This window comes from Streptomyces sp. AC550_RSS872 (assembly GCF_019049285.1).
In the GTDB taxonomy this organism is placed as follows: Bacteria; Actinomycetota; Actinomycetes; order Streptomycetales; family Streptomycetaceae; genus Streptomyces.
The window spans coordinates 113,228-201,474 of sequence record NZ_JAGMUL010000021.1; the positions used below are offsets into that span (position 1 = coordinate 113,228).

Below are 88,247 nucleotides of genomic sequence, written 5' to 3' on the forward strand. Positions count from 1 at the left end.
GGTTTGTCCTCGGTCTCGGCGAAGACCTTCTGGACGTCGGATCGCCACTCCTGGAAGGCGCTGAGCGCCGCCTTCAAGCCCTCTGCGGAGTCCTCGGCGGAGGCGAGCTTGTCGGCCAGGCGGGCGCCGTCCGCTGGACGGCTGTCATCGGTCAGTAGATGTGCGGCCTTGCCGACCAGACCTGTTCCGGCGGAAGCCGTGTTGAGCCAACGGATACGGTCGGGCTTGCGATGGACGTACTCCAGGTGCGTCCGTGCCACTCGTTGAGCGCAGGGCTTCGTCGTTGCGCGGGCGACGACCCGGGCCAGCGTGCCGGAGGCGGCTTCGGGCCACCCGTGCTCGTCGGCGATCACGACCAGGTACGAGCCCACATAGAGCAGCTCCTCGGCGTAACTCACCAGCTGTTCCGCGAAGTTGCCCACGTTGCGCCAGAAACTGATCTCTGCGGCCACGTCGAGCAGGTACCCCGTGCCCGGCTCGTCGGGCAGCACGGAGATGTCCGGGGAGTGTGGCCTCTCCCAGTCGGGCCGGATCTCCCGAAGGGCCAGCGGCTTGCCAGGAGCGGCCTGTCCCTTCTGGGAGATCTCCCACAGGGCCTTGATTCCGGCGGTGCGTTTGCCGTAGCCGCCCGGTCCGGCGATGACGGCCAGCCGAGGCCCACCCCCGGTCAGACGATCGATGGCCTCTCCTGCCGTCCGCACCTCCTCGTCCCGCGAACTCAGGCCCACCCACGCGAGACGTACGACGTCGAGCTCCGCCTGCGGAATGCCGGTCACCGGCAGCTGCGGCTTGCTCGTCATGGTGACGGAGCCGGCAGCCACGATGATCTTCGAGTTCTGGTTGTTACCTACGTCCACCCGCAGTTCGGGCGCCGGGATGGGGACCGGCGGATCGAAGGGCGGCGGGACGGAACCGCGTTCGGTCTCCTCACTCACCGGCCCCCCTCCGGAGTCCTGTAGTGGAAGCCGCCCGAGGCATTGATAGCTCCGCCGGCGATAACGACCTGGCTGTTGGTGTTGCCATGCACGCTCGTCCGCGCCCTGGAGCCCTCGTCAGCCTCCTGGACCTGGTCAGCCAGGTTCTGTAGCTCTTGTGCCGTGTCCGGATGCTTCTGCAGGAACGCCGCCAACTGGATCATCAGCTGGCTGCGCAGCTGCTCCTCCACCGAAGCCCGTTCGCCCTCCGCACTGCCCACGAGCCGCTGCCGCGCTGTGTCGATGAGCCGCAGTTCTTGCTCGGCGCTCTCCTCACCGCCCCGCTGGAAGAAGCGGGCTACCGAGTCCCGTACTGACTCCCAGGTGTTCTTGACCATCTCGGTGACAAGGGCGGCAGCCCCCACGCCCGCGACCTGCATGATGTCCAACGCGTCCCCCATGGTCGATTCCCCTGTCCAGTGAGGTGCGCAGGGGTCGGCAGCATATTCGACACATCAGGGTGGATGGCGGCGTGGAGGTCGGCAATCGAAAGTATTTGCCATATATCGGAATAAGTAATTATCAAGCATATGAATCCGGCCGACTCGGATCCGAGGCGCGAAGTGTCGGGCCCCGCAATCCTCCGTAAAGCCCAGGATGGGCGGTGGTTCATGTTTCAGCTACGGCGCAACTTGGCCAAAGCGCTACTTTGGGTGATTGTCCGGAATTGACTTGAACGCACTGGTGTGGGTGCTGTGAATCCGGTATACGCCCGGTGGTAGTGGGGTGCATCGGGGCCCTCGGTGATCCAGGTCGGGTGGGCAGGCCCTGCTCGTGCAGGTATGGAAGCAGCGGGTGTCGGCCTGGCCCGGCCGGGTGTAGGCGATGCAGTAGCCGTCGAGCGGATGGCCGCTTCCGAGCTCGGGATCTGCGTGTCTTCAGCTGCTGATTCGACGAGATGCCCGGCCGCATGCTCATCGCGCCAGGGGTGAGGTCGTCCCAGATGCGGTGATCGAACGAATGTGCGACTCTTGAGTTATGGTGATGACCTCGCGGGATGAGGCGGACGGAGGGGGGCTTGTGGGTACCAGGAGGTGTGTATGTCGTTTACGCATCTCCATGTCGCCAGTGGCTACTCGCTGCGCTACGGGGCCAGCCATCCGCATGCGCTTGTGGAGCGGGCGGCGGAACGCGGACTGGACGCTCTGGCACTGACCGACAGGGACTCCCTTGCCGGCGCCGTGCGCTTTGCGAAGGCGTGCGAGCGAGCTGGAGTGCGACCTCTGTTCGGTACTGATCTGGCAGTGCCCGGCGTGCCGGGATCCCGGTTGCCTGGGACGGAACGGCAGCGCACTCCGGCCAAGGGGGGTGCCTTTGTGACGGAAGCACCCTTCCGAGCGGTGTTCCTGGCTCGGTCCGCATCTGGCTGGGCCGAGCTGTGCCGTCTGATATCGACTGCGTCGGCTGAGGGAATCCGATGGGAGGACCTGACCGGCGGCGACGATGGGGTGTTCGTGCTGCTCGGGGCGGGTTCCGAGGTAGGGCGCGCACTGGCATCGGGGCGGCCGGACCGAGCGGCGCTGCTGCTGGAGCCATGGCGGGAGCGGTTCGGGGAGGCACTGCGGCTGGAAGTGGTCTGCCACGGACGGCCTGGCACCGGACCGGGATCGCTGCGCTTGGCCGCACGGATGGCAGGCTTCGCCGCCGAGCAGCAGGTGGAGGCCGTTCTCAGCAACAGCGTGCGATATGCCGACCCGTACCAGCGGGAGGTCGCCGACATCCTGGATTCCGCGCGTTTGCTGATACCGATCGACAGCCGGGACGCGGCACGGCTGGACAGCGGGCAGCGATGGCTGAAGGACGCCGGAGAGATGGAACGGATAGCTGGGCAGGTCGCCGAAGCGATGGGCGGACGCGGCGCTGAGGCACAGCAGCTACTGAAAGCGACCGAGGAAACGGCGGCGGCCTGCGTGGTCGATCCGGGCGAGGCATTCGGACTGGGGCGGCTGAATCTGCCGGAGCCCGATTTGGTGGGTGCCACTGCGGAGTCGGCCGACCGAGTGCTGGCCGAACGGTGCGCGGCGGGCATGATGAACCGTGGCTATCACCGGGAAGTAGCGCGGTGGGACCGACTGGAGGATGAACTTCGGATCATCGCCGGGCACCGCTTCGCCAGCTACTTCCTGACCGTCGCCGAGGTCGCGACGGAGGCCAAGAAGATGGGCATCCGGGTCGCGGCGCGTGGCTCGGGAGTCGGGTCGCTGGTCACTCACCTGCTGGGGATCAGCCCGGTCGACCCGGTGGCGCACGGCCTGGTCATGGAGCGGTTCTTGTCCGCGCGGCGATCCGCGTTGCCCGACATCGACCTGGACGTGGAGTCGGCTCGGAGGCTCGAGGTCTATCAGGCGGTACGCGAGAGATTCGGGGCGGCGAGAGTGGCGACGCTTGCGGTGTACAAGACGTACCGAGTGCGTGGGGCGATCGAGGACGTGGCGCGGGCGCGGGGTGTGGACCCTGATCGGGCTGCTGAGCTATCCAAGGCGTTTCCTCACATCCGGGCCCGGGACGCGCGGGCGGCACTGACCGAACTGCCGGAGCTCCGCGAAGTCGCCGGTGAGGATCACGGCCGGTTGTGGGAACTGGTGGAAATGCTGGACGGCCTGCCGCACGAGGCCGCCATGCACCCGTGTGGACTCCTGGTGTCCAACGCCGGGTTGCTCGCGCGCACTCCGGTGATGCCGACCACCGTTGAGGGCATCGCCATGGCCCAGTTCGACAAGGAAGACATCGAGGACACTGGCCACCCAAAGATCGACATCATCGGCGTGCGGATGCAGTCAGCGCTCGCCCACGCCGTCGCCGAGATCGAGCGGGCCACCGGCGAGCACCTCGACCTGGACGACCCGGCACAGGTGCCGCCCGACGATCCGGCAACCTACGACCTGATCACATCCGGTGACACCTTGGGTACGTTCCAGCTCGAAAGCCCAGGCCAGCGCGAGCTGGTCAGAAATCTGCGGCCACGGTCGTTCCTCGACCTGATCATCGACATCAGCCTGTTCCGGCCGGGCCCTGTGGCCGCGAACATGGTGAGCCCGATGATCGAGGCCCGCGACGGCCGAACCCAGGCCCGCTATCCACATCCGCACCTGAAGCCGATCCTGGAGGAGACCAAAGGGCAGGTGGTCTTCCATGAACAGGTCATCGCGATCATGACCACGATGACAGGCTGCGACCGTGGAATGGCCGATGAGGCCCGCCGGGCACTGTCCGAACCAGACCGACGCGGCCGTATGCGGGCCTGGTTCGCCGCTGAGGCCCGCGTCCGCGGTTACCAGGCGCAGGTCATCCGAGAGGTCTGGGAGATCCTGGAAAGCTTCGGAAGTTTCGGCTTCGCGAAAGCGCACGCAGCGGCATTCGCGCAGCCTGCGTACCAGTCCAGCTGGCTCAAGGCCCACCGGATGGCGGCTTTGCTGGCCGGACTGCTCACCCATGATCCGGGGATGTACCACAAGAGAGTCCTGGCCGCAGATGCCCGTCGGCATGGGGTCCCTCTCCTGCTGCCCGACATCAACCACTCGCAGTCCGCACACACAATCGAACTGGTGTCTGGTAAGTGGGGAGTTCGGGTAGGTCTGTCCCAAGTGCGCGGCATCACCGAGGCCGAGGCCGAGCGAATCACCGGCGCGCAGCCCTACACCTCATTGGGCGACTTCTGGCAGCGCGCCCGGCCCAGTCGGCCGTTGGCCGAACGCCTGGCCCAGGTCGGGGCGATGGATGTCTTCGGACCTCGGCGTGAGTTGCTGCTGCAGATCGCCGAGTTTCACCGATCCAGCCGAGGTCATGACTCCACCTCGGGACAACTCCCTATGGACAACGACTTCGACACGCCGGGGGATGGCAGCACTGCGGCGGGACTGCCGGTCATGAGTACCTCCGAGCAACTCGCCGCGGAACTCGACGTACTCGGCATGGACATCTCACGGCACTTGCTAGAAGATCACCAATCCTTGCTGGCCGACATCGGTGCGACCCCTGCCGCCGACCTGCCGCATCTGCGGCATGGCACCCCTGTCCTGGTCGCCGGCATCAAGGTCGCCACCCAGACCCCGCCAGTCCGCTCCGGCAAGCGCGTCATCTTCGCCACCCTCGACGATCCCAGCGGCCTGTCTGACCTGGCATTCTTCGAGGACAGCCACGCACGCTGCGCCCACACGGTCTTCCACAGCAGCCTGTTGCTGGTGCGCGGAACGGTAGCCCGGCGCCCGCCGCGCGCCTTCAGCATCACCGGCACCGCCGCCTGGAATCTGGCCGAACTCATCGACCTGTATCGCGACGGAGGCCCAACCGCCGTCGCTAACCACCTCGCCCGTCCGGCGGCCGCAGCCGGCCCGACCGCCGCACGCCGGACCATTACCCAGCCCACCGGATATGAACTGCACCCCTGGGCCGACTTGAAGCCTCCAGGTGCTCCGGCCATCAACGGAAGAACCTTCCACCACTCCAGCCCTGGAAGTGCCGGGTGACCACGATGATCCTCTACATCCACTTCGGCCCATGCCGCGAAGAAATGTTTCGTCAACTTCTGGGAATGCTCGGCGAGGTCACCCCGGTCGTGCAGGGACTACCACCCGATGCGGCATACGTAGACGTGTCGGGGAGCGTGCGGTACTTCGATCGCGACGCCACCGAGCTGGCGGCCCTGATCCGCATGCGTGCTGCCGCAGGTTTCGACGCCGACTGCACGATCGGCGTCGCCCCCAACCCGCTGCTCGCGCAACTGGCCGCCAACCGCGGAGCACCCGGCGCGATCCGCACCATCCCCGACACCCCTCAGGACATCGTCGCCTTCCTGGCAGGTCTGCCGGCGGCAGCCCTGCCAGGAGTAGGGCCGGCGACAGTACGCACCTTGGCCTCCTACGGCCTGACCACCCTCGACACGATTGCGGTCACACCGCTGTCCACACTTCAACGCATCCTGGGCACGGCCGCCGGGCGGCAGCTACACCAGCGGGCGGCCGGTATCGACCCCACTCGTGTCACCCCCGGAGCCCTGCCTCGTTCCCTCTGCGCAGAACACCATTTCGGGCGAGACGAACTCAATCCGGACCAGCAGCGCCGTGTCCTGTCACACCTGGTCGAACGCCTCGGAACCCAACTCCGCAGCGAACAACAGGTCTGTCGATCCCTGAGCCTGACCGTCAGATACGCCGATCACTCGACGACCACGCGCAACCGCACCTTGTCGGAGCCCACCGCACACAGCCCACAACTGCGCCTTGCCACCTACGCGTTGTACGCCACCCTCGGCCTGCAGCGAGCCAGGGTCCGAGGCATCACCCTGCGGGCGGACGGCCTGTTCGACGCGAACTCGGCCACTCGACAGCTCACCTTCGGTACCAGCGACGACAAGACACGCCGGATCGAGGCCGCAGCTGATAGGGCTAGGGCCCGCTTCGGGCCCAATGCAGTTCGACCCGCCAGCACAGCGGGACTGGTGTGACCGCCTGGGATGCCGACAGCGCTGAACACATGCCGAGAGCGATCACGAGGTCTGCGCCCCCTGGGTCACATCACTGGCTTGCCCATTCGTCGGTCTTCCTGTCGATGTCGATCGCCCCGGCCTCTACCAAGGAGTCCAAGAGATCCAGAGTGCGCTCACGCTCCGAGCTCCCTGCACGAGTACTGGCATAGAGGGAGAGAACAACATCGGCTACCTCAAAGGCGATCGCGGAGTCGCGCGTACTGATGTCGCCCACAGTCCGATTGCCAGCGCTGAGCCAGGTTTCACACAAGGACAGCCCCGCAGCAACCGGCAACTCTGCCCCTGCTTGGTCGAGTGCGTGAAAGACCTCCTGAGGGGCATCTGCGAACGCCAATGTCGGTACCAGAGCCGTCAAGAGCCGCTCGCGCCTGATCAACGATCCGTTTACATGGCGTACGAACCCGATCGCTGCTTTGCGCACAGCCTGATCTTCATCGTCGAGTAGGCGTACAAGTAGTCCCTCATCCGCGCCCACCTCGGCATCCGAGACCCGGGATACCTGAGGCAGATCCTCGACGTGCACGGCCAGCGCTTCGGCCACTCCGCTGCGTGAAGCCGCATCAAGGAGGCTCTGTTCGAACAGATCTTGCGGGTGCGGTCTCCGCTCCGGCTCCAAGGACCCAATGCCCAGGAAAGCGGCCATCGCAGCGAGGGTACCGCCGCGTCGGCGGGCATCCGGTGAGTCGGCCTCCAGCATGCGTTGGACGAGGGTAAGTCCCAGATCTGCATTGCTACGGAGCAGTTGCCACGTGAGCCGGTCAAGGTAGGGGGCGACGAACTGGGCGTCATCGGCCAGACTGAGCCAGTGGCTGCTCAGTTCAGAGGCAGCACCCTGGTCCGACAGATGGACGCGGGTCAGGATCACTGGACACCAGATGCGGACCTGGTCTGCGTCATCAACCACAAGGCTCCGGATGGCCGGCAGGAGTGCCTTCAGCCGCTCCGCTCTGTGCTCCCCCGGGCCAAGCAGTTGTGCGATGCAGAAAGCCGCAGCACCTCGGTCAGAATTCAGACCCGCATTGGCGTGCTCCTCGCCGGGATCGGGCGCCGCACTCGGGCTCGGGTCGACCGCAGTCGTAGCCACAGCGACGAGCCAGGCGAGTACCCGCTCAGGCAATTGCGCACCCGCAAGCTTGTCCAGCAGTGAGCACAGTTGCCGATTGAAGGCTGCGACTCCCCAACCCGACACAGTTGCGACCGTGTCGACGACCGCACTGAGTATCCCGTCAGAGGGCAGATCAAGAGCACTGCCAATCCCGCGGAGGACAGCGAGCGTGCACCGGTGATCGTGCTGCGGACCGATGCGAGCCGTCACGCATCGCGCAAACCGGGCAGGCTCAGAACGCGCCGCTGACTCCAAAGTCCCCAGGCGAACCGGGAATTGGTCGTAGTTGTTGATTGCTTCGATCCATTGGTCATCGGTCAGCGGTCCCGGTTCAGATTCGGAGTCCCCTCCCCGGAGTTGGTGTACCCACGCGTCGGAGGTTGTCGGCGCCGACCCGAATGATTCCGTCAGCCGAGTGAGCCGTTCACGCGCCGATTGTTCAAGGCGGGCACCAATCCGCCGTTCGATGAGGGAGAGCACCACGAGCTGCTCATGGGCCAGTTGCTGATCTCTGCTCACGGAAGTGGCGGTTGAACTGGAGCTACTCACCGAGGCGGAGGCGGCATCAAGGTCCAGCGATGCATACGGTGCGATGGCCAGGGCAACTGCGCTTTCTCGGATCGACTCTGTACCTACGTCCGCAAGATGGGCCAGGACCTCACCCCAAGCCCAGGCAACCGTGGAATTCAGAGGAAGGCCACGCACATCGCCTCGTGAAGCCCAGGCCAGAGCAGCCGGGTGCAGCTCTGGCGCGCACTGACTGAAGGCGGAGGCTGCAAGTTGATGAGCCAAAAGGAGATCAGTCGAGGTGCACTGCTCAAGGTACTGGGCCCCCTCGGCCGGATGTTCGGCGGCAGCCAGACACAGTGCCGTCTGCAATCCCTCGACCACTTCCCCTTCCAGATCAGGAGGCAATCCAACGGCCGTGCCGAAACCTCTATCCCGTAGCCCGGGGCCGCCGTCATCCGGAGTTCCGGTGGGATGCCACCTCACCTCGAAGTCGATCTCCTTGAGCTCTGCGAGCAACGGCTCGGTCAGCTTCTCCAGGAAAGCAAGCGGATCACGCTCAGCGGCACGCTGGAAGATCCGAAGACCCGTTCCCTCCCGGGACAGAAAGATCGAATGATCGAAAGCGTTACGAGCCCCAGCAGCCCTTGCGATCTGTGCCCGAGTTTCAAGCCAGGCACGCAGAGCGGTCGCGACTGGCGCGGCGGTACGCCCTGCAAGGGTGCTGAGAGCGTGGAATCCATTTGAGCCGAACAGCGCAGCCACAGCCTTGCCCAATACGGTCTGTTCAGAGGCGTTTTCTCCCGCTGCGCTCTCCGACATGGCTGCGTAGCCATTCCCGACCGTCATCGCGGTCGCACAGTAGAGATCTACGGTGGCTTGACCTGCGGTCGGACCAGCGAGAAAAACCGTCCACAGGAACATGGGCGTCCACGGCAGGGCAATGCTCGGGTCACGTGCCACAGGTACCAGGCCCGCGCAGATCTCTTCTGGTGAGACCCGCGCTGATTCGGTCAGCATCCACCGGGTTTGGTCTGAGGAGAACCCTGACAATCCGTTGCTTGGAGCCGCGCGCCGGCTGACGTCACCGTCGAAGCCGGCACTAACGCTGTCCATCAGCCCGTGGTTCAGCAGGTGGGGGACGAACCCAGAGCTCACCAGAACACGCGTGGCATTTCGAGAGAGAGGGTCGGCGGAGTTGACAGCAAGGTTGATGACATCCTCGAACTCATAAGACTTCACTGGGGCAATAGACTTCAGCCACGTCAGTACGGCTGCACGGATGTGCGATCGGCGACCTGTTGCATGCGGGAGTATGGCTTCGAGATCTGCTTTGTATTGGTCCAGATCGAGTTCGCGTTCGAGGGAAAGGACAGCACGAACCAGGCGTCGGCACATCAAGTCCTGGGAGTTGCCCTGGATCAGACTGACGGCCGAACCGCTGGCTTGGATGTGCTGCCTCGCGAATGCATAGTCGAAGTACTCCTCGTGGAAGAAGCGTACTCGGCCACGGTCCTCGACCAGCACGCCTTCCCCGATGAGTGCGTCCAGTGTGTCCGGACCGGGTTCACCGATGACATTGCGAGGGGCGGAGAGGGATCCCATGCCGCTGAGCCGGCGGGCGAACGCTGAGATACCCTGGGCATAACTATCGACACCAAGACGCTGAATGAGTCGTCTACGCATCTCACCGTCGAAGGAATCAAGCAACTGCGTCAGTGTTGTGGCATGTGCGATGTCGAATTCTGCTCGCCCGCCGCCGCCGGGATCGGAGACCATTTCTGCGAGCAAGCGCAGAGCGAACGGACTGCTCAGCAAATTCCGCTGTCTGACGGACAGACCAGTGGGATCGACTCCCAACCCCATCAGAGCTTCGCGGACGTGCTCATCGGCGAGAGGACCGAGGTCAATCACCGTGAAGTCGCCCAACAAATTCTTGAGTTGGCGGTCGTGGGCCAGGTCGTAGCGACGGCAAGCGACGAGTAGTCGCATGTCAGCACTGGCCCGTGCCGTCTCGAGTACTTCCCGAATCCCACCAAGGACGGGATCGCCCTGGCCGCTGAAACGGGACAGCGCATCCAGTTGATCAATTACCAGGACACTGGATTCACCGGCAGCCGCTCGCTCCAGAACCGCGGATGGAGAGGCACCGAAGCCGACTGCATCCTGTGCTCCCAATTGACGTGCCGTATACGATGCGTCCGTCACATCGAGACGAAGTGCCCCGACAACTACGCCGTCCGCTGCCAGCCGCGCGCATACCTCAGCCAGCGTGGTGGATTTTCCGGCGCCGGGAGCGCCGACCACGACTAGGCCAGGACCTCCGGCCGGGGCCTTCAAAGTATTGACGATCTGCTCGACCTCGGGGCGGGCGATCAATGAAAGGGTTTCTGGCCTTCGTCGACGCACTCCTTCGACGTAGCGCTCACTGACTTCCCGGACGGTTACAACAGAAGAGTGGTCGTACCCATCACGAGGCCTGTATCCCTCTTCTTGCAATGCCGACCACAGGAACTGAGCTGTCAGCGGGGTCGAGAGGTGCTCCAAGAGGAGATCGCCGATGAATAGCAAGGCATTCTTCGGGTTCCCGGTTACTTGTGTCTCCAAGGACCCTATCGCTGCGTCCTTGAGGGGGTGATCGTTGATCAGGTGGAAGGTGAAGCCTCGAAGCAGACTACGCACCCCGGCATGGTCCGCTTCCCATGCGTCAAGGAGGGTGTCTACGTCTGCTTCTTCGGCTTCCGTGAAGGAGGCCGTCCAATCGTCCAGAGAGAGTCGACGAGCCTTGTCCGACAAGTTCTCCAAAGCGCATGACTTGCCCGAGGCGAAAACCACCTCGGTTCCCTGCCTCAAATGGCGCTCGAACGGATCCAGCAGGCCCTCTGTCCGAAGGGCATTCAGCGTCCACGAAGAGGCACGGCTGCGCTTGCACTGATGCACCTGGCCCGGCCCTGACGGCTGATGGCCGTAGAGACGAAATTCCACTGCCTCGCCAGGGGGGCCTGGAACCTCGACTTGGATGGAGTCATAGTGGCCGCGAAGGACCGGAACCACGCCTCGCCAGATCGTCCACCAGCCTTCGTAGCGGTTGCCTAGCTTGTCGGCAACCCCGCCACCCATGGCCGACACTCGTTCACCTGCCACGGACCTGCCTCCTCCCCGCCGTTAGTAGGAGCCTCTCATGAGATTGCCTCCGGTGCTGCTGGTCCCGGCAGTGGGCTGTGATGAAGCACGGTGGCCATAGGTGACTGAGCTCTGACGTTCCAGTCCTTATTCTGTGCCTTGAATGATGACCGTTCTTGAAGCGAAGATGCTGCGCCCCTTCCAGGTGGTCAAGGTCCTGCCCGTCTCCAGCAGGCGATGCTCGACACATCCTTCGAAGGTTCCCACTGAGACCGGGTGGCGCGCGTTGGGATTGTGGAACACATGGAACCCTTCGGAAAATCTCTCACGCTCTTCCGGTTCACATTCGACGACCTCATACTTGAAAGGCGTGGGAGTGTCTGCATCGGGGGCAGTGTTGTACATTAGCCCGCCTCGAATAAGGTGTACGTTCTCAGGCCCGTATCCCCGTTCTGTACCCATGCGGTTGAACTTCGAGATCGTGGCATCATTTGTGAACATTACGGCGGCCAAGTGCTCAGATCCGGGCTGATTGAATAGCCCGCTTGGAATTGGCTTCTTGTCTCTGTTCTTGTGTTCGGTGATTTGCTCACTAGTGATCACGAGTCGGCCATTATTGTCGTGGTGTGCAACATCCCGTTGGCCGTACAGATAGTTGGCAAGAGCTGTACTGCTGAAGATTAGAGCGCTGGGGTGGTGGAACGCCTCCAGGGCGATTGCAAAGGGGACACCTGCGACGTGAGGTTTCTCCCAGTATGCGTGCCCCTGCGCATCTCTTTTGATCATTTTTCGACGAATGGCCTTGCCTGCCTGGAGGACGAACTCTTCCTCTGCCTCGGCCAGGTCGTCGGGGATGAGTCGGCGCACCGCAGCCATGATGTCTTCGTCAGTCTCTGAGGTGCTGCCCTGTGGTGGATTGGTGGTTGTCGCTTCGATGGCTACCGGGTGCGCACCTCGAATCACGAAGTCGGGAGCGGCGCTGGATCTGTCAACCTGGTGACCTTGCTCCTGCAGCATTGCGTAGAGGGTCAACTCAAGAAACCGGGGGGAGAAACCCGTTGTCTGAAATTCTTTGCGAAAGTTCCCGTCCGTGTCAGGGAATGTTGAGAAGATCTCGTCCATGAGGCGGCGGGCGGCTGTAAAGCCCACGGTCTCGCGTACGATTCGGAACTCTCGGTTGGTTTTGTCTATTGGCAGACGCGGCTCAAGCTCAAAGAGGCTGCGATTCATTACTTCTTTCCTCCAAGGAAATGGAGGCGTTGCGCCCGACGTAGTCGAGGGCCGTCGAGAGTTCCGCCAACCTGCTGTGCAGACCTCGCGGCGTACTATCATGCGCGTTCTCCCCTCCGGGCTCAAACGCCAAAAAATACCTCGATCGGATGAGTTTGGAGATGGATCTTTTCCGGAAGTCCACTGTCTCATCCCGCCCGCCGCCGGGTCCCTATCTGATCATCCAAAACTCTGGGGAGAGTAGCGTCGGCGGTTCAGGGCGCGATGTCTCACGAGACATGCGGATCGCGAAGAACGCGCCCACGCGGTCGCCTTCGCCGTACCGGCCCTGCAGAGTGCCTGGCTCAAGGCGCACTATCCGGCGTTCCTGCTGGCGGGTCTGCTCGAACACGATCCCGGGATGTGGCCCAAGCGGGTCCTGGTTGCTGACGCCCGGCGGGGCGGCGTGCAAGTGCTGTCCGTCGACATCAACCGATCCCGGGTGCGGCACACCGTGGAGAAGGCCGACGGGGAGCAGTGGGGTGTGCGGCTCGCGTTGTCCGCGGTGCACGGCATCAGCGAGGACGAATGCGCTCGGATCGAGGAGAGCCAGCCGTACGGATCGCTGTCGGACTTCTGGCAGCGGGCCCGTCCCAGCCGGCCCATCGCCGAGCGCCTCGCCGAGATCGGCGCCCTGAACTGTCTGCACGACGGCCGGCTCACCCGGCGTGATCTGCTGCTCCAGATCGCGGAGTTGCACCGGCAGTCCCGGACCCGGTCCGCGCACGAGGGTCAACTGCCCATCGTCGCGGGCGCGGTTGGGGGCTCGGAGCCGAGCGGGTTGCCGGAGATGACCGGGCGGGAGGCGCTGAGCGCCGAGTTGAGCACCCTTGGCATCGATGTCTCCAAGCATCTGGTGGAGCACCATCACCGGCTGCTGCGGGAGATCGGCGCGACCGACGCGGCGCATCTGGCCGGGATGCGGGCTGGTCAGCAGGTGCTCGTGGCCGGGGTGCGGGCCTCCACGCAGACGCCGCCGATCGCGAGTGGCAAGCGGATCATCTTCGTCACGCTGGAGGACGGGTCCGGGCTGGTCGACCTGGCGTTCTTCGAGGACTCCCATCCGGCTTGCGCGCACACCGTGTTCCACAGCGGGTTGCTGCTGGTGCGTGGCACGGTCCAGGTGCGTGGCACCCGCCGTACCGTCGTCGGCTCCATGGCCTGGGACCTGGACGAGATCGCCGCCGCCCGCCGGGACAACGGCCCCGAGGCCGCGCTCGCCCTGCTCGGCGAGAGCCGCCCGCACCCGACCCCCGCCCAGCCGCAGCGCACCCTGGCCGACGGCACCGCGGGTGCCCGGCTGCATCCGTACGCCGACCTCCAACCCGCCGGCACCCGTTCCGCCGATCTGAAGAAGTTCGGCCACCGAAGCCCGGGGAGCGCGGGATGAGTGCACGGCAGCGGCACATCGCCCACCTCCATCTGCACGCTGGGCTGACCGAGGCCCAGTACGGGGACATAATCGAACTGGTGTCCGGTGTCACGCCTCATGTGCAGGCCATCCCGCCGGGCGCCGTACAGCTCGACCTGACTTCAGCGCTCCGATACTTCGACCTCTCCCCCTACGACATGGTCCAGATGACGATGATGAGACTGAAGGGCCTCTACGGTATCGACAGCAGCGCCGGGCTCGCGGGCAACCGGATGCTGGCAGCCATGGCGGCCGACACGGCCGCGCCGGGCGAGACCACCTGGGTCCCCGCCGAGCGGGCCGCCGACTGGCTCCACCCCCGCCCGGTCACCGCGCTGCCCGGCATCGGCCGCGCCACGGCGGAGACGCTCAGCAGATACGGCCTGCACACCATCGGCCAGATCACCGACCTGCCCTCGGCGACGCTGCAACGCCTCCTCGGCGCCGGCCAGGCACGGCTGCTGGCCGAACGCGCCCGCGGCCACGACCCCCGCCCCGTCACCCCGTCGGAACCGGCGGAGCACCTGATCGCCGACCTCGTGCTGGAGCGGGACTGCCTCGACCCGGCCCAACACCACCGTGCAGTGCTGGGACTTGCCGAGCAGATCGGCCAACGTCTGCGCGGTGAAGGGCGGATCGCGAGTCGGCTCACCCTCACGGTGCGGTACGCCGACCGCAGCTCCAGCACGCGCACACGTGCGCTGCCGGAACCCACCGATCACTCACCCGCCCTCGCCGCGACCGCACTCGGTCTGCTGACCTCCCTCGGACTGCAGCGGGCACGCGTCCGCGCCTACGCGATCCGCGCCGACGGTCTGCTGCCGGACGAGAACGCCTACTGGCAGCTCTCCCTGGATCCCGGCGATGCCCGTGCCCGCGCGGCCGAAGTCGCCGCGGACCGCGCCCGTCGGCGCTTCGGGCCGCAGGCCGTGCAGCCGGCGACTCTGGCGGACTGATCACGTGTGCGAACATCACGACTACATGCTGTGATCATTTCGATCTTACTGCAGGTCAGACGGCATCTTTTCCGCCCTGCGCCGTTTCAACGATTCCGCTTCCGTCCCTAACTGATCAATTCGTGGGTGGGGTGATAGTGGGCTCTCTTCGTCGTTCTGCCCACCTGCGACCACCTTGGATAATCCTCGGGCCCTCGTCCGGCCCGCCGATCCCTACGGCCCGGCCGGGGCGAGGACCCCGGTAGAAGTACGCAGTCGAGTTACTGAAGTACGTCACTGGGTGACGCGCCCGCCCGGCGGACCGCCAGGAGCGCCGCGCCGATGTCCGCCGCCGCTCGCGGATCGGACAGGGAGCGGCCCGTCAGTTCCTCGACGCGCCGCAGCCGGTAGCGGACCGTGTTGGGGTGGACGAACAGGTTGCGCGCCGCGTCGGTGGCGGAGCCGGCGGCGGCGTACCAGTGCTCCATGGTCTCCAGGAGGCGGGAACGCTCCGGGGCGGGGAGATCGAGCAGCGGCTGGAGGACCACCTCCACGAGGTGCGCCGCCTCGGCCGGGGCGGCGCCGACGACCATCGCCAGCGGGTCGTCGTCGAACCGCGCGACGCCGGGGCCGGTGCCCTGGAGGCCGGCCAGAGCCAGACGGGCGAAGCGCAGAGCCTGAGGGGTGTCCCGTAGCGAGTGGAAGCACGGGCTGATGCCTACGCGGGCGCCTGCCCGGCGCAGGATGCGCAGACAGGTCCTCTCCGCGGTCGCCGTGGGCACGGCGGCCAGACCGATCTGCTGATCGGGCAGCAACCGCCAGGCGAAATGGACCTGGGCCTGACGCAGCTCCGCCTCGGTTCCCGCCAGCGGCTCCTCGCCGGGAGCGTCGGCAGCCGCAGCGGCGACGACGTAGGGACCGCGGTCCGGCAGGCCCAGCTCACGCGCGGCCTCCCACAGCGTACGGTCGGCGATGACGCCGGTGAACAGTGCCTCCACCAGTGCCGAGCGGCGCGCCTGACGCCGCGAGGTCAGCTCGGCGGTCGTCTCCCGGTAGGCCGCCGCCACCGCCTCCGCGTAGCGGCCGAACAGGGCCCAGATCTCCGCGGACTGGGACACCAGTTGGGCGTCATCGACCTCGCGATGGGTGCGGGCCTCGGCGAGGATCTCCGTCCACACGAGCTCGAAGCCGATCCGGTACGCGTGCAGGGTGTCCGCCAGCGGCACGCCCTGCTCGGCACGCAGGCGCCCGGTCTCCCGGGCCGGGCTCGGGTCCTGCGCGCCCTCGCGGCCGAGCTGGTTCAGGAGCAGGTCCGCGTTGGCGGTGCACGAGCGGCGCAGCGAGTCGAAGGGGATCAGCGACTCGTCCTTGTAGGCATCGACGTCCGAGCGGATGCGCTGCGCCATCCGCTCGCCCAGTTCCGGCAGCCTCGCATGAAGCGCCGAGACCACCCCTGAGAGGTCCATTCCCGCAGCGTAACGCCCCTGCTTTGTTCTCGGGAACAATCCGGGAGAGCAGACGCTGTCATGCCGCACATAGGCCGTCGCCACGGACATCTGCACGATGTCGTCAACGTGAACAGCGGATTTCGACGGCGACTTTCGTGGAGGCGGTCATGGCCAATCTGGCGGAATTCCTGGTGGAGACGGCACGGCGGCAGCCGGAACGCCCCGCGCTGCGGCTTGGAGGCCAGGTCACCAGCTACGCGGAGCTCGAGGAGCGCAGCGCCCGCGCCGCCGCGCTGCTGAGGGCCGAGGGCGTACGGCCGGGAGACCGGGTCGCTCTGATGCTGCCGAACGTTCCCGAGTTCGTCGTCCTGTACTACGGCGTACTGCGCGCCGGAGCGGTCGTCGTACCGATGAACCCGCTGCTGAAGACGCGGGAGACCGAGTACCACCTGCGTGACTCCGGCGCGGTGCTGCTCTTCGAGTGGCACCAGGCGCCGGGCGAGGGTGCGCAGGGCGCGGCCGCCGCCCAAGTGCGGCACTTGGCCGTCGAGCCCGCGGCCTTCGCGGGCCTGCTGGCCGGTCACGAGCCGCTGCCGGAGGTGAGGGAGCCGGACGGCGAGGACGTGGCCGTACTGCTGTACACCTCGGGCACCACCGGCCGCCCCAAGGGCGCCACCCTCACCCACGCCGGACTGCGGCACAACACCGAGGTCAACGCGGTCCATGTGCAGCGGGTGACAGCGGACGACGTGGTCGTGGGCTGTCTGCCGCTGTTTCACATCTTCGGCCAGATCTGCACGATGAGCGTGACCATCCGCGCCGGTGCCTCGCTCACCCTGATCCCCCGCTTCGACCCGCAGACCGTACTGGACGCCATCGCCCGCGACCGGGCGACGATCTTCGAGGGCGTACCGACCATGTACGCCGCACTGCTCCAACACCCATCGGAAGCGAACGTGTCCACGCTGCGGATGTGCGTCTCCGGCGGAGCCTCGCTCCCGGTGGAGGTCCTGCACGGCTTCGAGCGTCGCTTCGGCTGTGTGGTGCTGGAAGGCTTCGGCATGTCCGAGACCAGTCCGGTGGTCACGTTCAACCACCCCGACCGGCCGCGCAAGGCCGGGTCCATCGGCACCCCGATCAAGGACGTGGAGGTGCGGCTCCTCGACGACAAGGGCCAGGACGTGACCCCCGGCGGGATCGGCGAACTGGCCGTCCGCGGACCGAACGTGATGAAGGGGTACTGGAACCGCCCGGAGGAGACGGCGGCCACCATCCCGGACGGCTGGCTGCGCAGCGGCGACCTCGCGCGGCAGGACGAGGATGGCTACCTGTACATCGTCGACCGTAAGAAGGACATGATCATCCGCGGCGGCTACAACGTCTACCCGCGCGAGATCGAGGAGGTACTCCACGAGCACCCGGCCGTCGCACTGGCCGCGGTGGTGGGCGTGCCCGACACGCATCTGGGCGAGGAGATCGCGGCCGCGGTGGTGCTGCGCCCGAAGGCCCAGGCAACGCCCGCCGAGCTTCAGCAGTTCGTCAAGGAGCGCGTGGCGGCATACAAGTACCCCCGCCAGGTGTGGCTCGCGGACACGCTGCCGACCGGCCCCAGCGGCAAGATCCTCAAAAGGGAGATCACCGCGCCGGCGCCCCGTAAGGGCTCTGTCACGTTGACCGACCCGGTGGGATGATCTACCTTCCGAGGCACTCAGCGGCCCCCTTCAGGAGCGAGTACTACTGTTCCTCGGCCGCTGTGCTCTTTCGGCCAAGTGCCTGCTGACGCTGGCCTCGTCCTCCGTTGAGGGCCACCACTCTCCTTCGCCGGCGAGAGCCCCCAGGGAGGCCGGTCGCATCTCTTGGCGTCCGCGACCGGCCTGCGGGCGTGCGGGCGTGCCCAGTGGGGATTTCCGCTAGCTGGTCTTCCACTTCTGGTTGTCGCCGCCCCAGCAGGACCAGAGCTGGGCCTTGGAGGTGGCCAGGTCCTTGTCCAGGCACAGACCGGACTTCACTGAGCGGATCGTGCCGTCGGAGTAGAACATCCACTTCTGGTTGTTCTGGCCGTTGCAGTCGTAGGTGCCGACCTCGGTGGCGTTGCTCGCGCCTTCACGGTAGGCGTCCAGGCACTTCGTGCCGCCATATACGGTGAGCTGTCCGGAGGGCGTCAGGGTCCACTGCTGGTTGGCGCCGCCCGAGCACTGGTCGTGGACCTGGACCTGGACGTTGTCGTGGCTGACATAGGGGACGTCGAGGCAGCCGTTGCCATCGGCGTTGCGCAGGATGCTCGTGTGTGAGCCGGGGTCGGCACCCCAGGCACGCTTGACGGCGTCGATACCGCTGATGTTGCGGATGCCCAGCGTCAGGTTGGCACCGCCGCCCTCGAGGTCGAAGAGCGAGTAGTAGTCGTGGTCGGGGTACTCCTGGTACTTGCCGCCGATGGCAGGCCAGTAGACCGCGCCCATGCCGAGTTCGCGGACGGTTTCGGTGTCGGCGCGCAGGTACCGCACGAAGTTGTCCGTGCTGTCGGCGTCGTTGTAGTCCTTGCCGGCGTCCGCGCCTGCGCCGCCCATCGGTGCGCCGAACTCGTCCAGGATGGTGCGCTTGGCGCAGGTGCCGACCTTGCTCTTGAAGTCGGTGACCCACTCGCCGTAGGTCCTCGCCGGCTTATTGAAGGCGTAGTGGTGGAGCGAGAGGTAGGTCCCGTCGAGGCGGGAGTCGGCGCACACGCTCGTGACGTAGTCGTTGTAGCCGGGTCCGCTCACGATGATCCGGTTCCTGGGGACCGATGGGCTGTCGGCGATCCACCTGGCGGCGACGTCCGCCCACTCGGTGGCACTGTGTCCATGGGGCTCGTTGAACGGCTCGAAGTAGACCAGCCCGTTGGACGCGTACCTGCCCGCCACGGCCTTCCACATCGACTTGAACGCGTCCGCGTCAACGACCTTGCCGTTCCAGCCTGGCCCGTCCGGTTTCCCGTCGTTGTTCCTGTCCTCGCCGTCCCCTTCCCAGTAGGAGAGGATGACCTTGAAGCCCTTGGCTGTCGCGGCATCGATGGCGCCGGCGTACCTGTCGCCCCACGTCGTGCCCGGGACGGAGTGGCTGTTGATCGGCAGCCGTACGGTGTTGGCGCCGAGCATGCTCTGGAACCCGCTGAGGATGGCGTTGGCCTTGGCCTTGACGGTCTCGTAACTGTCGGATTCGTTCAGCCCCTCGGGGACAACGGCGCCGTAGGTGAAGTTGTCTCCCACCCTGGCCCAGTTCACGCCTTGGAACTGGCCGGCGTCCAACGTGGGGTCTTCTGCGGCGGCCGGTGATGCGCCGGACAGGGTACTGATCGACACCGTGATCAGCCCGGCCAGCAGACCAGCTGCCGCGCGGCGCAGGGAGCGGGTCTCCGCGGGAGGGAGTGCGGTGGAGTGAGGACTGGGTCGGGTGCGCTGGTAGTTGAGCATGTCGTGTCCCTTCTGTGCTTGCGGCTCTGTACATACGGCTCTGTGCAGGCCGCCGATCGAGGTGGCGCGGGCGGACGCAGAGGTCGAGGGGCGACTTCGTTCGAGCCGTGGCAGCTGTCGAGTCAAGCTGAGTCCGCTGGAGTCGGCTTCGCCTGTGGTGCCCGCGTAGTGTGAAGTGGCGGAGACGCCGGCGTCCGACTTGGCAGGCTGATCACGCAAATGTCGCAGAGACTGCGGAAGGTCCTTCATCAGCCCGGCCTCGGGCTCCTTCTCCGCCGTCTCCAGGAGCCGAGCCAGCAAGGCTTCGCCTGCCAAGCGGTCCATCTCATGGACTTGTTCGGACGGCGCCACGCGCGCCGCCGCTGCCTCTCGGCGTAGTCGTCCGCCACTCGCGGATGGGTGGATCGGTGGTGGGTACCGGAGGCAGGAGCGCGCAGCGAACAACTCCTGCCTCCGGCAGACTTGTGTGTTCGGTCCTGAACGGCTCAGACCGGCCTCTGACAACCGCTGAGTCAGGCCTTGTTGGCCGCCGAGCGTCAGGCCGCTGACGAACTGCCACTGGAGCACGAAGTACACGATCAGCGTGGGGATCGCGGTCACCAGGGACTGGAGCCGAGAATGACGGTCTTCGGGTCACTCGCCGTAGCGCTGCCGCCGCAGGCGGCTCAGCAGCGGGACGCCGGCGCTTAGTGCCACCGCCCCGCCCAGCCCCCGCAACAGCGCGCGGCGGTCGGGGCCGGGAGAGGAAGGACCGGAGAAAGAAGGTTGCATCACGACTCCTGGGGCAGGGCAGCGGGCCTTGGGGACAGCCCACGAGGGAACAAGTTCAATCAGAAGCAAACGAGACCAAACGGCGCGCCCATGAGATCCGTTCGACTCACCGAACGTCAAGAGTCGTGCACCGCTTTTTATGACCCTTACGAAAACCGGTAACCTGGAGAAATCGCTTTCCCCGAGCGGTCGTTGATGGATTTCCGCAGGCCGGGAGTGACGAGCACGCTCCCATGGCGTGAATCGACCTGCCTTGCGCATCGAGCGAGCAACTGCGCGAGGTGTCGACGACTCTGAGTTTGATTCAGGTCCATCCCCCGTCAGCGCTCGGAGTCGCAGGGCCGTCGAGCGAGAGGGCCGCACGGGCACGACATCCGCACACAGCTCCGAGAGTTCGGAAGATCCTTCCTCTAACCCATTGCAGAAGTCCTGTGGAGCTCCTAAGTTTCCGGGACGCAGCACTGTTGGAGCCATCCGGGAACGCCGATCACTTCCAAACCCGCCGCGAACCCGGCCCACGGGCAACAACCTCGACAAGAGCCGCACTCAGCCCTGCGAGCCAAGGAGGCGTCCGACTGCCGCAGCGCGCACCCGACCTCGATGCTGTGCACCGGCCACGCTGGAACGTTGCCGATCCACAGGAGAAGTCGCGGGCAGTGAATGGACACGCTCCGGGCGGCATCCTTGCCCCCGCTTCGGCCGAAAATCCCCCACTGCCTGCAGAAATGCGCAAGTCGATACGGGCTCAACCGGCTCGGAATACGTAACGCACCCGCCTGGTCATCCGACTGAGAACGCCTGTAGAAAATCTACATAAAACCGAACGTACCGGGCTCGGCTACGCCGGGCACGGTCTTCGTTTCGCCGCCCTGCACCGTTCGGACACTCCGGACGGCCACAGAGGGCAGGAGGTACTCGGGACAGCAGGAACTCGTGAGGGAGCCCACAAGCGGGTCGATAAGTGGCGCACGGACGTCAAGGGAGCTATCGTCAGACGATAGAACGACCGGTCTTCCTACCTAGTGGGGGCGGTCGCTCGGACTTCCTGGCCGGGCTGCCCCCAGGCGGAGACATGCCAGTAGGTCGCCGGTGCACGTCGAAGAGAGATCAAGAGTTCCGTGAAACCAATCCGCGCCCCGGCCCGGCCGAGGCCGTGCACAGAGTCGCTGTTTGATGCCGCCCCGACGGGGTCAGCCTCCCGACCGGATCAGCCGGACCGCGTCCAGGAGGGTCTTGTAGGCAGCCGTCGAGTCGTCCAGATAGCCGGCCGCCATCGCGCCGTCGTACAGCATCAGCAGCGCACCGGCGGCCGACTCCGGGTCGGCGTGGCCGAGCCGGGTGAGCAGGTCTTGGAAGAGGGCGCGGATCCAGTCCCGGTGGGACGCCACCAGGCCCCGGATCGGATGGTCGGCGTCCGGGTACTCCGCGGCGGCGTTCATGAACGGCGATCCGCGGAAGCCGCGTTCGCGGGCGTGCTCGGCGATCGCCTCGAAGATCAGGTCGATCGCTTCCGCGGGCGGATGCGCGGCGGCCAACGGTTCGGCCACCCCCTTGTAGTAGGCGTCCTTGGTCAGCAGATAGGCCACAACCAGGTCGTCCTTGGAGGCAAAGTGCCGGTAGAAGGTCGCCTTCGTCACCCCGGCCTCGGCGATCAGCCGCTCCACCCCGATCGCACGCACACCCTCGTAATAGAACAGCCGCGACGCCGCCCGGACCAGACGTTCGCGAGGAGGCAGGTCTCCCTCGATCGTGCTCTCCTGACGCTTGGCGTTCGTTGTCTTCTGCCCAGTAGTACTCACTTCCCCATTCTGCCCCTGGCCCGGCTCTGAGTGGCCCCCACCCCCAGACGGCCGCACCAGGGCTGTCACTCCCTATCCCCTACGGCCCGCAACGGCGTGGCCGTTCATCGAAAGGTTTGAACCATGACTCGTCGTCTCGAAGGAACCGCCGCCCTCGTCACCGGAGCCTCCAGCGGTATCGGCCACGCCACCGCCCTGGAGCTCGCCGGCCAGGGCGCCTCTGTGGCCCTGGTCGGTCGGCGCGAGGACCGGCTCACCGGCCTCGCCGCGCAGATCACGGACGCCGGCGGAAAGGCCCTGGTCGTGCCCGCCGACATCACCACCGCCGAGGCCGCCACGGAAGCGGTCGAGCGGACCGTCGACGGCTTGGGTCGCCTGGACATCCTGGTCAACAACGCCGGCCTCATGCTGCTCGGCCCCGCCCCCGGCGCGGACCTGAACGACTGGCGTCGCATGATCGACGTCAACCTCATGGGCCTGATGTACACCGCCCATGCGGCCGTCCCTCACCTGGTCAAGGCCGCCGCCGAGGAGCCGCGCCAGGTCGCCGACATCGTCAACATCAGCTCGCTCAACGGCCGTGTGGCCTACCCCATGATGGCCGTGTACGGCGCCAGTAAGTTCGGCGTCAACGCCTTCAGCGAATCGCTGCGCCAGGAGCTGGCACGCCAGCACGTCCGCGTATCCGTCGTCGAGCCGGGCAGCGTCGACACCGAACTGCGCACCCACAACCCGGAACCGGTCCTGAAGGCACTCGCCGCCGGTCTGGGTGACATCGAGCGCCTCCAGAGCCAGGACATCGCCGACACCGTCGGCTACATCGTGACCCGCCCCCGGCACGTGGCCGTCGGCGAACTTCTCGTACGCCCCACCGAGCAGGCGTGACCACCGATTCCGAGGCCAACTCACCGACACCCAAGGAGTCGTGATGGCGGCCCGCGTTCCTGTCGCGGCAGCCGACACCGTCGTCCGCGTCTGCCTGCTGCTCGCCACCGCCATCGCACTCGGAGACGGCCTGCAACTGTTGGCGCAGGGAAGCCCCGCGGACGCGGACAACGTGCACCGCTTCATGGCGGGCGTCTACATCGGCTGGGCTCCCCTGTTCTTCTGGGCGGCGGCAACGATCCACCGGCAGGGAGTGCTCGTCTACTTCCTGGCAGTCCCGATCTTCCTCGGAGGCGTGGGCCGGCTGGTGTCCTTCGCCCAGAACGGCATCCCCAGCCCGGTGGGAGTCTTCCTCGCCTCCGCCCTCCTGGAATTCACCCTCTCGACCGTCATCGTCCAGGCGCACAGCACCGCACTCAGGTCGAGACGAGTGGCGGCGGCTGCCGTTCTGCCGGCGCCGGCCCTGAATGAGCCGTTGGCAGGCAAGGAGACGTGGGAAAAGTGAGACGGAAAAAGATTCTGGCGGTGGTGACCAACCAGGCCACCTACGGGGCGAGCGAACACCGGACCGGCCTGTGGCTGGCTGAACTCGTCCACTTTTACGACAAGGCGGTGAAGGCCGGCCACACCGTGGATGTGGTGAGTCCGGCGGGCGGCGAGGTGCCGCTGGACCCTCGAAGCCTGGGCCGGTTTTTCGTCGACCGGACGGTTCGCGGGTATCTCGACGACCCGGCCTTCATGGCCTCCCTGAAGTCCACCGCTGCCATTGCCGACGCAGATCCGGACGACTACTCCGCGGTCTTCTTCACCGGCGGCCACGGCACCATGTGGGACTTCCCCGACAGCGCCGACCTGCAGCGAACCGCCCAGGCCATCTACGCCGACGGCGACATCGTCTCCTCGGTCTGCCATGGCGCCTGCGCCCTCATCAACCTACGCGACGCCGACGGGAACCCGCTCGTACGGAACCGCACAGTCACCGGCTTCGCGACCGTCGAGGAAAGGCTGGCCGGGGTGAAGGGGAGGGTGCCGTTCCTGCTGGAGGACGAACTGCGCTCCAAGGGGGCCAAGTACGTGCGCTCCACCATCCCGATGGCACCGCACGCCGTGCGGGACGGCCGCCTGATCACAGGCCAGAACCCGGTCTCCACCAAGGCCGTCAGCGACCGGATTCTCGGCGCCTTGGCCGAGACCGAGTAACAAGCAAAGAGACTTGGGGCGCCGGCATCCGCGGGGCGCCTCCGGATCAAACCTCTCTAGGAGACCGCACTATGTCGAAGATCCTTTTCGTGATGACCGGCGCCGACCACTGGACACTGGCGGACGGCAGCAAGCACCCGACCGGCTTCTGGGCTGAGGAGGCCGTGACCCCGTACCAGGCCTTCACAGCCGTCGGCCACGAGATTGTCGTCGCCACGCCCGGCGGTGTCGTGCCGCCCTTGGACCGAGGAAGCCTGGCGCCGCAGTTCAACGGCGGCAAGGAGGGCGCGAGGAAGGTGGCGGACGCCCTCGCCTCGATCAGCGAGATCCAGCACCCCGTCAAGCTGGAGGACGTCGACCTCGACGACTACGCCGCCGTGTTCTACCCCGGTGGCCACGGCCCGATGGAGGACCTGGCCGTCGACGCAGTCTCAGGCAAACTACTCATCGACGTCCTCGCCTCGGGCAGACCGCTCGGCGTGGTCTGCCACGCCCCGGCCGCGCTGCTGGCCGCCACCAAGGCCGACGGCAACAACGCCTTCGCCGGCTACCGGCTCACCGGTTTCAGTAACGCCGAGGAGATCCAGGGCGGCCTTGCGGCCGGCGCCAAGTGGCTGCTCCAGGACCGCCTGGTCGAGATCGGCGCCGACTACCAGGAGGGCGAACCGTGGGCCCCGAACGTGGTCGTCGACCGCAACCTGGTCACCGGGCAGAACCCCGCCTCGGCCGGACCGGCAGCAGCCGAGATGCTCAAGAAGCTGACATGACGTAGCAGAGCACCCGCACCTGCTCCCGTACCCGCCTCCGTACGCAGGCCGCTGATTCCCCGCCTCATGCAGCCGATGGCTGAAGTTCCGGTCCCGCGCTTCCCAGGCTTACGTGCCCTGGACGTGCCTTGTGAATGGACCAGCGCACATCCGGACGGCGATCACGCCCCACCCGTGCTCCCGGAGGGTGTCGCCGTTGAAGGACATCCGACTGAACGGCCCAGTGAGGAAAACCGCACCGGATGCGAACAGGCAGCCGACGATGCCGCGCGTCCGACTCTCCGTGCGTGTGCTCGGCTCAAGGAACGGCGCGATGTCTTGCGGCCTGCTGTGAGTCACGTCCCCGCCAGATCACGGCTTCATAACACCCCGGGACAGCGTGCCCGCTGACCGCTCGTCGCCTTCGACAAGCCTTCCTGTCTGCCGCCCCTCAGGATGATCATCATGCGCGACCGCACCTCCGTAGCTTCCGCTCCGGCAGCCGCCAGCGACGCCCACCTGACCGCCTTCATACGCAACGGCCCCCCGGACGCCGCCGACGCCGCGCTTGACGAGCTCTACCGGCGGCACCGCAGTTCGGTCATCGCCTATGCCCGCACCTGCACACGAGATACGCACACGGCGGAAGACCTGGCCTCGGAGGCGTTCGCCCGCGCGCTGCGCGCCGTGCGCCAAGGTGCCGGTCCCGAGGGGGCCTGGCGGCCGTATCTGCTGACCACGGTCCGCCACACGGCCGCGTCGTGGGCCGCCACCGCCGACCGGATCGAGCTGTCCCCCGACTTCGAGACCTGGCTCTCCGAAGTGCCGAGCGGTGAGGAACAGGCGTTGCTGCGGGAGGACGCCGGTCTGGTGCAGCGCGCGTTCCGCAGTCTTCCCGAGCGCTGGCAGACCGCGCTGTGGCACTCGGCTGTGGAAGAAGAACCAGCGAAGCGGATCGCGCCACTGCTCGGCATCAGTCCGAGCGGCGTCGCGTCCCTCACCGCCCGGGCGCGTGAGGGGCTGCGGCAGGCTTACCTGACCGAGTACGCGGCGGACCCGACGATGTCCGACGACTGCCGGCACTTCACGGGCCTGTTGGCCGCCTCGGTCCGCCACGGCGGGCGGCACGGCGCGCACTCAGGTCTCAAGCGCCATCTCTCGGGATGCCGCCGGTGTCGCCGTGCGAACCACCAACTGTGGGAGCTGAACAACTCGCTCAAGGCCGTGCTCCCGGCGGGCGTTCTGCTGTGGGTAGGTGCTTCATACGGCACGAAGGTCGTGGGAGCGGCCGCGGTCGCCGGCTCCGGCGGCACGGGGTCCGCGGCCGGGACGACCGCGGCCACCACAGGGGCCACCACGACCGTCAAGGTCGCCGGCATCGGAGCCGCCCTCCTCGCCTTGTCGATCGGCGGCTACGCGGCTTTGCCCGACGGTGACGACCCGCCGTCGCCGCGGCCCACCCCGGCGGCTACGCGACCCTCGCCCTCCTCATCTCCCCCCGCCCCCACCCAGAGCGAACGCCACGACCCGAAGCCCCCCTCCCGTACACCGTCCGCAAGCGCCTCCGAGAAGTCGACTCCTCCCGCTTGGCAGCCCGTCGCCGACGACCGCGCCCAGCTGCCGATCGTGTCCACCGGCCGCTGCATGGACATCTCCACGGCCGAGGGCGCCGAGCCGTACGAGGCCACGTGCGACGGCAGCCGTACGCAGCAGTGGGAGTTGCTCGTCGACCGTGCCGCGCAGGAGGCCCGTATCCGGAACCACGCGACCGGCATGTGTCTCACCCACAGTGGCGCGTCGACGGACGGCGCCCCGGTCCGCCAGGAGCGCGCGTGCGACTCCACCGCGGTCACGGCCCGGTGGACCTACTTCTTCCGGGCTTCCGGCACCGTCAACTTCGCTCAGAAGGGGAACACCACGTACTTCCTGGGCATCGATGAGTGGAACAAGGCCGACGGGCCTCACTCGCCTGCCATCGGCACGACGGCGAACTACTACGACACCGACTCCCTCCGGTTCCGTTACACAGGAGACGCCTTCAGCGGCTGACGAGGGCCACTCCTCGTGGGGACGTGTGAGGTTTCTGGGCACCTCCCGCCCGCGAGAGGTGCCCAGAACCGGTTCAGGAAGCCGGAGTCAGCGTGCGTGGCGGGCCATGGCCGCCCGCTTGCGGCGGGACTTCAGCAGGAACGCACCGCCGACCGCGAACAGCGCGGCGGCGCCCGCCGCCATGGGCAGGTAGTTGGTGGTGTCGGCGCCGGTCTCGGCGAGATTGGCGCCATTCTGGCCGCCGGCACCGCCCGTGCCTTCCGCACCGTCCTCGCGCGGGGAAGCGACCGGCTCACTGCTGCCGGTCTGCGGTGCCGCGCCGTTGCCGGACTCGTCATCGGTCTTCGCGGGGCTCGGCACGCCATTGAGGCTGACTGCCACCGTCGCCGCACCTTCACCGGACTGCTCCACCTTGATCTCCACCTTGTGTGCCTTGTCGGTGAAGACCGTGCCGGCCTTGAGAGTGTCATCGTCGCCAGGCGTGGTGTCGATCAGGTCGGCGTCCCTGCCGAAGTCGCCGTTCCTCACGCGGTAGGCGTGCACGCCCGTGAGGCGATCGTCGAGCTTGCCGGACGCGCCGTCGCGCACCTCCACGATCAGGCTGTCCTGCCCGGCCGGAACGATCAGCGCGCGCACGCCGTCACCCGGTCCATGCAGAGAACGCATCCTGTACGTACTGGACTTGGTGACCTTCACGGCTTCCCTGTCCGACAGGAACTTTGAGTGAATCAGCTCGGGCGCGGTCAGGCCCACCCCCACGCCGCCTCCCCCCATGGGGGTCTTGAAGCTGTTATCCGGCGTGTCCTGGCAGCTCGCCAGGTCCGAGTCCTCGCAGCGGATCCGCATCTGGTGGCCGTAGCCGAGGTTGTGGCCGAACTCGTGGGATAGCACCGTCTGGTCGACTGTGCCGTCGCCGCTCGGAAGCCAGCTCACGCCGCCGCTCAGAGAGCCGAGTCCCGCCCAGCCACAGCCCGCCTTCTCGCCGGGGAAGACCAGCGACAGGTGATCAAAGTCGTCCACCCACGTCAAGCCCTGTTCCTCCAGCGCCTGCCTCGTCATCCCATAGATCGAGGCCTTGTCACAGCCGGCGGCCGACAGGTCGAGATTGATCGGGCCGATCACTCCGCCCTCACCCCCCGCGGCCGGCTTGAACGTGGTGGCTTGCCGGGTCACCTCGTTGTAGTACGAGTTCAGGGACCGGGTCTTGCCGAAGTAGCTGTTCTGCGCGTTGCTCCTGGCCTTCGCGGGGTCAGCAAAGGAGCTGTCGCTGAAGTTGATCAGCGCAATCTGGATCCGCCGCGGGGCGGGGCCGTCCGCGGCAGCGGCGGTGGACGGTGCCGTCGCAGCCAATGCGACGGACATGCAGGCGGCGGACATGAGCAAGGCGCCGCGAGGCACACGCATGGGAGGGGTCCTTCCGGTGGTTGAGCGGCTCGCGAGGTGCGAGCGAACTCCGAACTTGCACGGGGCTCCCGAGCGACGCTCATCGCACGAGCGCCCCAAAGGATCTGTCACCCGTTGAGGAGCGCAGCCGCCTTCTACCGTCCTGGCGCGTTATCCACTCGTTATACGGGGGTGCGAGTAGCGGAACTTCCATGGGTCTGGCCCCGGATCCCTCGATCCCGGGCCAGGGCTCTCCCGGTGGACCCTGCCGCAAGGCCCACCGGTGGTTCGCCCTGTCGTTGCACTCCCGGATTTCGCCGTCTGCTGCTCTCGCGGCCGTGCCGGGAGGAGCGCTACCTCACGTGCTGTCCTGTCTGCCCCGGCGTGCGGTCAGCCGTCCGGGATCTCGTACGCTCGTCGCTATGCCCCCCCATGTCCTGACCCTCGGGGCACCGCCGAGGCGCGCGAACCGGCCGCCTCGCTCGCGGCGCGCCCCGGCGCCCGGGTCACCACGTCTCTCGCGGGGCGTGTGGCGCGGGGCACTTGCCGGGGCGTACGCGTCGGGGGCTTCGGCGCGGCCGAGGGGCTGGCCCGAAGGCTGCGTGAGCAGCACGTGGACGCCCTGGTCGACGCCACACACCCGTTCGCCGAGACGACCACCGTCAACGCGGCGCGGGCCCCGGCGGCCACCGGGGTTCCGGCGGTGGTGCTGCGCCGCCCGGGCTGGCGGCCAGGCCCCGGGGACCGCCGGCACCTGGTCGACTCCCTGCACGCGGCGGCGGACCTGCTGCCGCGGTGCGGCAGCCGGGTGTTCCTGACCACGGGTGCCGGACGAGCCTGGCCGCCTTCGCCCATCTGAGAGACCGTCACTTCATCGTTCGGTCCATGGCGTTGTCCGAGCCGCCGATGCCCCCGCACACCGGAGTGCTGCCCGCGCGAGGCCCGTTCCCCGCGGCCGACGAGTTCGCGCTGCTGCGCGAGCACTGTGTCGACGTACTGGTGACAAAGGACGGCGGGGCAGAGGCGACCGTGGCCAAGCTCATGGCCGCGCGCGAACTCGCGCTGCCCGTCGCGGTGGTACGACGGCCGTCCCTGCCGGACGGCGTGGCACCGGTGCCCGACGTGGCGGGCGTCCTCGCCCGGCTCGGCCTCAACCTGACATGAGGCACGTGGATTTCAGGTGGACCGACGTCAACTGCTCCTGGAACGGCATCGGGTAGGCGGCCCGACCATGCCGAGTCGGCCACCGCTCCCGAGGACGCCGGCGAGCAAGTTGGTCGGCGGCAGTACGCCGACGTCGTGCGTCAACTCCGTGACCGGGATTCCGGGGTCGCCGACCACGGCGACCAGCAGCCCGGCCCGGTCCTGGCCGCCTCGGCAGCGGCCAGGCCCTCATGTGCGAGCACCGCGAAAGTGGCCTGCGGGGGTGCCGACCACGACGGAAGGATGGGTCATGGGCGGGGTCTGCGGGCGTGGAGGACGAAGGCCGGGGGTGTGTTGCGCCATATGGTGCGGCTCGGGACGACTTCCTCGAAGCGGTTGGTCATCAGTTCGCGGAATCGACGGGCGGGGGTGAGGGGAACGGCGTGGAGGTAGGTGAACGCGGTGAAGGCACCCGCCGGGGCGAGCACTGCGGCTGTCGCGTCCATGAGCTGGTGTTGGGTGGCGGAGGGAAAGAGGGCCCAGGGCAGGCCGCTGACCACCACGTCGGCCTTCTCGATGCCGCGCTCATCCAACAGGTGGCGCAGGTGCACGGCGTCGCGCTGGATCACCTCCGCTCCCGGGTGGCGGTGACGCAGGCGCTGGGCGAGGAGTGGATCGATCTCGACGGCCAGGTGGCGGCCGCGGCCGCCCAGCCGGCGCTGGATCTCGGCGGTGAACGGTCCGGTGCCGGCACCCAGTTCCACCACGACGGGCTCGCCGCGTTCGGGCACCGGCGCGCAGACCGCCTCGGCCAAGTGCCGCGAGCTGGGGGCGATTGCCCCCATACGGGCCGGTGCGCGCAACCACTGCCGCAGGAACAGGGTGTAGTCGTTCGGCTCCGGCAAGGGCCGCCTGCAGAGTGGGCAGTGCCAGGCTGCGTGGTGCGTGGTGCTGGTGGTCATGTCGGTGCCCTTGTCGGGGAGTGCGTGGGTCGATCGTGTCGGCGTGAACGGGCAATGTGCTGTGAGTCCCGTCGGTGGCGCAGCGGCCGGTTCTGTTGAGGGCGGAAGGACTGGGAGGGCGACGTCGGCCGTGGAGGACGCGGCACCTTCTACGGCACTTCGCCTTCTCGGACGACCTGGCCGTGGCCGGTGTGCTGACCAGGGACACGCGCTACTGGGAGGTGGCCAAACAGCTGACCGCCGGGCACCCGCCCCCGGAGGCGATTGAGCTGATCTTCGAGAGGATCCCCGGACACGCGCGCGAGCGCGGCTTTCGCGCATCGCCGTACATGTACGCGGCCGCCTAGTGCCCAGACGCTCTCCAGGCGGTGCGCGGCCTGATGGCTCCTATCGGAGGGATCCGCACCCTCTTCAGCGACAAGAAGCTCACCGGCGGAGGCCACCTCGGCCCTCGAGCGGATTCGTTTCATGGAACTTGTCATCCCTGTTCGACGTGCACCGGGGCCCCGGGGAGTCCTCCAGCTGAGGGCGGACCCGCCTAGACGGCCCCGAGGGGCCACCTCACAGAAAGACCGGTCGTTCTACCCCGCCGACAATAGCTCCCACGGGGCCCTCGCGCCACTCGTCGACTCGATTGAGGGGTCCCTCGCTCATCCACCACGGACACAGAAGGCCCTTGATGCCGCACACTTTGCACCCGCGCTGGAGCGGTTCCTTGGCGGTTCGGCCGGGCTGCATCCGGCCACAGTCACCCATCTGACCAGCAGTGACACGCCGACCGCGCCGCCTTCTTGACCGCGACCTCGCAGAGGTCGACTGCGCGTGTGCGGGCCGGCGGCATCCACATCAACGTCCGCCCGGAAGGGGCCCAGTCCGCGTACTCGTCTTTGTCGGCGTACGCACGGACGGCACCAAGGAGTTGGTCGCGCTCAAGGACGGCTTCCACGAGGCGGGCGAGCCCTGGGCGGACCAGCTGTACGACTGCACTCTGCCGAAGCCGGTCCAGCCCGGACCTTGCCAGTCATGGGACTTCGTTCGGTCGGCGAGTTGCGCGAGGGTCCGCGCCGAGAGGCTGGGCCGCAGCCTGCCGGACGGGTGGGTTCTTGGGCCACGGTCGAGCCGTCAGCCACCGCTCGATTGCCCGACAGAACGACACCGGCGCACATCAGTGCGGGAAGACGACCGTCAGGAGGCGGAAGAGTTCGGCGCGCTCCTCGTCGGACAGTTGGTCCAGGCCGGTCTGCGTCTGTTCCATCCGCTCGCGGATCGTGTCGATCAGCTTCTGCCCCGCCTCGGTGAGGGCAACATTCTTCACGCGGCGGTCGGTGGCGCTGACCTCGCGGCGGACCAGATCGCGTTTTTCGAGTCGGTCGATGATCCCGGTCATGTTCGATGCGTCACAGGCGAGGGTGTGCGCGAGCGAGCGCATCGAGGCGGGCGCGCGGCGCAGCACCGTGAGGGTCTTTGCCTGGCTGGACGTAAGGCCCGTATCGGCGGCGGCGGTCGTGAAGTCGGCGTAGTGCGTACTGACCGAATGAGCGAGCAGCTCCATGAGCTGCGCCTTGGACGGGGTGGGTGGCATGCGTCGAGGGTACCCCAAAGCTTGAGTACCTCAACCTTTGACATCTACCGGCGTCGTATTGTTTGATGTCCTCAAGCATCGAGTACCTCAATGGTTTGACTCCTCGACCATAGATGCTCTCGCCCTTCGGGCAACCGCAACCTTCCACCGGAAAGAAGACCGTGAAGTCCTCCCTTGCCACCGCGCCGGAGCGCCGCACCGGCAGCCTCAGCCTCGTCCTGGTGCTGGGCCTCGCCGCCATGGTCGTGTCGATGATGCAGACCCTGGTCATCCCGATCCTCGGCATCATCCAGAACGACCTCGGCGCCACCACGGCGCAGGTCAGCTGGGTCACCACCGCCACGCTGCTGTCGGCCGCGGTCTTCACGCCGCTGCTGGGCCGCCTCGGTGACCAGCACGGCACGAAGCCGACCCTGCTCGGCGTGCTGGTGGTAATGGTCGCCGGATCCGTGCTCGCCGCGACCACGAGTTCGATGCTGTGGCTCATCGTGGCCCGCGTGATGCAAGGCGCCGCCACCGCGATCTTCCCGCTGGCGCTGTCCGTGCTGCGCGCAGAGGTCGCGCCCGCGCGGCTGCCCGGCGCCATGGCCCTGGTCAGCGGAACGCTCGGGTTCGGCAGCGGCCTCGCCCTGGTGAGCGCCGGCCTGCTGAGCCAGGGTGCCAACCCCGACTACCACCAGGTCTTCTGGCTGGCCGCCGCACTGGCCACCGCCGCCCTCGTCGCGGTTGCGGTCGCGGTCCCCGCGCCTCGCACGCTGACCGGCGGGCGTACCGACTGGCTCGGCGCCGCCGGCCTGGCCCTGGTGCTCGTCCTGCTCCTGCTGCCCATCTCGCAGGGCCACACCTGGGGCTGGACCTCGGCCCGCACGCTCGCACTCTTCGCCGGCGCCGCCGTCATGACCGTCATCTGGGTCCTCGTCGAACGCAGGGTCCGCGACCCCCTGGTCGACATGAAGATGTTCGTCCACCGCCCGGTGCTGTTCACCAACCTCGCCGGACTGCTCGTCGGATTCGCCATGTTCGCCCAGTTCATCGGCGTCTCCTACCTCGTCCAGACGCCCTCTGACATCGCCGGCTACGGCTTCGGCGCCTCGGTCCTGCGCGCCTCCGTCGTCTACCTGCTGCCCTCCGCCCTCGTCTCGCTCGTCGCCGCCCAGTTCGGAGGCATGCTGGTTCGCCGTATCGGCGCGCGTCTCACCCTCGCCGTCGGCGCCGCCTTCGGCGTCATCGGTTTCGCCTGGCTGACCCTCGCCCACGACACCACCGCCTCGGTGATCCTGGCCGGCATGGTCGTCGGCGTCGCCATCAGCTTCGGCTACGCGGCGATGCCCGCCCTGATCGTGGCTGGCGTTCCGCACCGCCAGACCGGCATCGCCAACGGCATCAACTCCATCTCCCGCTCCACCGGCAGTGCGATCGGCAGCGCGGTCATCACCTCGCTGCTCGCCTCCAACACGCTCGACAACCTGCCCGCCGGCGTCCCCGCGCTGCCCGCCGAGAGCCAGTACACCCTCAGCTTCGCCCTCGCCGGCATGGCGTTCCTGCTGGTCATCGGCGTGGCCATGGTCGGCCTGGCGACCCGCCGCAGGTCCCCCTCGCCCGCCACCGACACAGTCGCCGCGTCGAGCGATGACGAGACCGCTCCCCCCACGTCGAGCGATGCCGAGACCACGCCGGCCCGCACGGCCGTCACTGCCTGACCGCGCCACCTGCACGGCCGCGACTCTCCTTCCCCCCGGATGCCCACCGGCTATCCCCCTCACCGAACAGGACACGACTGTGACTGACACCAAGGCAGCCTTCACCCTCGACGACACCTTCACCGCCGCCGAAGCCACCGCGCTGGTGGACCGGCTGCGCGCCACCTTCCGCACCGGCCGCACCAAGCCCCTGGCCTGGCGTCGGCAGCAGCTGACCCGCCTGCGCGACCTCCTCACCGACAACCGCGCGGCGATAGCCGACGCCCTCTACGCCGACCTGCGCAAGAACCGCGCCGAGGCCGACGCCATGGAGATCAACACCACGATCGTCGAGATCGAGGACTACCTGGAGCACCTGGAGGAGTGGACGGCCCCGCAGCCCGCCCCCGTGACGGTGCCCGGAGTCCCTGGCAGCACCGCCCGCACCGTCTTCGACCCCCTGGGCGTCGCCCTGGTCATCTCGGCGTGGAACTACCCGGTCAATCTGCTGCTCGTACCCGTCGCGGGCGCGCTCGCCGCCGGGAACGCGGTCGTCATCAAGCCCGCCGACTACGCCGCCCACACCTCGGCGCTGCTGGCCGAGCTGCTGCCCGCGTATCTCGACACCGACGCGATCGCGGTCGTCGAGGGCGGCGCCCCGGAGACCACCGCACTGCTGGAGCAGCACTTCGACCACATCTTCTACACCGGCAACGGCACGGTCGGCCGCATCGTGATGACCGCCGCCGCGAAGAACCTCACCCCCGTCGCCCTCGAACTCGGCGGCAAGTCACCGGTGTTCGTGGACCGGGACGCCGACATCACCACGGTCGCGCAGCGCCTGGCGCAGACGAAGTTCGCCAACGCCGGACAGACCTGCGTCGCCCCCGACTACGTCCTGACCGACCCGGACACCGCGACCGAACTTCAGGCCGCCCTGGTGGTCGCGCTCAAGGGGCTGTTCGGTGAGGACCCGCAGACGTCCGACTCCTACGGACGGGTCATCAACGAGCGGCACTTCGACCGGCTGTCCGCGCTGCTGGCCTCCGGCCGTACGGTCACCGGCGGGCAGACCGACCGCGCGGACACATACATCGCCCCGACCGTGCTGGCCGATGTCCGGCCCGACGAGCCCGTGATGCAGGAGGAGATCTTCGGCCCCATCCTGCCGATCCTGACCGTGGCGGACCTGGACGAGGCGATCACGTTCATCAACGAGCGCGACAAGCCGCTCGCCCTGTACGCCTTCACCGAGAACAACACCACCAAGCGCCGCCTCACCGCCGAGACCTCCTCGGGCGGCCTCAACTTCGGCCTGCCGATGCACCACCTCGCCGTGCCGTCCCTCCCCTTCGGCGGCATCGGCGAAAGCGGCATGGGCAACTACCACGGCCGCTACTCCATCGAGACCTTCAGCCACCGCAAGGCCGTCCTCGACGTCCCGCTGAGCTGAGCCATCCCGGAAGAAGGCACCCCATGCAGTACCCCGCCCACGTGGCCGACGCCCCCGAACGCAATCGCCGCAACAGCCGCAAGAGCAAGGAGCACGAACGCATCATGGACGACACGCTGGAGCAGCTCGGCGCCGGCAAGTACATACTCATCACCAGCTACCGCAAGAACGGCACCCCGGTCGCGACCCCGGTGTGGGTGGTCCGCGACGGCGACACGCTGGGCGTGCGGACCCCCGCCGATTCCTGGAAGGTCAAGCGGATCCGGGCCCGCGGCGACATCCTCGTCGGCCCCTGCGACCTCAGCGGCAACCCGACCGGCGAGCAGGTCCCGGCCACCGCCGAGATCACCGACGAGGCGACCGGCGCCCGCTACCGCAAACTCATCGCCCGCAAGTACGGCATCCTCGGCCGCCTCATGATCCTCCAGAGTCGGCTGCGGGGCGCGGACAGCACGCTGGGCATCCGCGTGCGGCTCACTCCCGTTACGGGATGACGCACCGTCAACTTCCGTATCGGGGGCGTCTTGTCGGACGGCCTCGGTGAATGCCATCAGACGGTCACGGCACACAAGAGCGAGCGATCAAGGGGGGCGGATCATGGAGACAGCGGAGAGTCAGCAGCAGGCGGCACCCAGCACCTTCACCGCCTTCGCACGCTTCGTACTCTTCGGCGGCGGGGTGGGGCTCGCCTCCAGCTTCGCCGTGGCGGCCCTCGCCTCCTGGATGTACTGGGGCCTCGCCAACGCTCTGATCACCGTGGTTTCCACGCTCTTCGCCACCGAGTTGCATGCCCGCTTCACGTTCGGCGCAGGCGGGCGCGCGACCCGGCGCCAGCACGCGCAGTCGGCCGGGTCCGCGGCGGCCGCCTATGCGGTGACCTCCGTGGCGATGCTTGTCTTGCAACAACTGGTGGCGGCACCCGGTGTGGTGCTCGAGCAGGTCGTCTACCTGTCCGCCTCCGCACTCGCCGGAATCGCGCGGTTCGCGGTGCTGCGCCTCGTCGTCTTCGCGCGGGGCCACTCACGGGTCGCGGCCACCGTCCGCACCGCCCGTCCCGTGCACGCGACCTCGCCCCGCACCGCGGCAACCGGCGGCCCAGTGGTGCTGGGCCACGCCGCCTGAGCTTCCGCCGGCGGCCCGCCACGCGGAACGGGCGGCCTCGCCGTGGACCGGCGTCCACATCACGCCCCAGCGCGGGGCCAGTTCGCCTAGTAGTCGATGTTGAGAGCGGAGATGAGTCCGCTCGGGCCCACGGCACTTCCGGCGCCGGCGTAGCGCGAAGTGGGGTGGGTGAGGGCTGCCTTGTGCCCGGGGCTGTTGAACCAGGTCTCCATCATCTCCTCCGGTGTGGCGGAGGTGCTGGGGGACCAGTAGAGGACTTCGTACCCGCAGTGCTCGCTGGGGCCGGGCTGCCGGGCGGCGTTCTTGTCCGCACACGCCTGGGCGGCGCCTGTTGGGCACTCTCCTTGACGTCGGATAGTCCCAGCGCACGGCGACGTTCATTGAGCAAGGCGATCAGCTGGGAGGTCAGTGACGGCGCGGTCGGAGTCGTCTGGATGGTCGGTTTCAGGGCTACGGCACGCGTGGGCGGCGTCGTTTGCCTCGTGGGTTTCACACCGGTCGGCGGCGCACTGGTAGCCGGCGGGGACGACGGCGAGGCCGTGGACTCGACTGTGGCTGACCTCGTGGGGGATGCGGTCGGCGACGGCGTCGAGGATCGGATGCGGACTTGGGCTCCCCTCGAGGGTGGTGAACGCCCGCACCGGCTGGTGCCTGGTGTCCGGTGACAGGATGGCCATGGCCGCGCCGGTGCCTCCGGCGGTGATCAGTGTGACTGCGGCGGCCACGGCGGCACGATGCCGCTTCGGTATGCGGCGTTGTATGCGCAGGCTCGGGCGCCCGGGCGGATTACCGCTCCCCGCCGCGCCAAGGACGATGGTGTCCGCCCCGACGGCGGGGTACCGGCCGCCGGCACCCGGGTCGGCCTCCCCGCTGTGCTGGGCCAGCTCGGCGGGGCTGCCCTGATCCAACGCGCCGCGAACCTGATCCCCGGGCTTGAAGCAGCGGACCGGACGCTACCCGAGCCGTGCTGTGAACTGCTGGGCATGGCCACTCACCCAACTTGTATCGAGCTGTTGACACAAGATACCGCCACAGGCATCTTGTACTTACTGCTCGATACAAGTCGGCCCTGCGGCAGGCGGCGTCCGCTGCCACCGATACAGGCCGCGCAGCCGCACCCACCCACTGGGGTCTTCACATGCTCGACACCCACCAGCCCGAATCCCGCCCCCGCGCCCACGCCGACCGCTACGCCCGCTGGGCCGGTCTGGCTGTCGGCGTCGTGGCCGCACCGCTATGGGCCACCGTAGACATCACCAACTACCCGCTCAGTGCCTCCGATGCCGGCGTGCCCCTGGTGAGCTTCGCGACCGCTTTCGGCCTGTGCGCGGTGGGCGGCGTCCTGCTCGGCGACGCCCTCACCCCCCTCCCTCGGGAGGCGGTACGCACCGCCAGTCTGACCCCACGCCGGATCCGAGACCACGTGCCGCCCCGGATCACTCTCTTGCTTCTCCTCCAGGCGGTCATCCTTGTCGCGGTGGTGGGTGCGGGGGACGCCTTGGGCACCCAAGACGCCATGCACCGGGCGATCGGGGCCAGGGGTGACGGCTGTGACGGGACCGAACCACCCGTCATCCTCTGGCCCGGCATTCTCGACGGCCGCCAGATCCTCGGCTCTCTCGCCATCGGCACGGTCGCCTGCGCCTGGGCCCTGCGCCGTGTCGCCCGCCGTGCGGGCGACGACCAGCAGCGCCACAACCAGTCCTCGGCCATCATCGCAGCCTGGGGGGTGCTGGTCTCGACCCAGCTGTCGCTCGTCGTTCTGACGATCCACACGGATCTGATGGGCAGTAACTGCGCCGACATGATGGGCATCTCATCCTTGGCGATCTACCTCCTGGGCCTGCTGTCCCTGATCACCCTGGCATGGTCCCTGTTCGCCGTGGTGGCGCCCCGGGCTGCCCGACGATGACCGCATTCGCCGTCCGCGTCGACACCACCAGCCCGGTGCCGCCGTACGACCAGATCCGCGCCCAGCTCGCCGCCCTGATCGTCACCGGCCGACTGACCGAGGACGCGCGTCTGCCGACGGTACGTCAGCTCGCCACCGACCTCGGTCTGGCACCGAGCACCGTGGCCCGCGCCTACCGTGAGCTGGAAGCCGCGAAGCTGATCCGCACCCGCCGTGGGGCAGGCACCCGGGTCGCGACACCCCCGTCCGAACCAACCCGCCCCGATCCGGGCCAACTCGCCACGCTGGCGCGTGACTTCACCTCAGCTGCCCGCGCGCTGGGCGCCGACACCGAGGCCATCCTGACCGCCATCCGCGAGGCCCTTGACTGACGATGGCCGGCCCCGCACCCGTGGCGACACCACCAGCCCGATCCTCTCCAGCCGGAGAAGCCATCCGCCTACCGACAGCGCCCCCGGTCCGATGATGTGCTCGCCGCACACCGTCAGACCGGGGGCCTCCGAGGTCTGAGCGCTCAGACCTTCACCAGTCCGTGCCCCTCATCCGAACCCGCACCCTTCGCATCGCCCGAGCCGGGCGAGCCCGACGCATGGGTCCGGTCACCCTGCGTCCGCAGCCCCTCCCCCTCGACATCCACGTTCGGCAGCACCCGGTCCAGCCACTTGGGCAGCCACCACGCCTTCTTGCCGAGCAGGGCCAGGACGGCCGGGACGATCGCCATCCGCACGATGAACGCGTCGAAGAAGACCGCGATCGCCAGTCCGAAGCCGATCATCTTGACCATCGCCTCGCTGGAGCCGACGAATCCCGCGAACACCGCGATCATGATCACCGCCGCGGCCGTCACGACCCGTGCCCCGTGGTTGAAGCCGGTCACCACGGCCTGGCTCGGCTTCTCGCCGTGGATGTACGCCTCTCGCATCCGGGTCACGAGGAACACCTCGTAGTCCATCGCGAGGCCGAAGACCACACCGATCAGGAAGATCGGCATGATCGCCACGATGGGGCGGGTCTCGTCGACGCCCACGAGGTCGGCCATCCAGCCCCACTGGAAGACCGCGACCACGGCACCGAGGGCCGCCATCACGCTCAGCAGGAAGCCGAGGGCTGCCTTCAGCGGGACGAGGATCGAGCGGAAGACCACGATCAGCAGCAGGAACGCCAGGCCCACGACCAGGGCCAGGTACGGCATCAGCGCGTCGTTCAGCTTCTGCGCGACGTCGATGTTCATGGCTGTGGTACCGGTGACCAGCACGTCCGCGTCCGTGTCGGCCTTGATGTCCGTACCCGCGTCCCGGATCGCGTACACCAGGTCCTCGGTGGTGACCGCCGACGGCTCGGAGTCCGGGATCACCGTGATCGTGGCCGTGTCGCCCGCCTTGTTGGGGGCGGCCGGCGTCACGGTCGCGACGTTCTCGAGGCCCTTGATGTCATCTCCGACCTGCTTGAAGGCCGCGTCCGGGTCGTCGCTCGCCTTCGCGTCGACGACGACCACCAGGGGGCCGTTGAAGCCCGGGCCAAAGCCGTCGGACAACAGGTCGTACGCCCGGCGCTGCGTCGTCGAGGTCGGCAGCGAGCTGTCGTCCCCGATGCCCAGATCCATGGAGGTGGCGGGGATGGCGGCGGCGCCGAGGCCGACGATGCCGAGGAGCAGTACGGCGATCGGACGGCGCACGACGAACCTCGCCCAGCGCGTGCCCATGTTGGGCTTGACCTTGGCCGAAGCGGCCTTCCTCGCGGCCCGGGCGCCGCCCAGGAACCTGCTCTTCTCGCCCGCCGGCTTGACCCTCCGACCCGCGTAACCGAGCAGCGCGGGGATCATCGTCAGTGCGATGAGGACCGCGATGGCGACCGTGCCCGCGGCCGCGAGACCCATCTTCGTCAGCATCGGCATGTTGACGACGGACAGGCCCACCAGCGCGATCACGACCGTGAGGCCGGCGAACACCACCGCCGAGCCCGCGGTGCCGACGGCCCGGCCGGCCGCCTCCTCCCGCTCGCGGCCCTCGGCCAGTTCGGTCCGATAGCGGGAGAGGACGAACAGGGCGTAGTCGATGCCGACCGCCAAGCCGATCATCGAGGCCAGCGTCGACGTCGTCGAGCCCAGGTCGAGGGCGCTGGCGAGGGCGGTGATCGCCGAGACACCGATGCCGACGCCGATGAGCGCCGTCAGCAGTGGCAGGCCGGCCGCGAGCAGTGAGCCGAAGGTGATGACCAGGACCACAGCGGCGACCGCGATACCGATGATCTCGCCGGCGCCTGTCTCCGGCTGCGCCTGGAGTGCGTCTCCGCCCACCTCCACGGTCAGCCCGGCGTCCCGCGCGTCCTGCGCGGCATCCTCCAGGGCTTCCCGGGTGCCGTCCTGCAGTTCCATGCCGGGGACCTTGTACTTGACCGACGCGTAGGCGATCGTGCCGTCCTTGCTGACGGCGTCGGCCTTGTACGGATCGGCGACGGAGGCGACCTCGGAGCCTTCGCCCAACTCTTCGACGGTCTTCTGCGCGGCGTCCCTGTTGGCGGCGTCCGTCATCTTCTCGCCGGCGGGTGCCTTGAAGACGACGCGGGCGTTGCCGCCGTCGGCGCTCATACCGGGGAAGCGCTGTTCCAGCAGGTCGAAGGCCTTCTGGGCCTCGGTGCCGGGGACGGAGAAGGACGTGTTGCTCGCCGCGGGGGCGCTGGCCGCGGCGAAGCCCGCGAGCGTCAGCAGTGCCACCCATATGAGGGCGACGAAATGCCGTCGCCTGAAGGCGAGTCGGCCGAGCCTGTAGAGAAACGTGGCCACGAGGGCGTACTCCCGGTCATGTCGTGGGTCGTGGGTTCTTCGGGGCAGGGGTGATCAGCCCGGCGGGGAGGCAGGGTTGATCGGCCCTACGACGTGGGCGGTCACGTCAGGGCTGAGTGCGGGCCTTGTCAGGCGGTGGTTGAGCCAAGGGTCCGGGGAGGACCACGGCGTCGATATGCGTAGGGAGGAAGTCCTGCGTCGGCGGCTGTTCGTCGATCAGCGTGCGGGCGGCGATCGCAGAGGGAGGCGCGCAGCCCACGAGACTCTGTCTGAGGTGATCAGGCCGATCCGATCAGGCAGCCGGCTTCGACGGAGGCTCGTGCGAGACCTGCCACCACGACGACGGGTAAGTCTGCCCTGGAGCGGATTGGTGTCATGGAAGTTCTTCATCCCTGTTCGACGTGCACCGGCGCTTCGCGAGAGTCCTACAGCTGGAGGTGGATCCGCCCGGACAGCCCAGGGGACCGTCCCTACAGAAAGACCGGTCGTTCTACTATCTGACCATAGTCTCCCTGGGATCCTCGCGCCACACACATCGACCCAATTGAGGCGTTCCTCACCCCCCGCCACTGTCACAGAGAGGTAGCCTCACCGCATGCTCCACGGGCGGCAGAACGAACTCCACGCACTGAGCCGGCTAGTCGCGGAGGCCCGTGCGGGCCGGGGCGGAGCGCTGATCGTGGAGGGGGATGCCGGGGTCGGCAAGACCGCGTTGCTACGACGCGCTGTTGCCGCCGCCGGCAGCGGCACGCATGTGCTGACCTGCTCGGGCGTCCAGGCCGAAGTCGCCCTGGCCTTCGGCGGATTACAGCGGCTGCTGACACCGCTGCTCGACCGGCTGCCGGAGCTGCCGGACGATCAAGTCGGCGCGCTGCGCAGCGCCTTGGGCCTGTCCACCGCACCCGCCGCTGATCTGATGGTCCGTACGGCCGTGCTGTCCTTGTTGGACCGGGCCGCCGCTGCCCGTACCCCGCTCCTGCTCGTCGCGGACGATCTGCACTGGCTCGACCCGGCCACGGCCGGTGTGCTGCTCTTCGTCGCCCGTCGCCTCAAGAACCGCCCCATCGCCTTCCTCGCCGCCGTCCGCGAAGCCGGAGAGGCCACTCGGGACCTGCCACAGCTCACGCTCCGCGGGCTCGCCCCGGACGCCGCGTCCGCCCTCCTCGACGAGCACGGCTGGGGGACTCCGGGTCCGGCCAGGCGCGCCGTCGCCGACGCCGTGGGAGGCAACCCGCTGGCCCTCCAAGAACTCGTACGGCTCGGCAGTCCGGCGGAGGTCGCGGAGAAAGTCGTACTCACCGGAACCGCCCCGCTCAGCCTGCGCCTTCGCGAGGTCTTCGCCGAACGCACCCGGGAACTGTCCGAATCGGCCCGCACCCTGCTGCTGGTGGCGGCAGCGGAAGACAGCGGCCACACCGGCACCGTGCTCGCCGCGGCCCGGCGGCTGGCGGTCGACGAGCAGGCACTGGACGTCGTGGAGGCCGCGGGGCACCTGGAGGAAGTGGCTGGCGGCCGACTGAGGTTCCCGCATCCGCTCGTACGGGCCGCGGTGTACGCCGACGCCTCTGCTCGCCGGCGTGCGCTCGCGCATCGCGCCCTCGCCGACGAGTTGGCGACGCGACATCCGGAGGGCGGGCAGCACGAACGGGCCGTGTGGCATCGCGCGCTGGCGGCCACCAGCCCCGACGAGCAACTGGCCGAAGCACTGGAAGCCGGCGCGGCCACCGTGCGCCGCAGGGGCGGGCTCGCCGTGGCCGCGGCCGTACTGCACCGGGCCGCGCTGCTGAGCCCCACGGAGCAGCAGCGCACCAGGCGACTCGCCGCCGCGGCCGAAGCAGCCTGGAAGTCGGGCAGTCCTCAGCTGGCCCACCCGCTGCTGAGGGAGGCGCTGTCCCAGCCCGCGGACGCCGGAACTCAGCTGGAACTGGACCGGCTGCGGGGCATGATGGAGTTGTGGGGCGGCGATCAGCAGGCGGCGACGGCCCGGCTGCTGGACAGTGCGGCCGCGCTCATCGACCACTCCCCCGGGCAGGCCGTGACCCTGGCTTTCATGGCGGTGGACGGGGCGCTGCGCGCCGACCGGACGGACGAGGCCCTGCGGGCCGCGCGGCTCATCGAGGCCGCCGGCGGTGAGGATCCCGGGTATGCGCGGTACGGGAGTTGGCTGGCGGACGCGGTCGCCGGCCGTCCCCGGGACGGGCTGACTCCCTGGCAGATCTTCCAGGCCGCGCCGGAGGGCCTCAGCCGCAACGACGCCCACCGCCACGTATGGCCTGCGGCGCTGAGCAATCTCGGGTCCTCCCCTCGGACGGCCCGGTCCTTCATCCTCGAAGCCTGCGACCGTTTCGCGACGTCCGGGATGCTCGCGGTCCGTGGACTGCTTCTGTCGTGGCTTGCGGATCTGGAGTACCGGATCGGGCTGTGGCCCGAGTGCGAGGCGCACGCGCAGGAGGGGTTGCGGATGGCCCGGGACGTCGGGCAGCCCGTCCTGGAAGCGGATCTTCTCGCGGTGCTGGCCCTGCTGTCCGCCGGGCGCGGCGAGGCGGCGGAGTGCCGCGGGTACGCCGAACGCGCCCAAGCTCTGGCGGTGCCGCAGGGCAACAGGTCGGCGGCGGGCACCGCGCAGTGGGCGCTGGGGCGGCTGTCCCTGACCGCCGGCGACTACGCGGAGGCCTGTGAACGGCTCGCGGCGCTCGGCGAGTTGGGCTCACCGTTCGCCCACCGCCAGGTGGCCCGGCAGGCCGTCCTCGACGTGGTGGAGGCGCAGGTGCGCGCGGACCGCAGGGAAGCCGCCGAGCAGTCGGCGTGGGCGTTCGAGGAGTGGTCGGAGCGGACCACTCTGGCCTGGCCGGAGCTGTCCCGGCACGGCATCCGCGCCCTGCTCGCGGAGGGCGACACGGCCGACAAGCACTTCCAGGCGGCTCTCTCGGCGGCGGGCGCGGCGGACGCTCCGCTCGCCCGGGGCCACGCGGCGTTGCTGTACGGGGAGTGGCTGCGGCGCAGTCGGCGCGAGGGCGAGGCCAGAACACAGCTGCGCTCGGCGCTGGAGACGCTGGCGGGCCTCGGGGCGCGGGATGAAGCGGAGCGCGCCCGCGCCCAGCTGCGTGCGGCGGGAGGTGCGCCCCGTCGGCGTGGCGGCGATCCCTCGGCTCGGCTGACGGTCCAGGAGCTGCAGGTCGCCCGGCTGGCGGCGGAGGGGCTGAGCAACCGGGAGATCGGCACGCGGCTCTCCTTGAGCCCGCGAACCGTCGGCTACCACCTGTACAAGGTGTTCCCGAAGCTGGGCATCAGCAGCCGCTCCCAACTGCGCGACGCGGACCTGGATGCCGTGGGCTGACGCGTACGGCGACGAGTTGGGCCGCGATCGCCGTGGCGACCTCGGCCGGGGTACGGCCGCCGAGGGGCAGGCCGATCGGCGAGTGGATCGCCGAGCGCCCCGCCTCGTCGAGTCCGGCGTCGCGCAGCCGTCCGCTCCGGTCCTGGACCGTCGCCGCCGACCCGGTCGCGCCCAGGTATCCGACGCCCGCCTCGACGGCTTCCAGTAGCGCCGGTACGTCGATCCGTGCGTCGTGCGTGAGCACCACGACGGCGGAGCGGCTGTCGAGCCTGCCTTCGCCGCGCAGGGTGCGCAGTGCCGTCTGCGGCAGCCCGGGGAGCACCTCCACACCGGCGTCCCGTGCCTGCGCCGCGAACACCGGGCGGTGCTCCAGAACGACGGGCCGGTAGCCGAGTTCGGCGCCGATCCGGGCCAGGGGCCCGGCCACCGGCGTCCAGGTGACGATCGCCAGCAGCGGCGGGGCGGGGTGTGCGGCGACGAAGACGTCCGGATGGGGACCGGTGCTGAGCAACGCGGTGCCGCCCTCTGGCAGTAGAAGCCGCGCCGTCGCCTCGGCATCGAGGTCCGCCTCGCCCGCGCCGAGGCTGCCCTCCCGGCCGCCACCGGGCAGCACGACCAGGTGCGATGAGCCGGTGTCGTGCAGGCGGACGGCGTGCGCGACCGGGCGCCCGGCCCCGACCGCCTCGGCCAGAACGGGCAGCCACCGAGTGCCGTCCGGCGGCACCGGCTCGGTCCAGACGGTGACCGTGCCCCCGCAGGTCAGGCCGACGTCGAACGGTCCGCTGTCGGGGCCTGCGGGACCGTAGCGGCGCAGCACGGGACGGCCGTCGCCCAGCACCTCCTGTGCGGTCGCGGCGACATCGGAGTCGACGCAGCCGCCGCTGATCGCGCCGAGCACCGTGCCTTCGCCGTCGACGGCCATCGCCGTGCCGACCGGGAACGGTGTGCTGCCGGCCGCGTCGACGAGGGTGGCCAGGGCGAACGGCCGGGACTCGCGCCACCACCCCGCCAGCTGCGGCAGTATGTCGAGCACTACGTCACCCCACCAGCTTGTCGGGGGTGATGGGCAGGTCGGTGATCCGCCTGCCGGTGGCGTGATGAACGGCGTTGGCGATGGCCGCGGCGACGCCGACCGAGACGACCTCGCCCATGCCCTTGCTGCCGTGCGGGTGCGCGATGGTGTCGGGCTCGTCGATGAACAGGACCTCGATGTCGGGGACATCGGCGTTGACCGGAATGTGGTAGTCGGTGAGCGCGGAGTCGACGTACCGGCCGGAGACCGGATCGGGCGTCAGCTTCTCCATCAGCGCCCAGCCCATGCCGAACACGATGCCGCCCTGCGCTTGGTTCCTGGCCGCCTTGTGGTTGGTGATCCGGCCGACGTCGAAGACCGCCACGTGCCGGGTGACACGGACCCTCGGCAGGTCCGGGTCGATCCGCACCTCGGTGAAGTGCGCGCCGAAGGTGGCCACGGAGTGGGTGGTCCGGGGCGTGTAGCTAGCATCGGCCACCACCGGCTTGCCGCCGTGGCGGGCCAGCAGTGCACGGTACGTCTCCCCGCGCCTGGTGTCGTCCCGGTGGAACAGCCTCCCGTCGGCCGCCTCGACCTCGCCGTCCGCCAGCCCGTGCAGGGGCGAGTCCGGGTCGGTGACGGCCATCCGCACGGCGGCCTTGCGGGCCTTCTCCGCGGCGAGGTGGACGGCGGAGCCCGTGTAGCCCGTGGTGCGAGACCCTGCGTTGCCCGCGGTCCTGGGCAGATTGGTGTCGCCCGCGCGGACGGACACCCTGCCCAGGGGCACTCCGGTGCCCGCCGCCGTGATCTGGGCGACGAGGGTGAGGGCCCCGGTGCCGATCTCTTGTGTGGCCGTGCGTACTTGGGCCGTCCCGTCGGCGCGGATCTCCACCTCGGCCCGCGCCTGGTCGGGGATTTCACCGCGTACGGCGGTGGCCATGCCGTAGCCGACCAGTTCGCCGCCGTCGCGCATCGAGCGGGGCTCGGCCGTGCGCCGGTCCCATCCGAAGCGCTCGGCTCCGATCTCGTAGGCCTGAAGGAGGTTCTTGGCGCTCCACGGCTTGCCGGTCAGCGGATCGATGGTCAGGTGGTTGCGGCGGCGCAGCTCCAGGGGATCCATGCCGAGGCGGTAGGACAGCTCGTCCATGGCACTCTCCAGGGCGAAGGAGCCGGGGGCGTCGCCCGGGGAGCGCAGGCTGATGGACGGGCCGATGTTCACCTTCGCGACCTTCGCGTCCATGGCCAGCACCGGCGCGGCGTAGGAGGCCGCGGTGGTGACGATGGCGGGCTCGGGCCGGTCGCCGCGCACCTCGGTCGCGTTCACGGTGTCGTGGAAGATGACGGCGAGCTTGCCCTCCCTGCTGGCGCCTAGCCGGATGCGCTGGACGATCGGCGGCTGGTGGCCCGTCGAGGTGAACACCTGCTTGCGGCTGAGCACGAGTTTGACGGGGCGTTGGACCACCTTGGCCGCGTGCGCCGCGAGCAGGGAGTGCCCCCACACGTCGGTCTTGTTGCCGAACGCCCCGCCGACCAGCGGCGACAGCACCCGGACGCGTTCCTGCGGCAGCCCGAACACGGCGGCCACGACCTCCCGGTGGCCGTGCACGTCCTGGCTGCAGTCGTGCAGCGTGAGCGTGCCGCCCGACCACTGGGCGACCACCGCGCCCGGCTCCAGCGGCACGTGGCTGAAGTGCGGCACCCGATAGGTGGAGTCGGTACGCACGTCCGCACCGGCCAGCGCGGCCTGCGGGTCGGCGCCCGGCGGGAGCACCACGCGCTGCGGCCACGGCGGGCGGATGAGGCGCCCGCTCGCGGTGTACGCGTCGGGCAACGCCTCTTCCATGGTGGGCACGGGCTCGTGCACCTCGTAGTCGATGTCCAGGAGCGACGCCGCGTGCTGGGCCTGCTCCAGGCTCTTGGCGACGACGATCGCGAGGTGCTGCCCGTAGTAGGTGACCTTGTCGTCGGCGAGCGGGAAACGATTCTCCAGGTAGCCGGTGTCGGCGGGGGTGCCCCGCCACGGCATCCGGTCGCGGTGCGTGATGACGGTGAGCACGCCGGGGGCGGCAAGGGCCCGTCCGGTGTCGATACGGCGTACCCGGCCCGCGGAGATCGTGCTCGTGACGACGACCGCGTGCGCCATGCCCCGCACGCGCACGTCCGCGGTGTAACGGGCCGAGCCCGTGACCTTGCCGCGCGCCTCGACACGGTTGACCGGCGCGCCGATCCCGGATTCGGGAACCTCGGTACGGTCGGTACTGAACGTCATCGCGCACCTCCGAGTTCGGTGAGGGCCCGCCGTACGACCGCTTGGGCCAGCTTCACCTTGTACGTGTTGTCGGGACGCGGGGCCGCGCCCTTGGTCGCCGCGCGGGCGGCCGCCTCGATGGCGTCCTCGTCGAAGGGCCGGCCGAGCAGGGCGTGCTCCGCCGCCCTCGCGCGCCAGGGCTTGGGCGCGACGCCGCCCAGCGCGATCCGGGCCGAGCGGACCGTGCCGCCGCGCACCTCCACGGCGACGGCGGCCGACGCCAACGCGAAGGCGTACGAGGCACGTTCGCGGAACTTGACGTAGTGGGAGTGTGCCGAGGAGGCACGGCCGGGCAGTTCGACCGCGAGGATGATCTCGTCGTCGCGCAGCATGACTTCGCGCTCGGGTGTGCGGCCCGGCAGCCGGTGGAAGGCGTCGATCGGGATACGTCGCTCCCCACGGGCCCCCCGGACCACGACCTCGGCGTCCAGTGCCTGGAGCGCGACGGCGCAGTCGGACGGATGGACCGCGACGCAGGAGCCACTGGTGCCCAGGATGGCGTGCCGGCTGCTGTCACCGTCCAGCGCCGCGCAGCCGGAGCCCGGCTCGCGGCGGTTGCAGGCGAACTCGGACTGCCGGTAGTAGGGACAGCGCACCCGCTGCAGGAGGTTGCCGCCGAAGGTGGCGCGGTTGCGGATCTGCTGGGACGCACCCGAGCGCAACGCCTCGACAAGGACGGGGAATCGCTGCACGATCCGTTGGTCATCGGTGGCGTTGCGGCACAGCGCGCCGATGCGCAGCCCGCCGTCCGGCAGGGCGGAAATCTTGTCGAGGGCGAGCCCGTTGAGGTCGATGAGGTGGCTCGGCCGTCGGATGCCGTCGCGCATCAGGGTGGTCAGATCGGTGGCCCCAGCGATCACCTCGGCCTCGGGGTGACGGGCGAGAAGACCGACCGCCTCACCGACGCTGCGGGCGCGAACGTACTCGAAAGGCTCCACGGCTATCGCCCCTTCACCATCGTGGCCGAGGCCGAAGAGATCGCGTCCCTGATGTTGCAGTAGGCCGCGCACCGGCACAGGTTGCCGCTCATGGCTTCGGGGATGCGGTCCTCGGCGATCCCCGGCTGCTCCTCCTCCAGCAGCGCGACAGCCGACATGATCTGCCCGGATGTGCAGAAGCCGCACTGGAACGCGTCGTGGTCCATGAAGGCCTGCTGCACGGGGTGCAGGCGGTCGCCGTCGCCGATGCCCTCGACGGTGGTGACTTCCTGTCCGTCGTGCAGGACCGCGAAGGTGAGGCACGACAGGACGCGCTGTCCGTCGAGGTGCACGGTGCACGCCCCGCACGCCCCCTGGTTGCAGCCCTTCTTGGGGCCGGTGACGCCGACTTCGTCCCGCAGGGTGTCGAGGAGGCTGCTGCGCGGGTCGACGGCGAGCCTCAGGCGCTCGCCGTTGACGGTGAGGGAGACCTGTCGCATCGCTTCGGCGGCGGGCGTGCCCTCCGCCGATGTCGCGGACAGGTACGAACCCGCCGCCACGGCGGCTCCGACGGCCAGCCCACCGCCGACCACGACGCGGCGACTGGGATGAGGGGACACCTCGTCCGGCATGGAGTGCCCTCCTTTCTGTTCGGGCTTTCAGCCTTCGCCCTGGTCGCTCCGTTTACATCTGTCACTTCGACCGGTCTCGTGGCCTTGCCGCCGTTCGGGGCGGGCGAACACCGCTGCGGGCACGGCGGGCTGTGCAGCGGACGGCCGGCTGGTGCCGGCCGTCCGCATCACCTGCTGGCTGTGCCACGGTTCGCACGCCTCACCGCGTGGCCCTTGCGACGGATGTCAGGTGAGGGTCCACTGCTGGTTGGCCTGGCCGTTGCAGTCCCACCGGATCAGCTGCGTGCCGTTGGCGGTTGCCGCGCCAGAGGCGTCCAGGCACTTGCCGTTGAGGTCGGTGATGGTGCCGTCCGAGTGGACGGTCCACTTCTGGTTGGCGCCGCCGTGGCAGTCCCAGATGACCACCTTGTCGTCCTCGCTGTCGTCCACGGCGTCGAGGCACTTGTCGCCGTAGACGACGAGTTCGCCGCGCGAGGTCTGCTGGAAGGTCTGGTTGCGTCCGCCGGAGCAGTCCCACAACTGTGGCTTGGTGCCGTTGATGTGGGCGTTCTTGTCGATGTCCACACAGCGGTCGGATGCGGCGCCGACGAGGGCCGCGCCGTCGGTGCCGGGGATGCCCTGGACGCGGAGGGCGTCGATGTCGGGGGTAGTGCTGCCGGAGACCGCCGCGAACCTGACAGTGTTCGCCCCCTTGGCCAGGTGCGCGAGCACGGACACGGTGCGGTAGGTCGTGGCCGAGCCGGTGGGCGGGAAGGCGACGACGTACGTGTACTGGCCGTTGACCTGGATGGTGGCCTTGCGGGCGGTGCTGCCGCCGTTGGCGTAGGTGATGTCCACCAGCTTCGTGCCCGCCGCTCCGGCGGTGACGTTGCTGAACGTCGGGGCGGTGGCGGTGGTGGTGTCCTCGTAGGTGCTGCCGGAGGCCTCGGTGCCGGAGACGGTCAGCAGTACCGCGTCGTTCGCCGGGACGGAGGTGGTGTAGCTGGTCGCGAACGATCCGGCGTCGGTGCGGGTCCAGGCGTTGCGCACGGTGGCGGAGTCCGGGTTCAGGCCGAGGTCGGCCCAGCGGACGGTGATGTTCGCGGCGGAGCCGGTGCGGTTGAGCAGCATGACCGCGCGCTTGCCGGTGCCGGAGAGCACCTTGCCGTACGCCTGCAGGCCCCTGGTGTCCTCGGCGACCTTGACGCCCTGCAGGCCGCGCGGGTCCTGGTTGACGGCGAGGACCTCGGGGTTGATGAGGATGTCGCGGGTTTCCGCGCTCATGGTGGCCACGTCGTTCCCGGCCAGCAGCGGGGCGCCGGCGATCGACCACAGGCTCATGTGCAGCCGGTTGCGGGCGGCGGACATTCCGTTCAGGCCGACCATCAGCATGTCGGGGTCGTTGTAGTACCCGGTGTGCTGGGCCGCGGGCTGCAGAGCCTCGTCGAAGTTGTAGTACATCTTGGTCAGCTGCGGGGTCTCGTCCTTCTGCAGGATGTCGACGCTGGTGCGCCACAGGTCGCCGTATCCCGGCGCCCAGTTCCACGGCCGTCCGGAGCCCCACTCGCAGAACGACAGCACCAGCTTGCGACCGGTCACGGCCGAGGCGGCCTCGTTGGCGGCGGCGATCTGCTTGTACGTCGTCTCCTGGTCCAGGCCCTCCACACGGCCGCCGCAGAAGTCGATCTTCACGTAGTCGAAGCCCCAGCGCTGGAAGGTCTCCAGGTCCTGCTGGTAGTGGCCCTCCATACCGGTGTTGGGCGCCGGGGGCCGGGTGGTGGGGTAGTAGTAGCCGCAGCCGTTCTTGCCCGCGTCGGTGTAGATGCCGGCCTTGAGGCCCTTGCCGTGGATGTAGTCGGCGATCGCCTTCATGCCGCCGGGCCACAGGTTCTCGTCGACGACGATGTTGCCGTTCGCGTCACGCTGGCCCTGCCACCAGCCGTCGTCGAGGTTGACGTACTTGTAGCCGGCGGCGGCCATGCCGGAGGAGACCAGGGCGTCGGCCTGCTGCTTGATCACGTTGTGGTCGATGCTGCTGAAGAAGCTGTTCCACGACGCCCAGCCCATCGGCGGCGGCGTGACACCTGTCTGATGGGTGCTCACGGCGGCTGGTTGGGCGGACAGAGGCGCCGAAGGCTCCGGCCGGTCGAGCGCGGCCAGGCCGACGACGGCGAGTACGGCAGCGAGGACCTGGACGGTGATGCGTCTGGTCCAACTTCGTGCGGCGGTGCGGGGCATGCGGCTCTCCAGGGAGAAAAGGGGAAGGAACGCTGACTTACGGCGTGAGCTGGGCGAGGTTCACGGCGTTGGCCATCGCCTGATAGCCGGCGTCGTTGGGGTGCAGTTTGTCGGGGCTGGCGTAGGCGGGATTGAGGGCCTGAGGGTTGCGGGGGTCCTGCATGGCCTTGTCGAAGTCGATGACGCCGTCGAAGGCTCCACTGGTGCGGATCCATTGGTTGACGGCTTGGCGGACCCGCTCGCCCTCGGGCGTGTAGTACTGGGCCCCCGCGTAGGGCAGGATCGTGCCGCCGATGATCTTCACGCCTACGGCGTGGGCTTGGTCGATCACGGTCTTCATGCCGTTCTGGAGATCCGCGGCGGTCACAGGGCTGGATCCGTTCGGGCCGGTGTTGCTGCCGATGTCGTTGATGCCCTCCAGCAGGATCACGCTTTTGACGTTGGGCTGGCCGAGCACGTCCCGGCCGAACCGGCTCTTGAGGCTTGGGTTGGTCGACCAGGCGTCCGTCAGTATCCGGTTGGAGCCGATACCGGCGTTCACGACGCCGAGGGTGGGGCCGCCGGTAGCGGAGTTCATGCGCCGGGCGAGGTAGTCGGGCCAGCGGCGGTTGGCACCCCAAGTGGAACCGACGCCGTCGGTGATGGAGTCCCCGACGCACACCACGGTTCCGGTGGCGGTCGAGGAGATGACGTCCAGGCCTTCGAGAAAGTACCAGGACGACTTTTTCGTCGGGTAGTTGCCGAGGCCGTCGTCGGCGACGCGGTTGCCGGAGGCGACCCACGCCTGCTGCTGTGCCTCATGGTGCCAAGTGGCGGCGGGGGACGTCCCCGACACGTGGAGGCTCACGAGCTGGTTCGTGTCCGCGGCCACGGCCATCGGGATCGGGTCGCTGGCGACGTCCTGCCCGGCGGGGATGGTGACGGAGGCCCTCTTGTTGAAGAGGACGGTGCGATGGGTGCCGTCGACGGCGGTGCCGGGCGTGCTGCCTTCCTGGGCGAGGTCGACGGCGTCGATGGTCAGCGGTCCGGTGCCGTAGCGGTTACTGAGTCGGACGCGGAGCTCGGACCCTGCGACGGTGGTGTGCGCGACCATGCGAATGCTCTTGTCGGTGAACGATTCACCGTTCTTCATCAGGCCGGCGGTGTAGGTGCCCACCCGTGTGAGCGGGGCGGAGACCGGGGCCAGGGTCCAGCGCTGGTTGTCGCCTCCATTGGGCGTCCACTGGATGATCTCGTTTGCGTCTTTGTCCGACGACTCCTTGTTGTCGACGACCAGGCCGTTGGCAGCGTTGACAAGGTGGTAGGCGTCGCCGGCGGGCTGGAGCTTCCATTGCTGGCCGCCGGCGCCGTCGCAGGTGTTCTGGACGAGCTGCGGAGGTTCACTCTGCGGGGCAGGGGTGTCCAGACACAAGCCGCTGTTGGCGCTCCTGATGGTGTAGGCGCCGGAGCTGGTCCGGGTCAGCAACCATTGCTGGTTGGCCCCGTTGTTCGACGTGTACTGGATGACGGGTGCGCCGGGGGCGGTCGAGGCGAGTTTGACGTCCATCAGCTTTTCACTCGCGACGTTCGTCAGGGTGTAGACGGTGCCGGAGACGGGCGCTGCCGGGGCCGCGTGGGCCGTAACGCCGGTCCCCGTCAGGGCGCAGGCCGCGAGGCCCAGGCCGACCGGGACCGCGAGACGTCTTGTTATTCGCATGAGACCTCTTTCTTGAGTCTTTGCGTGGTGAGGGGCGCGGCGCGGGGCATCCGAAGGTCCGGCAGTCCACCTCTTGCGCCGGGACCACGGAGCTCGAAAGAGCGGGGTTCAGTGGGCACGGGCCGGAGTTGGCGAACCAAACGGACTTGCCGTCGGCGGGGATTGAGTAGAGGCGGGTGGGGTGGACTGCACAACGGCCGGATCGTTGATGTGCTCGGCGAGCTGGTCGAGCACGACCTGGCGGGCGTGCCGTGCCCGGGTGGGGTGCGCCGGTCAGGTCCCCAACGGTCGTGTGCTGCCCGTCCATCCGGTCAGCGGGGTCGGCTGTGCGGGGCGGGGCGGGTCGGTGACGGAGTCGGGGGCGCTGACCACCATGCCGCCTTCGGTGCGTGGCCGCGGACGACCGTCAGCCGCAGACCGAAGGTGTCGATGAGACGGGCGCGTTCCTCGGCCAGGTTCCGGGCAGCGGCAGGGGCGGATGCCGCTGTTGGAGGTGTCGAGGTGGGGCGGAGATCTCCTGGATGACAGGGGATCTCCGCCAGCTTCCTAGACGGGGAGCTTCCACTTCTGGTTGTTACCGCCGTTGCAGGTGTAGATCTCAACCTCGACAGGGCTGGTGGCGAACTCCGGGACGTCCAGGCATCGGCCGGACTGTGTGGCGCGGAGGCTGCCGTCGGCCAGCTGCGTCCACTTCTGGTTGTATCCACCGTTGCAGGTGTAGATCTCGACCTTGGTGCCGTTCGTCGTGGCCTTCCTGGGGACATCCAGACAGAAGGTGCCGCCGATCCTGATCGTGTCGTCGGCCGGGTTGTAGGTCCAGGTCTGCGCGAAACTGTTGTTGCACTGGTAGGTCTTCACCCGAGCTGTGTTCTCGAGCTTGCCTTCGGGGAGATCCAGGCACATGTCGGCGATGCCCGAAGGGATGGCGCCGACACGCTTGGGGGTCGGATCGGTCCCGGGCGCGACCGAGAAAACGTCGAACTGCTGCGTCTCGTATCCGCTCACCGCCGTCGCGTCGACGGAGTCGACCGTGCCCAGGCCGGCGCGGCCGTGAGCGTAGGTCGAGTCGGTGACGCTGCCCAGCACTGTGCCGTCGACCCTGGTGGTGATGGTCGATCCATGCATGGTCAGGGCGACGGAGTGCCAGCGGTTGGTGCCGAGGGCCGCTGTGGTGCCGCTCTTCAGGGTGGTGAAGTTCGACTCCTTGTCGCTCTTGAGGATCGACCAGGCACCCGTGTCGCTCACCCGCAGACGGTACGCCTCCAGGCCGCTGTTGTTCCTGCCCTGCATGCCCACGCGGCCGAGGAGTTCCACTGCGCCGGGTTGTTCCAGCATGGCGTCCGCACTGACGGTGTAGTTGCTCCACGCGTCGTCGCCCATGACGGAGTACGGCGCGTAGTACTTCTCGTTGGTCCAGCGGATCGGCGTGGCAGGGGCCATTTGACGCAGACACGTGCCCTCGCGTCCGCCACCGCAGGTCACGGTCTCGAAGGCGCCGTTCATGTCCGTGAAGTACTTCGGAGACTCGGTGATGCCCGGCGTCTCGAAGTCGTTGTACTGCGGCAGGCTCAGCGAGTCGACCGTCGGCGCCGTCGTCGCGGCCTTGCCTCCCCCGGCCTTCGTGGTCAGCGTGTAGACGCGACCGGGCTGCAGTGTCACGGTGTACTTGCCGTCGGAGGGGGTGACATCGGTGGTGTGCGCGAAGTTGTCATCACCGTACGAACTGTCCGAGTTCGTGTCGACGTTCGTGGCCCACACGTGTACCTGACCCGTCGACAGCCCGCCGGTGACCTGGACATCCAGAGTCTGCGGGGCGGTGGCCTGCGTCGTCTCGATGATCGTGCTGTAGTTGCCACCCTCGGGTGCTCGCAGCGTCACATAGCTGCCGTTGGAACGGTCACCACCCAGATAGCCACTGGCGGAATCCTGGTACCGCCATCCGACCTCTGTGAACTGTGTCGTGTGGGCCATGACCCAGGCGGTCTTGCCGACCCGGTAGTGGCCCGACCAGGGCTGGTTGGCCGACACGAGCCCATTGAAGGCGAAGTAGGTGTTCGGGTAGAGCGCACCCATCAGCGGCCAGTTGTAGTACGCGGTCATCCGACCGTCGATGTAGTCCCGGTTGAGAGCCCGCGCCACGTTCGCGGCGCCCGCCTCGGTGTCCTGCGATCCGTTCTCACTGGCCCACAGTTGCTTCCCCATGTTCTGGGCCTTCTGGTTGCGGTTCCAGTCGGACCAGGGATTTGTTGTGTTGTATTCGGGGCAGGCGGTGATCGCGTGGTTGTTGCCGATGGCTCCAGAGCCCGAGTAGCCGCACGGGTAGTGCACGCCGATGACGTCCACCGCCTCCCGGAACGCCGCGTTGCTCTCCATCTCGTCGACTACATCCCAGTTGTGCTCAGCTGCCACGACCTTGGTCGCGTAGCCCTTCGACTTGAGGGCGTTCTTGAGGTCGACGAACCACCAGGCTTTCCACCCCCGCTCGTTCCAGCCGCCGAGATACTCGATCTTCAGGTTGTGCTGCTTTGCGCAGTCCATCCAGCGCATCAGGTAGTCGACCGTGTCCTTGGTCCAGAAGTCCCCGCCGCCGACCCAGCCCGGTGCGCCCCAAGCCAGGGCGGAGAACGTGATGTTCGGGTTTCGGGCCTGGGCCTCGCGGGCCAGCCACCACTCATAGCCGGCGTCGCAGTCCACCTTGCCCCGGGTGTGCTCGTGGCTGGGTTCGGCGCCGTCGGTGGAGTTGGTGTCCCCTCCGATCTCAAGCTTGAGTGCCTGCAGCGAGGCGCCGACGCCGGGCTTGAACAAGTAGTCGAGGATCTCGTTGCGCTGCCGTTCGGGATAGTCGATCAGCAGTCGAGTGTTCCCTCCACCTCCACTGATCGCGCCGGCTCCGTCGAACACCCGGCCTGGCTTGGTGCCGTCGACGGTGATCGATGTCGAGACTGCGGCGTACGCGCGGGGAGTCGCCACCCCGGATATCACGCTCAGTATCATCGCCAAAACTGCGAACAGGGCATAACGGCCCCGGGATATTCGAAGCACGCTGGCTCCTTACGACTTCGAGGGGTTGGGATGCGCACCCGCCCCGATGCCCTGGCCCCCGGCGGCGGCGCGGCGCCGTGATGGCGGCCTCTGACGGCAAGGGGGATGAGCGAGGGTTCGGGCCGGGGTGGTGCAGCCGTCTGTGGCAGGACTGGCACTCGTACGGCTCGCAGTGGTGGGTCCGGATTCACCTGGGCGTCTTGCACGACCGGAGGCATGAGCACGGCCCACGGCCTCGACCTGGACGAACCGAAGCCGTACGTGGACATGCGCAAGGCGCGATGCAGGCGGAGGGCGGCCGACGCGGGGGCCGGTCCGGGGTCGGCCCGGCCCCTGCGTCGGGCGGTGTGCACAACCGCGTCGGTCCAGGGGTCAAGCGGTGAGCCGCTTGAACTGCTGATGGGTGCCGGTCCCGCACTTGTACTGGATGAGGCGGACATCCTCGGCGGAGCCCTCTGTGACGTCCAAGCAGAGTCCGCTGTGCCGGGCCACCAGGCGGTAGTAGCCGTTGCCCTGGTCCTCGAACTTCCATTGCTGGTTCTGGCCGCTGCCGCACTTGTACTGGTTGACGAAGGCCTTTGCGGTGGAACCACCCTCGACATCCAGGCACTTACCGCTGTGCTGGGCGAGGATGCGGTAGTAGCCGTCGCCCGCGTCCTCCAGACGCCACTGCTGGTTGAGGCCGCCGTTGCAGGTGTATTGGACGACGTGGCCGTTGTCGGCGGCGGAGTTGTCCTGGACGTCGACGCACTTGTCGCTGTGCCGGGCCACGAGGTTGTAGTAGGGGCCGCCGCCCACGCCCTTGACCGTCCCCGCCGCCGCGTCGATCTCGACCTTGGGGTACCAGGGCAGGTTCATGGTGGTCCTGGTCGGGAAGGTCAACGGCAGCCAGACGTACGTGGAGTCGTTGACCGGGCCCTTCCCGTTCATATTGGCGCCGGCCCACCGGTCGCCCATGTAGAGGAACGAGGTGTTGCCCGACGTGCCCTCGATGGGCAGGACGAACGTGGTCTGGGAGTTGTAGCCGATGCCGTCACCGACCTCCTTCATCTCCGACCAGGGGCCCGCGATGCCGGCGGCGGTGGCGTACATCTGCTGGTTGGGATTCCAGCCGCTGAGGCCGGAGGTCAGCATGAAGTAGACACCGTCACGCTTGAACAGCGCCGGGGCCTCCCGCCCCTGGCCCGGCCAGGGGTTGGCGACCAACGGTTTGTCGGCGTACCCGGTGAAATCGGCGTTGAGCTTGTAGATGCGCAGGTCGGCGTTGTCCTTGGCGGCCGTAACGTGGTAGGCGGTCTCACTTCCGTCCGCGTTCTTGTCCACGTACAGCGTCATGTCCCGGGACTCAGTGGTCTGGGTGGTGTCGTTGCCGTTCGGCGGCCGGAAGCTGCCCAGATAGTCATAGGGCCCCTCGATCTTGTCGGAGACGGCGACGGCGGCCCTCGACTCGACGTAGTCCGTGGCGTTCTCCTTGTGCATCCACATGACGAACTTCTTGGTGGTGCTGTTGTAGATCACCTTGGGACGCTCGATCTTGGCGGACTTCAGCTCGGGATCGCTCGCCTGGTCAAGGGCATCGCCTGCCCACTCCCAATTCTTCAGGTCGGCCGACTTGTAGACGGAGACGGCCTTGAAGGTGTCGTTCGGGTGGCGGTTCTCCCCGAACCAGTAGTAGTAGCCATCGGTGTGCTTGATCATCCCGCCGCCGTGTGCGTCGACCGGATCGCCATTGGTCCCGATGAAATCGATGGAGTTGTCCAGGGTGACTGGAGCAGCCTGGGCTGGCGGCGCGACCACCAGTAGTGCGAGCACGCTGGCGCAGGCGGCCAGCAATGGCGTGAGAACACGTCTGAGCATCATTGCTCCTTCGTGAACAGGAGGGCGGGTTCAGCAAAGCGAGTCGCACCCGCCCTCGGGCGGCTCTTGGTCCCATTCGTCGATCTGTGCTGGGCTTGATCGGGAATGAGGGTTGACCCCACCCTGGTCAGGGCTCACATGATGTGCGGGTGGGGCCAAGATCGAGGGATGGGAAGTGGGGTGCGTCCGCTGTCGGCCTTCGGCCGGGTCCCGTTCAGCGGACTTCCCCGAGGTGTTCGACGGCAGCCCGGCAGGAGTCTGGCGAGGCCGTCGTCATCGCCGTCGGCGACGCCGTCATCGCCCCCGCCCCGCAGGCGGCTGCTGGTGCGGGACGGATGGGATTCGTCGGCTGCGCGAGGGCCTCAGGTGAAACGGGGGACGCAGTCCTGGCAGACGGAGAGCACCCGGTCGGGGGCGCTCGACCGCTGGATGAAGCCCACGGAAAGAGGGGCGTCCGTCCAGCGATTGCAGTTGCAGCAAAGGTCGGCATGCAACGGTCCGGAATCTCCTGCTCTTGATCGGGACGGGTGTGGTGGGGCGTGTGCGTTCGTGCCGGGGAGGGACAGCTGCCGCTCTGTGCTCAATGCCGGCTCCAGGAGGATGAGGTGGGACGAGGGCGGGCGGGCCGGCGATCAGCCCTTGTTGGCGCCGAGGGTGAGGCCGCTGACGAACTGGCGCTGGAGCACGAAGTAGACGATCAGGGTGGGGATCGCGGTGAGCAGGGCGCCGGCGGCGATCAGGTTGGGGTCGGTGAAGTACTGGCCGGAGAGGTTGTTGAGCGCCGAGGTGATCGGCATGTTCTCGCCGGTGGAGATCAGGACGATGGCCCAGAAGAAGTCGTTGTAGATCCAGATGGAGAGCAGGGTCGCCAGGGCGGCCATCGCCGGACGGCACAGCGGCAGCACGATCTGCCAGTACTGCCGCCACACCGAGGCACCGTCGACCAGCGCGGCCTCGGTCAGCTCGTGCGGCAGCGTGCGCATGTAGTTGCTGAGCACGAAGGCGCAGAAGCCCGACTGGAACGCGACGTGGATCAGCACGAGCCCGAGGGCGGAGTCGTAGAGCTTGCCGCTCATGGTGATGCCGGGCAGGTCGATCAGCAGGTACAGCCGGTACAGCGGGGTGATGATGACCTGCTGCGGCAGCAGGTTGCCCGCGGTGAAGACCAGCAGCAGCGCAAGGTTGAGCCGGAAGTCGAAGCGGCTGACGTAGAAGGCGACCATCGAGGACAGGAACAGCGTCAGCAACACCGCCGGCACGGCGATCAGCAGCGTGGTGCCGAAGTAGTGCAGCATGTCCGACTGCTGGAAGGCGTTGGTGAAGTTGTCGAGGCTCAATTTGTCGGGCCAGGACACGTAGCCCTTGGTGCTGGTCTCTCCGTACGGACGCAGGGCCGCGAGGATCGCCCAGAGCAGCGGGGCGAACCAGGCCAGCGCCGCGCCCGCGAGGAAGAGATGCAGCAGGATCCGGGTCGGACGGACGGGGGCGCGCTGCTTGCTGAGCGCGGCGGTGGAGGCGCTCACGATCGCCGCTCCTTCCGGAAGGTGGCCACCAGGTACGGGATGATCACGGCGAGGGAGATCAGCAGCAGGACGACCGCGATGGCGGAGCCGTAGCCGATGCGGCTTGACTCGCCGATGATGTTGTTGGTCACGAGGATCGAGAGCAACTCGGTGCCTTCGGCGCCCTTGTTGAAGACGAAGACCAGGTCGAAGGCGCGCAGAGCCTCGATGATGGTGACGACCAGGACGATGGTGTTGGTGGGCCGTAGGGTGGGGAAGACGACGTTTTTGAACGTCTGCCATTCGTTCGCGCCGTCGAGCGCGGACGCCTCCCGCAGCGCGGGGTCGACTCCCTTCAGGCCGGCCAGGTAAAGGATCATTAGGTAGCCGGTGTGCCGCCAGGACGCGGCAACCAGCACGGCCCAGAGGTTCAGGTCCGGGTCGCCGATCCAGTCGATGTAGTGGCCGGGCTTGTTGGCGCCGATGAGGCTGTTGATCAAGCCGGTGTCGGGGTTGTAGACGAGCTGCCAGACGAAGCCGATGACGGCGAACGACATCACTACGGGCAGGAAGAAGGCCGTCTGGTAGACCCTGCTGAACCGGATCTTCTTGTCCAGCTGTACCGCCAGGAACATCCCCAGCGGCATGGGTACGAGGATCAGAACGGCGAGCCAGATGACGTTGTGCTGGACGGCGGGCCAGAACTGCGGGTTGTTGGTGAACAGTTCCCTGAAGTTGTCCAGCCCGACCCACTTGATCGAGTCGAAGCCGATGCCGTCCCAGGTGGTGAAGGCCAGCGCGATCGAGGCGAGCGCAGTGACCCACACCAGGGCGATGTGCAGGATAGTCGGCAGACCCACCATCAGACCGAGAGTGAGCCGGTCACGGCGGGTCAGCAGACGGCGGTGCCCCTGGGGCACCTGCTCGCCCCTTCGCTTTGCCGATGTCGTCTCCGAGTGCCCCGGAGGCGGGCGAGTGGGATTGGTCGCCCCCGGAGTGCTGGTGATTCCGGTCCCGGTCCCGGTGTTCCGCGTGACAGTCATGAGGCGGTGAAGATCGTCTTCTTCTGGCGTTCGATCGAGGACAGCAGGCTGTCGACGCCCTTGGGATCACGGATGAACTTCTGCAGCGCGGGCTGCATCACCGTCGAGGTGAAGTCCGGGCGGGAGTCGCGGTCCATGAACTGGGTCAGGGACTTGGCACCGGAGATCATGTCGTACGCCTTCTTCTGCAGCGGGGTGTATGAGGAGGTGTCCGCCGTCCTGGAAGCGGCGACGACACTGGGGTCGGAATTGAGGTAGAGCGCCTCGGCCTCCGGCGTGCCCAGGTACTCCAGCAGCTTGACGGCACCGGCCTTGTTCTTCGGGGCCTTGGAGAGCATGAAACCGTCGGTCGGCGCCTCGACGGTCTCCTGGCCGTACGCCGAGTTGATCTCCGGGAAGGCGAAGAAGTCGAGGTCGTCCAGGGCGGCCTTGTCGGTGAACTGCTGGGCCACGAAGGTTCCCAGCAGATACATGCCCGCCTTCTTCGACGCCAGCGTCTGGGCCGCGTCCTGCCAGGTACGGCCGACGGCGCCCTCCTGGTGGTACGGGAGGATCTCCGCCCACAGGTCGAAGACCTTGCGCACCTTGGCGTCGGTCCAGGAGGCCTTGCCGCCCATCAGGTCGACGTGGAAGTCGTAGCCGTTCTGACGGAAGTTGATCTGGTCGAAGGTGCCCATCGCGGGCCAGGCGTCCTTGTCGCCGAAGGCGATCGGGACGAGCCGGTCCCTCTTCATCTGCCCGCACAGAGCTACGAAGTCGTCCCAGGTGGTGGGGACTTCGTAACCGTACTGCTTGAAGACGCTCTTCCGGTAGAAGATCGCCCAGGGGTAGGTGTACAGCGGCACGAAGTAGTACTTGCCGTCCTCGCCCTTGCTGAGCACCTTCATCGCGACGGGGAAGTTGTCCCCGATGGTCTGCCACACGTCGTCGATCGGGGTGGCCAGGCCCTTGGCCGCGAAGAACTGCATCCGGTAGCCGGCGAACCAGTGGAACACGTCGTCCGGCGTGCCCTGCAGATAGGAGTTGACCTGCTCCTGGAAGGTGTTGTGGTCCTTGGTGTTCACGTCGACCGTGATGCCGGACTTCTTCTTGTAGGCCGCGTAGATGTCCGCGAACGCCTTCTTCGGCACAGCGTCCGACGCGTTGGAGCCGACCGTGACGGTCTTCGGGTCACTGGCCGTGCCGCTGCCGCCGCAGGCGCTCAGCAGAGGGAGGCCGGCGCCTAGCGCAACCGCCCCGCCCACCCCTCGCAGCAGCGTGCGGCGAGCGGGGCCGGGCGAGGAGAGACCAGAGGAAGAAAGCTGCATGAACGACTCCTGGGGCAGGGCGGCGGTCATCGGAATCCAGACCGCATGGCACAAGCTCGATCAGAAGCAAACGAGATCGAACAGTGGGCCCATCAGAGCGGTTCGACCCATCGAACGTCAAGAGGTGCGCATCCCCTTTTTGCGACCCATACGAAAACCCCTGACCTGGGGAAATCGCTTTCCCTAGGCGCCAGTTGCAGGATTCTCGCAGGCCGACGCGATGGGTGCGCTCCCATGGCGCGAATGCGCCTGCGTCGCACATCGAGATGGGCGAGAGCGAGCAGGACCAAGCGGCCGGTGCTCAGGCACCGCCATCGGGTGCCGAGTTCCCGGCGGTGCCGACGCAGCTTGGCGGACAGGAAGCGAAGGGCAGAGTCGGACACGTCGACGGCGGACGGGTGGACAAGCACACGAAACCTTTGGCGGAGACGGATTTCTTGGTCGAAAAACCATCTACCAGGGGCTTCACCTGCCTGTCAGGCCAACTGGCCTGCTCGGCCGCCAAGTTGGGAAAGGCTCCGTGTCGGGAGCGCTGCACTATTTCCGCGTCCATCCGGGGCATGTGCGGCATCGACTGGAGATGCTGCGCGCCATGGGACTGAACACCGTGGAGACCGACGCCCCCTGGAACTGCCACGAGCCCCGGGCCGGCGCCTTCACCCGCCTCGACGAACTGGACGTCTTCCTCACCGAGTCGAAACGGGCCGGGCTCCACGCGATCGTCCGCCCCGGCCCTTACATTTGGGCCGAGTGGGACAACGGCGGGCTGCCCTGGTGGGTGCCCGGGCAGCTCCGGACCAGCGATGCGGTCTTCCTGGAGCATGTCGAACGCTGGTTCGACGTGCTGCTGCCGCTGGTGGCCGAGCACCAGGTCACCCGGGGCGGCAACGTCCTCATGGTGCAGGTGGGGAACGAGTACGGCTCCTACGGCAGCGACCACGCCTATCTCCAGTACGTTGCCGACGTCCTGACGGGCACGTGATCGACGTCCCGCTCTTTCAGTCGATCGTCAGAATCCAAGCCTTACTTGGCACCCTCTGAGCGTTGAGCGCGCGAAGGGCATGTACGTCCCTGACAGGACGATGCCCGGGTCAGCCGGGATGTCGAACGGGACCGAGGTACATACCGGGTGGTCCGAAACCGCAGTGGCCCCCGCAACCGGTCGTTGTCGGTGGAGTGGGTCGCTGCACCGGCGCATGTGCGGGGCGAAGGATGTGACGGTGACTGTCCCGGCCGCTGAGCATGACTAAGTAGCTGTTGTCTTTCCGATCTTGAGAGATGCGCGTCGAACGGGAGTCCCGATTAGGTGGTCCTGGGTGCTTGGGGGCGCGTTCGCATCCTGCGGATCCGGGTGACCCCCGTGCCGACGGTGTTGCCGCCGTCCGGAGCCAGCACCGTGTTGACCCGCCTGCGGGCGATCGCCCACTCCTGCCATTCCAGCTCGGCCGCGGCCAGCTCGGCCTGGATACGGCAGCTTCCTCACGCAGCCCGTCGACTCGACGGCGAGCGGCGAACTCGTACTGTTTCCAGTAGCCCGACCCCGACGGCATTCGAGGCCTCCCGGCGAGCGACAACACAACAGGCCACAGCTCCCACGGAATCACCGACCCCAAGCTTGACCAGCTGAAACGCCGTCCTCAAGTTCGGCAAGCCAACAGCCACCCACCCTTACCGCTTCAGGGGCGGCGGCGCCGTGCTGCTTCTGACCACCAGGCGGGTGGGAACGATGTCCGTGCCGGATCGGGGGACGTCGTGTTCGTGGATCTGCCGCAAGACCTCCTGGGCACTTTTCCGGCCCACCTCGGCGAAGTCCTGGTGGACGGTGGTCAGGGGCGGGGCGAAGTGGGCGGCATCGGGGAGGTCGTCGAAGCCGACCACGCTGATGTCGCCGGGGACGGCCTTGCCTCGTTCTTGGAAGGCGTGCAGGAGACCGAGTGCCATCTGGTCGTTGGAGGCAAACACCGCGGTGCAGTCCGGCTCTTGTGCGAGTTCGAGGCCGGCCGCGTAGCCCGATTCGGCGGTCCAGTCGCCGTGCAGGGGCGGTGGCACAGGCCGTCCGGCTTCCTCGAGCACGGTCTGCCATGTCTGGGCTCGGCGCTGGCTTGCGTACGACGTCTCCGGACCGGTCACGTGCCAGACGGTCTCATGTCCGAGTTCCAGCAGGTGGCTGATGGCCTCTCGGGTGCCGCCGGCCTGGTCGGTATCGACCACGCGATAGCGGTCTCCGGCGTCGGAGTCCACGACGACCACGCGCACGCCGGGCGGCAGCTTCACGGTTCCCGCGTCAAGCAGGTGGACCTCGATGAAGACGATGACTGCGTCGACGGCCAGTTCACCCATCCGGGTGAAGGCGCCCAGCACACTGTCCTGGGTCGGAATATCGACGGGGATCACCGTGATCGCGTATCCCTCGGCCGCGGCCTGGGCCGCGATCGCTTGCACGGTGTCGCTGTGGCCGGTGGCGGAGAGGCTGTGGAGGATCACGCCGATGGTCTTGAACTGCCCGTACCTGAGGGCGCGCGCGGCACTGTTGGGCCGGTAGCCCAGTTCCCGCATCGCAGCCTGCACCCGCTCCCGGGTCGAACCGATCACGCTGGGATGGCCGTTGGCCACCCTGGACACGGTCTGACGTGAAACGCCGGCAAGCGCGGCGACGTCGGCCCTCGTGACGTGCTGCCTGTGGCGCCCGTCCGGTATGGCCGAACCGACTTGCTGTGCGCCCACCGCAGGACCAGGATCCTGCTGTCCCAGCTCACTCAGGTCCATCGAGCCTTCGCTCCTATCTGTCCACTCGTCGCCGTCCGCTGAAGGCTCTGGCGGAAGTTTTAACGTGCGAGAAACCTTGACGTCCCACTGTGACGGGTGCCACGCTACCGCATCATGTTCACGTGACCAACCGCCTGCGGGCTGAATGGTCACGTGAACAAGGTTCGGATCGGCGCGCTGAGCCGGACTCGATGTTCACGTGACCACGCAGTGTGGTCAGCGTTCGCGCAGCAAGGAGTGAAGCGGTGGTCGCAGCGCCCCAGGCAGGGGTTCCAGGTGCCAGGAGGCCATCGGCCTCGAGACGGCGGTCATGGGTCGGCTGGCGGTTCGTCGGGCCGTTCGTGGCGGTGTTTGCGCTGGTCTTCCTCGCGCCGATCGGCTACTCGATCTACCTGAGCCTGTTCCGTACGCAGCTGATCGGCGGAACGGCCTTCGTCGGTGCCGACAACTACACCGAGGTGCTGGGGGACGCGCAGTTCTGGTCCGCCTTCGGGCGGGTGGCGGTCTTCCTGGCCGTGCAGGTCCCGATCATGCTGCTCCTCGCGCTTCTGCTGGCCCTGGCGATCGACAGCGGCCGCCTGTACGGGGCGGGCTTCTTCCGGATCTCGGTGTTCCTGCCTTACGCGGTGCCGGCCGTCGTCGCGACGCTGATGTGGGGCTTCATGTACGGAACCCGGTTCGGCCTGGTCGGCAACATCAATGAGGCGTTCGGGATCTCGCTTCGTGACCCGCTGTCGCCCGATCTGGTCCTGGCGTCGATCGGCAACATCGTGACCTGGCAGTTCGTGGGCTACAACATGCTGATCCTCTACTCGGCGCTGAGGGTGGTCGATCCGGCGCTGTACGAGGCCGCGGAGATGGACGGGGCCGGGCAGCTGCGGATCATCCGGGCGATCAAGCTCCCGGCGCTGCGCGGGGCTCTGTCCATCGCGACGATCTTCTCGATCATCGGCAGTTTCCAGCTGTTCAACGAGCCGAGCGTCCTCAAGAGCCTGGCGCCGAATGCGATCACGTCCTACTTCACGCCGAACCTCTACGCCTACTCGCTGTCGTTTGCCGGACAGAAGTTCAACTACTCGGCCACGGTCGCCATCGTCATGGGTGTGATCACGATGATCATCGCCTACGCCGTCCAGCTGCGCGGCCTGCGGAAGGAATCCTGATCATGGCGACCACGACTCCCCGCGTCGGGCACAAGCCGCGCACGGCACGGCACGCGGGTGCCTCTTCGGGCCCGCTGGTGGTCCGCCCCGCCCGGCGCGCCTCCCGCCGGAAGAGGCGCAGCGCCACGCTGACCGCCCTGACGGTGATCATGCTGGTGTACACGTTGCTGCCGCTGGCGTGGCTGGCGATCAACGCGACCAAGACGCAGAAGGGGCTGTTCGACTCCTTCGGCCTGTGGCTGGATGGCGACTTCGCCCTGTTCGGCAATATCGCCGACACCTTCAGCTACAACGACGGGATCTTCACCCGCTGGCTGCTCAACACCGTGCTGTATGTGGTGGTCGGGGCGGGCGGCGCCACGTTCCTCGCGACGCTCGCCGGATACGGGCTGGCCAAGTTCGACTTCCCCGGCAAGAAGGCCGTGTTCGCGACTGTCATCGGAGCGGTCGCGGTGCCCGGTACCGCACTGGCGGTTCCCACCTTCCTGATGTTCTCCGAGATGGGGCTGACCAACACCCCGTGGGCGATCATCATCCCGTCGCTGGTCTCGCCGTTCGGCCTCTACCTGATGTGGACCTTCGCCACCGACGCCGTCCCGAAAGAGATCCTGGAGTCGGCGCGCGTCGATGGCGCCGGCGAGTTCCGCACGTTCTTCCGGATCAGCATGCCGATGCTGGCGCCGGGAATCGTCACCGTTCTGCTCTTCAACGTGGTCGCGACCTGGAACAACTACTTCCTGCCGCTGATCATGCTGAAGGATCCCGACTGGTACCCGCTGACCCTCGGCCTGAACAGCTGGAACGCCCAGGCTTCCACCGTGGGTGGCGAAGCGGTCTTCAACCTCGTGATCACTGGATCACTGCTCACCATCGTCCCGCTGATCGTGGCGTTCCTGCTGCTCCAGCGGTACTGGCAGTCCGGCCTGTCCGCCGGAAGCGTCAAGGGCTGATCTGCGCCCGCCGACTGCCAACCCTCCCAGGTACACCGCACGAAAGGGAACACCCCATGACGAGAACCCGTCGTCACGCCCTGCTGCTGGGCGCCGCGGCCCTGTCGGTGGCACTCACCGCCACCGCCTGCAGCTCCTCCGGCACCGAGGACTCGGGCAGCGCCAAGCCTGCGTCCAACGCCGACATCCAGGCCGCCCTGAACGCCGGGGGCGAGATCACGGTCTGGGCCTGGGACCCGACGCTGAAGAAGGTCGTCAGCGATTTCGAGGCCAAGTACCCCAAGGTCAAGGTCAACCTGGTCAATGCCGGTACCAACAACGAGCAGTACACCGCGCTGCAGAACGCGGTCAAGGCCGGATCGGGTGTCCCCGACGTCGCCATGATCGAGTACTACGCCCTGTCGCAGTTCTCGCTCGCCAAGTCCCTCACCGACCTGAACGCCCTGGGTGCGGACAAGCTCAAGGGCACCTTCTCCGCCGGCCCGTGGAGCGCCGTCCACGCCGGCACCGAGGGCATCTACGCCCTGCCGATGGACTCCGGCCCGATGGCCTTGTTCTACAACAAGGAGGTCTTCGACAAGTACAAGATCAAGGTGCCGGCCACCTGGGAGGAGTACATCGCCGCGGCCAAGAAGCTGCACAAGGCGGACCCCAAGGCGTATCTCACCGCCGACACCGGCGACGCCGGCTTCACCACCAGCATGATCTGGCAGGCCGGCGGCAAGCCGTACACCGTGAACGGCACCCAGGTCGGTGTGAACTTCGACGACGCCGGGACCAAGAAGTTCACCACCGCCTGGCAGCAGCTCATCGGCGACAAGCTGCTCGCCCCGGTCCCCGCCTGGAGCGATGCGTGGTACAAGGGCCTCGGCGACGGCACGATCGCCTCCCTCGTCACCGGCGCGTGGATGCCCGCGCCCCTCGCATCGGGCGTCAAGGCCGGCGCCGGCAAGTGGCGTGTGGCGCCCATGCCGCAGTGGAAGAGCGGGCAGGAGGCCACCGCCGAGAACGGCGGCAGCTCGCTGGCCGTCATGCAGGCCAGCACCAAGAAGAAGCTCGCCTACGCCTTCCTCAAGTACGCCACCGTCGACGAGGGCGCGCAGACCCGCGTCGACGCCGGGACGTTCCCCTCCACCACCAAGCAGCTGAAGTCCCCGGACTTCCTCAACAAGAAGGACCCGTACTTCGGCGGCCAGAAGATCAACGAGGTGCTCGCCGAGTCGGCCGACAACGTCCTCATCGGATGGTCCTACCTGCCCTTCCAGGTCTACGCCAACAGCATCTTCAACGACAACGTCGGCAAGGCCTACGTCAGCGACACCACCCTGCAGGACGGCCTCAAAGCCTGGCAGGACGCCTCCCGCAAGTACGGCCAGGAACAAGGCTTCACCGTCAAGTAACACGCCCCCGGCCCGTGTCCCGCCCGCCTGTTGGCGGGACAGCAGGACCGTCCAACGGCACTTCTTCGCACCTCCACCCTGAGGGCACGAGGCCGCACGACCGGCCGCCAACGGCCGCCGCTGACGACGACCTCAGCGACCCGCCCCCACCATCGCCCCGCCGGCCACCTGACAGGCCGGCGGGGTCCCACCCCGGGCTCACCGAGCCACACGCGGCCTCCCTCCCCCATGCCCTGAGCCGCCCGTACCCGAAGGAGCAACCCGGATGCACGGACGCTCGCCCAGCATCCTGCCCAGGCCACCGCCCGCGCGGATTCGGGCACCGGTGGTCGCGACCACCGCGGTCGGCCGCGCAGCCGCCAACAGCATCCCGTGCCCGCCGCCCCGAGCAAGGACACTCAGCGGGCGGTGACAACGCCGTAGCGGGCCCCACCCGCAGTGGCCCCTTCTCCACAACAAAGGCCGTGCCCGCCAGCCCAAAGCGAGCACGTCAACTCAGCCGACCCCACGTTCCCCGGCTGCCCGGCGCCCATCACCACCTCGCGCCGTGCCCTCTCCGGAACACACCCGGGCGCCACCACCGCATCACAACCGCCCACCGCGGCAGATCGCTTCGTGGCGCCCAAGGCGGCAACGACCGCCTGCACAGAGCCGCATGCAGAAAAGGAACACGACATGCCCAACTCCCAACACACCCGACCCAGTCCTCACTCAGCCGTACTCCCCCCCACCCGTACCCGCTTCCTCCGCCGCGCGCTGGCCTGCCTCGCGGCCGCGCTGATCGCCGTGCCGATCACCATGCTGTCCACGGCGTCGCCGGCGGCTGCGGAAACCAACCCGACGGACGCCAGCAAGTTCCAGGGCGTGAACTGGGCCCGCATCCATGACAACTTCGTCAACGGCCCCCTCTACCTCGAAGGGCTGGCCGAAACCGACGACTACGACACCGTCAAGGCCAAGGCCAACGCCATCCTCGGCGGGTTCCAGAGCACGCTCGGCGCCAACACCGTCCGGCTGCCGATCAACAGATACTCCGTCCCCGGCACGACGTGGGGCGACAAGTACACCGGCGCCATCGACGCCGCGACCGCCAAGGGCTTCAAGGTCATCCTGAGTTACTGGGACGGCGACGGGGTCGGCAACAACGGCCACATCGTCGACGCGGCCGCGTTCACGTCGATGTGGAAGGCCGTGACCGACAAGTACGGGTCCAATGGCCTGGTCTACTTCGAGCCCTACAACGAGCCCAAGGGGTACAGCGCCACCGACTGGGCCAACGTCGCCGCCAACTGGATCGCCAGCAACCCAACGATCCCCAAGAACCGGATCATCGTGAGCGGCCACGGCGACAACCAATGGGTCACGAGCGTGTGCGCCGACTCCCGCCTCGACGGAACCTACCTCTCGCTCCACCACTACACCTTCTATACGAAGGGGACGAGGACCTACGACGAGTGGGTCAGCGACTTCAAGTCCAAGGTCGGCACCTGCGGCACGCGCACCATCCTGGACGAGTTCGGCGCGCCGATGGACAAGGGCACGGACTCGGTGGTCCATGAGGCTGGCAAGGACTACAACGACGCCGCCAGCACCGACAACTTCGTCCGGTACCTGCGCGCCGACACCGACAGCGTGCGCTCTCTCGGCATGGGCGCGGTCTACTGGCCGGCCCTCGGCGGCAAACGCGTTAACCACGAGGACTACGACTGGTACTCCCTGTTCGACCTCAAGGGCAGCGGCACCAACCTGGCGCTGGGCGTTCGCAACATCAGCGGCATCGACCGCCTGAAGTACGCCTGGGGCCGCGACCCCGGCTCGCACACGAGCATGCTGCGCAACGTCGGCAGCAACGGCTGCCTCGACCACCCCCTCGGCGAAGACAACGTCCAGGTCCAGGTCTACGCCCAGTGCTGGGGCGGCGACAACCAGCAGTGGACCCGGACGCCCTCCGGGCAGCTCACCGTCTACAGCGGTACGAACAAGAGGTGCCTGGACGCCTGGGGAGTCATCAAGGACGGCACCAAGGTCGGCACCTATAACTGCAACGGCCAAGACAACCAGAGGTGGAGGTTCTACTCCGACGGCACGATCCGTCCGGTATTGAACCTCGATCTCTGCCTGGACAGGAACGGGGACTCCATGGTCCAGCTCTGGTCCTGCTGGGGCGGCAACAACCAGAAGTGGCAGACCAGCTGAGAGGCCACCCCCCGCCTGACACACCCGCAGGCCGGTCGCGGACGTCAAGAGCCGCGACCGGCCTCATCCCCGGGGCGCTCCCCTCCGGGCCCGAGCAGCGGACCGGTCCATCCACGGTCCCATCCCTACCCCGAACACCTCCCGACCACGAAGCGAGGAAAGCTGTGCCCCTTGACGACCTGACCGCATTCCACTCCGGCTTTGCCTGGGGAGCGGCCACCTCCGCCTACCAGATCGAAGGCGCGGTCGCCGAGGACGGCCGAGCACCATCCATCTGGGACACCTTCTGCAAGCAGCCCGGCACCATCGCCGGCGGGGACACCGGCGACATCGCCTGCGACCACTACCGCCGGTGGCCCGAGGACGTGGCGTTGATGAAGGCCCTCGGCCTCAACGCCTACCGATTCTCCATCGCCTGGCCCCGCGTCATGCCGGACGGGGACAGCCGCGTGAACCCGGCAGGGCTGGCCTTCTACGACCAACTGGTCGACGCACTGCTGGAAGCGGGCCTTGCTCCTCATGCCACCCTCTACCACTGGGACCTGCCGCAGGCCCTCGAGGACCGCGGCGGCTGGCCCGCCCGCGACACCGCCCTGCGATTCGCCGACTACGCCACCGTTGTCGCCGACAGGCTCGGTGACCGGGTCACCAACTGGGCGACGCTGAACGAGCCGTACTGCTCCGCATGGCTCGGCCACCTCCAGGGGGTCATGGCGCCGGGCCGCACCGACCTGACCGCCGCCGTGCGCGCCTCACACCACCTGCTGCTCGCCCACGGGCTCGGCGTCGAGGCCCTCCGGTCCACCGCCTCACGAGCGCGGGTCGGCATCGTCAACATCCTCACGCAGTCCGAACCCGCGAGCGACCGGCCCGAGGACATCGCCGCCGCCCACCGCGACGACGGGCACAACAACCGCTGGTGGCTCGATCCCATCCACGGCCGCGGTTACCCGGCCGACATGGTCGAGGTGTACGGGACCGAACCACCCGCCAAACCCGGTGACCTGGAGACGATCGCCGCGCCGCTGGACTGGCTCGGCGTCAACTACTACAAGCGGTCAGTCACCGTCGACGATCCGCAGGGGCCCGCACCGTTCGCCCGTCCCGTCACACCGCCGGGCACACCCCGTACCGGAATGGACTGGGAGGTCCACCCGGACCGGCTGGAACACCTGCTCGTCCGGGTCACCGAGGACTACGCGCCGCGATCGGTCCTCGTCACCGAGAACGGCTCCGCTTTCCCCGACCGTGTAGCGCCCGACGGCAGCGTGCACGACGTCGAGCGCATCGCCTTCCTGGAGTCCCACCTGGCAGCCTGCGCGCGGGCTGCCCGCCGCGGCGTGCCGCTCGACGGCTACTTCGCCTGGTCCCTGCTGGACAACTTCGAATGGGCCTACGGCTACTCCCAGCGGTTCGGCATCGTCCACGTCGACTACGAGACCCAGACACGCACCATCAAGGACAGCGGCCACCGCTACGCCGAGATCATCCGCGCACACGGGCGCACCGCACAACACGCAGCTTCCGTCGCGATTCCCACCCCCGAGAAGAGAACCTCGGAGGAGCGGCGCAGTAACTGAAGACCCTCGTCACCAGGGGACTGTCTGACGCTTACATGTCCCGGGCCGACAGGACGCGGCGAAGCGGTGCATGGATGCCGCCGAGGCCGAGACTCTTGGTAGCTGTTGTCTTTCGATCTTGAGAGAAGCCCGTCGGGCGGGAGTCCCGATTGGGTGGTCGCGGGATGCTTGGCGCATACGGGTGGGGCCTCCTGAACAGCTCGTTGGTATCGAATCACCGAGCAGCAGGAGGCCCTGATGCAGCAGTCTTCCGTGCCGATGGCCGGGCGGTCCAGCTCGGTCACCTGGGAGTGTGACTGTCTGGCTCACCGGCTCGGAAACGCCGCCGACAACGGGTCCCGGCAGCCGCGTTATCCGACGGACATGACGGACCGGGAGTGGACGGCTGTCCGGCCGTTGCTGCCGGTGCCGGGCTGGCTGCGCGGTCGCGGCGGCCGGCCGGAGGCGTACTGCCACCGGGCCGTACTTGATGCGAACCGCTACCTGGTGGACAACGGCATCAAGTGGCGGGCGATGCCTGCTGACTTCCCGCCGTGGGACTGGGTGCACGCATTCTTCCGCCGCTGGCGCGACCACGGTCTGGTCAGGGAGTTCCACGACCGGCTGCGCGCCAGGGCCCCGCCTGATGGTGGGCCGCGACGCGGAGCCGAGCGCAGGCGTGATCGATTCGCAGCCGGTCAAGGCGGACGCGGTGGTCGGGGCGGACAGTCGGGGCTTCGACGGCGGCAAGCTGGTCAACGGCCACAAACGGCACGTCGTGGTCGACACGCTCGGTCTGCTGCTGGGGGTGATGGTCACCGCCGCGGATACCGGCGACCGCACCGCCGCCCGCGTGCTGCTGAAACAGGTAGGCGATGCCCACCACCGCCTCGCCCTCGTCTGGGCCGACGGCGGCTACACCGGCAGCCTCGTCGAGCACTGCCTGGCCGCGTTCGCGCTGGTCCTGGCGATCGTCAAGCGCAGCGACGACATGCGCGGCTTCGTGGTGCTGCCCAAACGGTGGATCGTCGAGCGGTTCTTCGCCCACCTGATGCGCACCCGACGCCTGGCACGCGACTTCGAACGCCGCACCACCAGCGCCGAAGCGATGATCTACTGGTCGATACCCTGCTCATGACCCGCGCCTGGCACCGACACGCCCGCAGCCAGCATGAACCGGCCCGGTGCGGGCTCGGCCAGCCAGCCGCGGGCCACCAGGCGTTTCACCTTCGACCGCAATGCCTCCACACGCGCTGGCACCACGTCCATACCGAACACCGCAGCCATCTCCTGGCAGGTCAGCGGCCCTTGACGGAGCCGGGACCGGTCCGCGAGCCCCTGCAGGATGCGCTGGTAGTCCGCCGACAGCACCGACGAGGCCAGCCCTCACGCCACACGGGTACCTGCGACTTCGGCTTCGCCGCATCGCGGGGCGTCGGCTGAGCATCCGCATCCCGCGGATCCGGGATGACCTCCGTCCCGGCGGTGTCGCTGCGGTCCGGAGCCAGCACCATATCGACCCGCCTGCGGGCGATCGCCCACTCCTGCCATTCCAGCTCGGCCACGGCCAACTCGGCCTGGATCCGGTCGGCCTCCTCCCGCAGCCCGTCGACCCGACGGCGAGCTCGTGCTGTTCCAGCAGTCCAACGACCGACGGCATCCGCGACCTCCCGGCAAGCGACGACCCGAGAGGCCACGACTCCCACCGAATCACCGACCCTATGCCCGACCAGCGGAAACGCGGCGATCACGTCCGGAAAAACACCAGCTTCTAAGATCCTGGATCCGTGGTCGAGAACCTGCGGCGTGGGCCGCGCGACCGAGGCATGTGCACCACCGTGGCATCAGCGGCGTCCTCCTGCTCACGGCGCAGGTTCTCCACCTCAATCGACAGTTCCACGGTGGTGCGCCGCAGGAACGCAGTCAACTGCTGTTCCGCTTCAAGCTGTTGCTTCACTCGCTTCAGCTCTTCGACCACTGCCGCGTGCCGCTCGGCGAGTTCCTGGGCAGCCGTGGGCACGCTGCCTTGCACCTTGGCCCTGAGCCGGAACTCGTCGACCACGTCCTGGTGTTGTGGATAAACCACGTCACGCCGCAGTCCGGATTCGACGATCAGTTCGGTGGCGGTCAGCTTGCCCGAGACTGACCGCAGCGGCGTGCCGGCTAGCAGCCGCTCAGCCGCCGCTTTGATCGCAGCGGCGTCCTTGGCTCGGTCACGTGGTCTGCGCCCCATCTGCTTGCACCTCCATCGATTGTTCCCGGCCGCTCGCGCGCCGACCCTGCTCATGCTCCGCGATCACCGCACGCATTGGAGCCGCCTTCGCTGCCGCACGGTCCCGCAGGGGCTTTGGCGACAGCAGATCGGCTGCGGCGGCCTCCCACCGGGCGCATTTCCGGCTTCTTGCTCTCGATGTCGCGGTCGGTGTAGGCGAGGTTGGTGCATGTGGTGCGGCACAGCTGTTCGTCGGGCCCGTTCGCCTCCATTCCGGCTGCTTCTCGCTCCTCCCGGCAGGCCGCGGTCTCGTGTCGCCAGACGCAGGTCATTCCCAGGCCGTGGTGGATGTCGGGATGCTTGCTGGTCAGCAGTCGTTGGGCGTTGTCGGCTTGGTTGACGACGCGGCCCGCGAAGACGGCCGCAGCGTTCCGCACTCTGCGCCGGTACTCCTGTGCCGAGGGTCCGCTGACGTGTTCGCCTTCGTCGAGCGCTCGAAGGTCTTCGTCCACCTGCTCGCTGACCATCTCCAGCTCCTCGACGGCAAGGTCCTCCAGCCAGCTGGTGTCGGCGTCTCCGGCGTAGCCGAGTGTCACCTTCGCTCTCACGTGTCCGTATTGCGCCTGCGCCGCCGCGAGTCCGCCCGGCCGTCGCACCACGAAGTACGCGAGCGTACGGCGGAAGCGTGCCGCGTGCACGTCCTTGGTCGGGTCCGGCGGCACGGCCGGCCCGTCTGGGCCGGAGAACCGCGCGTTCACCCAGTCCATGAACTCCCGGACGTCTTCGTTCATCGTTCCTGACGGTTTCGACTGCTTCCTGCGCGAGCGGACCGTGGTGGTGCGTTGCCGACTCGGTGGGAACAGCAACTCGGCGTCGGAGAGCGATTCCAGCATCTGCACGGCCGGAACGACTGCGCGAACCACAGCCCACGGCCGTTCCTCGGTCTCCTCCCTATCGGGGGAGGGATTGTGATCAGAGCCCTTGCTGCGTCGGCCGACGAGGACGAACCCGCCGTGATCGTCCTCGCGCAGACATCCGCGACGGAGCTGCAGGACTTCCCCGCTGCGCATCCCGGAGAGGTAACAGATCACGATGAAGCACGCGGCCGTCAGGTGCCGCACCAGCTGGTTGACCTCGCGCACGCCAATCGGCCGGTCGCGCCACAGAGCGCCCTGAAACATTCCGGTGATTGGGCCAAGAAAGTAGGCGTCATTTTCCAGTTCCAGCTCGTGTTCCTCGGCCATGGACAGCAACAGGCTGTCGTACTTCTTTACCTTTGGGCCGCTGGAAGCCAGCATGCGGGCGACGTGCTCGTGGTCCACTCCGAGTTGACCGCCGTGCCGCTCGCGACGCCGTGTGCCGGGCAGCCCTCTGCCCGTGCGGCGCAGTTCAACCACGTAGCGCGCGAGGCGCTGCTTCAATGAGCTCCTGCCGAACGTGGCACGCGCCGTCAGGGTTGCCGGATGTTGCCCGTTCAGGAGCAGGCGTGCTTCGTGGGCTGCGTTACGGATATCGGGCCCGAAGTCCTCGATCATCCGAAGTGCCCATGCCAGCAAGGCCTCCATGGTGGCAGGAGCGATGCGGGGCGTCTTGTTGTACCGGCTCTGGTCTTGTTTGACTCCGACCAGGTCATCCGTCGAGGCGGCACCCCATGGCCTGCGGCGCGGAAGGCGGTGTTCCTCGGGCAGCGAATTCCGGTAGCCCCAGACGACTCGGACCGCGTGGAGCAGGCGCTTCTTTTCCTCCGTCGAGGTGGTCAGATCCAGAACGTGGCTCTTGTACAGACCCAGGTCCCGGCTGCTGAGGTCACACAGGCGCGTAACGCCGCGGCAGTCCAGCCACGTGGCGAAGACCGACATGGACATGATCCACTTGTGAACGGTGAGGATCTCGGGCTGGTCGTCGATCAGTCCTGGCTGCAACTGAGCTGGCCAGTTGGTGTTTAGGGCGGTCCAGGCGCACGTCTTGAAGCCCTCCTGTAAGGCAGCGGGGATCAGCCGTGGCCAGTTCTCACTGACCAGGCACAGCTGATCGTCGAGCAGTCCCGGCCCCAGATACCACACCGGATCCCCGAACCGGGACAGCGCAGCAGTGTCCATTGAGTTGCGGAGCGGCCGATGCGCCAGGACCAGAGTGTCCGGACCAGGCAGAAAGGCCGCGCCGGACATCGGCACCGTAGTCATCGCAGGTCCAGCCTTCCGTTGATGAGGTCGTCGACGAGCCTCCGCTCGGTGACGGTGACGCGCTCACGGGCGTCGGCGCGCTCGGCAGCGGTGTACTGCCCCAACAGATCGGACAGACGGGCGAACGACTCTGAATGGCGGTGGGACCACAGACGCGGATCGAGATCACGTTGCAAGTGTTTGAGTCGCCTGTGGGTCTCGATCTGGACCGGTAGTTGGCGGGGCAGGGCACGCGCGTTCGCACAACGTAGGCAATCGTCGAGGAATGAGGCACCGCACGGCTTCCCAGGTCCGGTGACCGGGCTATTCTCCGGGTCCGTGCAGCCCACCAGCACCGCGTCCTGCTCACCCGAAATCAGTCGGGCGAAAGTCTCTGCGTCAAGTCCCACATCGGCCGCGGCCCGCTCTGGGTCCTCGGCCGCACGAGCGAGGAACTCGTCCGTCAGAACCGGAATCTCCTGAACCGCCCGGGCCTTGGCGACTTCCTCCTCCAGCGCCTCACGCATGACCACGCGTCCGCGCTCGACCGCGGGCTGGCTTGTCCTCAGATAGTTGTGGAACGTCTCCCTGGTGTGCGCCACAGGCTTTCCCCCGCGCTCCAGCACGGTACGCCGGAGCCGGTGCACATTGACGGACAGCCCCTCGTCCGCGCCCGCTACGGCTTGTTCGTTCACCTCACCGGACGCTTCATCCTGCGAATCACCGCCCGGAACCTGCCCGTTTCCCTCCCTCTTCACTGGACGGAACCCATGTCCGATTGCCCAGGCCACGAGATTGTTCCGCGACGTACCATGCGCCCATCCCAAACCTCGCTGGGCCCGGACGTTCGGATAGCAGACGGCGTGGATGCCACCACTGTGACGTCGCACGAATTCCGTTAGATCCAGGAGGAGTTGATAGACACGCAAAGGCGAGCGAAACAGGTGCTTGTCGTGATCCTCGGCCTGCAACACGTCGGCAAGCGACGGAGGTAGGTCCTCCAGCGGCGTCACCATGAACTCCAATGACGGCCCGCGACGCGGCTTGGCCCCGTCCACCAGAGCCAGCGGCCGGCCCACCAAGATCACCGTCAGGCCGGAAGTGTGCCGCTGGCCATTCTCCGATCGTGCCCAAGTTCTCACTGGTCAGGTCGACAAGCATCAAACAGAACGCCACCGTCTCACTGCGCGTCAATGCCAGCCGGGAAACGAGATCGTGAGCGCCGCCCAATGCGCCTACCCAAGCGGGGATACCGCCTTGTGGCGACGACGACGTCACGCGTCGGGGCAGGTCCCCAGTCCGGTCAAGGAGGTCCAGCACGCGTCCCGCCTTCTCGAACTGGTTTCGGCGATTGGGCAAGCCGAGCTCGCCACGGCGGTATGCAGCGAGAAGTTCTCGCCCCTCATAGATACGGTCGCGCGCCACACGGATGTCATGGCGGACCGCGGTCATGAGTTCCTGATACTCATCGTGGCTGTACGGCTGCACCTTCGATTCGTATGCGGGCAACCGCCCATGCAAGATTGCGCTCCGCGTCTCGGCCGTCAACTCCCGGTCTGCCCGGAAGATCGCACGCATCCGATGGACATGGGTCTTCCTGGAGCCCAGCGGTACGGCGAGCAAGCTCTCCTTGATGTGCGCGGCAGTGATGTGCGCGGGCTGGTGCACCGGCGGGTTCACTTTCCCGAGATACCCGGCGAAGCGCTGCACCTCGCCCCAGAGGCCTTCGGCGGCCCTGAACCGCTTGACTCCGGAAGTCGGCCCGGTGGCTCGCGCGAAGGACCTGGCCAGCCATTTGCTGAATTCCGGTATCGACCTCCAGATTCCTGAAGTCGTAGACCTTGCTGAACCGCCCCTTCTCCTCAACGAAGAAGACGCTGCACTCGTCCCCCGTGATGACAAGCCTCTCCGGCGGCTGCCAGTCCCCAGGAGGAACACTCGCCTTACGGCCTCCCCGGCTCACTGGTCATCCCCCGGCTCGCCGAGGAGCTCCAGGTCCGCTGAAACGGGAGAAAGGACCAACTCACTGTCCACTGCGATCCTCTCCAACAGGATGTCGACGGCTTCCCGTTGGTCACCGTCGATCAACGCCATCAGGTAGTCGACTTCCAGAGCCGTGAAGGGTGCCAGGTACCAGTCCCGGGTGGTCTGCGGGTTGCGATGCCCGAGCATCGTCGCCAGTTGGTACCAGATGTCGCCGAACTGCTCCCGGAACGCATGCTTCTCAGCCTCGGTGAATCCTCGAAGGCGCTGCTCCCACACGGCGCTCAGGATCGAGTACCAGACCAGCGCGTAGGAGTGCCGCAGCATGTGCGGCCGCACCCACAGAGGGCACTGGGCGGCGCGCCTCTTGCGATCCTCCTCTTCAAGGTCGTCGAACCCCGGCCACCGCGACCGTGCCCACGCCTCAGCCACCCGGGAGTTGGCGGTGGCGAACGTGTTCTCCCAGCTGTGGGCCCGATGCGGCATGCCGTCGTTGCTCAGCCAGACCGCCAGCGGCTCCAGCCCGTCTCGCGTCTCCCGGAACAGGCGGAGCCTCTCGACCGGTTCGAGCACATCGAGGGAGATCGTCGCGGAACCCCCGCGTGGGGTACGTACTCGCAGTGTCCGCGTACGAGGATTGTGCCCCGTCACGATCACGAGACCCGGCAGACGCTCGTACCGCCCGGCCCGCCGCGCCCGCCGCGCCCGCCCGATAGCTTCTGCGCGAGAACCCTCCAGGGGGTCAATGTAGCCTGCCACGGCCTTCAGAACCGCCCGGGGAATCCGGTAGTTACGCCCATAACGGCGACCCTTGGCACAGGACTCCGCCAGCCACGCCTTCGGATACCTGCTCGTCACGGAAGTCGCCGGCAACTCGACGTCCAGAACGCTCGCCCATTCCTCCAGCCGCAGCCCCGTACCCCATAGCCCGTCGACGAACGCAGTGTTGCGGTCCTCGTTGAAGCCGTGCCAGCTGTCCGGGCGGAGGCCGTCGAACCCGTACCCCCTCAGCCCGACGTCCCGCCACTGCTCGAGAGCCTTCCGCAGCAGCCACTTCACCTGACGTCGAGGAGCGCCCGCAGGACGGCTAGGGTCCCGGCGCCCCGTTTCCGGCCCATGACCGTCGGCTTGGACGGACTGCGACGGGATCGGGTTGAAGACCTCGTACTCACCAGAGGCCCACGCGTAGAACCTCTTCAATCCCGCCCGGTCGGTGTCGAACGACGTCCCCTCCACCCGCCAGTAGTTGCGGGAATCCGCCATCCGCCAGTGCTTGAAGTCCGTGTAGTCGCGCTTGCTCGCCTCGTGCCAGAGCCGTCCTCCTGCTCCAGAAAATTCAGCCAGACAACGAGGGCGTAGGCGTACCGGCGCCATGTGGTCCGCTGCTTGGATACGATCTCGTCAGCTCGGAAGAACAGATTGATCCACGGATCCGTTCCGTGGCGCGTCGACCACACGATCGGCGTGCCGTCCCGCGCACCGTTCTCGCGTGCTCTCTCGTGTACGTCGCCCAGCTGCCTCAGATCCACGTCGCCTGCGGGAACAGGGAAGTCCCGGCTGAGATCGTAGAACTCGACAGCCCAAGAGCCTGTGGGCTCCTCCATGCAGCTTCCTCCGAGCCAAAAACCGACAATGGCTCAGACAGTAGAGAAGCCCCGGCGACTCGATCTGGAAGCAGCCCAGGGTCTCGGCGGAACGAATGAGCCGGTACGTCTCCGGGTCGCCTTCCCCCCGCTCGAAGTCGAGGGCGTCCAGATCGATCCGCTCCCCCGCGACCCGCTCCACCTCCGCGACCGCGTGCGCCATCGCCGACTGCATCCGCACGCCCAGCACATCGAGCTTGAGCAGCCCGAGATCCTCGACGTCGTCCTTGTCGAACTGCGACATGGGAAAGCCCTCGCCGCTGGTCGGCATGACGGGCGTACGAGAAAGCAAGGAAGCGTCGGACAGCAGCACCCCGCACGGATGCATGGCGATCCCCCGCGGCAGGGCGTCCAGAGCCTCGACCAGCTCCCACAGCTTCCCGTACTTCTCCCGCTCCTCCGCCAGCTGCCTGAGTTCGGGCAGTTCGTCCAGCGCCGCCCGGGCGTCCCGCGCCCGGATATGCGGGAAGGACTTGGCGACGCGGTCGATGTCGGCCGGGTCCATGGACAGAGCCGCGCCCACGTCCCGGATCGCATGCCGCACCCGGTAGGTCTCCGGCATCGAGACGGTCGCGACCCGCTCGCTCCCGAACCGGTCGATGATCGCGCGATAGACCTCAAGCCGCCGCGCGGACTCCACATCGACATCGATATCGGGCAGCACCAGCCGACGCTTGGACAGGAAGCGCTCCATCAGTAGCCCGTGCTCCACGGGATCGGCGTGCGCGATGCCGAGCAGATGGTTGACGAGCGACCCCGCACCGGACCCTCGCGCGGCCACCCGAATCCCCATCCTCCGCACGTCATCAACAACTTGAGCGACCGTCAGGAAATAAGAGGCGAACCCGTGATGGGCGATGATGTCCGGCTCCTGGTGCATCCGCTCCCAGTACGCCCGCCGCCCGTCATAGCCGCGCCGCACCATGCCGGCCACCGCCCGTGAGGCGAGCGCCCGCTGGGCGGTGCGCTGCCCGGCCCCGACGAGATACGGCTCAGGGAAGTGAACGGTGCCGAGACCGAGATCGTCCTCGGGATCGACAAGACACTCGGCGGCAGCGGCCCCGGTCTGCTCCAGCAACCGGTACGCGGCATCACCCGGAAACCCGCGGCCTCGACGACCCGCTCGGCGACCCGCGCCATCTCCCCCGCGCCCTTGAGCCAGGCCTCACCGGAGTCCAGTTCCTTGGTGGGGTCGATGGGCACGAGCCGACGCGCGGCGTCCAGCACATCGACGACCGGCCCCAGACCGGGATCCGCGTACCGCACGGCATTGCTCAGCACCGGCCGCACCCGCTGCTCGGCGGCGAAGCCCACGGTACGGGCGGCCAGCCGCAGCGACCCCGGCCCGGTGCCCTGACGCCCGTGCCATACGGCCTCCAGCCGCAGGGAGTCCCCGTAGATCTCCCGCCAGGGCTCAAGCAGCCGGGTCGCCCGATCGGGACGACCGGCGGCCAGCGCACGCCCCACATCGGACTCGACGCCGAGCAGGACGATCAGCCCGTCCCCCCGGTTGTCCCCCCGGGACAGCAGCGGCGGCCCTTCACCGGCGTGCGCGGCCGAAACGATCCGGCACAGATCGGCCCACCCCCGGCCCCCGTCCCGGGCGAGAAAGGTGACCCGAGGCGCCGACTCATGGACAAAGGCACCGCCCCGCACCGGAGCCCGTCGCCGACCCGCCCCCGAGACCCCGAACTCGAACTCCTCCACGGCCAGCTCCACACCGAACAGCGGCCGCACCCCCGCCGCCGCACAGGCCTTGGCGAACCGAACCGCACCCCCGAGCGAGTCCCGATCGGTCAGGGCCAAGGCGTCCATACCCCGCTCGGAGGCACGCTCGGCCAGCCGCTCCGGATGCGAGGCGCCGTACCGCAGGGAGAACCCGGAGACGGTGTGCAGATGCGCGAACCCCGGCAACACGCACCTCCCGACTCACACTCCCGAGACCCGGCCGAACACCGACTCTCGAACATCAGTTCCCAGTACCCCCACCCCCACCATAGACCATCTCGAGACCATTTCTCGAACATCCGTACGACGTCCGTTCGGCCGCCTCCCACCTGCGCAAACGCCCCGAGCCCCCGACCGTGGGGGCATGACCTCCAGCCCCTTCCTCGCCGAAGTGAAGGACGCCGTCACCCCCCGAGCCACCCTGCTCGTGACCGGCGTGGTCGCCCTTGCCCTGCTCTTCATCGCCTCCTACGTGGGCGCCCTGCACGACCCGAAGCCCAGGAACGTCCCCCTCGGAGTCGTGGCCCCCGAGGTGGCCGCCCGGCAAACGGTGGACCGCCTGGAGAACCTGCCCGGCGACCCCCTGTCCCCCCGCACGGTGCCCGACGAGGAAACAGCCCGCCGCCAGATCCTGAACCGCGACATCGACGGCGCCCTGCTGATCGACCCGGCCGGCACCACCGACACCCTCCTGGTGGCCACCGGAGGCGGCAGGATCCTGGCCACCACACTGGAAACGCTCCTGACCACCCTGGAGAGATCCGAGGCCCGCACCCTGCGCACCATCGACGTGGTCCCGGCCGACCGGCACGACGCCAACGCCCTCACGTCCTTCTACGTGACCGTGGGCTGGTGCGTGGGCGGCTACCTCTGCGCATCGATCATGACGATCAGTTCGGGCGCCGGCCGCCCCACCCCGAGACGCTCACTGATCCGCCTCATCGCCATGGCCGCGGTCGCCCTCGTAGCCGGACTGGGCGGCGCCCTCATCGTCGGCCCCGTCCTGGGTGCGCTGCCCGGCGGCATCGCCGCCCTGTGGGGCGCAGGCGCCCTGATCACCTTCGCGGTAGGCGCGGCCACCCTCGCCTTCCAGGCCGTCTTCGGCCTGGCCGGCATCGGCCTGGTCATCCTGATCGTCGTCATCCTGGGCAACCCGAGCGCGGGCGGCGCCCTCCCACCCCCGCTGCTCCCCCCGTTCTGGCGAGACATCGGCCCAGCCCTGCCCCCAGGCGCAGGCACCTGGGCAACCCGCTCGATCGCCTACTTCAAGGGCAACGACACCACCCCCTCCCTCCTGGTCCTCTCGGCATGGGCAGCAGCGGGAACCGCCATCACCCTCCTGGCGGCCAGACTGCGAACAGGCCCGGAAAGGCCGTAGAGGGAGCGCGCCCGCGCCAACAGGAAAGTCCCGCCCCTGACGCACAGGGGCGGGACTTCACGGCGAGCAGCCGACGAATCGTCAGCCGATCTCAGTACCCGTGGCAGACAGCGCCTCGGTCACCGGCTGGAAGAACGTCTCCCCACCGGAGGTGCAGTCACCGCTGCCACCGGACGTGAGCCCGATCGCCTTGTCACCGGAGAACAGCGACCCGCCGCTGTCACCGGGCTCGGCGCAGACGTCCGTCTGGATCAGCCCGTTGACGACGTCACCGTTGCCGTAGTTCACGGTGGCGTCGAGCCCGGTGACCTTGCCGTCGTGCACCTGGGTGGTCGACCCGCTCCGGGTGACCTCCATACCGACCGTGGCCTCGGCGGCCCCGCTGATGGCCTGCGAGGAGCCGTTGTAGAGGTTGACCTCGCTCGGGTGGTCGACCTCGGCGGTGTACTTGACCAGCCCGTAGTCGTTGTCCGGGAAGCTGGACGTCTCGTTGGTGCCGATCTTGTTGCCGTCCGAGTCCGACCACTCCGTGATGCCCTCGGTGCAGTGCCCGGCGGTCAGGAAGAACGGCTCGCCGCCCTTGACGACGTTGAAGCCGAGCGAGCAACGGCCACTGCCATCGGTGATGGCGTCGCCACCCGCGATGAAGGGCTTGAACTCACCCTTCGTGCGCTTGAGTTCGGCTTTGGCGCCGAGCCCGTCGACGACCTTGGTCAGCTTGGCCAGCTCGGCCGTGGAGACCGTACGGTCCGCGGTGACGACGACCTTGTTGGTCGTGGGGTCGGTCGCCCACGAGGTGCCAGGAATGGTCGCGTCCTGCTTGAGCGTCGTACGCGCGCTCTTCAGCTCGGCGAGCGAGTTCTCCACGACTCTGGCCTTGGCGCCGGCCGCCTCGACGGCGTCGGCGGCGGCCTGGTCGAGGACGTTCACGACGAGGTTCTTGGTCTGCGCGTCGTAGTAGGTACCCGCGGCGTCCCCGCCGAGGTCCTTGGCGAGCGTCGAGGCGAGCTTTCCGGCCGCGCCGACCGAAAGGGTCTTCGGCGTGGACGTCTCGGGCGTCTCACTCGCGTTCGCAGTCTGCAAGGTCACGCCTGCGGCGACCAGTGCGGCGACGCCCGCACCTGCTATGGCTGCACGCCGCTTGGGTATGCGTCGGTGCTTCAACTCACGTCCTCCTGTGGGGGGTCGGCCCGAGAGGTTGTGGGGACCTCGTCGGACCGGAAGGCGTACGGCTGCGGGGGCGGCACACAACAAAAGCTGCACCCGCGCCGGTTGAACAACGCTCACTATTCCGAGACTCGTAGGGAGCGCACAAGGTCGAGTTCCGGACGCGCGTAGAACACGGTCGCACGCCCCCTCATCTTGACCGTGCACAGTCATACGGGGCCTCTTCACACAGCAAACACCGCAAGCGAGCGAACCATACGCAACGTGTGAGGTCTACTCCTGTCTCAAAATCGCCCCTTCGGGGTCCGATTCCAAGCCCGGCCCAAGAGGCGGAACTTCCCCCTCCCCGGGCGGCGATGCCACATACGACCGCTCCGGAGCCCACCCCCTACTGCGCCCCTTTCTCCAGAAACCGCAACAAATCCACCGAAATCGGAAGCATCAGCGTGGATTTCTGCTGGGCCGCCACCGCCATCACCGTTTGCAGCAGCCGAAGCTGAAGAGCGACAGGCGCATCGGACATCTGCCGCGCCGCCTCCGCCGGCTTCTTCGAGGCCTGGAGATCCGCGTCGGCGTTGATCACCCGCGCGCCGGCCATCGCGTACACCGCACCGGCGGACGCGAGTACCCCTCCCGCCGCCACCGGCTCCTCGACCATGACGACCCCCCGGGGTCCGAATGAGGCACACCAGGTGTGTACTTCGAAGGCAACTGCGGGATGTTCGCGTTGGGGAGACGGAGGACACAGGTGGTCGACAGGGTAAGGATGCGGGACGGCCGGTGGCTGACGGTCGAGGAGCGCGGCAAGCCGGACGGCACGCCGGTGATACTCCTGCACGGCACACCAGGCTGCCGGCTCGGAGTAGTGCCCGAGGACGTCGTGGCCGCGCACCCGGGGGTACGGTTCATCGCCTACGACCGCCCAGGCTACGGAGTTTCGGACCGCCTGCCGGGCCGCAGGGTGGCCGACGCCGCCCGCGACGTGGCGGAACTGGCGGACGCCCTCGGGCTCGACCGGTTCGCCGTCCTCGGCCGCTCGGGCGGCGCACCGCACGCGCTGGCCTGCGCCGCGCTGCTGCCGGCGCGGGTGCGACGGGCGGCGGCGCTCGTGTCCCCCGCACCGCCGGACGCGGAGGGGCTGAGCTGGTTCGACGGGATGGCCGAGTCCAACGTCGAGGAGTACACCCAGGCACTGACCGACCCGCTCGGCTTCGCCGACCGGCTCGCCGCCCGCGCCGCCGCCATCCGCAGAGATCCCGCGCAGCTGCTGGTGTCCATCCGCGACGGGCTCACCGATGCCGACCGACGGATCGTCTCGGCGCCGGCCGTCGGCGAGATGCTGCTGCGCAACTACCGCGAGGCGCTGAGCACTTCGGCGTACGGCTGGCTCGACGACAACCTCGCTCTGCTCAGCGACTGGGGTTTCGATCCGGCCACCGTCACGCGGCCGGTCCTGCTGTGGCACGGCGCCCTGGACACGTTCTCGCCGGTGAGCCACTTCGAGTGGCTCGCGGCCCGCGTCCCCCGCGCCCGCCCCGTTCTGGAGCCGGACGCGGGCCACTTCGGAGCTCTGGAGGCTCTCCCCGCCGTACTCGACTGGCTCCGCGCGGAACCGGCGTCCGCCGCGTCATGACCGCGGTCTTGCGCGGTACCGGCCTCGGCCGCCTCGTGACGAGGACCGCTGCGGACGGATGCGGGGCCGATCCACACGGGCGCCCCGCATCAGATCCATGATCCGCTCATGGCTGTCGCCCACGGCGTCGACGACCCCCAGCCGCACGCGCAGCTGGTCGATCTCGTCGACGAACCGCTGACCGTACACTCCCACCGGCATCCCACTGCCCCCCAGAGGGAACCCTGCACTGGTCAGCCGCTGGTAGTAGTCCTTGCCCTGCACGAGCCCCCGGCCCGCGAGGGACTCCAGCAGCCCGGCGTGGTCGGTCCACTCGCCCGGCCCTCCGCCGCGCGGCACGAAGCAGTAGTCCACCCGCTCCACCACGGCGTGCTGAGAGCCGCCGTTCAGTATCTCCACGGTCCAGGCCGACTCGTCCGGACCGAGGTCGCCGACCGTCCAGGTGGAGCTCCAGCCCAGCGCGGGCCGCACCGTCCGCCCGTACTGGGCCCGGCCGAACACGGCGGCGAGCGCGACAGCCAGCAGGCTGCCCAGGGGATTCATGTCCATCATGCGCAGCCGCCAGGGCCACTCCTGGCTCGCCGTGCCGGTCACGTTCGAGCGCACGATCTCCCACAGCAGCACCAGCGTCAGCAGGATCAGCAGTACGAGCGGCGCTACGAACAGCAACGGGCTGCGCCGGACCCGCCGTTGCCTGTCGTCGAACTCCAACTCCGCGACCTCCCCCGTGATCGAGCCGACAATAGCGAGCCCCCGCACGGCGGTCGCGTGCGGGGGCTCGCCTGTTGCCGACTGCGGATCAGGCCATCAGGGGCCGAGGTGCGGCGCGAACGTCAGTAGACGCTGACGCCGTACGCGCTCAGGGCCTCGGTGACCGGCTGGAAGAAGGTCGTGCCACCGGAGGAGCAGTTGCCGCTGCCGCCGGAGGTCAGACCGTACGCGGTCCCGTTGCTGCCGTAGAGCGAACCGCCGGAGTCGCCGGGCTCGGCGCAGACGGTGGTCTGGATCAGGCCGCCGACGACGTCGCCGCCGCCGTAGTTGACGGTCGCGTTCAGGGCGGTGACCCGGCCGCTGTGCGTACCGGTGGTGGAGCCGTCACGGATGACGGTGGTGCCCACGCTGGGCGTGGCCGCGCGGGTGATGTCCACGCCGTTGGCGGTGCCGGGCCGGCTGACGGAACCGGAGTAGCGCACGATGCCGTAGTCGTTGCCCGGGAAGCTGGAGCCGGCGGTCGAGCCGATGACCTGGGTGCGGCCGGAGTTGGAGTACCAGGTGCCCGCACCGTCGGTGCAGTGGCCGGCGGTCAGGAAGTACTGGTTGCCGCTGCTGTCCTGGACGTTGAAGCCGAGCGAGCAGCGCCAGCTACTCGCATAGATGGCGTCGCCGCCCTGGATGAACTTGCTGAACTTGCCGGGGGTGCGCTTGATGGTGAGCGCGTCGGCGTCCGCCCCGGCCTGCTGCTTGATCTTCGCTATCTCCGCCTGGGAGACCGTGGAGTCGACGGTCACCATGACGCGGTTGGTCTTGCTGTCGACGGCCCAGGCGGTGCCGGGGACGTCGGCCTTCAGCACGGAGCCGCTGACGCTCTTGAGCTCGGCGGCGCTGAAGGTGGCGGGAGTCTCCGCGGCGGTCGCGTTGGGGATCGCGATCGCGGCTGCGGCCACGAGGCCGGAGGATACGGCGATCAGCCGGGTCCGTCTCGTAATACCACTGCGGGGGGTGGTGCGCTTGATCCTCACGTTTCGTTCCCTCCAAGGGAAGTCGGGGGGCCCGCGTGGGGTCGGGGCCCGTGAGGCGCAGTCAGCCGGCCGGTCGTCTCCGGATTCCGAACACGTCGTGCCCCTGACAAGCGCTGGGGGGAGTATTCGGCCGAACGACCGGTTGACGCAAGAGTGCCTTTCGGCCGTCAACTCTTGAACCACCTGCTGCGGCAGCGCCCCGCCAGGGGCGCGGGGAACTGCGCGACACCGGCCACGGACGGCCCGCAGCCGACCGACCACCCATCACGGGCCCCCCTCCCCGCCCCCAAGCGGAGCGCCTAGCAGCCGTCGCAAGGGCAACAGCAATCGCACCCGTCGCAGTCACAGTCCCGACAGCAGCCCTCACGCTTCTTACGCGACCACGGCCCCTCGTACTCCTTCGCACAGCACAGCTTGCAGGTGCAGCACAGCAGCCAGAACATCCCGCAGCCGGCCCAGAACCCACGCCGCCCCTTCGGCGGCTGAGGCGCCGGCACCCCTCCGAACCCACCGAAGTCACCCCC

General features: G+C 68.0%; 57 protein-coding genes and 9 pseudogenes (1 of these 66 cut by a window edge). 29 read left to right on the forward strand and 37 right to left on the reverse strand.

Features of this window, described 5'->3' with window-relative positions; all coding sequences use genetic code 11:
* Nucleotides 1-935, reverse strand: partial view of a hypothetical protein gene (locus KUM44_RS10165; protein ID WP_217207473.1) — the beginning only. 1,153 nt of this gene lie to the left of the window's left edge; the window shows 935 of its 2,088 coding nt (coding positions 1-935); its start codon is at nucleotides 933-935; the stop codon falls past the left edge of the window.
* Complete coding sequence (locus KUM44_RS10170) at nucleotides 932-1,375, reverse strand: hypothetical protein (protein ID WP_217207474.1); 444 nt, start codon at nucleotides 1,373-1,375, stop codon at nucleotides 932-934. The genes KUM44_RS10165 and KUM44_RS10170 overlap by 4 nt, the downstream gene beginning before the upstream one ends.
* Before the next feature lie 639 nt (nucleotides 1,376-2,014).
* Between KUM44_RS10170 and KUM44_RS10175 the strand changes: the two genes are divergently transcribed.
* A complete protein-coding gene (locus KUM44_RS10175; protein ID WP_217207475.1) occupies nucleotides 2,015-5,440 on the forward strand; it encodes a DNA polymerase III subunit alpha in 3,426 nt (1,141 codons plus the stop codon).
* Nucleotides 5,441-5,445: 5 nt separating this feature from the next.
* Entirely contained in the window at nucleotides 5,446-6,417 is a 972-nt protein-coding gene (locus KUM44_RS10180; protein WP_217207523.1) for a hypothetical protein, read from the forward strand.
* A gap of 70 nt (nucleotides 6,418-6,487) precedes the next feature.
* Here the strand turns inward: KUM44_RS10180 and KUM44_RS10185 are convergent, their stop codons facing one another.
* The gene (locus tag KUM44_RS10185; RefSeq protein WP_217207476.1) at nucleotides 6,488-11,215 is read right to left on the reverse strand and encodes an ATP-binding protein; all 4,728 of its coding nucleotides are present in this window, start codon (nucleotides 11,213-11,215) and stop codon (nucleotides 6,488-6,490) included.
* Between the two features lie 126 nt (nucleotides 11,216-11,341).
* Nucleotides 11,342-12,424, reverse strand: coding sequence for a hypothetical protein (locus tag KUM44_RS10190; RefSeq protein WP_217207477.1), 1,083 nt, complete (start codon nucleotides 12,422-12,424; stop codon nucleotides 11,342-11,344).
* Nucleotides 12,425-12,719: 295 nt separating this feature from the next.
* Here KUM44_RS10190 and KUM44_RS10195 point away from each other — a divergent pair.
* Together KUM44_RS10195 and KUM44_RS10200 are read left to right on the forward strand one after the other, a co-directional pair.
* Nucleotides 12,720-13,853, forward strand: a pseudogene (locus tag KUM44_RS10195) (OB-fold nucleic acid binding domain-containing protein); the annotation flags it as partial.
* On the forward strand, nucleotides 13,850-14,830 hold the full coding sequence (locus tag KUM44_RS10200; RefSeq protein ID WP_217207478.1) for an ImpB/MucB/SamB family protein: 981 nt from the start codon (nucleotides 13,850-13,852) through the stop codon (nucleotides 14,828-14,830). The pseudogene KUM44_RS10195 and the gene KUM44_RS10200, both read left to right, overlap by 4 nt.
* 260 nt (nucleotides 14,831-15,090) lie before the next feature.
* Here KUM44_RS10200 and KUM44_RS10205 read toward each other — a convergent pair whose 3' ends face one another.
* Nucleotides 15,091-16,260 carry a helix-turn-helix domain-containing protein gene (locus KUM44_RS10205; protein WP_217207524.1) on the reverse strand — a complete coding sequence of 390 codons (1,170 nt, stop codon included), beginning with the start codon at nucleotides 16,258-16,260 and terminating at the stop codon, nucleotides 15,091-15,093.
* Nucleotides 16,261-16,424: 164 nt separating this feature from the next.
* On the opposite strand from KUM44_RS10205, the gene KUM44_RS10210 reads away from it, so the two are divergent.
* Complete coding sequence (locus tag KUM44_RS10210; RefSeq protein WP_217207479.1) at nucleotides 16,425-17,948, forward strand: long-chain fatty acid--CoA ligase; 1,524 nt, start codon at nucleotides 16,425-16,427, stop codon at nucleotides 17,946-17,948.
* A 219-nt stretch (nucleotides 17,949-18,167) separates the two neighbouring features.
* Here KUM44_RS10210 and KUM44_RS10215 read toward each other — a convergent pair whose 3' ends face one another.
* Entirely contained in the window at nucleotides 18,168-19,706 is a 1,539-nt protein-coding gene (locus KUM44_RS10215; protein WP_217207480.1) for a ricin-type beta-trefoil lectin domain protein, read from the reverse strand.
* A 1,961-nt stretch (nucleotides 19,707-21,667) separates the two neighbouring features.
* Nucleotides 21,668-22,276, reverse strand: a complete 609-nt coding sequence (locus KUM44_RS10220) for a TetR/AcrR family transcriptional regulator (protein WP_308402559.1) — start codon at nucleotides 22,274-22,276, stop codon at nucleotides 21,668-21,670.
* A gap of 123 nt (nucleotides 22,277-22,399) precedes the next feature.
* Here KUM44_RS10220 and KUM44_RS10225 point away from each other — a divergent pair, with 123 nt between their 5' ends.
* The 5 genes from KUM44_RS10225 to KUM44_RS10245 all read left to right on the forward strand — a co-directional run bounded on the left by KUM44_RS10225 (nucleotide 22,400) and on the right by KUM44_RS10245 (nucleotide 27,156).
* A complete protein-coding gene (locus KUM44_RS10225; RefSeq protein WP_217207481.1) occupies nucleotides 22,400-23,161 on the forward strand; it encodes an SDR family NAD(P)-dependent oxidoreductase in 762 nt (253 codons plus the stop codon).
* Nucleotides 23,162-23,204: 43 nt separating this feature from the next.
* Nucleotides 23,205-23,666, forward strand: coding sequence for a DUF4345 domain-containing protein (locus KUM44_RS10230; RefSeq protein WP_217207482.1), 462 nt, complete (start codon nucleotides 23,205-23,207; stop codon nucleotides 23,664-23,666).
* Nucleotides 23,663-24,361, forward strand: a complete 699-nt coding sequence (locus tag KUM44_RS10235) for a type 1 glutamine amidotransferase domain-containing protein (RefSeq protein ID WP_217207483.1) — start codon at nucleotides 23,663-23,665, stop codon at nucleotides 24,359-24,361. The genes KUM44_RS10230 and KUM44_RS10235 overlap by 4 nt, the downstream gene beginning before the upstream one ends.
* 71 nt (nucleotides 24,362-24,432) lie before the next feature.
* Complete coding sequence (locus tag KUM44_RS10240) at nucleotides 24,433-25,128, forward strand: type 1 glutamine amidotransferase domain-containing protein (RefSeq protein ID WP_217207484.1); 696 nt, start codon at nucleotides 24,433-24,435, stop codon at nucleotides 25,126-25,128.
* A 444-nt stretch (nucleotides 25,129-25,572) separates the two neighbouring features.
* Nucleotides 25,573-27,156, forward strand: a complete 1,584-nt coding sequence (locus tag KUM44_RS10245; RefSeq protein WP_217207485.1) for a sigma-70 family RNA polymerase sigma factor — start codon at nucleotides 25,573-25,575, stop codon at nucleotides 27,154-27,156.
* A gap of 87 nt (nucleotides 27,157-27,243) precedes the next feature.
* Here KUM44_RS10245 and KUM44_RS10250 read toward each other — a convergent pair whose 3' ends face one another.
* Nucleotides 27,244-28,560, reverse strand: coding sequence for an LPXTG cell wall anchor domain-containing protein (locus tag KUM44_RS10250; protein ID WP_217207486.1), 1,317 nt, complete (start codon nucleotides 28,558-28,560; stop codon nucleotides 27,244-27,246).
* 401 nt (nucleotides 28,561-28,961) lie between these two features.
* On the opposite strand from KUM44_RS10250, the pseudogene KUM44_RS10255 reads away from it, so the two are divergent.
* Nucleotides 28,962-29,703: pseudogene (locus KUM44_RS10255) on the forward strand (cobalt-precorrin-6A reductase).
* Nucleotides 29,704-29,990: 287 nt separating this feature from the next.
* Here KUM44_RS10255 and KUM44_RS10260 read toward each other — a convergent pair.
* On the reverse strand, nucleotides 29,991-30,587 hold the full coding sequence (locus tag KUM44_RS10260) for a class I SAM-dependent methyltransferase (RefSeq protein WP_254389312.1): 597 nt from the start codon (nucleotides 30,585-30,587) through the stop codon (nucleotides 29,991-29,993).
* Nucleotides 30,588-30,826: 239 nt separating this feature from the next.
* Here KUM44_RS10260 and KUM44_RS10265 point away from each other — a divergent pair, with 239 nt between their 5' ends.
* Entirely contained in the window at nucleotides 30,827-30,991 is a 165-nt protein-coding gene (locus tag KUM44_RS10265) for a hypothetical protein (RefSeq protein WP_217207487.1), read from the forward strand.
* Between the two features lie 818 nt (nucleotides 30,992-31,809).
* Here KUM44_RS10265 and KUM44_RS10270 read toward each other — a convergent pair.
* Nucleotides 31,810-32,196 carry a MarR family winged helix-turn-helix transcriptional regulator gene (locus KUM44_RS10270; RefSeq protein ID WP_184843651.1) on the reverse strand — a complete coding sequence of 129 codons (387 nt, stop codon included), beginning with the start codon at nucleotides 32,194-32,196 and terminating at the stop codon, nucleotides 31,810-31,812.
* Nucleotides 32,197-32,387: 191 nt separating this feature from the next.
* Between KUM44_RS10270 and KUM44_RS10275 the strand changes: the two genes are divergently transcribed.
* From KUM44_RS10275 to KUM44_RS10290, 4 genes are all read left to right on the forward strand, one after another.
* Nucleotides 32,388-33,926: an MFS transporter gene (locus KUM44_RS10275; protein ID WP_308402560.1), complete on the forward strand. Its 1,539-nt coding sequence runs from the start codon at nucleotides 32,388-32,390 to the stop codon at nucleotides 33,924-33,926.
* Nucleotides 33,927-34,005: 79 nt separating this feature from the next.
* Nucleotides 34,006-35,358 carry an aldehyde dehydrogenase family protein gene (locus KUM44_RS10280; protein ID WP_308402561.1) on the forward strand — a complete coding sequence of 451 codons (1,353 nt, stop codon included), beginning with the start codon at nucleotides 34,006-34,008 and terminating at the stop codon, nucleotides 35,356-35,358.
* 104 nt (nucleotides 35,359-35,462) lie between these two features.
* The gene (locus KUM44_RS10285; RefSeq protein WP_217207527.1) at nucleotides 35,463-35,852 is read left to right on the forward strand and encodes a PPOX class F420-dependent oxidoreductase; all 390 of its coding nucleotides are present in this window, start codon (nucleotides 35,463-35,465) and stop codon (nucleotides 35,850-35,852) included.
* Between the two features lie 103 nt (nucleotides 35,853-35,955).
* Nucleotides 35,956-36,480, forward strand: a complete 525-nt coding sequence (locus KUM44_RS10290) for a hypothetical protein (protein WP_217207490.1) — start codon at nucleotides 35,956-35,958, stop codon at nucleotides 36,478-36,480.
* Between the two features lie 86 nt (nucleotides 36,481-36,566).
* On the opposite strand, the gene KUM44_RS47535 is transcribed toward KUM44_RS10290, so the two are convergent.
* Both KUM44_RS47535 and KUM44_RS10295 read right to left on the reverse strand, forming a co-directional pair.
* Complete coding sequence (locus tag KUM44_RS47535) at nucleotides 36,567-36,836, reverse strand: CAP domain-containing protein (RefSeq protein WP_374202026.1); 270 nt, start codon at nucleotides 36,834-36,836, stop codon at nucleotides 36,567-36,569.
* Nucleotides 36,837-36,857: 21 nt separating this feature from the next.
* Nucleotides 36,858-37,205: a hypothetical protein gene (locus KUM44_RS10295; RefSeq protein WP_217207491.1), complete on the reverse strand. Its 348-nt coding sequence runs from the start codon at nucleotides 37,203-37,205 to the stop codon at nucleotides 36,858-36,860.
* Between the two features lie 413 nt (nucleotides 37,206-37,618).
* On the opposite strand from KUM44_RS10295, the gene KUM44_RS10300 reads away from it, so the two are divergent.
* On the forward strand, nucleotides 37,619-38,392 hold the full coding sequence (locus tag KUM44_RS10300; RefSeq protein ID WP_217207492.1) for a hypothetical protein: 774 nt from the start codon (nucleotides 37,619-37,621) through the stop codon (nucleotides 38,390-38,392).
* Nucleotides 38,389-38,763: a GntR family transcriptional regulator gene (locus KUM44_RS10305; protein WP_217207493.1), complete on the forward strand. Its 375-nt coding sequence runs from the start codon at nucleotides 38,389-38,391 to the stop codon at nucleotides 38,761-38,763. Before KUM44_RS10300 ends, KUM44_RS10305 begins: the two co-directional genes overlap by 4 nt.
* Before the next feature lie 143 nt (nucleotides 38,764-38,906).
* Here KUM44_RS10305 and KUM44_RS10310 read toward each other — a convergent pair whose 3' ends face one another.
* On the reverse strand, nucleotides 38,907-41,174 hold the full coding sequence (locus KUM44_RS10310) for an MMPL family transporter (RefSeq protein ID WP_217207494.1): 2,268 nt from the start codon (nucleotides 41,172-41,174) through the stop codon (nucleotides 38,907-38,909).
* A gap of 595 nt (nucleotides 41,175-41,769) precedes the next feature.
* On the opposite strand from KUM44_RS10310, the gene KUM44_RS10315 reads away from it, so the two are divergent.
* The gene (locus KUM44_RS10315; protein ID WP_217207495.1) at nucleotides 41,770-44,511 is read left to right on the forward strand and encodes an AAA family ATPase; all 2,742 of its coding nucleotides are present in this window, start codon (nucleotides 41,770-41,772) and stop codon (nucleotides 44,509-44,511) included.
* Here KUM44_RS10315 and KUM44_RS10320 read toward each other — a convergent pair.
* From KUM44_RS10320 to KUM44_RS10375, 12 genes and pseudogenes are all read right to left on the reverse strand, one after another.
* Entirely contained in the window at nucleotides 44,462-45,544 is a 1,083-nt protein-coding gene (locus KUM44_RS10320) for an XdhC family protein (protein ID WP_217207496.1), read from the reverse strand. The two genes, KUM44_RS10315 and KUM44_RS10320, sit on opposite strands and share 50 nt — an antisense overlap.
* 4 nt (nucleotides 45,545-45,548) lie before the next feature.
* Nucleotides 45,549-47,792: a xanthine dehydrogenase family protein molybdopterin-binding subunit gene (locus KUM44_RS10325; RefSeq protein ID WP_217207497.1), complete on the reverse strand. Its 2,244-nt coding sequence runs from the start codon at nucleotides 47,790-47,792 to the stop codon at nucleotides 45,549-45,551.
* Nucleotides 47,789-48,769, reverse strand: coding sequence for a xanthine dehydrogenase family protein subunit M (locus KUM44_RS10330; protein WP_217207498.1), 981 nt, complete (start codon nucleotides 48,767-48,769; stop codon nucleotides 47,789-47,791). The genes KUM44_RS10325 and KUM44_RS10330 overlap by 4 nt, the downstream gene beginning before the upstream one ends.
* Nucleotides 48,770-48,771: 2 nt before the next feature.
* Nucleotides 48,772-49,380, reverse strand: a complete 609-nt coding sequence (locus tag KUM44_RS10335) for a (2Fe-2S)-binding protein (RefSeq protein ID WP_217207499.1) — start codon at nucleotides 49,378-49,380, stop codon at nucleotides 48,772-48,774.
* Nucleotides 49,381-49,605: 225 nt separating this feature from the next.
* Nucleotides 49,606-51,597, reverse strand: a complete 1,992-nt coding sequence (locus KUM44_RS10340) for a ricin-type beta-trefoil lectin domain protein (RefSeq protein ID WP_217207500.1) — start codon at nucleotides 51,595-51,597, stop codon at nucleotides 49,606-49,608.
* 37 nt (nucleotides 51,598-51,634) lie between these two features.
* Nucleotides 51,635-53,293: an RICIN domain-containing protein gene (locus KUM44_RS10345; protein WP_217207501.1), complete on the reverse strand. Its 1,659-nt coding sequence runs from the start codon at nucleotides 53,291-53,293 to the stop codon at nucleotides 51,635-51,637.
* A gap of 546 nt (nucleotides 53,294-53,839) precedes the next feature.
* Complete coding sequence (locus KUM44_RS10350) at nucleotides 53,840-56,275, reverse strand: ricin-type beta-trefoil lectin domain protein (RefSeq protein WP_308402563.1); 2,436 nt, start codon at nucleotides 56,273-56,275, stop codon at nucleotides 53,840-53,842.
* Nucleotides 56,276-56,707: 432 nt separating this feature from the next.
* Nucleotides 56,708-58,192 carry an RICIN domain-containing protein gene (locus KUM44_RS10355; RefSeq protein WP_217207503.1) on the reverse strand — a complete coding sequence of 495 codons (1,485 nt, stop codon included), beginning with the start codon at nucleotides 58,190-58,192 and terminating at the stop codon, nucleotides 56,708-56,710.
* A 632-nt stretch (nucleotides 58,193-58,824) separates the two neighbouring features.
* Nucleotides 58,825-59,715: a carbohydrate ABC transporter permease gene (locus KUM44_RS10360; protein ID WP_308402565.1), complete on the reverse strand. Its 891-nt coding sequence runs from the start codon at nucleotides 59,713-59,715 to the stop codon at nucleotides 58,825-58,827.
* On the reverse strand, nucleotides 59,712-60,737 hold the full coding sequence (locus KUM44_RS10365) for a carbohydrate ABC transporter permease (protein ID WP_217207504.1): 1,026 nt from the start codon (nucleotides 60,735-60,737) through the stop codon (nucleotides 59,712-59,714). Before KUM44_RS10365 ends, KUM44_RS10360 begins: the two co-directional genes overlap by 4 nt.
* Nucleotides 60,734-62,044: an ABC transporter substrate-binding protein gene (locus KUM44_RS10370; RefSeq protein WP_217207505.1), complete on the reverse strand. Its 1,311-nt coding sequence runs from the start codon at nucleotides 62,042-62,044 to the stop codon at nucleotides 60,734-60,736. Before KUM44_RS10370 ends, KUM44_RS10365 begins: the two co-directional genes overlap by 4 nt.
* 263 nt (nucleotides 62,045-62,307) lie before the next feature.
* Nucleotides 62,308-62,454, reverse strand: a pseudogene (locus tag KUM44_RS10375) (IS5/IS1182 family transposase); the annotation flags it as partial.
* 59 nt (nucleotides 62,455-62,513) lie between these two features.
* On the opposite strand from KUM44_RS10375, the pseudogene KUM44_RS10380 reads away from it, so the two are divergent.
* Nucleotides 62,514-63,049 (forward strand): annotated as a pseudogene (locus KUM44_RS10380) (beta-galactosidase); the annotation flags it as partial.
* 663 nt (nucleotides 63,050-63,712) lie between these two features.
* On the opposite strand, the gene KUM44_RS10385 reads toward KUM44_RS10380, so the two are convergent.
* Entirely contained in the window at nucleotides 63,713-64,810 is a 1,098-nt protein-coding gene (locus KUM44_RS10385; RefSeq protein ID WP_217207530.1) for a LacI family DNA-binding transcriptional regulator, read from the reverse strand.
* Between the two features lie 245 nt (nucleotides 64,811-65,055).
* Here KUM44_RS10385 and KUM44_RS10390 point away from each other — a divergent pair, with 245 nt between their 5' ends.
* From KUM44_RS10390 to KUM44_RS45285, 7 genes and pseudogenes are all read left to right on the forward strand, one after another.
* On the forward strand, nucleotides 65,056-65,973 hold the full coding sequence (locus KUM44_RS10390) for a sugar ABC transporter permease (protein WP_308402566.1): 918 nt from the start codon (nucleotides 65,056-65,058) through the stop codon (nucleotides 65,971-65,973).
* A gap of 2 nt (nucleotides 65,974-65,975) precedes the next feature.
* Nucleotides 65,976-66,923, forward strand: a complete 948-nt coding sequence (locus tag KUM44_RS10395) for a carbohydrate ABC transporter permease (RefSeq protein ID WP_217207507.1) — start codon at nucleotides 65,976-65,978, stop codon at nucleotides 66,921-66,923.
* A 56-nt stretch (nucleotides 66,924-66,979) separates the two neighbouring features.
* On the forward strand, nucleotides 66,980-68,323 hold the full coding sequence (locus KUM44_RS10400) for a sugar ABC transporter substrate-binding protein (protein WP_217207508.1): 1,344 nt from the start codon (nucleotides 66,980-66,982) through the stop codon (nucleotides 68,321-68,323).
* 675 nt (nucleotides 68,324-68,998) lie between these two features.
* Nucleotides 68,999-70,519 (forward strand): ricin-type beta-trefoil lectin domain protein, encoded by a 1,521-nt coding sequence (locus tag KUM44_RS10405; protein ID WP_217207509.1) that lies wholly within the window; start codon nucleotides 68,999-69,001, stop codon nucleotides 70,517-70,519.
* Nucleotides 70,520-70,683: 164 nt separating this feature from the next.
* Nucleotides 70,684-72,099, forward strand: a complete 1,416-nt coding sequence (locus tag KUM44_RS10410) for a GH1 family beta-glucosidase (protein WP_217207510.1) — start codon at nucleotides 70,684-70,686, stop codon at nucleotides 72,097-72,099.
* Nucleotides 72,100-72,462: 363 nt separating this feature from the next.
* Nucleotides 72,463-72,636, forward strand: a pseudogene (locus KUM44_RS45280) (transposase); the annotation flags it as partial.
* An 88-nt stretch (nucleotides 72,637-72,724) separates the two neighbouring features.
* On the forward strand, nucleotides 72,725-73,216 hold the full coding sequence (locus KUM44_RS45285; protein ID WP_254389313.1) for a transposase: 492 nt from the start codon (nucleotides 72,725-72,727) through the stop codon (nucleotides 73,214-73,216).
* On the opposite strand, the pseudogene KUM44_RS47155 reads toward KUM44_RS45285, so the two are convergent.
* From KUM44_RS47155 to KUM44_RS10445, 6 genes and pseudogenes are all read right to left on the reverse strand, one after another.
* Nucleotides 73,192-73,738: pseudogene (locus KUM44_RS47155) on the reverse strand (hypothetical protein). The gene KUM44_RS45285 and the pseudogene KUM44_RS47155 overlap by 25 nt on opposite strands.
* A 111-nt stretch (nucleotides 73,739-73,849) precedes the next feature.
* Nucleotides 73,850-74,311 carry a hypothetical protein gene (locus KUM44_RS10425; RefSeq protein WP_217207511.1) on the reverse strand — a complete coding sequence of 154 codons (462 nt, stop codon included), beginning with the start codon at nucleotides 74,309-74,311 and terminating at the stop codon, nucleotides 73,850-73,852.
* A 50-nt stretch (nucleotides 74,312-74,361) separates the two neighbouring features.
* Nucleotides 74,362-76,473 carry a hypothetical protein gene (locus KUM44_RS10430; RefSeq protein ID WP_217207512.1) on the reverse strand — a complete coding sequence of 704 codons (2,112 nt, stop codon included), beginning with the start codon at nucleotides 76,471-76,473 and terminating at the stop codon, nucleotides 74,362-74,364.
* Entirely contained in the window at nucleotides 76,470-77,531 is a 1,062-nt protein-coding gene (locus KUM44_RS10435; protein WP_217207513.1) for a hypothetical protein, read from the reverse strand. Before KUM44_RS10435 ends, KUM44_RS10430 begins: the two co-directional genes overlap by 4 nt.
* Nucleotides 77,532-78,411: 880 nt before the next feature.
* Entirely contained in the window at nucleotides 78,412-79,698 is a 1,287-nt protein-coding gene (locus tag KUM44_RS10440) for an integrase (protein ID WP_217207514.1), read from the reverse strand.
* Nucleotides 79,699-80,088: 390 nt separating this feature from the next.
* Nucleotides 80,089-81,992, reverse strand: a pseudogene (locus KUM44_RS10445) (PHP domain-containing protein); the annotation flags it as partial.
* A gap of 178 nt (nucleotides 81,993-82,170) precedes the next feature.
* Here KUM44_RS10445 and KUM44_RS10450 point away from each other — a divergent pair.
* Nucleotides 82,171-83,184, forward strand: coding sequence for an ABC transporter permease (locus KUM44_RS10450; RefSeq protein ID WP_217207515.1), 1,014 nt, complete (start codon nucleotides 82,171-82,173; stop codon nucleotides 83,182-83,184).
* An 81-nt stretch (nucleotides 83,185-83,265) separates the two neighbouring features.
* Here KUM44_RS10450 and KUM44_RS10455 read toward each other — a convergent pair whose 3' ends face one another.
* Together KUM44_RS10455 and KUM44_RS10460 are read right to left on the reverse strand one after the other, a co-directional pair.
* A complete protein-coding gene (locus KUM44_RS10455) occupies nucleotides 83,266-84,348 on the reverse strand; it encodes a S1 family peptidase (RefSeq protein WP_217207516.1) in 1,083 nt (360 codons plus the stop codon).
* 391 nt (nucleotides 84,349-84,739) lie between these two features.
* Nucleotides 84,740-84,940, reverse strand: a pseudogene (locus KUM44_RS10460) (slipin family protein); the annotation flags it as partial.
* A gap of 177 nt (nucleotides 84,941-85,117) precedes the next feature.
* Here KUM44_RS10460 and KUM44_RS10465 point away from each other — a divergent pair.
* On the forward strand, nucleotides 85,118-85,984 hold the full coding sequence (locus KUM44_RS10465) for an alpha/beta fold hydrolase (protein ID WP_254389339.1): 867 nt from the start codon (nucleotides 85,118-85,120) through the stop codon (nucleotides 85,982-85,984).
* On the opposite strand, the gene KUM44_RS10470 is transcribed toward KUM44_RS10465, so the two are convergent.
* The 3 genes and pseudogenes from KUM44_RS10470 to KUM44_RS45295 form a co-directional block, all read right to left on the reverse strand.
* Nucleotides 85,979-86,743, reverse strand: a complete 765-nt coding sequence (locus tag KUM44_RS10470; protein ID WP_217207517.1) for a hypothetical protein — start codon at nucleotides 86,741-86,743, stop codon at nucleotides 85,979-85,981. The genes KUM44_RS10465 and KUM44_RS10470 overlap by 6 nt on opposite strands.
* Nucleotides 86,744-86,817: 74 nt before the next feature.
* Nucleotides 86,818-87,723: a S1 family peptidase gene (locus KUM44_RS10475; RefSeq protein ID WP_217207518.1), complete on the reverse strand. Its 906-nt coding sequence runs from the start codon at nucleotides 87,721-87,723 to the stop codon at nucleotides 86,818-86,820.
* Nucleotides 87,724-88,022: 299 nt separating this feature from the next.
* Nucleotides 88,023-88,247, reverse strand: a pseudogene (locus KUM44_RS45295) (hypothetical protein); the annotation flags it as partial.

Coding starts and splice junctions, on each gene's coding strand:
- KUM44_RS10225 (WP_217207481.1), top strand. CDS start 22,400: ATGACTCGTCGTCTCGAAGGAACCGCCGCCCTCGTCACCGGAGCCTCC.
- KUM44_RS10400 (WP_217207508.1), top strand. CDS start 66,980: ATGACGAGAACCCGTCGTCACGCCCTGCTGCTGGGCGCCGCGGCCCTG.
- KUM44_RS10430 (WP_217207512.1), bottom strand. CDS start 76,473: ATGACTACGGTGCCGATGTCCGGCGCGGCCTTTCTGCCTGGTCCGGAC.
- KUM44_RS10300 (WP_217207492.1), top strand. CDS start 37,619: ATGCTCGACACCCACCAGCCCGAATCCCGCCCCCGCGCCCACGCCGAC.
- KUM44_RS10340 (WP_217207500.1), bottom strand. CDS start 51,597: ATGCCCCGCACCGCCGCACGAAGTTGGACCAGACGCATCACCGTCCAG.
- KUM44_RS10370 (WP_217207505.1), bottom strand. CDS start 62,044: ATGCAGCTTTCTTCCTCTGGTCTCTCCTCGCCCGGCCCCGCTCGCCGC.
- KUM44_RS10450 (WP_217207515.1), top strand. CDS start 82,171: ATGACCTCCAGCCCCTTCCTCGCCGAAGTGAAGGACGCCGTCACCCCC.
- KUM44_RS10240 (WP_217207484.1), top strand. CDS start 24,433: ATGTCGAAGATCCTTTTCGTGATGACCGGCGCCGACCACTGGACACTG.
- KUM44_RS10365 (WP_217207504.1), bottom strand. CDS start 60,737: ATGACTGTCACGCGGAACACCGGGACCGGGACCGGAATCACCAGCACT.
- KUM44_RS10170 (WP_217207474.1), bottom strand. CDS start 1,375: ATGGGGGACGCGTTGGACATCATGCAGGTCGCGGGCGTGGGGGCTGCC.
- KUM44_RS10250 (WP_217207486.1), bottom strand. CDS start 28,560: ATGCGTGTGCCTCGCGGCGCCTTGCTCATGTCCGCCGCCTGCATGTCC.
- KUM44_RS10270 (WP_184843651.1), bottom strand. CDS start 32,196: ATGGAGCTGCTCGCTCATTCGGTCAGTACGCACTACGCCGACTTCACG.
- KUM44_RS10385 (WP_217207530.1), bottom strand. CDS start 64,810: ATGGACCTGAGTGAGCTGGGACAGCAGGATCCTGGTCCTGCGGTGGGC.
- KUM44_RS10180 (WP_217207523.1), top strand. CDS start 5,446: ATGATCCTCTACATCCACTTCGGCCCATGCCGCGAAGAAATGTTTCGT.
- KUM44_RS10315 (WP_217207495.1), top strand. CDS start 41,770: ATGCTCCACGGGCGGCAGAACGAACTCCACGCACTGAGCCGGCTAGTC.
- KUM44_RS10285 (WP_217207527.1), top strand. CDS start 35,463: ATGGACGACACGCTGGAGCAGCTCGGCGCCGGCAAGTACATACTCATC.
- KUM44_RS10175 (WP_217207475.1), top strand. CDS start 2,015: ATGTCGTTTACGCATCTCCATGTCGCCAGTGGCTACTCGCTGCGCTAC.
- KUM44_RS10325 (WP_217207497.1), bottom strand. CDS start 47,792: ATGACGTTCAGTACCGACCGTACCGAGGTTCCCGAATCCGGGATCGGC.
- KUM44_RS10215 (WP_217207480.1), bottom strand. CDS start 19,706: ATGCTCAACTACCAGCGCACCCGACCCAGTCCTCACTCCACCGCACTC.
- KUM44_RS10200 (WP_217207478.1), top strand. CDS start 13,850: ATGAGTGCACGGCAGCGGCACATCGCCCACCTCCATCTGCACGCTGGG.
- KUM44_RS10355 (WP_217207503.1), bottom strand. CDS start 58,192: ATGCTCAGACGTGTTCTCACGCCATTGCTGGCCGCCTGCGCCAGCGTG.
- KUM44_RS10305 (WP_217207493.1), top strand. CDS start 38,389: ATGACCGCATTCGCCGTCCGCGTCGACACCACCAGCCCGGTGCCGCCG.
- KUM44_RS10345 (WP_217207501.1), bottom strand. CDS start 53,293: ATGCGAATAACAAGACGTCTCGCGGTCCCGGTCGGCCTGGGCCTCGCG.
- KUM44_RS45285 (WP_254389313.1), top strand. CDS start 72,725: ATGGTGGGCCGCGACGCGGAGCCGAGCGCAGGCGTGATCGATTCGCAG.
- KUM44_RS10405 (WP_217207509.1), top strand. CDS start 68,999: ATGCCCAACTCCCAACACACCCGACCCAGTCCTCACTCAGCCGTACTC.
- KUM44_RS10425 (WP_217207511.1), bottom strand. CDS start 74,311: ATGGGGCGCAGACCACGTGACCGAGCCAAGGACGCCGCTGCGATCAAA.
- KUM44_RS10440 (WP_217207514.1), bottom strand. CDS start 79,698: ATGGCGGATTCCCGCAACTACTGGCGGGTGGAGGGGACGTCGTTCGAC.
- KUM44_RS10190 (WP_217207477.1), bottom strand. CDS start 12,424: ATGAATCGCAGCCTCTTTGAGCTTGAGCCGCGTCTGCCAATAGACAAA.
- KUM44_RS10335 (WP_217207499.1), bottom strand. CDS start 49,380: ATGCCGGACGAGGTGTCCCCTCATCCCAGTCGCCGCGTCGTGGTCGGC.
- KUM44_RS10245 (WP_217207485.1), top strand. CDS start 25,573: ATGCGCGACCGCACCTCCGTAGCTTCCGCTCCGGCAGCCGCCAGCGAC.
- KUM44_RS10290 (WP_217207490.1), top strand. CDS start 35,956: ATGGAGACAGCGGAGAGTCAGCAGCAGGCGGCACCCAGCACCTTCACC.
- KUM44_RS10230 (WP_217207482.1), top strand. CDS start 23,205: ATGGCGGCCCGCGTTCCTGTCGCGGCAGCCGACACCGTCGTCCGCGTC.
- KUM44_RS10465 (WP_254389339.1), top strand. CDS start 85,118: ATGCGGGACGGCCGGTGGCTGACGGTCGAGGAGCGCGGCAAGCCGGAC.
- KUM44_RS10210 (WP_217207479.1), top strand. CDS start 16,425: ATGGCCAATCTGGCGGAATTCCTGGTGGAGACGGCACGGCGGCAGCCG.
- KUM44_RS10395 (WP_217207507.1), top strand. CDS start 65,976: ATGGCGACCACGACTCCCCGCGTCGGGCACAAGCCGCGCACGGCACGG.